A 115,343-nucleotide genomic window follows, 5' to 3' on the forward strand; every position below is an offset into this window, starting at 1 on the left:
GGTACTGCAGGGGGGACCCTGTGGGAGAGTAGGACGCCGCCGAACAATCATTCCGAAAAGACCCCCTCCCGTCCGGGAGGGGGTCTTTTTGCGTTAACCTCTGCCAACACACGAACCAGAGTTTGTCGGAGAGGCGCGATCCGTTGCAGAACCTGACCCTTACCTGGCAGTCCGCCGGGGGCGCCGCGGTCGCTCTCTACGGCGGGGCGTACGCCGCCGCCAGGGTCCGGAAGCCGTCCTTGTCGGCGCTGTTGCGGGAGGCCGGCACGCTGCTGGCACTGTTCGCGCTCTGGCAGCTGGTGGGTCACCTCTCGGTGATGAGCGGGGACCACGCGCTGGACCGGGCGGATTGGATCCACCGCACCGAGTCGGCGATCGGTCTACCGGACGAGGCGTCCTGGCAGGCGGCCGTCACGCCGTACCCGGTGCTGGTGAGGCTCGCGAACTACTACTACGCGGCGATGCACTTCGCGGTGATGCTGGCGGTGCTGCTCTGGGTGTTCGTGCGGCACCGGGAGCGGTACGCGTGGGTGCGGAACACGGTGGTGATCACCACGGCGGTCTGTCTGCTGGTGCAGTTCATCCCGGTGGCGCCGCCCCGGATGCTGCCGCAGCACGGGTTCGTCGACGTGGCCGCCGAGTACGGGCAGTCGGTGTACGGGGGCGCGGTGGGCGGTGTGGTGGTGGCCGACCAGCTGTCGGCGATGCCCTCGGTGCACGTCGCGTGGTGCGTGCTGGCGGCGGTCGCGGTGGTGCGGGTCTCGCGGAGCCCGCTGCGGTGGGCGATGGTGCTGCACCCGGTGCTGACCGTCGCGGTGGTCGTGGTGACCGCGAACCACTTCTGGGCGGACGGCATCGTCGCCGTCGTGATCCTGCTGTTCGCGTACGCCGCCCAGGCCCTGGTGGCACGTCGCCGGGGTCGGGCCTCCGTCGACACGGAGGCCCGACCCCGGCGTGCCGCGGCGGATCAGCCGCAGCGGGTCACTTGACGGGCAGGGCGATCCTGCCCCAGGAGCCGTTGCTGAGCGCGGAGGTGGCCCAGTACCAGGCGGTGAGCCCGGAGACGGCCGCGATCCAGCCGGCGAACTTGGCGAGGCCGCTGTAGCCGCCGAAGGCGGCGATGGCGTTCAGCAGCAGGGACAGCGTCAGCAGGCCGTAGACGGCGCGGCTGAACAGGCCCGCGCCCCAGCTGGCGGCGGTCAGGGTGAGGGCGAGCAGGGCCCAGAGCAGGAGGAACAGGCCGGCGGCGTTCTTGCCCGCCCCGCCGGCCGCCGACCAGGTCGCCCAGAAGGCGCCGAGGCTGGTGAAGGCCGTTCCGGTGAAGCCCTCGCCGCCGCGGAGCTGCCACAGGCCCGCGATGAAGAGGGTGACTCCGCCGACCAAGTGGGCGAGGTGTGCCGCGTCCCCGACCCCGGTGCCGCTCAGGACGCCGGTGGAGAGCAGGCCGTAGGCGAGCAGTGTGAGGCCGAGTGCGAGGTAGCCGAGGTTACCCGCGTCGGCTCCGGTGGAGCGGGCGTTCGTTGCCCCGGTAGCTTCGTTGCTCACCGGAGGCTCCTTTCACTTTGGGCGCGCGCAGGGCGCAGTCAACGCAGTGGTGTGGTCCGATGAGGTGGATGCGCGCGACCGCGCCGAGGGCGCACGGCTGGAGCGTGCGCGGGCTGCGGTCAGAAGTGATGGGCCGGCGGAAGAGCCGCCGGTCGTGTCCCCGCCGGGGGATTCCCCGGTGAGATCGGTGTACCCGGCCGTACTCGCTTGTACCCTTGTGAATATAACAATTTGTGACGATGTCAGTTGTGGAACGCTCAGGGCCGACCGGGACGCCGGGGGCTGACCGAGAGACGGCGTCGGCTCACGAGGTGCGCTGGGTCGGCACCCGCAGGGTCAGGATGGCCATGTCGTCGGACGGCGGTTCCGGGGCGAAGCGCTCGACGGCGCGCTGCACCCGCATCGCGACCGCCCCGGCGGTCAGGCCGGTACAGCCCGTGAGCACCTCGGCGAGGCCGTCGTCGCCCAGCATCCGGCTGCCCTCGCGGCGTTCGGTGACGCCGTCGGTGACGCACAGCAGGACCTCGCCGGGGGAGAGCACCAGGCGCTCGGCGGTGAGGTCGAGGTCCTCCATGACGCCGAGCAGCGGCTGCGGGGTGGCGGCCCGGTCGACCTGGCCGTCGGTGCGCAGCCGGAGCGGCAGCGGGTGGCCGGCGCAGACCAGGGACAGCTCGGTGCTGCCGTCCGGGCGGGGCGTCAGCTCGCCGTAGAGCAGGGTGAGGAAGCGGCTGCGCGAACCCTCGTCCAGGATGGCCGCGTTGAGGCGGCGGAGCACCTGCGGTGCGTCCAGGCCCTCGCGGGCGAGCAGGCGCAGCGAGTGCCGGGCGAGGCCGGTGACCGAGGCGGCCTCGGGGCCGGTGCCGCAGACATCGCCGATCGCGAAGCCGTAGGTGCCCTCGCGAATGGTGAACAGGTCGTAGAAGTCGCCGCCGACCTCGTTGCCCTCGCCGGCGGCCTGGTAGTAGACGTCGACCTCGACGCCCGGGATCTCGGGCAGGTCCGGCGGGAGCAGGCTGCGTTGCAGGGCCTGGCTGGTGGCGGTGCGCTCGGAGTAGAGGCGGGAGTTGTCGAGTGCGAGGGCGGCCCGGCGGGAGAGGTCCTCGGCGAGTTCGAGGATCTCCTGGCGGAACCGGACGCCGGCCGGGACGCCGAGCGCGAGCAGCCCGATGACCCGGTTGCGGGCGGTCAGCGGCAGGACGACGGTCTCGCCGAGTAGTCCGGCGAGTTCGGGGCTGTCGGTGAGGCCGCCGGCGGCGGCGGTCTCGGCGGGCGCCGACCAGAAGCGGACGCCGTGGGTCGGGCCGGCGTCGGGGGCCGGGGTCTTGTCGAGCAGGTCGCGCAGCGGGTCGATCCGGTCCTCGTCCTCGTGCAGGACGAAGGCGAGGCCAGCCGCGGCGCGGTGGTCGCCCTTGGTGTAGACGGCGCACCAGGAGGCGAGGGTGGGGACGGCCATCTGGGCCATCAGGGCGAGGGTCTGCTCGTGTTCGAGGGTGCCGGCGAGCAGGTCGGAGGCCTCGACGAGGAAGGACAGCGAGCCCCGGCGGAGTCGTTCGAGCTCGGTCAGCCGGGTGCTCTCGACGGCGAGGGCGACCCGGTCGGCGGCGAACTGCAGCCGCAGGGCGTCCTCGTTGTCGTAGCGGCCGGGCGCGGCGGTGGCGATGCCGAGCGAGCCGATCAGCCGGCCCTCGACCTTGAGCGGGACGGTGACCAGGGAACGCATGCCGCTGCCGGTGAGCAGGGGCAGGCCGGTCGGGCGGGCGGTGAGGTCCTCGTGGACGGAGGGCAGCCGGGCGGAGTCGTAGCGGCTGCCGGTGTCGACCGGGAAGCGGGTGTGCCGACGGTGTCCGGAGGTGAAGCCGGTGGCGGCGCGGACCTCGAACTCGGTCTCGTCGTCGGTGGTCAGCAGCAGGTACGCGGCGTCGGCGTCGAGCAGGTCGCGGGCGCGTTCGACGGTGCGCTGGAGCAGGGTGTCGAGGTCGTCGGTGGCGACCGGGCCGGCCAGCAGGTCGAGTCGGGGGCCGGTCGGGTCGGAGCGCTCGCCGGGCAGGGCGCGGGCGGGGGAGCGGAGCACCGCGCGGTCGGGTTCGAGGACGAGCAGGCAGAGGGTGGAGGGGACGCCCTCGGTGTCGCGCACGCGGACCTGGACGCCGTACACCTCGACCTCGTGGCCGTCCGCGCGGCGGACGCCGTAGCTGCCCTCCCAGCGGGCCAGTCGCAGGGTGTCGGCGAGGCCGAGGCCGCGGCCGGCGGACTGCGGCCAGACGGCGAGGTCGGCCCAGGGGCGGCCGAGGACGGTGGTGGCGGGGTACTGGAAGAGCGCCTCGGCGTCCGGGTTCCAGGCGAGGACGCGGCCGTCCTCGTCGAGCTGGACGACGGCGACGTGCACCGGGCCGGGGCCGCTGGGCAGGTCGCTGCCGGGGGTCGCGGGGACGGCGTAGCGGGTGCCGGCCACGGGGGCGGGCAGGGCGAGCCGGAACCAGACGGTCTTGCGCCCGGCCGCGTACTCGACGCCCCAGCGCTCGGCGAGGGCGGAGCACATCAGCAGGCCGCGGCCGCCCTCGCCGTCGGGGTCGGCGTAGCGGTCGGAGGAGGTGACGGGGCCGTCGCCGAGGGAGGGCAGGCCGCGTTCGGGGTGGTGGTCGGTGACTTCGATCCGGACGGTGCCCTCCTCGCGCAGGCAGCACACCTCGGCGGCGGTGCCGGCGTGGACGACGGCGTTGGTGACCAGTTCGCTGACCAGGACGACGGCGTCGTCGACGACCTCGGGCAGACCCCAGCCGAGCAGCGCGTCCCGTACGAAGCCCCGGGCGGCGGCTGCGGACCGGCCGTCGGGGGCGAAGGTGGCGGCTGCGCGCGCGGTGACCACGTTGCCACTTCTCCTCTGCTGCTCTGGCCTTGACTGTCCGGGGCGTGGCGCCGACTCCCGGTGCGTGCCGCCGGGGTGGCGGCGCTGGGTCGGGTCATGGCCCGGTGCAGCGCTCCACCCTACTTTCCGCTTGGTTCCCCGTGGGGGCGGGGCGTTGAAACAGGCACCTGAGAGTGATTCTGCCCACCTGTTTCGGACGGTCGGCTACCAACCGGGCGCAACCGGCCGTATACCCGGCGCCGGTGCTGCCAGACTGGGGGGTCCGCGACGGCCGGTCGGAGCAGTACGGTCGATGCGGGTGCCGGTGTGCCGCGTGGGGCGCCGGTACGCAGCCCGACCGGGCCGGTGCCCCGGTGCGTGCCGTACCGGCACGGACGGTCACCGGAAAGTTCACGATGTGGGAGGGGCCCGTTGAGTTCGGCCACCAAGGACGCAACCGGTACGACGCCGCCCGTTCCGCGCGGTGGGCGGTCCGGGACCGCGCCGCGGAACGCGGCCGGCCGGCGAGTGAGCCACAACCGGGGGGCGGAGCCGGCCGAACTGCGGAAGCTGTTGGCCGCGCTGACCGCGATGCGGGACGGCAACTTCCGCCGCCGGCTGACGGTTCCGGGGGACGGGCCGCTGGCGGAGATCGCCGCGGTGTTCAACGAGGTCGCCGAGCGCAATCAGCACCTGACCGGAGAACTGGCCCGGGTGCGGCGGGCGGTGGGCCGCGAGGGCCGGCTGAACGAGCGGCTGGAGACCGGCGCGGGCGAGGGCGCCTGGATGGCGGCCGTCGACAACTGCAACGCGCTGATCGACGATCTGGCCCGTCCGATGGCCGAGGTGGGCCGGGTGCTCTCGTCGATCGCCGAGGGCGACCTGGACCAGAAGATGGAGCTGCGCTCGCTGCACAGCAACGGGGTGAGCCACCCGCTGCGCGGCGAGTACCTCAAGATCGGCCGGACCGTCAACGGGCTGGTGGACCAGCTCTCGGAGTTCACCGACGAGGTGACCCGGGTGGCCCGCGAGGTGGGTACCGAGGGCAAGCTGGGCGGCCAGGCCAAGGTCCGCAGTGTGTCCGGCAGTTGGAAGGACCTGGCGGATTCGGTCAACACCATGGCCGGCCGGCTGACCGCGCAGGTGCGCAACATCGCCCAGGTGACCACCGCGGTGGCCAAGGGCGACCTGTCCCGCAAGGTCACCGTCGAGGTGGCCGGCGAGATGCTGGAGCTGAAGAACACCGTCAACACGATGGTGGACCAGCTGAACGGGTTCGCCGCCCAGGTCACCGGGGTGGCCAGGGACGTGGGCACCGAGGGCCGGCTCGGCGGCCAGGCGCAGGTGCCGGGCGTGGCCGGGGTCTGGCGGGACCTGACCGACTCGGTGAACTTCATGGCCGACAACCTGACCGGCCAGGTGCGCAACATCGCCCAGGTGACCACGGCGGTGGCGCGCGGGGACCTCTCGCAGAAGATCGAGGTGGACGCGCGCGGCGAGATGCTGGAGCTGAAGAACACCATCAACACGATGGTCGACCAGCTCTCCGGCTTCGCCGAACAGGTGACCAGGGTGGCCCGCCAGGTGGGCACCGAGGGGCGGCTCGGTGGCCAGGCGCAGGTGCCCGGGGCGGCCGGGGTGTGGCGCGACCTGACCGACAACGTCAACTTCATGGCGAACAACCTCACCGATCAGGTGCGCAACATCGCGCAGGTGACGACCGCGGTCGCCAAGGGCGACCTGTCGCAGAAGATCCAGGTGGACGCGCGCGGGGAGATCCTGGAGCTGAAGAACACCATCAACACGATGGTGGACCAGCTGGGCGCCTTCGCCGACGAGGTCACCAGGGTGGCCCGGGACGTCGGCACCGAGGGCATCCTCGGCGGTCAGGCGAGCGTGCCCGGGGTGTCCGGGACGTGGAAGGACCTGACCAACAGCGTCAACCTGATGGCCAACAACCTGACCAGCCAGGTCCGCAACATCGCCGAGGTGACCACGGCGGTGGCGCGCGGCGACGTGTCGAAGAAGATCACCGTCGACGCCCGGGGCGAGATCCTGGAGCTGGTGACGACCGTCAACACCATGGTCGACCAGCTGTCGGCGTTCGCCGACGAGGTGACCCGGGTCGCCCGCGAGGTGGGCACCGAGGGGATCCTGGGCGGCCAGGCGCGGGTGCGCGGGGTGTCGGGGATCTGGAAGGACCTGACCGACAACGTCAACTTCATGGCCTCCAACCTGACCGGGCAGGTCCGCAACATCGCCGAGGTCGCCACCGCGGTGGCCCGCGGCGACCTGTCCAAGAAGATCACCATCGAGGCGCAGGGCGAGGTCGCCGCCCTCGCCGGGACCTTGAACACCATGGTCGACCAGCTCTCCTCCTTCGCGGTGGAGGTGACCAGGGTGGCCCGCGAGGTCGGCACCGACGGCACCCTGGGCGGTCAGGCGAGCGTGCCGGGCGTGGCCGGCATCTGGAAGGACCTGACCGACAACGTCAACCTGATGGCCAACAACCTCACCGGCCAGGTCCGCAACATCGCGCTGGTGATCACGGCGGTGGCCCGCGGCGACCTCTCGCAGAAGATCGACGTCGACGCGCGCGGCGAGATCCTCCAGCTCAAGACCAGCATCAACACCATGGTCGACCAGCTGTCGGCGTTCGCCGACGAGGTCACCCGGGTCGCCCGCGAGGTGGGCACCGACGGGCGGCTCGGCGGTCAGGCCCGGGTACCCGGCGTGGACGGCACCTGGCAGGACCTCACCGAATCGGTGAACGAACTGGCCAACAACCTGACCCGGCAGGTGCGCGCGATCGCCCAGGTCGCCACCGCCGTGACCAGGGGCGACCTGAGCCTGCGGATCGACGTGGACGCCGCGGGGGAGCTCGACGAGCTCAAGGACAACATCAACCAGATGATCGCCAACCTGCGCGAGACCACCCGCACCAACCAGGAGCAGGACTGGCTCAAGACCAACCTGGCGCGGATCTCCGGCCTGCTCCAGGGCCGCCGGGACCTGGAGGCCGTCGCCTCGCTGATCATGACCGAGCTGACCCCGGTGGTCTCCGCCCAGCACGGCGCCTTCTTCCTCGCCCAGCCGGCCGGCCGCACCGCCGAGCTGATCACCGAGGACGACGACGAGAACGACACCGTCCTGCGGCTGATCGGCAGTTACGGCTACCAGCGGCGCGCGATGCCGACCACCTTCCGGCCCGGCGAGTCGCTGATCGGGCAGGCCGCGGTGGAGAAGCGGGCGATCATCCTCAAGGAGGCGCCGCCCGGATACCTCAAGATCGCCTCCGGCCTCGGCGAGGCCTCGCCGGCCCACATCGTGGTGCTGCCGGTGCTGTTCGAGGGCCGGCTGCTGGGCGTGATCGAGCTGGCCACCTTCAGCTCCTTCACCACCGTCGCGCTGGACTTCCTCAACCAGATCGCCGACCTGATCGGCGTCACCGTCAACACCATCAGCGTCAACACCAAGACCGAGGGCCTGCTGCTGGAGTCCCAGCGGCTCACCGCCGAACTCTCGATGCGATCCGCCGAGTTGGAGGCGCGCCAGGAGGAACTGGAGCGCACCAACGAGGAGTTGCAGGAGAAGGCCGAGCAACTCGCCCAGCAGAACCGCGACATCGAGATCAAGAACAGCGAGATCGAGGAGGCCCGGCAGGTCCTGGAGGAGCGCGCCGAGCAGCTCGCCCTGGCCTCCCGGTACAAGAGCGAGTTCCTCGCCAACATGTCGCACGAGCTGCGCACCCCGCTCAACTCGCTGCTGATCCTGGCCAAGCTGCTCTCCGACAACAATGAGGGCAACCTCTCGCCCAAGCAGGTCGAGTTCGCCGACACCATCCACGGCGCCGGATCCGACCTGCTCCAGCTGATCAACGACATCCTCGACCTCTCCAAGGTCGAGGCCGGCAAGATGGACGTCCGCCCGGCCCGGATCGCCCTGGTCCAGCTGGTTGACTACGTCGAGGCCACCTTCCAGCCGGTCGCGCTGGACAAGAACCTGGACTTCGCCGTCCGGGTCTCGCCCGCCCTGCCGGTCACCCTGCACACCGACGAGCAGCGGCTCCAGCAGGTGCTGCGCAACCTGATCTCCAACGCCGTCAAGTTCACCGACGCCGGCGCGGTCGACTTCTCGATCTCCCCGGCAGGTGCGGAGGTCCCGCAGCACGTGCGCGAGCGGCTGCTGGAGTCCGGCTCGATCAAGGACCCGGACGACGAACTGATCGCCTTCGCGGTCTCCGACACCGGCATCGGCATCCCCGGCAACAAGCTGCGGGAGATCTTCGAGGCGTTCAAGCAGGCCGACGGCACCACCAGCCGCAAGTACGGCGGCACCGGGCTCGGCCTGTCGATCAGCCGCGAGATCGCGCGGCTGCTGGGCGGCGAGATCCACGCTGAGAGCGAGCTGGGCAAGGGCTCCACGTTCACGCTCTACCTGCCGCTGCGCACCGAGGCCCCGGACCCGACCCAGGTCGAGCGCCCGGTCGTGTCGAGCGTCCCGGCGCTGCGCGCCTCCGTCGGCGTGACCCCGATCGGGGTGCCCGTGCCGGTCGGCGAGAACCCGGCCGACCACTGGGCCCAGGAGGTCCGCGAGCTGGCCGAGGAGCGCCGCCGCGGCGCGGTGGAGCGCCGGCGCAGCGCCTCCCTGGAAGCCGCCGCCGGGACCCGCCCGGTGGAGCCCGCGCCGCCCCGCCCCAGCCGCAGCGACGTGCGTTTCGACGGCCAGCAGGTGCTGATCGTGGATGACGACGTCCGCAACGTGTTCGCCCTCACCAGCGTGCTGGAACAGCACGGCCTGACCGTCCTGTACGCCGAGAACGGGCGCGAGGGCATCGAGATGCTGGAGCAGCACGAGAACGTGGCGCTGGTCCTGATGGACATCATGATGCCGGAGATGGACGGCTACGCGACCACCGAGGCGATCCGCCGGATGCCCCAGTTCGCCGGCCTGCCGATCATCGCGCTGACCGCCAAGGCGATGAAGGGCGACCGCGAGAAGTCGCTGGAGGCGGGCGCCACCGACCACATCACCAAGCCGGTGGAGACCGACCACCTGCTGGCGGTGATGCGCGAGTGGCTGCGGGCGGACCGCGCGTAGCGCCAGGGGAGGGCGCGAACTCCGGGGCGGGCTCCGGAGTTCGCGCCGTCCGGTGGGCCGGTTTGCTGGCGGTCGGGCCCGGGAACCGGGTAGGGTCACCGATCGTTGCGAACAGTGACCGGACGGCGACACATTGCTGAGCGTGCGCCGGAGCACTGGGCGCGCGCCGCTCCGGATCGGGTCACGACGGAGCGATGTGCCGGGCGAGGGGGTGCGGCTAGCATGACCGGGGTAGCGGTGGGCAGTACGCGAGTGCCATCACCGGGCGGCAGGCAGGCGACAGGAGGGCGAGCCCTGATGCAGAAGGCGAAGATCCTCCTGGTCGACGACCGACCGGAGAACCTGCTGGCGCTGGAGGCGATCCTCTCCGCGCTGGACCAGACGCTGGTGCGCGCCGTCTCCGGCGAGGAGGCGCTCAAGGCGCTGCTCACCGACGACTTCGCGGTGATCCTGCTGGACGTCCAGATGCCCGGGATGGACGGCTTCGAGACGGCCGCCCACATCAAGCGCCGCGAGCGCACCCGGGACATCCCGATCATCTTCCTGACCGCGATCAACCACGGCCCGCACCACACCTTCCGCGGCTACGCGGCCGGCGCCGTGGACTACATCTCCAAGCCGTTCGACCCGTGGGTGCTGCGCGCCAAGGTCTCGGTCTTCGTCGACCTGTACGTGAAGAACTGCCAGCTGAAGGAGCAGGCCGCGCTGCTGCGGCTGCAACTGGAGGCGGGCGGCGGCGAGCCGCCCCTCGGCGGGGCGCTGCTGGGCGAGCTGTCCGCGCGGCTGGCGGCGGTCGAGGAGCAGGCGGAGGCGCTGGGCAAGCAGTTGGACGGCGTCGAGGACGCCGGGGTGGCGGCCACCGCGGCGCACCTGGAGCGCAAGCTGGCGGGGCTGCGCCGGGCCCTGGACGCGCTCCGGCCGGGAACCGTGTAACCGATCGCCGGGGTTCACTCCCGCGGGTGAATTTCCGACGCGGCCGGGTGAAACCGGGTCAGCGTGACGGTGTGTCTGCGACATGTGCCCGAGCCCCGGCTCGGGCACATGTGCACTGGTGGCCCACCCCGGTAGGCTGCTGACCCATGGCCACTCGTACGCCCGGAAGCGCGGCACGCAACCCGAGTCCGGGACCGTCCAAGAAGGCCGCGGCGAAGGCCCCGGGCAAGCCGCCCGCGAAGAAGGCGGCGGCCAAGAAGGCGGCCCCGGCGAAGAGGGCGGCGGCCAAACCGGCCCCGCCGTCCCCGCCGCCGCCCAAGCCGATACTCTTCCGGGCCGTCCGGGCCGTCTGGCTCGGCGTGGCGAACAGCATCGCCGCGATCTTCCGGGGCTTCGGCGACGGAGCCAAGAATCTCCACCCCGCCCACCGCAAGGACGGGCTGGGCCTGCTGCTGTTCGCACTCGCGCTGGTGACCGCCGCCGGCACCTGGTTCAGCCCGCAGGGCTGGCTGGGCGAGGCGGCCACCGCCGTGGTGTCCGGACTGTTCGGGCGGCTCGACGTGCTGGTGCCGTTCCTGCTGGCCGGGATCGCGGTCAGGCTCTGGCGCCACCCGGAGCTGCCGGAGGCCAACGGCCGGATCATGATCGGCCTGAGCGCGCTGCTGGTCGGCGTCCTCGGCCTGGTGCACATCGGCTGCGGCGCGCCCATGATGGGCAGCGGCGCCTCGCGGATACGGGCGGCCGGCGGGATCATCGGCTGGGCCGTGTCCACCCCGATGATGGCCGCCGCCGGGCCGGCGCTGGCCGTGCCGCTGCTCCTGCTGCTGTCCTTCTTCGGCCTGCTGGTGGTCACCGCCACCCCGGTCAACCGCATCCCCGAGCGGCTGCGGTCGGCCGGCGTGCGGCTCGGCGTGGTGGAGCCCGGGCCGGAGGACGAGCTGCGCGAGGGGCGTACGCCGGAGCGCGACCTGTCCACCGAGCCGCCCGAGGACGCGGACCCCTCCGCGCTGCCGTTCACCGTGGGCAGCGAGGACCCGGGCGACGAGGTGGCCGCCCGCCGTCGGCGCCGCCGCCGCAAGCCGGCGGACGACGAGGACCAGCCCGATGCCGTCCGGGTGTCCCTGGACAAGGAGCCGCTGGACCCGTACGCCACCCGCGACCTCGCCGCCGGCGCCGCCGCCGACCTGGACGGGGCACTCGTCTACGGCGTGCCCGCCTCCTCGGCGGTGGCGAACATGATGCACCAGGTGCAGGACCGCACCGCCCCGCCGGAGGAGGCCGCCGTCCCGGCCGCCCGCAGCGCGGGCCCGGGCGCGCCCGAGGAGCACGGCCCGGCGCCGGTGCGGATGGAGCAGCTCCAGCTGGCCGGCGACGTCACCTACGCGCTGCCCCCGCTCGACCTGCTGGAGCGCGGCGGCCCGGCCAAGGCCCGCAGCGCCCTCAACGACGAGGTGGTGGCCCAGCTCAGCAGCACCTTCACCGAGTTCAAGGTGGACGCCAGGGTCACCGGTTTCACCCGGGGCCCGACGGTGACCCGCTACGAGGTCGAGCTCGGCCCGGCCGTCAAGGTGGAGCGGATCACCGCGCTCGCCAAGAACATCGCGTACGCGGTGGCCAGCGCCGACGTGCGGATCATCAGCCCGATCCCGGGCAAGTCCGCGGTCGGCATCGAGATCCCCAACCGGGACCGCGAGATGGTCAACCTCGGCGACCTGCTGCGCTCGCGCACGGCCGCCGAGGACACCCACCCGATGGTCGTCGGCATGGGCAAGGACGTCGAGGGCCAGACCGTGATGGCCAACCTCGCCAAGATGCCGCACATCCTGGTGGCCGGCGCGACCGGCGCGGGCAAGTCGTCCTGCATCAACTGCCTGATCACCTCGATCCTGGCCCGGGCCACCCCGGACGAGGTGCGGATGGTGCTGGTCGACCCCAAGCGGGTCGAACTGACCGCGTACGAGGGCATCCCGCACCTGATCACGCCGATCATCACCAATCCGAAGAAGGCCGCCGAGGCCCTCCAGTGGGTGGTCCGCGAGATGGACCTGCGCTACGACGACCTCGCGGCGTTCGGCTTCCGGCACGTGGACGACTTCAACGCGGCGGTGAAGGCCGGCACGGTCACCCCGCCGCCGGGCAGCGAGCGCGAGCTGACCCCGTACCCGTACCTGCTGGTGATCGTCGACGAGCTGGCCGACCTGATGATGGTGGCGCCGCGCGACGTCGAGGACTCGGTGGTCCGGATCACCCAGCTGGCCCGCGCGGCCGGCATCCACCTGGTGCTGGCCACCCAGCGGCCCTCGGTGGACGTGGTCACCGGTCTGATCAAGGCCAACGTGCCGTCCCGGCTGGCCTTCGCGACCTCCGCGATGGCCGACTCCCGGGTCATCCTGGACCAGCCCGGTGCGGAGAAGCTGATCGGCAAGGGCGACGCGCTGTTCCTGCCGATGGGCGCCGGCAAGCCGATCCGCCTCCAGGGCGCGTTCGTCACCGAGGCGGAGATCGCCGCGGTGGTGCAGCACTGCAAGGACCAGCTGACCGCCGTCTACCGGGACGACGTGACGGTCGGCGGCGGGGCCAAGAAGGAGATCGACGAGGAGATCGGCGACGACCTGGACCTGCTGATCCAGGCGGCCGAGCTGGTGGTCTCCACCCAGTTCGGCTCGACCTCGATGCTCCAGCGCAAGCTCCGGGTCGGCTTCGCCAAGGCGGGGCGGCTGATGGACCTGATGGAGTCGCGCGGGATCGTCGGGCCGAGCGAGGGTTCCAAGGCCCGCGACGTCCTGGTGAAGCCGGACGAGCTGGACGGGGTGCTGGTCGGCCTGCGCGGTTGACGACCCGCGCCCGCGGCGAGTGTTCACTCGTTCGGAGGAGGGTAGGCGCGTGCAGGGGAACCGAACGTCCGTACGCCGCGTCACAGGCCGGAAAGCGAACCCCCCGGGTTCCCCGTGCGGGCCCGCTGACGGCCGTTCAGCGGGGAGCCGGGCCCCCGTCGGGGCGGGCGCGCGCATTCGGGCCTGTTCCGCTTGAGAAACGATCCGCCCGCGCCCCTAGACTGTTCCCCAGCAGGTGGCCATCCGCTCGAAAGGCGTGCCCCGTGACCATCGGCAAGTCCCCCGACCGCGAGAACGCCCCGTCGTCCGTCGAGTCGACCGACGACGCGGTGCAGGCGGCCGATGCCCCGAGCATCGGCCGGGTGCTGTCCACCGCCCGGATCGAGGCCGGGCTCACGGTGGACCAGGTGAGTACGGCGACCCGGGTCCGGGTGCCGATCGTCCATGCCATCGAGGAGGACGACTTCGGCCGCTGCGGCGGCGACTTCTACGCCCGCGGGCACATCCGCGCGATCGCCCGCGAGGTCGGCGTCGACGGCGAGGCCCTGATCGCCCGGTACGACGCCGCGCACGGCGGCTCGCCCGCCTCCAAGCGGCCGACCCAGCTGATCGACAGCGGCCCGATCAAGGTGCCCGGCCGCGGCCGGCCGAACTGGGCGGCGGCCATGGTCGCCGCGATCGTCGTGGTGGTCGTCCTGATCGGCTTCAACCTGGTCAGCGGCAAGGACGGCCACACCGGCACCGGCTCCGCCAGCGCGCCGCTGCCCAGCGGCTCCGGCACCGGCTCGGTCGCCTCCGTGCCCTCGCCCACCGTGCAGCCGCCGGCGCCCGTGCCGAGTGCGGCCGCGATCGCCGCCGTCCCGGCCGACAAGGTCACCGTGAAGCTGGTCGCCGAGGGCAGCACCAGCTGGGTGTCCGCGGTGGACGGCAGCGGGAAGTCGCTGTTCCAGAACAACATCAGCGACGGCCAGGACCAGACCTTCACCGACGCCAAGCAGATCAAGCTGGTGCTCGGAAACGGCGGGGCCGTGCACGCGTACGTCAACGGCAAGGACCTCGGCCTCCTCGGCAAGGACGGCCAGGTGGTGCACGTCACGTACACCCCCGGCGATCCGCAGGCGGGCTGACCACAGGCCTGCGGAGGCCCTGGAGAGCGGCCCTGCGGCCTGGCGAAGATCTGGTAATCCGAGGCGCGCGGCCTCCGGGGCGAACGGCACCGGAGGCCGCGCGTTAATCTTGGCCCTATGCCTGAACGCCGTACTGTCGCCCTTGTCACGCTCGGATGTGCCCGCAACGAGGTGGACTCCGAGGAACTCGCCGGGCGACTGGAAGCCGACGGCTGGTTGCTCGTCGACGACGCCGCCGAAGCGGACGTCGCCGTCGTCAACACCTGCGGCTTCGTCGAGGCCGCCAAGAAGGACTCCGTGGACGCCCTGCTGGAGGCCAACGACCTCAAGGGGCACGGCCGCACCCAGGCCGTCGTCGCGGTCGGCTGCATGGCCGAGCGGTACGGCAAGGAGCTCGCCGACGCCCTGCCCGAGGCCGACGGCGTGCTCGGCTTCGACGACTACTCCGACATCTCCGACCGCCTCCAGACCATCCTCTCCGGCGGCCACCACGCCCCGCACCTCCCGCGCGACCGCCGCAAGCTGCTGCCGATCAGCCCGGCCGAGCGGCAGTCCGCCGCCGAGGCCGTCGCGCTGCCCGGCCACGGCGCTGCCGAGACCCCGGCCGAGCCGATCGCCGACCTGCCCGAGGGCCTCGCCCCGGCCTCCGGCCCGCGCACCCTGCGCAAGCGGCTCGACGACAACCCGGTCGCCTCGGTCAAGCTCGCCTCCGGTTGCGACCGGCGGTGCTCCTTCTGCGCCATCCCGGCGTTCCGCGGCTCCTTCATCTCCCGCCGCCCCTCCGACGTGCTGCACGAGGCCCAGTGGCTGGCCGAGCAGGGCGTGCGCGAGGTCGTCCTGGTGAGCGAGAACAACACCTCGTACGGCAAGGACCTCGGCGACATCCGGCTGCTGGAGACGCTGCTCGGCGAGATCTCCGCGCTCGAGGGCGTCGAGCGGGTCCGGGTCTCCTACCTGCAGCCCGCCGAGATGCGCCCCGGGCTGATCGACGCGATGACCGGGACCACGGACGTGGTGCCCTACTTCGACCTGTCCTTCCAGCACTCGGCGCCCGCCGTGCTGCGCCGGATGCGCCGCTTCGGCTCCACCGACCAGTTCCTGGACCTGCTGAAGACCATCCGCGACCGGGCCCCGCAGGCCGGCGCCCGGTCCAACTTCATCGTCGGCTTCCCCGGCGAGACCGAGGCGGACTTCGCCGAGCTGGAGCGCTTCGTCACGCACGCCGGGCTGGACGCGATCGGCGTCTTCGGCTACTCCGACGAGGACGGCACCGAGGCCGCGACCTACGACGGCAAGCTGTCCGAGGACGTGATCGCCGACCGGCTGAACCGGCTCAGCCGGCTGGCCGAGGAGATGACCGCCCAGCGGGCCGAGCAGCGCGTCGGCACCGAGGTCGAGGTCCTGATCGAGTCCATCGAGGACGGCGTGGTCGAGGGCCGGGCCGCCCACCAGGCCCCCGAGACCGACGGCCTGACCACCCTCACCGGCGTCGAGGACCCGCAGATCGGCCAGTTCCACCGGGCCAAGGTGGTCGCCAGCGAGGGCGTCGACCTGATCGCCGAGGCGCTGGAGCCGGTCCGGGTCCGTCAGGCCCCGGGAGCCGGGGAATGACCAAGGGGCCCGGCGCCCCGGCCGCGGCCCATCCGGGCAGACCGCCGGCCGCGGTGCCGCCGGCGCCGGCTGTCTGGAACATCGCCAACATGCTCACGATGCTCCGGCTGCTGCTGGTGCCGGTCTTCGTGTCGCTGCTGTTCGCCGACGGCGGGCACGACCCCAAGTGGCGCTCGGTCGCCTGGGCGTCGTTCGCCATCGCGATGATCACCGACCTGTTCGACGGCGAGCTGGCCCGGCGCAAGGGCCTGGTCACCGACTTCGGGAAGATCGCCGACCCGATCGCCGACAAGGCGATCATGGGCTCGGCGCTGATCGGCCTCTCGCTGCTCGGCGACCTGCCCTGGTGGGTCACCGCGGTGATCCTGGCCCGCGAACTCGGCATCACCCTGATGCGTTTCTGGGTGATCCGCTACGGCGTCATCCCGGCCAGCCGGGGCGGCAAGATCAAGACGCTGACCCAGGGCATCGCGGTCGGCATGTACGTGCTGGAGCTGACCGGCTGGCTGGCCACCGCCCGGGCCGTGCTGATGGCCCTGGCGGTACTGCTGACCATCGGCACCGCGCTGGACTACGTCGGACAGGCGCTGCGCATGCGCCGCGAGGGACTGGCCGCGGAGCGCGCGGGCCGGTGAGTGACGGGGGAGACCGGGTGACGGACCACGAGCTGGCGGTACGGGCGCACGAGGCGCTGCGCGCCAGGGGCGGCACGCTGGCCGTCGCCGAGTCGCTGACCGGAGGGCTGCTCGCGGCCGCCCTGGTCGACGTCCCCGGGGCGTCCGCGACCTTCCGGGGCTCGGTCACGGCGTACGCCACCGAGCTGAAGGCCTCGGTGCTCGGCGTGGACGAGGGACTCCTGGCGGTGTACGGGCCGGTCCACCCGGTGGTGGCGGGGCAGATGGCCGAGGGCGTGCGTCGGCTGCTGGGGGCCACGTACGGGATCGCGACGACCGGGGTGGCCGGGCCGGACCCGCAGGACGGGCAGCCGGTGGGCACCGTACACCTGGCGGTCGCCGGTCCGGAGGGAACTCTGGTCAGTTCGCCCCGGCTGTCGGGCGGGCGTGCCAGAATCCGTCACGGGGCGGTGACCGCCGCTCTGGAGCTGTTCGTCGAGCGGCTACGGGCCGCTACGCCCACGACCTGAACCCCGCGGGGCCCGCACCCGGGCGTCCCGCAGCCCGTGTGGAGGCGCCGCGGAGGCGTGGTGGAGCCCCGATCGCGGCGATCTCCACCGAACCGCGATCTGCCGATCCGGTCCGCGGGCATGGCACAGCTGGAGGATCGTGTTACATCCAACGGCCTGGTTGGGCAGAAACCAGGTGGCGAACGAGTTGCGTGACGGTGGCCGGGCGGCCCACGGCGGGTACCACGAGGGGCCCGCGGACCCGGGAACGACACCGGAACGAGGAGGGGGACAGCCTTGCAGCCCAGAGTGAACACGACCAGGGTCCCCGCACGCGATGCGGGCAAGGCGGTACGGTGGGGTCGTGACATCTCGATCCGCAGTCCGAGGAGGGAGGCACCGATGATCCTGCTTCGTCGCCTACTGGGCGATGTACTGCGTCGGCAGCGCCAGCGCCAGGGCCGCACACTCCGCGAGGTGTCGGCGGCAGCCAGGGTTTCGCTCGGTTACCTCTCCGAGGTCGAGCGGGGACAGAAGGAGGCCTCCTCGGAGCTGCTCTCCGCCATCTGCGACGCGCTCGACGTCCGGATGTCCGAGGTCATGCGCGAGGTCAGCGACGAACTGTCGCTCGCCGAACTTGCGGCGATGGCCACCCTCTCCGAAGGTGATCTGCTGAGGCCGGTACTCGAACCGGTTCCGCTGCCCGCCCCCGGTGCCGACCGGGCGAACATGTCGCCCAAGGCCGCCGCGATGGACGTGGTCGCCGCCTGAACCCGGCCTCGACTCCCGGGCTCCTGGTGCCCGGGGCGAGCGAAGGAGGGCGGTCGTGCGGAGAGCCGCGACGGCGTGCACGGAGGCTCGAATACGGCTGCGGCGACTGATGCCGTGGCCGGCCCGCCGGGTCCTGGTGATCCTGACGGCAGGGCTGGCCTGGTGGCTGCCGGCGGTCCGGGGACAGTTGGCCGACGGCGCCGCGCTGGGGTTGCTCGCGGCCGGCGGCTGGGGACTCGGCCTGATCCCGGTCCACGCCGACCGGAACGCCACCGGGCCGGAGCGGCGCCCATCGGTGGCCGTGGCCCGGGTGGAGGCGCAACCGCCGACGGTCGGCTGAGCCACTCGAACGGGTGATACGAGCGAACGAAGGCCGCGGGGCACCGGATGCCCCGCGGCCTTCGGTGTCGGCGGACCTCAGGAGGACCGCAGGCGCAGGCCGCGCGGGGTGGCGTGGAAACCGGCCTCCTCCAGCGCGGCGCCCAGCGCCGAGCCGAGGGCAGGCTCGCCGTTCGCCCGCTCGACCGTGACGCTGCCGAGCGCACCCTCGCGGACCGCGGCCGCCAGCGCGCCCACCGCCAGCGCCCGGGTGGCGCCGTCCTCCGGCCAGGCCAGCAGTGACTTGCCGCCCCGCTCGACGTACAGCGCCAACTCGCCGTCCACCAGCACCACCAGGGCGCCCGCCTTGCGGCCCGGGCGGTGCGCCCGGGCCTCCTTGGCTCCGGGGGCCGTCGGCGGCTCCGGCCAGGGCAGCGCGGAGCCGTAGGCGTTCGCCGGATCGGCGGCGGCCAGCACCAGCACCTGCGGCGGCTCGGTGGCCGGGGCGGCCGGCCACTCGGCGGCCCGGGCCCGCTCCAGTCGTCCGTTGACCGAGCGCAGCCGGTCGGCCGCGCCCTCCATGGCGAACTGGGCGCCGCCCAGCCCCTCGACGAAGTAGCCCCGGCGGGCCCGGCCGCGCTCCTCCATCGCGGCGAGCACCCGGTACACCCCGGCGAAGCCGCCCGGCACCCGCTCGGCGGCCACCGCGCCCCGGGTGACCAGGCCGTGCCGGTCCAGCAGGCTCTGCGCCTGGGTGGTGGCCCGGACCGTCGGGTCGGTGGTGAAGGCGGGCAGCAGTGACCAGCGCCCGGCCACCGTCGGCGGGCCGCTGCGCAGCGCGCCGCCGACCCGGCCGAAGGCGCGGCCGGCGCCGCCGTAGCGGCCGCGCGGGGTCGCCCGGGGCGCGCGGTGGGCGGTGGCACCGGCCGTCCGGCCGGAGCCGAGCAGGGCGCGCAGCGGGGCGAGGGTGTCGTTGGTGACGTACCCGGCCCAGACGAGGTCCCAGAGCGCCTCGACGGCCTCCGGCTCCGGGGTCTCCTCCGGCAACTGCTGGACCAGCTGGCGGAAGAACAGGCCGTAGCCGCCGGCCAGTGCCGCCATCAGCGCGCTGTGCACGGGGGTGAGCGCGGGCGGGACGGGCTCGGGGCGCAGCAGGTGGGCGTGCTCGGCCAGGTGCAGGCTGAGCCAGCCGTCCTTGCCGGGCAGTGCGCCGGCCCCGCACCAGCCGATCTCGCCGGCCGCCGTCAACTCGTCCAGCAGGCCGGGGGAGTAGTCGGTGAGCCGGGCCGGGAGGATCAGCTTCTCCAGGGCGGAGGCGGGCAGGGCGGTGCCCTGGAGCTGTTCGACCACCCGGAGCAGGCCGTCCGGGCCGCGCAGTCGGTGGCCGGCCAGGTGCTGCCACTGCGGGAGGAACGCGGCCAGGGCGCGCGGTGGGACGGGTTCGACCTCCTGGCGCAGGGCGGCCAACGAGCGGCGGCGCAGCCGGCGCAGGACCTCGGCGTCGCACCACTCGGTGGTGGTGTGGTCGGGAGGGGTGGTGTGGAGCGCCTCCGGCGAAGGGTGTTGGCGGGCGACGGGTGGGCGGAACTGGCCCTGGACCAGTCGGCCGGCGGCGGTGAGCCGGTGCAGGGTGCCGGTGACGACGGCGGTGCCGAGGCCGAAGCGGGCGGCCGCCTCGGCGGCGGCGAACGGGCCGTGGGTGCGGGCGTGGCGGGCGAGCAGGTCTCCCAGCGGATCCTTGACCGGCTCGGTGAAGGCCTCGGGGACGCCGACCGGCAGCGGGGTGCCGAGCGCGTCGCGCAGCCGCCCGGCGTCCTCGACGGCGGACCAGCGCCGCTCGCCGGCGATCCGGACCTGGATCACCCGGCGGGCGGCCTCCAACTCCAGTGCCCAGAGCGGCTCGGCGCCGCGGGCCGCCAGCTCGGCCTCGGTGAGCGGGCCGAGCAGGCGCAGCGCGTCGGCGACGCCCTCGGCGTCCTTGATCCGGCGCTCGGGGGTGAGGCGCTGGAGCTCGGCCTCCAGCTCGGCGAGGACCTGCGGGTCGAGCAGTTCGCTCAGCTCGGCCTGGCCGAGGAGTTCGGACAGCAGCCGGGAGTCGAGCGAGAGGGCGGCGGCGCGGCGCTCGGCGAGCGGGGAGTCCCCCTCGTAGAGGAACTGGGCGACGTAGCCGAACAGGAGGGAGCGGGCGAAGGGCGAGGGCTCGGGGGTGGTGACCTCGACCAGGCGGACGGCGCGGGATTCGAGGTCGCCCATCAGCTCGACCAGGCCCGGCACGTCGAAGACGTCCTGGAGGCACTCGCGGACGGCCTCCAGGACGATCGGGAACGAGCCGTACTCGGAGGCGACTTCGAGCAGTTGGGCGGCGCGTTGGCGCTGCTGCCAGAGCGGGGTGCGGCGGCCGGGGCTGCGGCGCGGGAGCAGCAGGGCACGGCCGGCGCACTCGCGGAAGCGGGAGGCGAACAGGGCGGAGCCGCCGACCTGGTCGGTGACCAGCTGCTCGATCTCGGCGGCGTCGAACAGGGCGGCGTCGGCGCCGACCGGGGCCTCGTCCGAACCGGACCGCTCCGAGGGGCTGTTGAAATCGAAGTCGGTGGCGAGGAGGTCGGCGTCCGGCAGGCGCAGCACGATGCCGTCGTCGGCGTGCATGACCTGGGGGTCGAGGCCGTGCTTCTCGCGCAGCCGGGCGCCGAGCGCGAGCGCCCAGGGGGCGTGCACCTGGGCGCCGAAGGGGGAGTGGATGACGATCCGCCAGTCGCCGAGCTCGTCCCGGAAGCGCTCGACGACGATGGTGCGGTCGTCCGGGAGGTGGCCGGTGGCGGCGCGCTGCTGGGCGAGGTAGTCGAGCAGGTTGGCGGCGGCCCAGTCGTCCAGGCCGGCCCGGTGCAGCCGGGCGGTGGCGGCCTCGGGCGCCAGGGCGCCCAGCTCGCGGGTGAACGCGCCGAGGGCGCGGCCGAGTTCGAGTGGGCGGCCGAGGGTGTCGCCCTTCCAGAACGGGAGCCGGCCGGGCACGCCGGGGGCGGGGGTGACCAGCACCTTGTCGTGGGTGATCTCCTGGATCCGCCAGGAAGTGGTGCCGAGGGTGAACACGTCGCCGACGCGGGACTCGTAGACCATCTCCTCGTCGAGCTCTCCGACCCGGCCGCCGCCCTTCTTGCCCGTCTTCGAATCGGACCCGGTGGCGCCGGCGATGAAGACGCCGAACAGGCCGCGGTCGGGGATGGTGCCGCCGGAGGTGACGGCGAGCCGCTGGGCGCCGGGCCGGCCGGTCACGGTGCCGGCCACCCGGTCCCAGACCACCCGGGGGCGCAACTCGGCGAAGGCGTCCGAGGGGTAGCGGCCGGCCAACATGTCGAGCACGGCTTCGAAGGCGGACTGCGGGAGGGTGGCGAAGGGCGCGGCGCGGCGGACCACGGTGAGCAGGTCGTCCACCGGCCAGGCGTCCAGCGCCGTCATCGCGACCAGTTGCTGGGCGAGCACGTCCAGCGGGTTGCGCGGGACGCGCAGCGCTTCGATCCGGCCGGCCCGCATCCGCTCGGTGACCACGGCGGACTGCACCAGGTCCCCGCGGTACTTGGGGAAGAAGACGCCGGTGGAGACGGCGCCGACCTGGTGGCCGGCCCGGCCGACCCGTTGCAGGCCGGAGGCGACCGAGGGCGGGGACTCGACCTGGACGACCAGTTCGACGGCGCCCATGTCGATGCCCAGTTCCAGGCTGGAGGTGGCGACCACGGCGGGCAGCCGGCCAGCCTTCAACTCCTCCTCGACCAGCGCCCGCTGCTCCTTGGAGACCGAGCCGTGGTGGGCGCGCGCGATGACCGGCGGGGCGCCCTTGGCGACGCCGGACTCGGCCATCAGCTGGGCGGGGGAGTGCGCCTCGGGCAGCCGCTCACCGGTGGCCCGTTCGAGGGCGATCTCGTTCAGCCGGTTGCACAGGCGCTCGGCGAGGCGGCGGGAGTTGGCGAAGACGATGGTCGAGCGGTGCGCCTGGACCAGGTCGACGATCCGCTCCTCGACGTGCGGCCAGATCGACGCCTGCCGCTGCGGGTCGGCGTCGGAGGAGGCGCCGGTGGCCGGGGCCGCGGGCAGGTCGTCCAGGTCGGGGACGGGGACGACCACCGACAGGTCGAACTCCTTGGCGGCGGCGGGCTGGACGACGACGGCGCCGCGCTGCGGGCTGAGGTAGCGGGCCACCTCCTCGACCGGGCGGACGGTCGCGGACAGGCCGATCCGGCGGGCCGGGCGCTCCAGCAGTTCGTCCAGCCGCTCCAGGCTGAGCGCGAGGTGGGCGCCGCGCTTGGTGCCGGCGACGGCGTGCACCTCGTCGAGGATCACCGTGTCGACGCCGCGCAGTGCCTCCCGGGAGGCGGAGGTGAGCAGCAGGAACAGCGACTCGGGGGTGGTGATCAGAATGTCCGGCGGGTGGGTGGCGAAGCGGCGGCGGTCGGCGGCGGGGGTGTCGCCGGAGCGGGTGGCGACCTGGACCTCCGGCTCGGGCAGGCCGAGCCGGACGGCGGCCTGGCGCAGGCCGGTCAGCGGGGCGCGCAGGTTGCGCTCGACGTCCACCGCGAGGGCCTTGAGCGGCGACACGTACAGGACCCGGCAGCGGCGCTTGGGGTCCGCCGGGGGCGGGGTGCTGCTCAGCCGGTCCAGGGCGGAGAGGAAGGCGGCGAGCGTCTTGCCGGAGCCGGTGGGGGCGACCACCAGGACGTCGGTGTCCTGCCGGATGGCGCGCCAGGCCTCGGCCTGGGCGGTGGTGGGGGCGGAGAAGGCGCCGGTGAACCAGGCCCGGGTGGTCGGGGCGAATCCGGCCAGGGGGTCGTCGTTCGGCGGGGTCGGGTGCGGGGGCGCCATGCCCCCATGGTGCCGGGTGGCACCGACAACCGGGGTGGGGGAGCGGAGGTCGCACGGGTGTGGTGAGCCCGGGTGTAGTTAAAGGAGCAAAAAGGCAAATCCGCTCATATGGTGATGAATCAGGCCAGTGATCCACCCCCGACCCACCGGACCGACGAGCGGAGACCGTGCGATGGCGCAGGTGAACCCGTCCGGCAGTCCCGCCCGTGCCGCCCGCCGCCGCGTCCGCGGGCCCGCCCGGGCGCTGCTCGCGATGCTGCTCACCGCACTCGTGGTCGGCGGCGCCGTCCCGTACGTGTCCGGATCCGGCCGGCCCTACCTCAGCTACCTGGTGCTCGCCGGGCAGGAGGACGCCGCCGGGGCCGCCCTGGCCGGGGCCGAGAGCCGGGCGGCGGGCGGGCAGGTGGTCCAGGAGTACCCGCAGATCGGGGCCGTCCTGGCGTACGCCACCGGCGGCTTCGCGGGCACGCTGCGGGCCCGGCCCGGGATCGCCGCCGTCGGCACCACCCGGACCGAACCGGTGGTCGCCCCGCCCCGCCTGCTGGACGGCGCCGGGGACTTCGCCGCCGGTACCGACCGCGCCGACCGCGCCGGCCGCAGCAGCACCGATCAGGCCCGTCGCGACAGCGATCACGCCCGTCGCAGCAGCACCGACAGGGCCCGTCGCGACAGCAGCGACCGGCAGGACGGCGGCACCGTCACGGTGCCAGACCCGGGCGAGGGCGACCCGTGGAACCTCGCCATGCTCGGCGGCGCCGGCGCCCGGGCCGGCGACGCCTCCACCGGGATCCGCGGTCCCGCCGGCGCGCCGACCGCCGACGCGCTGCACAAGGTGCTCGTCGCGGTGCTCGACTCCGGCGTCGACGACACCCACCCGGACCTGCGCGCCGCCGTCGACCCGAAGGCCTCCGTCTCCTGCGCCGACGGCCGGCCCGACGCCCGCTCCGGCTCCTGGCGGCCCGACCCCGGGGTCAGCGAGAGCGGCCACGGCACCCACGTCGCCGGGATCGTCGGCGCCACCCGGGACGGCCACGGCGTCACCGGGGTCGCGCCGGGCGTGCGGATCGCCGCCGTCCGGCTGCTCGGACCGCTCGGCCAGTACTACGCCGAGAACATCGTGTGCGGCATGCTCTGGGCCGCCGACCACGGCGCCAAGGCGATCAACAACAGCTACTTCGCCGACCCGTGGAAGTACAACTGCCCGGAGGACCAGGACCAGGCCGCGCTGATCGCCGCCGTCGGCCGGGCCTCCGCCTACGCCCAGCGCAAGGGCGCCGTCGTGGTCGCCTCGGCGGGCAACGACGGGCAGGACCTCGGTGCCGCCCGGACGGACGAACGCAGCCCCAACGACCGGGTCTCCGGCCCGGCCCGCTCCCGCTACCTGGGCACCGAGTGCATCCGGCTGCCCGGCGAACTGCCCGGCGTCGTCACCGTCACCGCCGTCAACCGGGACGGCCGCCCGTCCGGCTACTCGAACTACGGCCGCGGCCGGGTCTCGCTGGCCGCCCCCGGCGGCGACCCGGACAGCGGGCCGCAGGGCGCGGTCGTCTCCGACTGGCCGGGCGGGCAGTACGCGGCACTGGCCGGCACCTCGATGGCGGCGGCGCACGTCACCGGCGTGGTCGCGGTGGCCGCCGCCCTGCACCCGGACTACGGCTCCGCCCCGCTCGCCGCCCTGCTCGCCGGCACCGCGGCGGCCGCCTGCCCGCCCGGGCCGTACGCCTGCGGGGCCCGGCAGTACTTCGGTGCCGGGCTGCTCGCGCTGCCGCGCTGAGGCGGGCGGAAAACCGGGTGACGCCGCCCGGGCCGGCGGGTGAGGATCGGGGCGTGACCGTCTTCCTCACCACCGAGCGGCTGGTGCTGCGCCGCTTCACCGCAGCGGACGTCGACCACCTGGTCGAACTGGACGGCGACCCGGAGGTGATGCGCCACCTCACCGGCGGGCGGCCGACCGCGCGGGAGCGGGTCGAGGGCGAACTGCTGCCGCTGTACCTCGCGCACCACCGGCGGTACGGCGACCTCGGCTGGTGGGCGGCCGAGGAGCGGGACGGCGGGGCCTTCCTGGGCTGGTTCGAGTTCCGGCCGACGCGGGACGGCGACCGCTCCGAGGTCGAGCTGGGGTACCGGCTGCGCCGGGCCGCCTGGGGGCTCGGGTACGCGACCGAGGGGGCGCGGGCGCTGGTCCGCCGCGGCTTCACCGAACTGGGCGTGCGGCGGGTGGTGGCGTACACGATGACGGTCAACGCGGGCTCGCGGCGGGTCATGGAGAAGACCGGGCTGTCGTTCGTCCGCACCTTCCACGAGGACTACCCGGAGGCGATCCCCGGCAGCGAGCACGGTGAGGTCGAGTACGCGCTGACGGCCGGGCAGTGGCGGGCCCGGAGCGGGGCCGCGCGGTCCGGGATACTGGAGCCATGAGGCTGACGGAGTTCTGGCGACGGATGCACGCGCACTTCGGGGAGGCGTACGCGGAGTCCTTCGCCTCCGACCACGTGATGAGCGAACTCGGCGGGCGGACGGTGCGGCAGGCGCTGGAGGCGGGCTGGGAGGCCAAGGACGTCTGGCGGGTGGTCTGCGAGACCCAGGGCGTCTCCGGCGTGCTGCGCTGACCACCGCCCGCCCGCGGGACCGACCCCGCCCCGGCGGGGTGCCCGGTGCTCGGGCGGTTCCGGGGGATGGGTGAGACTGTCGGAGTGACAAGCAGCGCAGAAGCACAGAATTCGGACAGGACGGCGCGGGTCGCCGACGAGGCTCCGGGCCCGCCGCCCGAACCGCGGCTGCCGGAGGGCGCGGCCGGCGGCCTCTGGGGTGGCGGGATGCCGCGCTGGCTGCCCCGGGCGATGGTGCTGGCCCTGGTGCTGGTCGGGCTGTTCCAGCTCGCCGACTGGGCCTTCCACCAGCTGATCGACCTCTTCGTGATGCTGCTGGTGGCCTTCTTCCTCTCGCTGGCGCTGGAGCCGGCCGTCGACCGGATGGCGGCGCGCGGGGTGCGTCGCGGGATCGGCACCTTCCTGGTGTTCGTCGCGGTGGGGATCGCGGTGATCGGGTTCCTCGCGGCGCTCGGCACGCTGCTGGTCGATCAGGTCGCGAAGATCGCCGGGGACCTGCCGCACCTGGTCGACAACCTGATCAACTGGGTGAACCGGACGTTCCATCAGGACCTGTCGCTGGGCGAGCTGCAGAAGAAGCTGCTCAAGGACTCCGGCGCGATCGAGAGCTACGCCCAGCAGGCCGCCGACAACGTCTGGGGCCTCTCCTCCACCGTGATCGGCGGGCTCTTCCAGGCCTTCACGGTCGGGCTGTTCACCTTCTACTTCACCGCCGAGGGCCCGCGGGTCCGCCGGACGGTCTGTTCGATGCTGCCGCCCGCCAAGCAGGGCGAGGTGCTGCGGGCCTGGGAGATCGCACTCGCCAAGACCGGCGGCTACCTGTACTCCCGGGCGCTGCTCGCGGTGGTCTCCGCGATCGGGCACTGGGTGATGTTCGCGCTGCTCGACCTGCCGTACGCGGCCGCGCTGGCGGTCTGGGTCGGCGTCATGTCGCAGTTCGTGCCGACCATCGGGACGTACCTGGCCGGCGCGCTGCCGGTGCTGGTGGCGCTCACCGTGCAGCCGGTGGACGCGCTCTGGGTGCTGATCTTCGTGGTGGTCTACCAGCAGGTCGAGAACTACCTGCTGCACCCGAGGATCACCGCGCGGACGGTGGACGTGCACCCGGCGGTCGCGTTCGGCGCGGTGATCGCGGGCGCGGCGCTGCTCGGCGCGGTGGGCGCGCTGATCGCCATCCCGGCGGCGGCCACCTTGCAGGGCTTCGTCGGGACGTACGTGCGGCGGTACGAGGTGGCCACCGACCCGCGGATCGACCGGGGCGAGCAGCGGCGGGCCCGGCGGGAGCTGCGCCGGGAGGCGGCGCGGCGGCTGCGGCGGATGGTCGGCGGCGACGGGAGGTGACCCGGCCAGCGGTGGCGGCACCGTTCGGACGTGCGAGGCTTGAATCGAACAGTTGTTCTCTATACTCTCCGGCGAGGAGTTTTCCACAGGCGGAGCCGGGTCGGGCTCGTTTGTCAGTGGGACGCGCTAGCGTCGAGGACGATGAAGCGCACAGCACAGAACCCGAGGGTGGAAGCCATGGCAGGTACGGACCGCGAGAAGGCCCTTGAGAACGCACTCGCTCAGATCGAGCGGCAGTTCGGCAAGGGCTCGGTGATGCGCCTGGGCGAGAAGGCCAACGAGCCGATCGACGTGATCCCCACCGGGTCCACCGCCCTGGACGTCGCCCTCGGTGTCGGCGGTATCCCGCGCGGCCGGGTGGTCGAGATCTACGGCCCCGAGTCCTCCGGCAAGACCACCCTGACCCTCCACCTGGCGGCCAACGCCCAGCGGGCCGGCGGCACGGTCGCCTTCGTCGACGCGGAGCACGCGCTCGATCCCGAGTACGCCAAGAAGCTCGGCGTGGACACCGACGCCCTGCTGGTCAGCCAGCCGGACACCGGTGAGCAGGCGCTGGAGATCACCGACATGCTGATCCGCTCCGGCGCGGTCGACCTGATCATCATCGACTCGGTCGCGGCGCTCGTCCCGCGTGCGGAGATCGAGGGCGAGATGGGTGACTCGCACGTCGGTCTGCAGGCCCGGCTGATGAGCCAGGCGCTGCGCAAGATCGCCGGTGCGCTGAACCAGTCGGGCACCACGGCGGTGTTCATCAACCAGCTGCGCGAGAAGATCGGCGTCATGTTCGGCTCGCCGGAGACCACGACCGGTGGCCGGGCGCTGAAGTTCTACGCCTCCGTCCGGCTGGACATCCGCCGGATCGAGACCCTGAAGGACGGCACCGAGGCGGTCGGCAACCGCACCCGCGTCAAGGTGGTCAAGAACAAGGTCGCCGCGCCGTTCAAGCAGGCCGAGTTCGACATCCTCTACGGCGTCGGCATCAGCCGCGAGGGCGGCCTGATCGACATGGGCGTCGAGCACGGCTTCATCCGCAAGTCCGGCGCCTGGTACACCTACGAGGGCGACCAGCTCGGCCAGGGCAAGGAGAACGCCCGCAACTTCCTGCGGGACAACCCGCAGCTCGCCGACGAGATCGAGCGGAAGATCAAGGGCAAGCTCGGCATCGGCCCGAAGACCGAGGAGCCGGCCGAGGGCGAGGCCGTGGCCGCTGCCGCCGACGGCGCCGCGAAGCCGATCACCGCGACCGCCGCCAAGACGGCCGCGGCGAAGAAGACGGCGGCGGCCGCCAAGGCCTGAACCGTTGACGCAGCACGACGCAGTGGGTGAGGGCGGACCGGCGGGTCCGGACGGCGACGACTACGGGCCGCCGGACTGGTTCGCCGCCGTGGCGGGGGAGCCGGAGCCGCCGTTCGAGGCGACGCCCCGGGCGCGGTCGCAGTCCCGGAAGGGGCGGCGGCGGGAGCGGTCCTCCGCCGCACAGTGGGCATCCGGTCCGGAGCCGGAGTTCGACCGGGCGCCGGCCCGGGCGGTGCGCGGCGCGGCGCCCGGGCCGGCTCCGGCGGAGCCGACGGTGGACGAGCTCGGGCTCGTCTCCGCCTCCGAACTGCCCACCGGCCGCCGCAGGCGGCGATCGGCACTGGCGGCCGAGGAGTTCGACGAGGCCGGCTCCGCGACGGCGGGCAGCGGCCGGGGCGAGGCCGGGGCGGTCGGTCACGGGGGTGTGACCGCCCCGGCCCCGCGCACCGGTGCCGGGGCGCGTCGTGGGCGGCGCACTGCGGCCGGGCGCTCCGCCGGGCACGCCTCGGACGAGGCGGGCGCTCCGGGTGACGAGCGAGACCCCTCCGCCCGTACCGGCCGAACCGCGCGGAAGCGGGCCGGGGCCGAGGAGACGGCCGATCCCGAGGGCCGTGCCCGCGACATCTGCCTGCGGCTGCTCACCGGCGCCGCCAAGAGCCGCAAACAGCTCGCCGACGCCCTGCGCAAGCGGGAGATCCCGGACGACGTCGCCGACGAGGTGCTCACCCGGCTCGAAGAGGTCGGGCTGATCGACGACGCGGCCTTCGCCGCGGCCTGGGTGGAGTCCCGGCACGCCGTCCGGGGGCTGTCCCGGCGGGCGCTGGCCCAGGAACTGCGTACCAAGGGCGTGACCGCGGACCTGGTCGAACAGGCCGTGGCCCAGCTCGACCACGACGACGAGACCGAGGCCGCCCGGGCGCTGGTGGACCGCAAGCTGCGGTCCACCCGGGGGCTGGACCCGCAGGTCCGGATACGGCGGCTGGTCGGCGTGCTGGCCCGGCGCGGCTACTCCGAGGGGCTGGCGTTCCGGGTGGTGCGGAGCGCGCTGGACGAGGAGGAGCCGGGCGAACCGTCGGGAACCGGGAGGGACTAGTGGCCGTCCGGTAGCTATTGCGTACGCTTCTTGGTCCAGTCCAGGTCGAGTCTTGACCGTTTCGTGACCCGCGCCTAGCCTCGCACTCAGTGCGGGGGCGCTTCCGGACGGCGGTCCACGCCGGGCGGCGGACAGCGGTGACGGGGAGTGGGCGGCATGAGGATCTCTGCGGGCACCGGATCGGACGCCTCCCTGCTGCTCCTCGCCGGGTCGGCCGGCGCCGTCCTGCTGCTCCTCGCCGTCCTGGTCGGGTTGCTGGCCAAGCGGCTCCGGGCCGCCCAGCAGCGCGCCGGCGTCGAGGCCGAGCGCGTTCGCGGCTGGGCCGAGCAGCAGACCTCCCGGCAGCGGGCCGAACTCGACCGGCGTGAGGAGCAGTTGGCCGAGGAGCTGCGCCGGGTCCGGACCAGGGAGGACGAACTCGCCGCGCGCTCCGCCGAGCTGGAGCGCGCCCGGGGCGAGGCCGAGGCGCTGGTGACCCGCCGGGTGGCGGTGCTGGAGCGGGCCGGCGGACTCTCCGCCGAGCAGGCCCGCGCCGAACTCCTGCGCGAGGCCGCGACCACGGCCCGGCGGGAGGCCGCGGTCACGGTCCGGGAGCTCGAGCGCGAGGCCAGGGAGGAGGGCGAGCGCCGGGCCCGGGGCATCCTCGCCGGGGCGATCCAGCGGCTGGCGACGGTGCAGACCGCCGAGACGGCGGTCACCGTCTTCCGGCTGCCGAGCGAGGACATGAAGGGCCGGATCATCGGCCGCGAAGGCCGCAACATCCGTGCCTTCGAGGCGGTCACCGGCGTCAACCTGATCATCGACGACACCCCCGCGACGGTGCAGCTCTCCTGCTTCGACCCGGTCCGCCGGGAGACCGCCCGGCTCACCCTGGAACAACTGGTCGAGGACGGCCGGATCCACCCGACCCGGATCGAGCACGTCCACGAGCGCAGCCGCGAGGAGGTCGAGCAGTGCTGCGTCCGGGCCGGTGAGGACGCCCTGCTGGACGCCCGGGTCGGCGGGATGCACCCCGAACTCGTCCGCACCCTGGGCAGTCTGCGCTACCGGGTCTCGTACGGGCAGAACGTGCTCGGGCACCTGCTGGAGTCCGCGCACCTGGCCGGGATGATGGCCGCCGAGCTCGGGGTGGCCCCGGAGCCGGTACGGCGGTCGGCACTGCTGCACGACATCGGCAAGGCGCTCACCCACGAGGTCGAGGGCAGCCACGCGGCGGTCGGCGCGGACTTCGCCCGCCGGCACGGGGAGTCCCCGGAGGTGGTGCACGCGATCGCCGCGCACCACGGCGAGGTGGAGCCGCGCACCGTGGAGGCCGTGCTCACGCAGGCCGCGGACGCCTGTTCGGGCGGGCGGCCCGGGGCGCGCAAGGAGTCGCTGGAGGTGTACGTGCGGCGGCTGGCGCGGCTGGAGGAGATCGCCCGCGCGCACGAGGGCGTGGCCGAGGTGTATGCGATGCAGGCGGGGCGCGAGGTACGGGTGATGGTGCGGCCGGAGGAGGTGGACGACCTCGGGGCGCAGCTGATCGCCCGCGAGGTCGCCCGGCAGGTCGCCGAGGAGCTGACCTATCCCGGCCAGATCCGGGTGACGGTGGTCCGGGAGAGCCGGGCCATCGCGGTGGCGAGTTAGGCCCTGCCCGGCCCTGCCAGGCCCTGTCCGGCGCACGCCCGGGGCGCGCGCCAGGGCCCTACGCGCGGGGTGAGTCCACCTGCCGGGGCGCCTGGCGGACGGCGGGCTCCGGCGCGGGGTCCTGGTCGGGCTCGGCTTCGGGTGCGCCGGCGAGCGGGGCCGGCCCGCCCCGGGCGCGGTCGGCGAGCGCCAGCAGGTCTTCGGCGGCGGCGCCCTGGGTGGCGCCGACCAGGTGCCCGTCCGGCCGGATCAGCAGCACGGTGTGCGGCCCGGCCTCCGGGTACTCCTCGGTGACCAGCACTTCGGCGGGCACCGGCAGCGCGGCGGCGACCTCGGCGAGCCGGGGCATCAGGCCGGCGCCCAGCCAGTGCTCGGCGGACCAGACGGCGGTGCCGGGGGCGACCAGCAGCAGCAGGAAGGTGACGCCGAGCCGGGCGTGCAGGTGGTCCGGGGTGCCGTCGGCGGCGAGCACCGGCAGGTCCGGGACGAGCACGCCGGGGGCAGTGGCCGGCAGCAGTTCGCTGAGCGAGGTGGTGCCGCGGGCGCCGCGCTGGACCGGCACCCGGCCGGGGACGCCCGAGGGCGCGGCCGGGTAGGCGGGCGCGCCGCCGAAGCGGCCGGTGCCGAGCTGTCCGTCGGCGAGCAGCGGTGCGTGCTTGCGGAAGCCGCCGACCAGCAGCGAGCGCCGGGTCTGCTGCCAGCCGCGCAGCGGGCGCAGCAGCGGCATGGACTGGTCGACGGCGCGCAGCCGGGCGCCGACCGCGCCGCGCCGTTCGGCCTCGTAGCCGTCCAGCAGGGAGCCTCCGGGTTGTGGGCCGCCGGAGTGGAGGTGCCAGGCGAGGGAGAGCCGCCAGGCGAGGTTGTCGGCGTCGCGCAGCCCGTCGGCCAGGTTCTGCATGCCGAGCGCGCCGTGCAGGTGGGCGGCGTCGCCGGCGAGGAAGCAGCGGCCGCTGCGGAACCGGGCGGCGAGGCGCTGCTGGGCGGTGTGGTCGGCGGCGGCGAGCAGGTCGAAGCGGGGGAGTTCGCCGCACCAGCCGGTGAGGGTGGCGGTGACCCGGGTGAGCAGGGTGTCGCCGGTGACGACGCCGGGCCAGGTGGCGTGCGGGTCGACGGTTTCGGTGGGGGCGGGCCGCCCGGGGGGCAGCCGCCAGTCGAGCCGCCAGACGCCGTCCGGCAGCGGGCGTGCGGAGGCCTCGCGGTCGCCGCGCCACGGGGGCTCGCGGTGCAGCCGGGCCTCGTGGAAGGGCAGGTCGACCCGGACGGTGGCGATGGCGTTGCGGTCGACGGCGGGGCGGCCGGGGAAGCGGATCTTCAGGAGCTTGCGGACGGCGGATCTGGCGCCGTCGCAGCCGACCAGGTGGCTGCCGCGCCACCAGGTGCTGGAGCCGTCCTGGGTGCCGTGGGTGCGGACGCTGACGCCGTCGCGGTCCTGTTCCAGTTCGACGACCCGGCTCAGCGGGACCAGCCGGACCAGCGGGGTGCCGGTGAGGGCGTCGCGCAGGCCGCGCTGGAGGCGGTGCTGGGGCAGGTGGAAGGCGGGGGAGTCGGTGAGGTCGATCCGCAGCACCTCCTGGCGGCGGCGCCAGACGGTGAAGGAGTCCCAGAGGGCGGAGTCCGAGACGGCCCGCGGGTAGCCGATCCGGGTGAGGAAGGCGGCGGTGTCGGCCCCGAGGACGACGCTGCGCGGGCCCTCGGGGCAGAGCCCGGAGCCCTCGTCCAGGACGATGGTCGGCACCTCGTGCCGGGCGAGGGCGAGGGCCAGGGCCAGACCGACCGGTCCGGCCCCGACCACGATCACCGGGTCCATGTGGTGACCTCCGGGCACGAACCGGCCGATGGGCCGGCGTCAGTTACCGCTGCCGCATATGCCGCGTGGATGCTCCCGGGAGGTGTCACGAAGAGCAATGCAACAGTTCACCTGCGTGTGCGTCAAGCAGCAGCTGAAGTGCGCCGGTTCGCGCCGCGACGGCCGCGCGCTTCGATCCACCGGGCGAGGGCGGTCAGCAGCAGGCACATGGCGATGTAGATCGGACCGATCACCAGCACCACGGGGATGTAGGGGAAGCCCGCGGCGTTGATCGGCTGGCTGGCGATCGCCTTGCCGACGAACAGCAGCTCGTGGAAGGTGATGACGAAGCCGAGCGAGGTGTCCTTCAGGGTGACGACCAGCTGGCCGATCATCGAGGGCAGCATCGAGCGGATCGCCTGCGGCACCAGGATGCCGGCCATCACCTGGGTCTTGCGCATGCCGAGCGCGTAGGCCGCCTCGGCCTGGCCGCGCGGGACGGCGTTGACGCCGCTGCGGATGATCTCGGCCTGCACCGAGCCGTTGTAGAGGGTGAGGCCGAGCACCAGCGCCCACATCGGCTCCTTCGCGAAGAACGCGTAGTAGAGCGCGACGATCAGGATCAGCAGTGGCATCGCCCGGAAGAACTGGACGAAGCCGACGGCCGCCCAGCGGACCGGCTTGTGGTCGGAGAGCTGCCCGGCGGCGAGCAGGCCGCCCAGGGCGAGCGAGAACAGTGCGGCCAGGCCGAAGGCCTCCAGGGTGGAGAGCAGGCCGTCCACGATGCGCTGCTGGACGGTGTTGTACTGGAACGCGTCCCACATCTGCGGGTCGAACTGGCCGTTGTCGGAGAGCGCGGCGAAGACGTACCAGAGCAGGGCGGCGACACCGATCAGCGCCAGCACCCCGAACAGCCGGTACCGGGTGCGGGCCCGCGGGCCGGGGGCGTCGTAGAGGACGCTGGCCGTGGGGGTGCGGGTGAAGAGGTTGCTCATCGGGCCACCGCCAGTCGGGATTCCAGGACGCGGAACAGCGTGGCGACCGTGGCACTGATCACCAGGTAGGCACAGGCCACCCAGAAGAAGATCCCGAAGATCGCGTAGCCGCGCTCGGAGAGGGTCTGCTGCACGCTGTACAGCTCGCTGACGCTGAACGCGCCGGCGATCGCCGAGTTCCTCGGCAGCGCGATGAACACGCTGCTCAGCGGGGCCAGGACGGTCCGGGTGGCCTGCGGCAGGATGACCAGGGTGAGGGTCTGGCCGAAGCTCATGCCGAGGCTGCGGGCCGCCTCGGCCTGGCCGAGCGGCACGGTGTTGATGCCCGAGCGGATCACCTCGCAGACGAACGAGGCGGTGTAGCCGCCGAGCGCCAGCACCGCGAAGGTGAGGTGGCCGAAGTGCACCCCGAGCGGCGGCAGGCCGAAGGTGACGGCGAAGAACAGCAGGGTCAGCGGGGTGTTGCGGAACAGCGTGACCCAGGCGGTGCCGAAGGCACGCAGGACCGGCACCGGGGAGACCCGGAAGGCCGCCAGCAGGGTGCCCAGCAGCAGGGCGAGCAGGGCGCTGAGCGCGCTCAGCTCGATCGTCTGCAGGAAGCCGTCGCGGAACAACGCGAAGTTGTCCTGCTCGAACAGGAACCCCATCCGGCGGCCCTCCTCTCATCAGATGGTCAGGACGGATGGTCGGGCGTGGACCGGATCAGTAGCGTTCGAGGGCCGGCACGGCCGGCGCGGCGGAGCCGGACGCGCCCAGGGTCGCGTCGTAGGCCTTCTTCCAGTCGCCGTTGTCCTCGTGGGCCTTGAGCGCGTCGCTGATGGCGTTGCGCAGGACCGCGTCGTCCTTGTTGAGACCGACGCCGTAGTTCTCCTTGGTGAACGGCTTGCCGACCACCTTGAGCTTGGGGGCGTACTTGGAGGCGTAGCCCTTGAGGATCGCGTCGTCGGTGGTGACCGCGTCGACCTCGCCGGACAGCAGCTTCTCGACGCAGGCCGAGTAGGTGTCGAACTGCGTGATCTTCGGGTTGTACTGCTGGATGTTCTTGATCGAGGTGGAGCCGGTGGCGGTGCAGATGTTCTTGCCGCCGACGCTCTCCGGGCCGGTGATCGAGGTGTTGTCGGCCTTCACCAGGAAGTCCTGGCCGGCGATGTAGTACGGGCCGGCGAAGGAGACCGTCTTCTTGCGCTCGTCGTTGATGCTGTAGGTGCCGACGTAGAAGTCGATCTGGCCCTTGGCGATGGCCGGCTCGCGCTGCGAGGAGACCAGCGTCTGCCACTTGATCTGCTGCGGGCTGAAGCCGAGGTCGGCGGCGATCATCTTGGCGATCTCGATGTCGAAGCCGCTGCGGTCGCCGCTGGCGACGTCCTCGAAGCCCAGGAACGGCTGGTCGGCCTTGGCGCCGATGATCAGCTGACCGCGCTTCTTCGCCTCGGCGAGGATCGCCGAGTCGATCTTGACGTCGGTCTTGACCGTGTAGGTGGGCAGCGCCGGGGCGTTGCCGCTGCTCGCGGCGGTGGCGCCGGGGGTGCCGTCCTTGCCGCAGGCGGCGGTGGCGGTGAGCGCGACGGCACAGAGCGCGACGGCGAGGGTGCGACGAGTCCTCATGAGGGTTGTTCTCCTGGGAGCTGGGCCACGGCTAACCGGGCTCTGGCGTCTGGAAGGTGCGTGCGCGGGCAGGGCCGCCCGGCGTCCTTGCCGGCGGCGGCCCCGCGTGGTCTCGAAGCGTCAGTGGTGGAGGATCTTCGAGAGGAAGTCCTTGGCACGGTCGGAACGCGGCGCGGTGAAGAAGGCGTCCGGGGTGTTCTGCTCGACGATCCGGCCGTCGGCCATGAACAGCACGCGGTTGGCGGCGGAGCGGGCGAAACCCATCTCGTGGGTGACCACGACCATCGTCATGCCGTCGGCGGCCAGCTGGCGCATGACCTCCAGCACCTCGTTGACCATCTCCGGGTCGAGGGCCGAGGTGGGCTCGTCGAAGAGCATCACCTTGGGCTTCATCGCCAGCGCCCGGGCGATCGCCACGCGCTGCTGCTGGCCGCCGGAGAGTTGGGCGGGGAACTTGTCCGCCTGCGCGCCGACACCGACCCGCTCCAGCAGTTCGCGGGCGGTCTTCTCGGCCTGCGCCCGGGCGATCCCGCGCACCTTGACCTGGCCGATGACGACGTTCTCCAGCACCGTCTTGTGCGCGAACAGGTTGAAGCTCTGGAACACCATGCCGACCTCGGCGCGCAGCCGGGCCAGCTCCTTGCCCTCGGCGGGCAGCGGGCGGCCGTCGATGGTGATCGTGCCGGAGTCGATGGTCTCCAGCCGGTTGATCGTCCGGCAGAGCGTCGACTTGCCGGAGCCGGACGGCCCGATCAGGACCACGACCTCGCCCTGGACGATCTTCAGGTCGATGTCCTGGAGGACGTGCAGCGCTCCGTAGTGCTTGTTCACGCTGCTCAGCACGACCAGGGGGGCGGCTGCAGGGGTGGAGTCCTCGACCGGATTCTCGGCCATCGCGCCTGCTCCCTCGTGTCGGCCCGTGAAAGTCTGAACTCCCTTGGGCGGCAATGGTGGTACGAAATCCGGGAGCCGCGACCGGCGGAGCCGCAGCCCCCGGTGGGCCGACCATAGGAGTGATGACGACGTTCCGTCAGCCGATCTGAGCGGAACTTGAGGATCACGAAACGGCCACACGCTGCTCGCGGGCCGTTCGCCGGGTCGCCAACGGGGCATGTGAAAGCGGGCGTCCGCGCCGGCGCGCCCCGCCCCGTGGCAGCCGTCGGGCGACCGAGCCTGGCGCCGGGCCGCCCACTGGCTCATACTGCGCAGGACCGGGGCCCGACCGGGCGGTCCCGGTGATCAGGTGGGGGAAGGAGGAGAACAGGATGCGACTGCTGCTCGTCGAGGACGACGAACGCGTGGCCGCCGCGCTGGTCGCGGTACTGGGCCGGCACGGCTTCCAGGTCCGGCACGCCCGCAGCGGGCACGAGGCGCTGGACGCCCTGGTGCCGGACGGGAACGACCCGTACCGGGTGGTGCTGCTCGACCTCGGGCTGCCCGACCGCGACGGCTTCGAGGTGTGCAGCCGGATCAGGGCCGGCAGCGGCGTCCCGGTGATCATGGTCACCGCCCGCGCCGACATCCGCTCCCGGATCCACGGCCTCAACCTGGGCGCCGACGACTACGTCACCAAGCCCTACGACATGGGCGAGCTGCTCGCCCGCATCCACGCGGTGGCCCGCCGCGGCGCCGCCCCCGCCTCGGTGGCGGTGCCCGCGCCCGACGCCGTCCCGCAGCAGCGCGGCCCGCTGGAGTCCCGCGGCATCCGGATCGACCGGGAGCGCCGCCGGGTCAGCGTGGACGGCCGGGACGTGCCGCTCACCCGCAAGGAGTTCGACCTGCTCGCCCTGCTCGCCCAGAGCCCCGGCGTGGTCTACCGGCGCGAGCAGATCTTCAGCGAGGTCTGGCGCAGCGGCTGGGAGGGCAACGGGCGCACCCTGGAGGTGCACATCGGCTCGCTGCGCAACAAGCTCGCGCTGCCCGGCCTGGTCGAGGCCGTCCGCGGCGTCGGCTACCGCCTGATCCCGGAGTCCCCGGCGCCCGCCGCGGACCCGGCCCCGCCCGCCCCCGCGGAGCGCTGACCGCACGTGCGCACCCGCCTGCTCGGCATCCTGATCGCCCTCATGCTCTGCGTCCTGGCCGCCCTGGGGCTGCCGCTCGCGGCGGCGGTCGCGGCGGCCGAGCAGAGCAAGGTGGTCGTCGACCGGCTCGACGACGCCGCCCGCTTCGCCCAGGACCTGCCCACCTCCGGCCCCTCGGCGGTGGAGTCCGCGCTCAAGGGCGACCCGGAGCCCGCCCCCGGCGACGTCAGCCGCCGGCACGCGATCGACGCCGAGGTCCGCCGCTACCACGACCTGTACGGCGTGCGGCTGGGCATCTTCCAGCGCGACGGCGTGCCGATCGCCGCCGCCCCCGCCGACTGGCGGGTGCCCCCCGGGGGCTGGGGCGCGCAGGCCTTCCAGGAGGCGCTGGACGGGCGGCGCAGCCACAACCCGCCCCAGGTCTGGCCGTGGACCGACGACCGCACCCTGACCGTCGCCACCCCGGTGGTGCGCGACGGCGACGTGGTCGCGGTGGTGCTCAGCGAGTCCCCCACCGGGGCGCTGCGCACCCGGATCCTGCACAGCTGGCTGGTGATCGGCGCCGGCGAGGCCGCCGCGATGATCGTCGCGGTGCTGCTGGCCGGTCGGCTCACCGAGTGGGTGCTGCGCCCGGTCCGCACCCTCGACCGGGCCACCCACGACATCGCCACCGGCCGGATGGCCGCCCGGGTCGCGCCCGGCGGCGGCCCGCCCGAGCTGCAGCGGCTGGCCCGCTCGTTCAACGAGATGGCCGACCACGTGGTGCTCGCCATGGACCAGCAGAAGGCCTTCGTCGCGGACGCCTCGCACCAGCTGCGCAACCCGCTGGCGGCCCTGCTGCTGCGGGTCGAGGTGCTCGGCCTGGAACTGCCCGAGGGGCACGAGGAGGAGCTCGGCGGCGTCCGGGAGGAGGGCGTCCGGCTGGCCCGGGTGCTGGACGACCTGCTGGGCCTGGCCACCGCCGAGCACGCCCGCCCCGAACCCGAGCAGACCGATCTCGCCGCGCTCACCCTGGCCCGGGTCGACGCCTGGCGGCCGGTCGCCGAGCAGCGCGGGATCGAGCTGCGCTGGGAGGGCCCGGCGCTCGCCGTCGGCATGGCGGACCCGATCGGCTTCGGCTCCGCCCTGGACGCCGTGCTGGACAACGCGCTCAAGTTCGGCCCGGCCGGCAGCGGGGTGCGGCTGAAGGTCTCGGTGCGCCGGGACGAGGTCGCGGTGACCGTCACGGACGCCGGGCCCGGCCTCGCCGAGGACGAGCTGCCCCGCGCCGGGGACCGCTTCTGGCGCAGCCCGCGGCACCAGAACGTGGACGGCTCCGGGCTCGGCCTGTCGATCGCCCGCACCCTGCTGGCGGCGGGCGGCGGTTCGCTCGCCTTCGCCCCGGTCCAGCCGACCGGGCTCGCGGTGACGCTGGCGGTGCCGCGGCCGGAGAAGCGGTAGCCCGTACGGGCCCACGGCGCCCGTGCGGCGTCAGGGCTTCCGGGCTTCAGGGCTCCACCTTCAGGGCTTCACCGAGCGGTAGTAGCGGGCCGCGCCCTCGTGCAGCGGGAGCGGGTCGGTGTAGACGGCGGTGCGCAGGTCGACCAGCTGGGCGGCGTGCACCTGAGCGCCGATCTGGTCGCGGCTGTCGATCACCGCCCGGGTCATGCCCTCGACCAGGCCCGGGTCCACGTCGTCCCGGGTGATCAGCAGGTTGGGCACGGCCACGGTGGAGACGGCGTCCTTGGGGTCGGCGTTCGGGTAGGTGCCCTTGGGCATGGTGGCCGCCCGGTAGGCATCGGTGCCGCCGCCCTCCATCTTGTGGATGGCCCCGGCGAGGTCCCCCAGCGGCACGACCCGCATCCGCATGTGGTCGGACAGGTCGGTGAGGGCGCTGGTCGGCAGCCCGCCGGACCAGAAGAAGGCGTCGAGCTTGTTCTCCCGCAGCTGGTCGGCGGCGTCCCCGACGCCCGCCGACACCGGGACGATGTCGTGGTCCGGGTCCAGGCCGGCCGCGGCCAGCAGCCGCCTGGTCACCAGGTTCACCCCGGACTGCGGCAGGCCCACGCCGACCCGCAGCCCCTTGAGGTCGGCCGTGCGGTGCACCGTCGAGGAGGACGGGACGATCAGCTGGAGGTAGTCGTCGTACAGCCGTGCGATCGCCCGCAGCCGGTCCTTGCCCGGGCCCTGGTAGTCGGCGACGGCGTCGGCGGTGGCGATCGCGAAGTCGTCCTGGCCGCTGGTCACCCGGGCCAGGTTGTCGATCGAGCCCTCGGTGTTGTCCAGGGCCAGCCGCACCCCCGGCATGGCCTTGGCGACGTGGGCCTCCAGCAGCTGCCCGTACCGGTCGTAGACACCGCGCTGCACGCCGGTCGCGAAGCGCGTCTCGCCGCGCGGGTAGCCGGGCGAGCGGCCCGCCGACAGCCACCAGCCGCCCAGCCCCGCGACCAGCAGCACCAGCACCAGCACCGTCCGCCACAGCGGGCTGCGGGCCGCGGTGCGGACGGCGGCGCCGAGACGGGACGGGGTGGTGGGGGTCATGCAGGGATACTGCCAGGCGCTCCGCCGGAACGGGAGGGGAAACGGTGGGGGAAAAGCGCTTCGCGGCTGCCCGTACCCTGGTCTGGTGAGCGGTGAGAGCGGATTGAAGAGCTACAAGGTCGTCACGTACGGCTGCCAGATGAACGTCCACGACTCCGAGCGGCTGTCCGGCCTGCTGGAGGACGCGGGTTACGTCAAGGCCGGGCAGGACGGCGACCCGGACCTGGTCGTGTTCAACACCTGCGCGGTGCGGGAGAACGCCGACAACAAGCTGTACGGCAACCTCGGGCAGCTGGCGCCGGTCAAGAGCCGCCACAAGGGCATGCAGATCGCCGTCGGCGGCTGCCTCGCCCAGAAGGACCGCGACACCATCGTCCGCAAGGCCCCCTGGGTCGACGTGGTGTTCGGCACCCACAACATCGGCCACCTGCCGGCGCTGCTGGAGCGGGCCGCGGTCGAGCGCAAGGCCCAGGTCGAGATCCTGGAGTCGCTGGAGACCTTCCCCTCCACCCTGCCGACCCGCCGCGAGTCCGCGTACGCCGCGTGGGTCGCCATCTCCGTCGGCTGCAACAACACCTGCACCTTCTGCATCGTCCCCGCGCTGCGCGGCAAGGAGGAGGACCGCCGCCCCGGCGACGTCCTCGCCGAGATCGAGGCGCTGGTGGACGAGGGCGTCATCGAGGTGACCCTGCTCGGCCAGAACGTCAACGCCTACGGCTCCGACCTGGGCGACCGCGAGGCCTTCTCCAAGCTGCTGCGCGCCGCCGGCCAGATCGAGGGCCTGGAGCGGATCCGCTTCACCTCGCCGCACCCGCGCGACTTCACCGACGACGTGATCGCCGCGATGGCCGAGACGCCGAACGTGATGCACCAGCTGCACATGCCGCTGCAGTCCGGCTCCGACACCGTCCTCAAGGCGATGCGTCGCTCCTACCGCCAGGAGCGCTTCCTCGGGATCATCCGGAAGGTTCGCGAGGCGATGCCGGACGCGGCCATCTCCACGGACATCATCGTGGGCTTCCCCGGCGAGACCGAGGAGGACTTCGAGCAGACGATGCACACTGTCCGCGAGGCCCGCTTCACCAACGCCTTCACCTTCCAGTACTCCAAGCGCCCCGGCACCCCGGCCGCCGAGATGGCGGACCAGGTGCCGAAGGCCGTCGTGCAGGCCCGCTACGACCGGCTGATCGCCCTCCAGGAGGAGATCTCCTGGGAGGAGAACAAGAAGCAGGTCGGCCGCACCCTGGAGATCCTGGTCGCCGAGGGCGAGGGCAAGAAGGACGACAAGACCGACCGGCTCTCCGGCCGCGCCCCCGACAACCGGCTGGTGCACTTCACCAGGCCGACGGAGCCGGTGCGCCCGGGCGACCTGGTGACCGTCGAGATCACCTACGCCGCCCCGCACCACCTGCTCGCCGAGGGCCCGTCGCTCGCGGTGCGCCGCACCCGGGCCGGCGACGCCTGGGAGAAGCGCCAGGCCAAGCCCGCGGCCAAGCCGGCCGGGGTGATGCTCGGCCTGCCGGGCATCGGTGCCCCGGCCGCGCTGCCCCTGGCCGCTCCGGCGGGCGGGGCCTGCTGCGGCGACTGACGGCCCGCTCCTCGAACGGGTCCCGCTCCTCGAACGGCGGCCCGCTCCTCCACCGGCGGCCCGGCGGGACTTCGAGTCCGGCCGGGCCGCCGTCGCCGTTTGGCTAGAGTGATCCGCATGCTGGTAGCCGCCGCCGTGTGCCCCTGTCCGCCGCTGCTCGTCCCCGAGGTCGCCGCCGGGGCGGCCGCCGAACTGGACCCGCTGCGGGCCGCCTGCGACGAGGCCCTCGCGGCGCTGATCGCGGCCGGACCGCAGCTGGTCGTGGTGGTCGGCGCCGGCCCGGAGGCCGAGGTGTGGACCGAGGGCGGGGCCGGCTCCTTCCACCGCTACGGGGTGCCGCTGGTCGCCAAGCTGCCCGGCGGCCGGGTCGAGGGGCCGGAGCTGGCGCCCTCGCTGACGGTCGGCGCCTGGCTGCTGGAGCGCGCCGGGGTGACGCTGCCGACGCACGCCTGCGCGGTGCCCGCCGACGCGCCCGCCGACCGGATGCTCGGGCTCGGCCAGGGCCTGGCCCAGCTGGCCGACCGGGTCGGCCTGCTGGTGGTGGGCGACGGCAGCGCCTGCCGCTCGGTGAAGGCGCCCGGCTACCTGGACGAGCGCGCCGAGGGCTTCGACGCCGCCCTGGCCGCCGCGCTGGGCTCAGCCGACCTGCCCGCGCTCGCCGCTTTGGACGCCGGGCTGGCCGCCGAGCTCAAGGCCGAGGGCCGGGCGCCCTGGCAGGTGCTGGCCGGCGCCGCGGAGGGCGCCGGCCTCACCGCGCGGCTCGGCTACCAGGACGCCCCGTACGGGGTCGGCTACGTCGTGGCGTCCTGGAGCTGATCGGAGCGCGGGGCGTCAGGCCCGCGGCGCCTGGCCGTTGCCGCCGGCCGGCCCCTCCTCGCCCGGCTTCGGCTTGTGGGCGAAGTCGTCCACCGCGCCCTTGGCCTTGCTGGCGCCGTGCTCGATCTTCTCGCTGTACTTGCCCTTGGTCGCCTTGTCGATCGCGCCGCCGGCCTTGTCCACCGCGTGCTCGATCTGCTCGCTGTGCTTGCCGGCGAGCTCACTGGCCTTGCCCTTGAGCTCTTCGGCCTTGCCCTTGAGGTTGTCCATCAGACCCATGGCGATCTCACCCTTTCGTCCCTGTCTCCTGCCCAACGTCCGTCACCGCCGAACCGTTCGCAAACCGGCTCAACTGCGGAAACGGCGGAGATGGCCGGAGACGGCTGGACACAGTCACATCGTCGCGCAGTCGGGGCCGACGGGCAGCCCGATCACCGGTGCGGCGGCGGTTTTGCGAGACTGGAGCGGTGAGCAGCTCCCGTACCGACCAGTCCCGCGCCGCCCAGCCCCGAGTGGTCTGCATCGTCGGCGCGACCGCCGCCGGCAAGTCCGACCTGGCCGTCGCCATCGCCCGCAGCCTCGGCGGCGAGGTGATCAACACCGACTCGATGCAGCTGTACCGGGGCATGGACATCGGCACCGCCAAGCTCACCCCCGCCGAGCGCGGCGGCGTGCCGCACCACCTGCTGGACGTCTGGGACGTCACCGAGGCCGCCAGCGTCGCCGAGTACCAGCGGCTGGCCCGGGCCGAGATCGACCGGCTGCTCGCGGCCGGGCGCACGCCCGTCCTGGTCGGCGGCTCCGGGCTGTACGTCCGGGCGGCGATCGACGAGATGGAGTTCCCCGGCACCGACCCGGCGGTCCGGGCCCGGCTGGAGGCCGAGCTGGAGGAGGCCGGCCCGCTCGCGCTGCACCGGCGGCTGGCCGAGCTGGACCCGGCGGCCGCGGAGGCGATCCTGACCGGCAACGGGCGGCGGATCGTCCGCGCGCTGGAGGTCATCGAGATCACCGGGCAGCCGTTCACCGCGAACCTGCCCGGCAACACCGCCGTCTACGACGCGGTGCAGATCGGGGTCGCGGTGCCGCGCCCCGAACTGGACGAGCGGATCACGCTGCGGGTCGACCTGATGTGGCGGGCCGGACTGCTGGACGAGGTGCGCGCGCTGGAGCGGGTCGGGCTGCGGGAGGGGCGGACGGCCTCCCGGGCGCTCGGCTACCAGCAGGTGCTGGACCACTTCGCCGGCGAGTGCACCGAGGACGAGGCACGGGCGGAGACCGTCCGGGCCACCAAGCGCTTCGCCCGCCGTCAGGAGTCCTGGTTCCGCCGCGACGGCCGGATCAACTGGCTGTCCCGGCCGGCCGGCACCGACCCCGTCGAGCTGCTGGAACGCTCCCTGGAGCTGATCGACCGTCAGGAGCGTCCGGCCGGGTAGGCGGGTTCCGGCCAATCCGGCGGTGCACCTGCGCGCGCAGGTGGCCGTGCAGGACGAACCGGCGGTCACGGCCCGATCACGTGATGGCCACGGATCACCCGTCGACGCCGGTCAGGCCCGGAACGCCCGTCTGGACATGCCATCATCGAAGGCGTAGGGGTCGGCCGCGCGGGCCGACCGTGCCCGACCGCGAGTCCGCTCGTGTCGAACTGTCAGGGGAGGCCGCGTGTCGACGGGTACCGGCCCCGAACCCGGCCAGAGCGGGAGTGTCACCGCACCGGCCGACGAGTCGACGATGGGTGACCTCCCCGTGCTGACCGGCCTGGAGGCGCCCACCTCCTACGCGGTCGCACTGCCGGCCCTGGACACCCGCACCCCGGCGGGCGCGGTGCACGAGCGGGAGATCCGACCGCTGCGCCGGCTCCGCTGGTGGCAGACCCTGCCGATCGCCCTGCTGGGCATCCTCGGCTCGCTGATGTTCGCCTTCCCGCTCGCCTTCGGCTCGGCCGGCGCGCGCGCCACCATGGTCGGCATGCTCGGGCTGCTGCTCACCGCCGCCTCGGTCGGCTGGGGGGCGATGGCCGCCCGGCACGCCGGGTACAAGTGGCCGGGCCTGCCGCGCCGCGGCTCCGGGCAGCGGGCCGGCTGGAAGGCGATCGCGCTCTACACCCTGATCGCGCTGGTGGCCTGTGCGCTGGCCGTCTGGCGGGTCGCCTACCTGCGCTGATCCGTGGGCTGCCGGTGTCGCCCCCCTGCTGCCCCGCGCCGATCCACCGGTCGGACCGCCCGGGTGGCCGGTGCGCCCGTTCAGTACCATCGGGAGGGTGAGCGCATCCTCCCCGCAGCCGGTCGGCGTCCCCTTCTTCAAGGGGCACGGCACCCAGAACGACTTCGTCATCGTCCCGGACCCGGACGGCGCGCTGGAGATCGGCCCCGCGGCCGTCGCCGCGCTGTGCGACCGGCGGGCCGGCATCGGCGGGGACGGGCTGCTGCGCGTGGTGCGCTCCGCCGCCGAGCCGGCCGCCGCGGACCAGGCCGACCGGGCCGAGTGGTTCATGGACTACCGCAACTCCGACGGCAGCATCGCCGAGATGTGCGGCAACGGCGTGCGGGTCTTCGCCCGCTACCTGGTCGAGGCCGGCCTGGCCGAGCCCGGCGAGTTCGCGGTCGCCACCCGCGCCGGGGTGCGGACGGTGCGGGTCGCCGAGGACGCCGGGGACGGGACGCCCGGCGAGGTCACCGTCGACATGGGTCGGGCCCGACTGCCCGGGCCGGACGGCGTCGAGGTCGCGGTCGGCGCGCGGCGCTGGCCCGCGCTGAACGTCAACATGGGCAATCCGCACGCGGTGGTCTTCGTGGACAGCCTCGACCACGCCGGGGACCTGCTGTCCGCGCCGCTGACCAGCCCCGAAGGGGCCTACCCGGAAGGCGTGAACGTCGAGTTCGTGGTGGACCGCGGGCCGCGGCACGTCGCCATGCGGGTGTACGAGCGCGGCTCCGGCGAGACCCGCTCCTGCGGGACCGGCACCTGCGCCGTCGCGGTGGCCGCCATCCGCCGGGACGGCGTCGACCCGGCGGTCACCGGCGAGCCGGCCACCTACACCGTGGACGTGCCGGGCGGCCGACTGGTCATCACCGAGCACCCGGACGGCCGGATCGAGAAGACCGGCCCGGCGGTCATCGTGGCCGCCGGCGAGATCGACGCCCGCTGGTGGGCCGAACTGGGGCGGGTCTGACACGCCTGGGGCGCGGCTCGGACAGCTGACGGCCCGGTTTGCCCATTTCGCGCGGCGGTGAATCCGCCCGTTCGAGTGACGCGTGTCGCGGACGGGAAGCAAGGCATCGCGGAACGTGCTCTGCTCGGTAGCATGGACCACCGGGAAGACGCCCCTCGGCGGGGTGGCGGCCGGTGATCGCTGCCGGAGGTGCGCCGATGACCATCGAAGCCGGGCAGTCCCTGACGGGGCAGCCGACGTCCGCACGGCAAGCCGGGGCCAGGCGGCCCCTGGGGGAGCTCGGCCGGGCCGCGCTCGGCCGGGCCGGGCGGGCCGCCCTGCTGGCCACCGGCCGGCCGCCCGTCCCGGACGCCCTCGAACCGCTCGTCCGAGTCCACCGCGAGCACCATCCGCAGGCCGACCTCGGCCTGCTCGCCCGGGCCTACCGGCTCGCCGAGGCCAGCCACCGGGGCCAGAAGCGCAAGAGCGGCGGGCCGTACATCACCCACCCGCTCGCCGTCACCATGATCCTGGCCCAACTCGGCGCCGGGACAACCACCTTGGTCGCCTCGCTGCTCCACGACACCGTCGAGGACACCGAATTGACGCTCAATCAGGTGAGTGCCGGCTTCGGGCCCGAAGTCGCCTACCTGGTCGACGGGGTGACGAAACTGGAGAAGGTCGACTTCGGCGCCGCCGCCGAGGCCGAGACCTTCCGCAAGATGCTGGTCGCCACCGGCGACGACGTCCGGGTGATGGTGATCAAGCTCGCCGACCGGCTGCACAACATGCGCACCATCCGGCACATGAAACCGGCCAGCCAGGTGCGGATCGCCAAGGTCACCCGGGACGTGCTGATCCCGCTGGCCGAACGGCTCGGCATCCAGGTGCTCAAGGCGGAGCTGGAGGACATCGTCTTCGCCACCCTGCACCCCGAGGAGCACGCCCGCACCCGGGCCCTGATGGCCGGTCACGAGGGCGAGCCGGACACCCTGCTGGCCCCCTTCGCCCGGCTGCTGGCCCGCCAGCTGTCCGAGACCGGGGTGGCCGCCGAGGTCACCGTCCGGCCCCGGCACTGCGTGTCGCTGCACCGGGTGCTGCTCAAGCGGGCCGCCGCGCCCGGCCCGGACGGGCGGCCGCAGGGGCCGCAGCCCGCCGACTTCGGGCGGCTGCTGGTGGTCGTCGAGGAGAACGCCGACTGCTACGCCGTGCTCGGCGAGCTGCACACCTGCTGGACGCCGCTGCCCGGCGAGTTCAAGGACTTCGTCGCCGCCCCCAAGTTCAACCTCTACCAGTCGCTGCACACCGCCGTGGCGCTCAGCGGCGGCACGGTCGTCGAGGTGCTGGTGCGCACCCGGCGGATGCACGAGGTCGCCGAGACCGGGGTGGTCGCGCTCGGCGACCCGGAGCCGGCCGGCGCCGTCCAGGACGCCGACGAACTCGACCGCACCGACCCGGCCCGGCCCGGCTGGCTCAGCCGGCTGCTGGAGTGGCAGCAGGAGACGCCCGACCCGGACGCCTTCTGGTCCGCGCTCACCGCCGACCTGGCCGGCGACCGCGAGATCACCGTCGTGACGGAGAGCGGCGAAACGCTTCAGCTGAGGGCCGGCGCCACCTGCGTGGACGCCGCCTACCTGCTCGGCGAGGAGACCGGCCACCGGTGTATCGGAGCCCGGGTCAACGGCCGGCTCACCGCGCTCTCCACCGTCTTGCAGGACGGCGACCTGCTCGCCGTGCTCACCGAGGCCGTGCCCACCGGAACCGTGCTCACCGAGGACGGGCCGCGCCCCGCCGAACCCTCCGGGCCCGCGCCCGAGTGGCTCGCGCACGCCCGGACCCCGGCCGCCCGGCTGGCCATCGAACGCTGGCTCGCCGACCACCCGGCCCGGCTCCCGGCGGTGCGCACCGGCCCCTCCAGCGGCCAGCCCGTCCCGCCCGCGCACCGCACCACCGAGCGCCGACCGGCCCCGGTCGCGGTGGCCGGCCGGCCCGGGGCGCCGGTCCGGCTGGCCCGCTGCTGCACGCCCGTGCCGCCGGACGAGGTGGCCGGCTACCCGATCCGCGGCGGAGCCGTCGCCGTGCACCGCACCGGCTGCCCGGCCGGGGAGCGGATGCGCGCGGCCGGGCGCGCCGAGCTGGAGGTCCGCTGGCGGCCGGAGGGCACCCCGGCGGCCGGCCACCGGGCCACCCTGCGGGCCGAGGCGCTCAACCGGCCCCGGCTGCTCGCCGACCTCACCGCGGCCATCTCCGCCGAGGACGTCGGCATCGTCTCGGCCGAGGTCGAACCGCCGCAGGAGCTGCGGGTCCGGCACACCTACACCGTCGAACTGCCCGAGCCGGCCGCGCTGCCCGCGCTGATGCGGGCGATGCTCAAGGTCTCCGGGGTGTACGACGTCAGCCGGCCGCAGGCCCCGGACACCGGCGGGGCCCGCCACTCCGGGGAAAATGGGGATGACCGGTCCGCGCCGGGCGTGGGACCATCATGGGGAATTCACGGCCGGTCCACGGCGTTCTCAGGGCACAGGAGCCCCGATGGCACCCGAGGACCTGAGGGGTAGCTCACCTCGCCCGGCGGTAACCGGGGCGGCAGCTGGGCAGACTCCGGGTGGGACCGCACAGGGCGGTCCCCACAGGCCATCCGCACCAGCGACCAAAGGACAGAATGACCTCCACGTCCGACACCCGCGACCACGCCGACGCCCCGCGCCGCCTGAACGGTCTGCGGGCGGAAGCCCTCATGGACGAGGACCTCGCGGCCATCGACGAGGACCGCGGCCACCACTACGACGGCGACCAGTACGACCGCAGCGAGCGTGCCGCCCTGCGCCGCGTCGCCGGCCTCTCCACCGAACTCGAAGACGTCACCGAGGTCGAGTACCGCCAGCTCCGCCTGGAGCGCGTGGTGCTCGTCGGCGTCTGGACGGACGGCACCCTGGAGGAGGCGGAGAACTCGATGGCCGAGCTCGCCGCCCTCGCCGAGACGGCCGGCTCCCAGGTGCTGGACGGCGTGATCCAGCGCCGCGACAAGCCCGACGCGGCCACCTACATCGGCTCCGGCAAGGCGAAGGAACTGCGCGACATCGTGGCGGCCACCGGCGCCGACACCGTGGTCTGCGACGGTGAGCTCACCCCCGGCCAGCTGATCCACCTGGAGGACGTGGTCAAGGTCAAGGTCGTCGACCGGACGGCCCTGATCCTGGACATCTTCGCCCAGCACGCCAAGTCCCGGGAGGGCAAGGCGCAGGTCTCGCTCGCGCAGATGCAGTACATGCTGCCGCGCCTGCGCGGCTGGGGTCAGTCGCTGTCCCGGCAGATGGGTGGTGGCGGCTCCGCCTCGTCCGGCGGCGGCATGGCGACCCGTGGTCCCGGTGAGACCAAGATCGAGACCGACCGGCGCCGGATCCGCGAGAAGATGGCGAAGCTCCGCCGCGAGATCGCCGAGATGAAGAAGGGCCGCGACACCAAGCGCCAGGAGCGCAAGCGCCACCAGGTGCCGTCGGTGGCCATCGCCGGGTACACCAACGCCGGCAAGTCGTCCCTGCTCAACCGGCTCACCGGGGCGGGCGTCCTGGTGGAGAACTCCCTGTTCGCCACCCTGGACCCGACCGTCCGCCGGGCCCAGACCCCGAGCGGGCGGCTCTACACCCTGGCCGACACCGTCGGCTTCGTCCGGCACCTGCCGCACCACCTGGTCGAGGCCTTCCGCTCGACCATGGAGGAGGTCGCCGACGCGGACCTCATCCTGCACGTGGTCGACGGCTCGCACCCCGAGCCGGAGACGCAGCTGGCCGCCGTCCGCGAGGTCATCGTCTCGGTCGACGCGCAGAACGTGCCGGAGATCGTGGTGATCAACAAGGCGGACGCCGCCGACCCGCACGTGCTGCAGCGCCTGCTGCTCCGCGAGCCGCACGCCATCGTGGTGTCGGCCCGCAGCGGCGAGGGCATCGAGGAGCTGCTGAAGCTCATCGACGACGAGCTGCCGCGCCCGGCGATCGAGGTGCGGGCCCTGGTGCCCTACACCCAGGGCGGGCTGGTCTCCCGGGTGCACGCCGAGGGCGAGCTGCTCGGCACCGAGCACACCGGCGAGGGCACGCTGCTGCACGCCAAGGTGCCGGCCGAGCTGGCCGCCGAACTGGAGCGCTACGCGGTGGCGCTGCAGGTCTGAGGCGACGGGCCGACGAAGGGCCCCCGGACGCGACCGTGATGCCGTTGGGCATCGCGCGAGCGTGCGGGGGCCCTTCGCGTGCGCGAGCGTGCGGGGCCGTGCGGGGGCTCGTCCGGGCGTCCGGGCGTCCGGGCGTCCGAGCGTGCGGGCGTGCGGGCTACTTCACGTTCTTGGCGAAGTAGTCGAAGGCCTGCTTCGCCTGGTCCTGGAGCGAGGGGCCGGCCAGGTACCCGGGCGGGTTGCGGCTGCCGATCGCGGTGACGCTGATCAGGTTGGGCTTGCCGTCCTTGGTGACGAACCAGCCGCCGCCGCTGGAGCCGCCGGTCACGGTGCAGCCGGTGACGTACATCGGCGGGCGGCTCCGGTCGGGGGAGAGCCTGGCCGGCGGGACCGGGGACTCGCAGCGGGAGAGCTCCAGGCCGTCGGACGGCCGATCGGTCGGGTAGCCGTACGCGGTCGCCGAGCCGATCTGCTCGCGCGGGGCGTTGAACCAGACCGGGACCGAGCCGCCGACCGCCTCCTCCAGCGACGCGCCGGAGCCGCCCTCGCCGCGCACCCGGATGATCCCGTAGTCGTACTGGTGGTGGGCGCCGACGCCGTCCTCCCCGAGCCAGGTCGGCGACACCAGCGCGCGCACCGCCACCCACCGGCCGTACGGCGCGGCCTGCTGCTCGGTGAGCGGTTTGCCGCGGGCCGCCTGGCCGTCCCGGTTGAAACCGGGCACGAAGGTGATGTTCCGCAGCCAGCCGCCACCCTTGCCGTCGTGCAGGCAGTGCGCGGCGGTGTAGACGAGGTTGCTGCGGCCCGGGTTGGCCGGGTCGGAGACCACCGTCGCGGAGCAGACCGCGTCGCCCTGGGGCGTGGTGACGAAGAGCCGGCCGACCACGGCGGTGGCCGGGCCGTACGGGTGCGGCTGCGGCGTGGCCGCGACGGCCGCGGGCGGGGCGTCCGGCCGGCCGCCGTCCGGTGCGGCGGTGAGCGGGTACTCCGGGGTGGGCCGGCCCTTGGCGGCGGCCATCCGGGTGGTCGACCAGAAGCCCGGGGCCACCTCGTTGGCGAAGCCGCTGCCGGAGACGAACCGGGCCCAGTCCTCCACCTTCCAGCCCGTCAGGTCGCCCAGGCTGGTGGGCGCCGAGGTGGGGAGGGCGGGCGGTGGCGCGGCCGCCGCGGCGCCGGAGTCGTCCGGCCCGCAGGCGGTCGCGGCGAGCGCGAGCACGGCGAGCACCGCGGCGCCGGTCGGTCCGGATCGGCGCCGCGGTCCGCGGCCGGTGTGCTTCGGCATGCTGCATCGTCCCCCGGGGGCGGCCTCCGCCGCCCGTACGGCTTGGTCCGGTCCGACCGGAAAGGGCCTACGGCTTCTTGGAGATCCAGTCCAGCGCCTGCTTGGCGACCGTCTCCAGGTACGGGCCGCTCAGCGAGGTGTGGTCCTCGGTGCCGATGGACGTGTTGCTGACCAGGGCGGTCTTCCCGTCCGGCATGGTGGCGAACCAGCCGCCGCCGCTGGAGCCCTGGGTCATGTTGCAGCCGATGGTGAGCATCGACGGGCGCTTGGCGTCGAACGACAGCCGGGTCGGCTTGCCGCCGTCGCACCTGTACAGCTCCTGGCCGTCGAACGGCTTGTAGAGCGGGTAGCCGACCGCCGCGACGGACACCTTGTCGCGCGGGGCGTCGAACCAGACCGGGACGGCCGAACCGACCGTCTCCTCCAGCGACTTGCCGGAGTCGTTCTGGTTGTGCACCCGCATGACGGCGAAGTCGTACTGGTTCGCGGCGTCACCGGTGCCGCCGCCCTCGACCATCCACTGCGGCGAGGTGGTGACCAGGTCGGCCCACCAGGTGCCCAGCGGGGCCAGTTCGGACAGCGGGGCCTTCTTGCCGCCGCTGGAGGCGCCCGAGTTGTTGTAGGCGGGAACGAAGACCAGGTCCTTGAAGAAGTCGCCGCCCTTGCCCGCGTGCACGCAGTGGCCGGCCGTCCAGACCAGATTGCTCCTGCCCGGGTGCTGCGGGTCGGTGATCACCGTCGCCGAGCAGTTGCCCCGGCCGCCCTGGGCACTGAAGAACACCTTCCCGGACGGCTGCTTGGTGTACGGGCGGGGCACCGGCACGGCCTTGACCACCGGCGGGTCCGGGTCCGTCACGCCGTTGTCGGCGGCCGGCTTGGCGGTGGGCGGGGCCGGATCGGCGGGCTTGGAGTCGCCCATCTTGTCCGGGTTCCAGAAGTCCTTCACCACCGGGTTGTTGAAGACGTGCTTGGACGCCCACGAGTCCCAGTCCTCGAACTTCCACTTCTTCAGGTCGTCCCAGGACTTCGGCAGGCCCTCCAGCAGACTGGTCGGGATGCCCGACGGGAGGGTGATCCCGCCGATCACGCCGCCCCCCGGGGCGGCGGTGCCGGACGCGGGCGGCGGCGCGGCGCTGCCGCCCCCGTCGCCCGCCGGGCCGTCCGGCCCGCAGGCGCTCGCCGCGAGCAGCGCCCCCGTGACGAGGGCGACGGCCATGGCTGACCGGTGGATCGATGGCATGTGTGCGCTTCCCCCTGTGCTCGATCGGGCTGTCGTGCGGCGACTCGCCGCTGTGGAGTCTTCCACCGGTCACCAGGACGGCGGCGGTCGCCCCCCGGGTTGCGGCCCCGACCGGAGGTCACCGATCCGTGACGTGGCCGCCGACGGCCCGTCGGCCCAGCAGGGCCCCGCGCGCCGGACGCGGACAATCCCCGATCTTCACCCGGACGAGTGAGTCAACCTTGTGATCACCCGTCAGGGATAGGTAACCCTTACCTGACGCGACGGTGCGAGCGCCCGCCGATCCTCTCCACCACCCGTGCGTCCGCACCCCCACGCGCCCCAAGGAGCAGCCTTGAGCACCGCCCTCACCGGAGCCCCGCCCGCCCCGCTGCTGCCCGCGGACCGGCCGGCCGAGCCCGATCCGCTGCTGCACCCGGACCCCGCCGTCGCCGCCGAACAGGCCGCACTGGAAGCCCTGCTGCGCTGCTGGACGCGCGAGACCGGCGCCCGCCCCGGCCCCGACGGCCGGCTGCGGATCGCCGTCCTCGGCGGCGCCGCCCGGCTCTCCGCCCCCGTCCGCTACTGGTCGCCCGGCGGCTGGCACCGGTTCGGCCCCGCCGTCCTCTCCGCCGGGGAGGGCACCGCCGACGCCCCCGTGGACGCCGTCACCACCGCCGCGCTGCTCGCCGCCGCGGCCGCCGACCGCCCCGACCCCGGGCAGGTCGCCGACCTCGCCGCCCGGGTCGCCGACTCGGTCGTCCGCACCGCCGACATCCTCGCCCACCGCCGCACCGCCGCCCCCGCCGGCGGCCCGGAACGCTCGCACTTCCTCGCCGCCGAACAGTCCCTGCTGCTCGGCCACCCGCTGCACCCCACCCCGAAGAGCCGCGACGGCCTCGGCCCGGCCCAGAGCGCCGCCTACTCGCCCGAACTGCACGGCTCCTTCCAACTCCACTGGTACGCGGTCCACCGCGACCTGCTCGCCGCCGGCTCCGCCCTCACCGAGAGCGCCGACCGGATCACCGCGGACCTGCTCGGGGACCATGCCGCCCTGCCGCCCGGCACCGCCGCCCTGCCGCTGCACCCCTGGCAGGCCCGCGAACTCGCCCACCGCCCGGCCGTCGCCGCCCTGCTCGCCGACGGGCTGCTGCACGACCTCGGCCCGGCCGGCGAACCCTGGCACCCCACCTCCTCGGTGCGCACCGTCTACCGCCCCGGCACCCCCTGGATGTTCAAGCTCTCGCTCGGCCTGCGGATCACCAACTCCCGCCGGGAGAACCTGCGCAAGGAACTCCACCGCGGCCTGGAGGTGCACCGGCTGCTGGAGAGCGGCCTGGCCGCCGAATGGCACCGCGCCCACCCCGGCTTCGACATCGTCCGCGACCCGGCCTGGATCGGCGTCGACCACCCCGCCCTCGGCGACCCGGGCGGCCTGGACACCGTGCTGCGCGCCCAGCCCTTCGCCCCCGCCGACCGCGCGCTGTGCGTCGCCGGGCTGGTCGCCGAACAGCCGCTCGGCACCGGCGACACCGTGCCGTCCCGGCTCGGCGACACCCTGCGGGCGCTCGCCGTCCGCTGCGGCCGTCCGCTGCGGACCGTCGCCGCCGAATGGTTCCTGCGCTACCTGGACGCCGTCGTGCTGCCCGTCCTCTGGCTGGACGGCACGGCCGGCATCGCCCTGGAGGCGCACCAGCAGAACAGCCTCGTCCTGCTCGACGCCGACGGCTGGCCCAGCGGAGGCCGCTACCGCGACAACCAGGGCTACTACTACCGGGAGAGCGCCGCCGACCGGCTCACCGCGCGGCTGCCCGGGCTCGGCGAGCACAGCGACACCTTCCTGCCCGACGAGGTGATCGACCACCACTTCGCCTACTACCTCGGCATCAACCACGTCCTCGGCCTGGTCGGCGCCTTCGGCAGCCAGGGGCTCGCCGACGAGACCGTGCTGCTGGCCGGGCTGCGCCGCTTCCTGGCCGGCCCGCGGGCCGCCGCCACCGGCTCGGCGCTGCCCGGGCTGCTGCTCGACGCGCCCACCCTGCCGTGCAAGGCCAACCTGCTCACCCGGATCAACGGCCTGGACGAACTGGTCGGCCCGGTCGCCACCCAGTCCGTCTACGTGGACATCCCCAACCCGCTGGCGGGCGCATGAGCCTGCTCGACGACCCGCCGGGATGGGGCGCGATCCCCACCCCGGCCGGCGAGTTCCGGCTCAGCCCGGTCCGGCTGCCCGCCGACCTGGACCTGCTCGCCGGGTGGATGAACGACCCCGAGATCGCCGCGTTCTGGCAGCTCGCCGGGCCGCCCGACGCCACCGAACGGCACCTCCGGGCCCAACTCGACGGCGACGGCCGCAGCGTGCCCTGCCTCGGCCTGCTCGACGGCGCCCCGACGAGCTACTGGGAGGTCTACCGCGCCGACCTCGACCCGCTCGCCCGGCACTACCCGGCCCGGCCGCACGACACCGGCGTCCACCTCCTGCTCGGCCCCGCCGAGAGCCGCGGCCGGGGCCTCGGCGCCGTCCTGCTGGCCGCCCTCGCCGAGCGGATCCTGCGGCAACGGCCCCGCTGCGAACGGGTCGTCGCCGAACCGGACGTCCGCAACCGGCGCTCCGTCCGGGCCTTCGAACGGGCCGGATTCCGGCTGGACACCGAACTCGACCTGCCCGACAAGCGCGCCGCCCTGATGGTCCGTGCCCGCGTCCCCTTCGTCGCCTAGGACACCCCCGTGGACACCCCAGCACCCCAGCCGCCGTACGACCTGCTCGGCGTCGGCATCGGCCCCTTCAACCTCTCGCTCGCCGCGCTCGCCGCGCCCGTCCCCGGCCTGCGCACGCTCTTCTGCGACCAGCGCCCGGAGTTCCGCTGGCACCCCGGCATGCTGGTGGACGGGGCCCGGATGCAGGTGCCGTTCCTCGCCGACCTGGTCTCCCTCGTCGACCCGACCAACCCGTGGTCCTTCCTCAACTACCTGCGCGACCAGGACCGGCTCTTCCCGTTCTACTTCGCCGAGCGCTTCCAACTGCCCCGCCGCGAGTACGACCACTACTGCCGGTGGGCCGCCGAACGGCTCGCCAACTGCCACTTCGGCACCGAGGTCACCGCCCTGCACTGGGAAGCCCCGCACTTCCGGGCCGAGCTGACCGACACCGCGACCGGGCGGCGGACCGAGGTGCACGCCCGCAACCTCGCCCTCGGCGTCGGCACCCGGCCCGTCCTGCCCGAGGCCTTCACCGCCCTCGACGGTCACCCGCGCGCCTTCCACTCCGCCGACTACCTGGACCGCCGCGGCGACCTCGTCGGCGCCCGGGACATCACCGTGGTCGGCAGCGGGCAGTCCGGCGCCGAGGTCTTCCTCGACCTGCTCCGCCGCCACGACGGCGACGGCGTCCGGCTGCGCTGGCTCACCCGGACCAGGGCGCTCGCGCCGATGGAGTACTCCAAGCTCGGCCTGGAGCACTTCACCCCCGACTACACCCGCTACTTCCACAGCCTGCCCGAACCCGTCCGGGACACCCTGGTCGCCGCCCAGTGGCAACTCCACAAGGCCGCCAGCGCCGAAACCCTCGCCGAGATCCACGACCACCTCTACGAACGCACCATCGGCCGCCCGATCGACACCGCCCCGGTCGACATCACCCCCGGCACCGCCGTCACCGAAGCCCGCCCCGGCCCCTGCGGCGGCCTCGAACTGCACTGCCGGCACGGCGACTCCGGCGCCGAACACGTCCTGCGCACCGACGCCGTGGTGCTCGCCACCGGCTACCGGGCCGCCCGGCCGGCCGCGCTCGAACCGCTCGCCCGGCTGATCGACTGGGACCGGGGCGGGCGCTACCGGGTCGACCTCGACCACCGGGTCGCCACCCGGCCCGAACTCACCGGCGGCCTCTACGTCCAGAACGCCGAACTGCACACCCACGGCGTCGGCGCCCCCGACCTGGGACTCGGCGCCCACCGGGCCGCCGTGATCCTCAACGCCGTCACCGGTCGGACCGTCCACCGGCTGCCCGCCCGCACCGCCTGGACCGGCTTCGCGCCGCCCGGGACCGCCCCCGCCGCGGGCGCCGCCGCTGCCGCCGCTGCCGCCGCTGCCGCCGCTGCCGCCGAGGGCACCCCCACCGAGAGCACCCCCACCGTCCCCCGTCCCCAGGAGCTGACCCGTGCCGCAACCGTCGGCCGCTGAACCGCCGTTGTACCTGCCCCCGCACCTGACCGCCGGGCACTGGCGGCGGGCCGGGCGCGCCCTGCTGGCCAAGATGCTCGGCGAGTTCGCCTACGAGGAACTGCTCACGCCCGTCCGCGCCGCCGCCGACGGCGAGTACCTGCTCTGGCTGCCCGAGGCCGAGTACCGCTTCACCGCCCGCCGCGGCGCGTACGGAAGCTGGCGGGTCGACCCGGAGTCGGTCCGCTGCTCCGACCCGGACGGCCTCGACCCGCTGCGCTTCCTCCCGCACGCCCGGCACGCCCTCGGCCTGCGCGGCGAGACCACCGGCCACCTGATCCGCGAACTCACCGCCACCCTGACCGCCGACGCGCACCAGCTCGCCACCGCGCTCACCGCCGCCGAACTCGCCGACCTCGACCACCCCGCCCTGGAGGGCCGCCAGGACGGCCACCCCTGGATCGTCCCCAACAAGGGCCGGATCGGCTTCTCCGCCACCGACGCCGCCCGCTGGGCCCCGGAGGCCCGCACCCCGCGCCCGCTGCCCTGGATCGCCGTCCACCGCCGGCTCGCCGAGTACCGCGGCGTGCCCGGCCTGGAGCGGCCCGAGCAGCTGTACGCCCGCGAACTCGACGACCCGGACGCGCTGCGCGCCGCCCTCGGCCCGGCCGCCGACGACTACCTGCTGCTGCCCGTCCACCCCTGGCAGTGGGACGAGACGATCGTCCCGCTGTTCGCACCCTGGATCGCCTCCGGCGAGATCGTCCCGCTGCCCTCCGACGGCGACCCACGGCTGCCCCAGCAGTCCATCCGCTCCTTCTTCAACACCGCCCACCCCGAGCGCTGCACCGTCAAACTGCCGCTGTCCGTCCTCAACACCCTGGTCTGGCGCGGCCTGCCCACCGAACGCACCCTCGCCGCGCCCGCCGTCACCGCCTGGATCCACGGTCTGCGCGACGCCGACCCGTACCTGCGCGACGAGTGCCGGGTGATCCTGCTCGGCGAGATCGCCTCCGTCACCGTCGACCACCCGCTCTACCGAGAGCTGCCCGAGGCGCCCTACCAGTACAAGGAACTCCTCGGCGCGATCTGGCGCGAACCCCTCGGCCCCTTCCTGGCCGGCGGCGAACGCGCCCGCACCCTGGCCGCCCTGCTGCAGACCGGCTCCGACGGCCGGGCGCTCGCCGCCGAACTGATCGCCCGCTCCGGGCTCACTCCCGCCGCCTGGACCGGCCGGCTGTTCGGCGCGGTGCTGCCGCCGCTGCTGCACTTCCTCTACCGGTACGGGCTGGTCTTCTCCCCGCACGGCGAGAACGCCATCGTCGTCTTCGACGAGCACGACGCGCCGACCAGGCTCGCGGTCAAGGACTTCGTCGACGACGTCAACCTCAGCGACCAGGACCTGCCCGAACTGCGCGACCTGCCCGCCGAGGTCGACGACGTCCTGCTGCGGGACGGCCCTCAGGGGCTCTGCCAGTTCCTCCACTCCGGGCTGTTCATCGGCGTCCTGCGCTACCTCGCCCCGCTGCTGGAGGCGCAGACCGGGCTGCCCGAGGCCGAGTTCTGGGCCCTGCTGCGGGCCGAGATCCGCCGCTACCAGGACCGCTTCCCCGGCCTGGGCGAGCGCTTCGAGCTGTTCGACCTGTTCCGGCCGCGGATCGACCGGCTCTGCCTCAACCGCAACCGGTTGCTGCTCGACGGCTACCAGGACCGCCCGCACCGCCCGCACGCCGCCCGGTACGGGACCGTCCCCAACGCCCTGGTGACCCTGGAGGCGGATCTTCCCGGGCGACGGAGCCGGATTGTCACCCCCGCCCCGTAGGCTGGGAGGGTCATGACGAACGACTCCGAAACCCAGCTCCCCGGCGAGACCGAGCTCCCTGGCGAGGACGGCGGCGCCGCCGCCGACGTCGAGGAAGCCGTCGCCGTCCCGCGCTCCCGCATCCCCGACCTGCTGCACGCCGCGGTGGCGGCCGTCGGCGGCGTCGAGCGCCCCGGTCAGGTCCGGATGGCCGAGGCCGTCGCCGACGCCGTCGACAACGCCGAGCACCTGCTCGTCCAGGCCGGCACCGGCACCGGGAAGTCCCTCGCCTACCTGGTGCCCGCGCTCGCCCACGGGGACCGCGTGGTGGTCGCCACCGCCACCCTGGCGCTGCAACGCCAGCTCGTCGAACGGGACTTGCCGCGCACGGTCGAGGCGCTGCACCCGGTGCTGCGCCGCCGCCCGCTGTTCGCGATGCTCAAGGGCCGCTCCAACTACCTGTGCCTGCACCGGGCCAACGAGGGCACCCCGAGCGACGAGGGCGAGGGCCTGTTCGACGCGGCCGAGGCGCTCGGCGGGCCCGCCAGCAAGCTCGGGCAGGACGTGCTGCGGCTGCGCGAGTGGGCCGACGAGACCGACACCGGGGACCGGGACGACCTCAGCCCCGGCGTCTCCGACAAGGCCTGGGCCCAGCTGGCGGTCACCTCCAAGGAGTGCCTGGGCGCCACCCGCTGCGCGTACGGGCAGGAGTGCTTCGCCGAGAAGGCCCGGGAGCGGGCCAAGCTGGCCGACGTCGTGGTCACCAACCACGCGATGCTCGCGATCGACGCGATCGAGGGCGCGCCGGTGCTGCCCGAGCACGGGCTGCTGATCGTCGACGAGGCGCACGAGCTGGTCAACCGGGTCACCGGCGCGGCCACCGCCGAACTGACCGTCGGCGCGGTCAACCGGGCGGTCAAGCGCGCCGCCCGGCTCGCCAACGAGAAGGCCGTGGACGCCTTGCAGGCCGCCGCCGAGAACTACCACGGCCTGATGGAGACCGCCCAGCCCGGCCGGGTCGAGGAACTGCCCGAGTACCTGGCGTACGCGGTCACCTCGATCCGGGACGCCGCCCGCCAGGTGATCAGCTCGCTCGGCGAGACCCGCGACAAGGGGCTCAGCGACGAGGACGCCGTCCGCAAGCAGGCGATGGCCTCCGCCGAGTCGCTGCACGAGACCGCCGAGCGGCTGCTGGAGGACTCCGAGTACGACGTGGTCTGGATCGAGCGCAGCGACCGCTTCGGCATGGGCACCGGCTCGCTGCGGGTCGCGCCGCTCAGCGTCTCCGGGCTGCTGCGCGAGGGCCTCTACAAGGAGCGCTCGGTGGTGCTCACCTCGGCCACCCTCAAGCTCGGCGGGGACTTCAACGGCGTCGCCGCCTCCGTCGGCCTGCCCTCGGACTCCCGGCTGCCGGACCAGCGCACCCCCGGGGACAATCCTTCGGCCGGTTCCGGGTTCGGCGAGGACGCGGTGCCGCACTGGCGCGGCATCGACGTCGGCTCGCCGTTCAAGTACCCCAAGCAGGGCATCCTGTACGTCGCCCGGCACCTCGCAGATCCCGGCCGCGATCCCGAACGGCCGGACATGCTGGACGAGTTGGCGGAGCTGATCGGCGCGGCCGGCGGGCGCACGCTGGGCCTGTTCTCCTCGATGCGCGGCGCCCAGACGGCCGCCGAGGCGCTGCGGGAGCGGCTGGACAACCGGATCCTGCTCCAGGGGGAGGACACCCTGGGCGAGTTGATCCGGGAGTTCGCCTCGGACGCGTCCACCTGCCTGTTCGGCACGCTCTCGCTCTGGCAGGGCGTGGACGTGCCCGGCTCGGCCTGCCAGCTGGTCGTGATGGACCGCATCCCGTTCCCCCGGCCGGACGACCCGCTGATGAGCGCCCGCCAGAAGGACGTCGAACAGCGTGGCGGGAACGGCTTCATGGCCGTCGCGGCGACGCATGCGGCGCTGCTGATGGCGCAGGGCGCCGGCCGGCTGGTGCGCGCGGCCGAGGACCGGGGCGTGGTCGCGGTGCTCGACCCGCGGGTGGAGACCAAGCGGTACGGGAGCTTCTTCCGCTCCTCGATGCCGGAGTTCTGGTACACCACGGACCGCAACCAGGTGCGCCGCTCGCTGGCGGCGATCGACGCCTCGGCGCCGCCGGTCAAGCCGGTGGTGAAGCGGGGCTGAGCGGTGCGGTGATCCGGGGTTCCGTCCAGCCCGCCCCCGGGGCCGAGGCGGGGCCCGGAAGCCCCGGAGACGCCGGAGGGGCTCCCCGCGACCGCGCGGTGGAGCCCCTTCCCGCTGGGTGCGCGCGAGGCGTCAGAGGCGGCGCAGGACCGCGACCACCTTGCCCAGGATGGTGGCGTTGTCGCCGTTGATCGGCTCGTACGCCGGGTTGTGCGGCATCAGCCAGATCCGGCCGTCCTCGCGCTTGAGCCGCTTGACCGTGGCCTCGCCGTCGATCATCGCGGCCACGATGTCGCCGTTCTCGGCGACCGGCTGCCGGCGCACGGTGACCCAGTCGCCGTCGCAGATGGCCGCCTCGATCATCGAGTCGCCGCGCACGGTGAGCGCGAACAGCTCGCCCTCGCCGACCAGCTGGCGGGGCAGCGGGAAGACGTCCTCGACCGTCTGCTCGGCCAGGATCGGGCCGCCGGCGGCGATCCGGCCGACCAGCGGCACGTACGAGGTGGACGGCCGGCCGGCCGTCTCGGCGGTGTTCGGGCGGGCCACCTCGACGCCGCGGACCTCGTAGGCGCGCGGGCGGTGCGGGTCGCGGCGCAGGAAGCCCTTGCGCTCCAGGGCCATCAGCTGGTGGGCGACCGAGGAGGTGCTGGACAGGCCGACGGCCTGGCCGATCTCGCGCATGGACGGCGGGTAGCCGCGGCGCTGGACGGAGTCCCGGATGACCTCGATCACGCGGCGCTGGCGCTCGGTGAGACCGGCCTCGTCGGTGCGGATGCCGGGGGGGCGGCCGGGCAGCGCGCGGGTGGGCGCCTGGTGGGCGTCATCGAGCGCGGGGGAGTGTTCGATCGGCTGGTCGGGAACGCGGCCCGTGCTGGAAAGGGCCGGGCCGGAGAGGCGCTGGTCTTCGCTACGGTCCATGCTGATGTCCACGCTCTGCTGATTCGTGGTGCGCTGCCCCACCTTGAACTGGGAGTGTTCCTGCACCGGGATGGTGTTGCTTTCGATGGTGTTCACGGCGGCCCCTCTCGACGGCTGTCCTCTCCCCTTTTCCAGCCCAACGCCCCTCCTATCGAAAGGTTGCGCCAAACACACGTTCGAGTGAATTATTCGAGAGTTGGCTGACTCGATCAAGGCTTTGCTGTACATCGAGGTTGTGCATCGAGTAAATGTTCGAGCGGATCTCGACTTCGGCAGTCTAATCGGTGCCGACACGCCAGGGGTGGCGCTTCCCCCGGAGACCTACATCTAGTGGCTACAGTCCTCTCCGTGCCCAGTACTAGTGGTTGCGGCGCATGATCAGCTTGCCGAGGCCGGGGTCGCATCGCATAGACTCAACAGGTCCGCACGTCCTGCCAGGGAGGGATCCTCAGGTGCACTGCCCCTTCTGCCGGCACTCCGACAGCCGTGTTGTCGACAGCCGGACCAATGAGGACGGCAGCTCGATCCGCCGTCGTCGGCAGTGCCCGGACTGCGGCCGCCGCTTCACCACCGTGGAGACGGCCGCGCTGATGGTCATCAAGCGCAGCGGGGTCACCGAACCCTTCTCCCGGGAGAAGGTCATCACCGGCGTCCGCAAGGCCTGTCAGGGCCGCCCGGTCACCGAGGACGCCCTCGCCCAGCTCGGCCAGCGGGTCGAGGAGTGCGTGCGCGCCACCGGCAACGCCGAGCTGACCACCCACGACGTCGGGCTGGCCATACTCGGCCCGCTCAAGGAGCTCGACGTGGTCGCCTTCCTGCGCTTCGCCAGCGTGTACCAGGCGTACGACGGACTGGAAGACTTCGAGGCCGCCATCGCGGAACTCCGCGCCGAACGGCCCGTCCCCGAGGCGGACGGCACCTGCGTGCCCGTCGCCGCCGCCGCGCCCTAGGAGGCGCCGGCACCCGGCCCCCTGGCGGGCCTTGCTGCACCACGGGTCCCACGGGGCCCACGCATGCCCGAAAAAAGGGCACAGAACACAACAAACCGTGCGCAAGCAGGCGAGGTCTCCGCCTGCCCGCACACCGGAAGAACGAACCAGCGGTGCCCGGACTTTTCGGGGCACCTCGGGCGTTTGCCCAGGAGGAGGAAGAAGTGACAGACACCACGAGCGGTTCCGCACGCGGGTCGAAGTCCGACAAGACCACGGCCAAGGGCGGCGGCAAGGCGCCCAAGGGCGGTCTGCGGATCGGGCGCATCTACACCACTCCTGGCGTGCACCCGTACGACGAGGTGCGCTGGGAGCGCCGCGACGTCGTCATGACCAACTGGCGCGACGGGTCCATCAACTTCGAGCAGCGCGGCGTCGAGTTCCCCGACTTCTGGTCGGTCAACGCCGTCAACATCGTCACGTCCAAGTACTTCCGCGGCGCCGTCGGCACTCCCCAGCGCGAGTGGAGCCTCAAGCAGATCATCGACCGCGTGGTGCTCACCTACCGCGCCGCCGGCGAGAAGCACGGCTACTTCGCCACCAAGGACGACGCCGAGATCTTCGAGCACGAGCTGACGCACGCCCTCCTCCACCAGGTGTTCAGCTTCAACTCGCCGGTCTGGTTCAACGTCGGCACCAAGCAGCCCCAGCAGGTCAGCGCCTGCTTCATCCTGTCCGTCGACGACTCCATGGAGTCGATCCTCGACTGGTACAAGGAAGAGGGCATGATCTTCAAGGGCGGCTCCGGCGCCGGCCTCAACCTCTCCCGCATCCGCTCCTCGAAGGAACTGCTGTCCTCCGGCGGCAACGCCTCCGGCCCGGTCTCCTTCATGCGCGGCGCCGACGCCTCCGCCGGCACCATCAAGTCCGGCGGCGCCACCCGCCGCGCGGCGAAGATGGTCGTGCTCGACGTCGACCACCCCGACGTCGAGGCCTTCATCGAGACCAAGGTGAAGGAGGAGGAGAAGATCCGCGCCCTGCGCGACGCCGGCTTCGACATGGACCTCGGCGGCGACGACATCACCTCCGTCCAGTACCAGAACGCCAACAACTCCGTCCGCGTCTCCGACGAATTCATGACCGCCGTCGAGAACGGCACCGAATTCGGCCTGCGCGCCCGGATGACCGGCGAGGTCATCGAGACCGTCGACGCCAAGAAGCTGTTCCGCAAGATGGCCGAGGCCGCCTGGGCCTGCGCCGACCCCGGAATCCAGTACGACTCCACCATCAACCACTGGCACACCTGCCCGGAGTCCGGCCGCATCAACGCGTCCAACCCCTGCTCCGAGTACATGCACCTGGACAACTCCAGCTGCAACCTCGCCTCGCTGAACCTGATGAAGTTCCTGCGCGATGACGACTCCTTCGACGCGGAGACCTTCGCCAAGGTCGTCGAGCTGGTCATCACCGCGATGGACATCTCCATCTGCTTCGCCGACTTCCCCACCGAGAAGATCGGCGAGACCACCCGCGCCTACCGCCAGCTCGGCGTCGGTTACGCCAACCTCGGCGCCCTGCTGATGGCCACCGGCCACGCCTACGACAGCGAGGGCGGCCGCGCCCTGGCCGGCGCCATCACCTCGCTGATGACCGGCACCGCCTACCGCCGCGGCGCCGAACTCGCCGGCGTCGTCGGCCCGTACGACGGCTACGCCCGCAACGCCGCCCCGCACCAGCTGGTCATGAAGCAGCACGCGGACGCCTCGCTCGCCGCCGTCTCGCTCGACGACCTGGACGCCCCGGTCTGGGCCGTGGCCAACGACACCTGGCAGGACGTCCTGCGGATCGGCGCGCAGAACGGTTTCCGCAACGCCCAGGCCTCGGTGCTCGCCCCCACCGGCACCATCGGCCTGATGATGGACTGCGACACCACCGGCGTCGAGCCGGACCTGGCGCTCGTCAAGTTCAAGAAGCTCGTCGGCGGCGGCTCGATGCAGATCGTCAACGGCACCGTGCCGCGCGCCCTCAAGCGCCTCGGCTACCAGGACGAGCAGATCGAGGCGGTCGTCGCCCACATCGCCGAGCACGGCAACGTGGTGGACGCCCCGGGCCTCAAGGCCGAGCACTACGAGGTCTTCGACTGCGCGATGGGCGAGCGGGTCATCTCGGCCATGGGCCACGTCCGGATGATGGCCGCGATCCAGCCCTGGATCTCCGGTGCGATCTCCAAGACCGTGAACATGCCGGCCTCCGCGACCATCGAGGACATCGAGGAGATCTACTTCGAGGCGTGGAAGATGGGCGTCAAGGCGCTCGCCATCTACCGCGAAAACTCGAAGGTCGGCCAGCCGCTCTCGGCCAAGAAGAAGGACTCCGAGGCCAAGGCCGAGGAGGCCCCGGCCGCCGCGGTCGAGAAGGTCGTCGAGTACCGCCCGGTCCGCAAGCGCCTGCCCAAGGGCCGCCCGGGCATCACCACCTCCTTCACGGTCGGTGGCGCCGAGGGCTACATGACCGCCAACTCCTACCCGGACGACGGCCTCGGCGAGGTCTTCCTCAAGATGTCCAAGCAGGGCTCGACCCTCGCGGGCATGATGGACGCCTTCTCCATCGCCGTCTCGGTCGGCCTGCAGTACGGCGTGCCGCTGGAGACCTACGTCTCGAAGTTCACCAACATGCGCTTCGAGCCGGCCGGTCTGACCGACGACCCGGACGTGCGGATGGCGCAGTCGATCGTCGACTACATCTTCCGCCGCCTGGCGCTCGACTTCCTGCCGTTCGAGACCCGTTCGGCGCTCGGCATCCACTCCGTCGAGGAGCGCCAGCGCCACCTGGACACGGGCTCCTACGAGCCGCTGGAGGCCGAGGAGCTCGACACCGAGTCGCTCGCCCAGTCGGCGCCGGTGGTCGCCACCCCGGCCCCCGCCGTCGAGGCGCCCAAGGCCCCCAAGGCCTCCCCGGCGCAGGCCCACAACTCCACGGAGCTGATCGAGATCCAGCTCGGCCTCAACGCCGACGCCCCGCTCTGCTTCTCCTGCGGCACCAAGATGCGCCGCGCCGGCAGCTGCTACCTCTGCGAGGGCTGCGGCTCCACCAGCGGCTGCAGCTGACCGCCGGTACTGACCCCGCGCGGGTGAGCCACCGCTGAGGCGGGGCGAGGACTTCACGTCCTCGCCCCGCCTCTTCTCGTTTGTCCGGGCACTTCGCGGACGCCGATGTCACGGATGGGGGCGGTGGGCGGTCGGTAGGGGTGACGGCGTTCGGCGGGAGGAGTGGTGTGGTGATGGGGACGGTGCTGGTGACCGGGGCGACGGGGGTTCTGGGGCGGGAGGTGGTGCGGCTGCTGGTCGCGCGCGGGGTGGCGGTGCGGGGGTTGAGCCGGCGGGTGCGGAGCGGGGGCGCGGGGGTCGAGTGGGTGGTCGGGGACCTGGTGACCGGGGAGGGGGTCGCCGGGGCGGTGGCGGGGGTCGAGGTGGTGGTGGACTGCGCGACCACGGTGGGGCGGAAGGACGTGGCCGCGGTCCGGACGCTGGTGGCGGAGGCCGGGAGGGCGGGGGCGCGGCACCTGCTGTACGTGTCGATCGTCGGGGTCGACCGGGTGCCGATCCCGTACTACCGGGCGAAGCTCGCCTGTGAGCGGGTGGTGCGGGAGTCGGGGCTGGGGTGGACGGTGCTGCGGGCGACGCAGTTCCACGACCTGTTGCTGAGGATCTTCGACGTGTCGGCGCGGCTGCCGGTGTTCCCGGTGCCGGGCGGGGCGTGGGTCCAGCCGGTGGACGTGCGGGAGGTGGCCGTGCGGGTGGCGGAGCTGGTGGGGGAGGGGCCGGCCGGGTACGCGCCGGAGGTGGGCGGGCCGCGGGTGCGGCCGTACCGGGAGCTGGCCGAGGCCTACCTGCGGGCGTCGGGTCGGCGGCGGGTGCTGCTGCCGGTGCGGGTGCCGGGGGCCTCGGGGCGGGCGCTGCGGGCGGGCGGGAACCTCACCCCGGAGCGGAAGGTGGGCCGGGGGACCTTCGAGGAGGTGCTGGCGGAGCGGTTCGGCGACCACTGATGTCAACCAGGGTTGACATCGCCGCAACTGTCAACCACAGTTGACGCCATGAGTGAGAGCGGAGAACTCGCGGCCGCGGCGAGCAGCCGTGACCCCGCGGTCGGGCTCCGGGCGGTCCGCGCGCTGCGCGACCTGGCGGACCGCCTGGAAGGCCTGCAGGTGGGCAACGCCCGGTCGCGGGGCTGGTCCTGGCAGGACATCGCGGTTTGCCTCGGGGTCACCAGGCAGGCGGTGCACAAGAAGTACGCCCGGCGCGGGCCCGGCAAGGACCAGGACGGAGGCTGAACGATGTTCGAGCGTTTCACCGACCCGGCGCGGCAGGTGGTGGCTGCGGCCCAGCAGGAGGCCGGGGAGCTGCGGCACGACCGCATCGGGACGGAGCACCTGCTGCTGGCGATCCTGGCCCGGCCGGACGACCCGGCCGCCGGCGTCCTGATCGGGCTGGGGCTGGACCACGGGGCCGCCCGGCGGGCAGTGGTCCGGCTGCTCGGGCCGGGGGACGACACGCAGGCGCTGGCCTCGATCGGAGTGGACCTGGACGCCGTTCGGGCCGCGGTCGAATCAGCCTTCGGTGAGGGCGCGCTGGACGCGCCGGCCGAGGAGGAGCCGAAGCGGCGGGGCTGGTTCAGGTTGGATTCGAGGGCGGGCCGGAGTCCGTTCAGTGCCCGGGCGAAGAAGGCGCTGGAGCTGTCGCTGCGCGAATCGCTGCGGCTCAAGTCCGGTCAGATCGCGGTCGGGCACCTGCTGCTGGGGGTCCTCCGGGAGGGGGACGGCTTCGGCGCCCGGGTGATCGTCGATCACGGACTGGATCCTCAGGCCGTCCGGCGGGCTGTCGAGGGGGTGCTGGCGTGAACCGGCGGGTTCGGCGGCGCGCGGGCCGGACGGCCGCCCGGCCGGGGGCGACCGGGCGCGCCTGAGCTACCCGTACGGCGAGCACGGCTGCCCCTTCCCGGCTCAGGAGGCCGCCGAGGTGATCGCCACTACGGCGATCGAGGTGCTGCCGGTCCGGCCGTACTGACAGTCGGTCAAGATGCTTGGCCCCGTCCGGGTTTCCGGGCGGGGCCGTCGTGCAGTCGAGCGGGGGCGGAGCTCTCGGTCGGGGTGTCGACGGATGAAGGTCGACGTGGACCTTGGCGGCGGCTGGCGGCTGCGTTAACGTCATCGGATCGGTTCGTCCGTCGCCCGCTCGCGATCTCTGCACGCCCGTCTCCGGTACAGCGCGATGTTGTTCAGCCCACCGTCGGCAGCACGCCCTGGCGAGGAGGACCGCATTGACCCTCAACCCGACCGCGCCGTCCAGGAGTTCCGGTCATCGCGGTTCCGGCCGCCGCTTGGCCGTCGTACCCGCCCTGCTCGCGGCGCTGGCCCTGACCGCGGCCTGTTCCAACAGCTCCGGCGGTTCGGGCGGCGGGGGTGACGCGGCGGTCCCGTCGCTGTCCGGCGACTGTGCCAAGTACCAGCCGTACGCCGGGCATTCGGGCACCACGGTGACGATGTTCGCCTCGATCCTCAGTCCGGAGTCGGACAACCTGGAGAAGTCCTGGGCCGAGTTCGCCAAGTGCACCGGCATCAAGATCAGTTACGAGGGCTCGAACGACTTCGAGTCCCAGCTGCCGGTCCGGGTGGCCGGCGGCAACGCCCCGGACTTCGCGATCATCCCGCAGCCGGGCCTGCTGGCGCAGATGGTGAAGAGCGGCAAGGTGGTCAAGCCGCCCGCCCAGACGGTCACCAACGAGGACCGGTGGAGTCCGATCTGGAAGACCTACGGCTCGGTCAACGGCACCTTCTACGCGGCGCCGATGAGCGCCAACATGAAGTCGCTGGTCTGGTACTCGCCGAAGGCCTTCAAGGCGGGCGGCTACGAGGTGCCGAAGACCTGGGCGGACCTGATGGCGCTCAGCGACCGGATCGCCAAGTCCGGTGGCGCCAAGCCCTGGTGCGGCGGCATCGCCTCGGGCACGGCCACCGGCTGGCCGGCCACCGACTGGCTGGAGGAGGTGGTGCTCGGCACGTACGGCGGTGACGTGTACGACCAGTGGGTCGGCCACCAGGTGAAGTTCTCCGACGAGAAGATCACCACGGCGATGAAGACCGTCGCCGGCTGGATGCAGAACCCGGCCTGGGTCAACGGCGGTTACGGCGACGTCAAGTCGATCGCCACCACCACCTTCCAGGACGCGGGCGCGCCGGTCCTCACCGGCAAGTGCGCCATGCTCCAGCAGGCGTCGTTCTACGAGGCGCAGTGGCCCAAGGGCACCAAGGTCGGCCCGGACGGCGACGTGTTCGCCTTCCACCTGCCCGCGGTGAACCCGGCGATCCCCAACCCGGTCGAGGGCGGCGGCGAGTTCCTGGCCGCCTTCTCCGGCCGGCCCGAGGTGCAGGCGGTGCAGAACTACCTGTCCAGCTCGGACTGGGCGAGCAGCCGGGTGAAGACCGCGACGGGCTGGGTCTCGGCCAACCAGGGCGTGGACAAGAGCCTGTACACCGACCCGATCGACCGGCTGTCGGCGGACGCGCTGACCGACCCGGCGGCGACCTTCCGCTTCGACGGCTCCGACCTGATGCCGGCCGCCATCGGTTCCGGGCAGGAGTGGAAGTCGCTGACCGCCTGGTTCGCCGAGGGGCAGTCGATCCAGAAGACCGCCGCCGACATCGACGCCGCCTGGCCGCAGTAGCCGCCCGCCCGTACGAGGCGCACGCCCCCAGTGGGCGCCTGGCCGTGGTGGGTACTCGGCCGCAGTGGGCGCCTGGCCGTGGTGGGCGCCGAGCCGGACTCGTGCCGGGCCCGGCCGGGCGCCGTTCAGGACCACCTGTCGAGGGCGGTGCGGGGCCACCCACCCGCACCGCCCGCCCCTTCCCACCAGAACAGGAGGGACGCACCGTCATGTCCGTACCCGGAACCCCTTCACCGGCCACCGCGCTCGCCACCGGCTCCTGGGGTGACGCGGCGGTCAAGTTCGGCAACAGCCTCGGCGCCGTCGCGGGCTTCCTCGGCATCCTGCTGCTGGTCTTCTTCGCCGCGGGCCGGGCCCGGGGCCGACTCTCCCGCCCGCTGTCGGTGGTGGTGTTCCTCGGCCCGGCCGCGGTGCTGCTGCTGGTGGGACTGGTCGTGCCGCTGATCCGCACGGTCTATCTGAGCCTGCAGAACGCCGACGGCAGCGGGTTCGTCGGCGGCGAGAACTTCGGCTGGGCGTTCACCACCGACTCGGTGCAGAAGGTGCTGGTCAACACGCTGCTCTGGCTGGTGGTCGCGCCGTTGGCGGCGACCGGCCTGGGCCTGGTGCTGGCGCTGCTGGTGGACCGGATGCGCGGCCAGGCGGTGTACAAGTCGCTGATCTTCATGCCGATGGCGATCTCGCTGGTCGGCGCCTCGATCATCTTCAAGTTCGTCTACGAGTCGCGCGGACCGGGCCAGTCGCAGATCGGCCTGCTGAGCCAACTCGCCATCGCGGTGGGCTGGGACGACCCGCCGAACTGGATGCTCTCGCAGCCGCTGAACACCTTCCTGCTGATGGCGGTGATGGTCTGGGTGCAGACGGGCTTCGCGCTGGTGGTGCTGTCGGCGGCGATCAAGGCGATCCCCGACGAGGTCACCGAGGCGGCCCGGCTGGACGGCGCGCAGGGGGTGCGGCTGTTCTGGTACGTCACGGTGCCGATGATCCGCACCACGGTGGTGGTGGTGCTGACCACCATCATGATCATCACGCTGAAGGCCTTCGACATCGTCCGCACCATGACCGGCGGCAACTTCGGCACCCAGGTGCTGGCCAACGAGATGTACTCGCAGTCCTTCGTGCAGTTCGACACCGGGCGGGGCAGTGTCCTCGCGGTGATCCTCTTCCTCGCGGTGCTGCCGTTGGTGGCCTACAACATCGTCCAGCTGCGGAAGGAGCGTGGGGTCCGATGAGCGCACCGCACGACAGGCCGGCCCGCGCGATGAGCGCGCCGCACGGCAGCCCGGTCCGGAAGGCCTTCAGCAGCCCGCTGGCCTCGGTCTTCGTGATCGCGGTGACCGTCCTGTGGACGATCCCGACGGTGGGCCTGCTGGTGACCTCGCTGCGCCCCAAGCAGGACGTGACGGCGAACGGCTGGTGGAACGCCTTCCTCCACCCGGACCTGGGCCTGGGCAACTACCACACGGTGCTGTTCGAGGGCGGCTCCGGCGTCTCCACCGGGCTGATGCCGTTCCTGGTGAACTCGCTGGCGATCAGCGTCCCGGCCACCCTGTTCCCGCTGGTGCTGGCGGCGATGGCGGCGTACGGGCTGGCCTGGGTGCGGTTCCGGGGGAGCGACACGGTGTTCTTCGGGGTGTTCGCGCTCCAGGTGGTGCCGATCCAGATGGCGCTGATCCCGCTGCTGCGGCTCTTCTCCGGCGGTGCGCACCTGGGGTCGCTGACGTTGATCCCGGCGGTGGACCTGAAGGGCAGCTACGCGCCGGTGTGGCTGGCGCACACCATGTTCGCGCTGCCGCTGGCGGTGTTCCTGCTGCACAACTTCATCGCCCAGCTGCCGCGGGACCTGATGGAGGCGGCGGTGGTGGACGGGGCCTCGCACTTCAAGATCTTCCGTTCGATCGTGCTGCCGCTGTGCACCCCGGCGCTGGCCTCGTTCGCGATCTTCCAGTTCCTGTGGGTCTGGAACGACCTGCTGGTCGCGCTGACCTTCGCGGGCGGCACGCCGGAGGTGGCGCCGATGACGGTCCGGCTGGCGCAGCTGTCCGGGTCCTTCGGCGGGCGGTGGGAGCTGCTGACGGCCGGGGCGTTCCTGTCGATCATCGTCCCGCTGATCGTCTTCTTCAGCTTGCAGCGGTACTTCGTCCGGGGCTTGCTGGCGGGGTCGGTGAAGGGGTAGCGGAGGGGTGGTGGATGGGCCGCGGGAGGGGTGCGGGAAGGCGGGGGGAGGCTGCGGGAGAGGCGCGGGAGGGCTGGGGGAGGGCCGCGGGGGCGGTGGCGGGAAGGCGGGCCGAGATTTCTGAACTTGTTCAGAACTGAGTTTTGAACCTGTTCAGAATGGTCTACAGTCGGCTGCAGCCGCGGCGCCGAGCGCGCCCGACGGCGGACTGCCCCAAGGGCGGCTTCCGCATGCCCGCCGACCACCACCGAGGGGGACTCATGTCCGGCCCGTCCACGCCCGCCCCGGCCGACCTGCGACCCGAGCCCGGACCCGCGACGCCGCCCGGCCCCCATTGGGGGTCCGGCGTAACCGTGCCGCCGCACCACGGGTGGCTGCGCCCGAGCGACCCCGAGCGCAGGGCGGCCGCCACGCCCCGGGTCCTCCTCCTGGCGCTGCTCACCGGCCTGCTGGCGGCCTGGCTGCTGTTCGACGGGGTGGGCGTCAACCTGCTGATCTGCGCCGGGGCCACCGCTGCCGCGGCCGGTCTCGCCGCCCGGTCGGCGGGCCGCCGGATCCGGCCCTGGACGGTGGTGTGGAGCCTGCTCGCCGTCGCCCTGCTCGCCGTCCCGGCGCTCTGGGAGGCGGGCTGGCCGGTGACGCTGTCCATCGGGTGCGCGCTCGGCCTGGCCTCGCTCGCGCTGCACGGCGGCCGCCGCTGGGCGGGCGTCCTGCTCCCCCTGCCCGCCGTCCTCTGGCAGCTGCCGCCCGGCGCGCTCTGGCTGAGGGACGGGCTGCGCGGCCGGAGCCTGCCCCACCGGGGCCGGATCGTCCCGGTGCTCAAGGCGCTCGCGGTCGCCGCCGTCCTGCTGACCGTCTTCGGCCTGCTGTTCGCCGGTGCGGACGCCGCCATGGCGGACCTGCTGGGCAGCCTCAGCCCCAGCCTCGACCTCGGCGGGCTCCCGCTGCGCGCGGTGCTGTTCGCACTGGGGGCGTTCACCGCCCTGGGCTTCGCCCACATCGCGGCCGGGCCCCGCCGCTGGGACCGTACGGTCGTCCGGCCGGGCCGGGCCCGCCGCCGGCTGGAGTGGGCGCTGCCGCTGGTCGCGCTCAACCTGATGTTCGGCGCCTTCGCGGTGATCCAGGCCCTGGTGGTGCTCGGTGGCGCCGACGCCGTCCTGCGCAACACCGGGATGAGCCGCTCCGAGTACGCCCGGCAGGGCTTCTGGCAGCTGAGCGTGATCACCGCGCTCACCCTGGTCGTGGTGGCGGTCGCCAAGCGCTGGGCCCCGCGCAGCACGCCCGCCGACCGCCGGGTGGCGCGGATCCTGCTCGGCGCGCTCTGCGTGCTCGCCCTGGTCGTGGTCGCCTCGGCGCTCGGCCGGATGTGGTTCTACGTCGACGCCTCCGGACTGACCAGGCTGCGGCTCTGGGTGCTGGTGGTCGAGGGCTGGCTCGGCGCCGTCCTGCTGCTGCTGATCACCGCCGGGCTGACCCGCTCGGCGGGCTGGCTGCCCCGCGTCGTCGTCCTCAGCGGCATGCTCACGGCGGCGGTGTACGGGCTGATGGGCCCGGACGCGATCATCGCCGAGCAGAACGTCGCCCGCTTCGAGCGGACCTCCCGGATCGACCTGCGCAACGTCCGCGACCTCTCGCCGGACGCCGCCCCCGCCCTGGACCGGCTCCCCGCCGCCCAGCGGACCTGCGCGTTGCAGTTGATCCGCGCCGGGCTGGAGAACCACCCCGGACAGCCCTGGTACGCGACCAGCGCCTCCGCCGCCCGGGCCCGGGAGATCCTGGCGCAACGGCCGCTGGTGGACCAGCTGGAGGAGGGGCGCACCTCCTGCGAGCGGGCCGGGATGAGGTACCAGGACCTCTGGCCCTGACGCCTGCGCCTGTCTCGGGGGGCGTGCGTTTGGGGCGGGGCTGGTGTGCGGCCCGGAAACGCGGCCCGGAAACGCGGCCGGGAAACGCGGCCGGGCCGGCCGGGAGCGTGCTGCTCCCGGTCGGCCCGGTGTGGTGCGGTGCGGCCTGGTCGGGCTCAGTGCATCGCGACGCCGGAGGCCCCGCTCGGCAGGTCGCTGGCCTTGGCCTTGATCACGAAGACCGAGACCACCAGCGCCAGCCCGGCGAGTACGGCGCCCACGATGAAGCCGTGCGAAATCCCCTGGGTGAGGACCGAGTTGGCGGCGTCGGTGCCCTTCGGGAACTCGTGGTGCTGCTGGAGGTAGGCCAGCTGGTCCGGAGTGGCCGACTGGAGGAACTTCGGCTGCTGGAGCTTGCCCTCGGCGGTGGCGTAGTGCGCGAAGACCGTGGTCAGGATCGACAGGCCGAGCGAACCGCCAATCTGCTGCATGGAGTTCAGCAGGCCGGATGCGGCACCGGTCTCCTGGCCGGGGACGCCCGCGACCGCGAGCAGCATCACCGGGACGAAGATCAGGCCCATGCCGAAGCCGAAGATGACCGTGGGGCCGAGCACCCCGTCCAGGTAGCCGCTGTCCTTGCTCATCTGGGTCAGCCAGGTGAGGCCGACGGTGACCAGCAGGGCGCCGCCCGCCATGAACGGCTTCGGGCCGTACTTGGCCTGGAGGCTGGAGGCGAGCTGCGCGGCGATGATGATCGACACGCTGATCGGGAGGAAGGACACGCCGGCCTTCAGCGGGCTGTAGCCGAGCGGGCCCTGCACGAAGAGCGTGATGTAGAAGAAGATGCCGAACATGGCCGCGGCCAGGCAGAGCATCATCACCAGGCCGCCGGTGCGGTTGCGGTTGGCGAGCAGGTGCAGCGGGGTGATCGGCTGGTCGGTGCGGTTCTCGATCACGACGAACGCGGCGAGCAGCAGCACGCCGCCCGCGAAGGAACCGAGCGTGATGCTGTCCGACCAGCCGTCCGAGGCGGCCCGGATGAACCCGTAGACCAGGCCGACCAGGCCGAGCGTCGAGGTGAGTGCGCCCGGCAGGTCGAAGCGGCCCGCGTGGCGCTCGGACTCGGCGATGTAGCGCGGTGCGGCGAGCGCGATCAGCGCCGCGATCGGCACGTTGACGAAGAAGACCCAGCGCCAGTCCAGGTACTCGGTGAGCAGACCGCCGGCCAGCAGGCCGATCGCGGCACCGGACCCGGCCACCGCCGAGAAGACGCCGAACGCCTTGTTGCGTTCCGGCCCTTCCTCGAAGTTGGTGGCGATCAGGGCGAATGCCGTCGGTGAGCAGATCGCGCCGCCGATGCCCTGGAGCGCGCGGGCGGCCAGCAGCATCCCGCCGTCCTGGGCGAAGCCGCCCAGCAGGGAGGCGAAGCCGAACAGCAGGGTCCCGAAGATGAACACCCGGCGGCGGCCGAGGATGTCGCCCGCGCGCCCGCCGAGCAGCAGCAGCCCGCCGAAGGTCAGCGTGTAGGCGTTGATGACCCACGACAGGTTGGTGGTCGAGAAGTTCAGTGCGTCCCTGATCTGCGGCAACGCGATGTTCACGATGGTGGCGTCGAGCACCACCATCAACTGCGTGGCCGCGATGACGGTCAGGGTGATGCCCTTGCCCCGGCCCCGACTGCTCTGTGGTGGTGAGTTCTTGCTGATCGTGTCGGAGATAGCCACGATTGTGCCCCCTGCTGGCTATGTGCCTGGCTGCGTGCTTCGTACGCTGCGGACCGACTGGTCCGGCGTGAGCCCACGGTCTGGCGCGGGCTAGGAAGGAACGGGATCGTTCACTAATGTGGACGATATCCTGGGCCTGATTGTGAACGCAAGCGTTCCCTAAGGATGGTGGCGATGGATCGGTTGGTGCGGCGTCTGACGGCGGACCGGGCGACCGGTCGGGCGGGCGCCCGACCGCTTGCGGCGGCGGACGCGCCCCCGTCACCCGCGGCGCGACCGGGGGCGATGCCCGAGCCGGCGGCTCACTGCCCGATGCGGGTCGCCCGCGAGGCCCTCACGCGGCCGGTGCGGCGCCGGGGGAAGGAGTTGGAGAACGCGATCTTCGAGGCCACGATCGACCAGCTCACCTCCGGCGGATACGCGCGGCTGACGATGGAAGGCGTCGCCGGCGCGGCGCGGACCGGGAAGGCCGCGCTCTACCGGCGCTGGGCGTCCAAGGACGAACTGGTCATCGACGCCCTGGACGCCACTCTCCCACGCCCCTACGACACCCCCGACCTCGGGTCCGCGGATCTCGAATTGCGGCAGCTCATCGAGGTGTTCATGGGCGCGATGAACTCCCCGACGGGCGCCGCGATCCAGACGCTGATGGGCGAGATCGACCATGAACGGGCCGAGGTGTTCAAGGACTTCATCGGCCAGCGGGTGATCGAGCCGACCAAGGAGACCATCCTGGCGATCCTGCGCCGCGGCGCCGACCGCGGCGACGTCCGGCCCGGCGCGGCCACCGCGCTGGTCGCGGACGTCGTCCCGGCGATGCTGCTCTACCAGGTGAAGATCTGCGGCCGGGAGAACACGGGGCCGGACTTCGGGGCCCGGCTGCTGGACGAGGTGCTGTACCCGCTGATCCGCGCCTGAGTGCGGCCGCTGCTGTGGCTCCGCGGGCGGGGCTGTCGGCAGCCGGCCCGGGCGGCTGAGCGGCGGGGCTTAGGCTGGATGCTGCCCAGCTGAACGGGCTGCCCCTCCGCCGAACGGAACTCGCGATGCCCATCGTCCCGCCGACGCACTCCGTCGAGCGCTCGCTCCGCCGGGCCGGCGCCAAGATCGTCGTCGGCCTGGACGAGGTCGGGCGCGGCGCCTGGGCCGGCCCGGTCACCGTGGGCGCGGCCGTCACCGGCCTGCGCAAGGCTCCGGAGGGGCTGACCGACTCCAAGCTGCTCACCGAACTGCGCCGCCGCGCGCTCGCCCCGGTCCTCGCCGACTGGGTCACCGCCTACGCGCTCGGCCATGCCTCGCCGCAGGAGTGCGACGAACTCGGCATGACGGCGGCGCTGCGGCTGGCCGCCGTCCGCGCGTTGGAGGCGCTGCCGGTCGAGCCCGACGCGGTGATCCTGGACGGCAAGCACGACTACCTGGGCGGCCCCTGGCGGGTGCGCACGGTGATCAAGGGTGACCAGTCCTGCATCTGCGTCTCCGCCGCCTCGGTGCTCGCCAAGGTCCACCGCGACGGGCTGATGGCCGAACTCGGCGAGGAATGCCCGGAATACGGCTTCGCGGACAACGCCGGCTACCCGTCCCCGGTGCACCGCGCCGCGCTGGAGGAGTTCGGCCCCACCGGGCATCACCGGCTCTCCTGGGCATACCTGGACGCGCTGCCGAAGTGGCGGCACCTGAAGCGCGTCCGGGACGTCGCGGGTGCGGTCGAAGGCTCCGCCGACGAACAGTTGACGCTCGGTTTCTGACGGTCCGTCTGGAATTGCCTGGGTGGGGCGGTGGGTGTGCGGTGCCCAATGGGTGGGGTGCGCGTGCGTGTTCGAGCGGCATTTGATAGATATCCGGGTATGCCTGTCTTCCCCGAGGAGTCGGAGATTCACGAGAGCCTCCCGGGCCCCGGCGTTCCCTTCCCCCGCGAGTCGGACGCACAAGCCCTCCGCGCGCCTGCCAACGGCGGCGCTTCTTCCACCGCACCCACCACCGTCGCCGCCGTTCCGGTGCCCGGCCCCCGTCCGGCACCGCCGCGCCCGGCACCCCCGCGCGCCGACCGTTCCGGTTCGCCACGACTGATCCCCAAGCCCTCGCCGGCGCAGCGCCGTTCGGGCGGCGCCGAACCGCAGGTCGAGATCCAGCGCGTCGCCGCCACCCCGGCGCGGGCGCTGGAACGCGCGGACGCCGCGGTCGACCGACTGCTGGACGCCGGCCGCGACCCGGGCGACATCCTGGTGCTGACGGTCGGCGAGGCGCACCCGTGGCAGCAGCACGAACTCTCCTTCGGTGAGGAGCGCTACTGGGCGCAGCTCGCCGAGGGCGGCGACGTGTTCTACGCGGACGTCGCGCTGACCCGCCCGGTGCACCGGGAGGTGGTCGTCCTGGTGGTCAACGGCGGGACGGCCGTCCGGGCCGCCGAGGCCCACGCCAAGGCGCTCGGCCACACGACCGCGCTGCTCGTGGTCTGCGGTGACGCCGGCCCGGTCGCCACCGGGGCGGCCGGAACCGCGCCCGGCCGTTCGATCGGCGCCTGACCACGACGGAGCCACCCCGGGCCCGGCGCCGTACGGTGCCGGGCCCGGGTCCGTCGTGCCCCGGTGGCGGCGAGGGCGTACGGTCCGGGGCGCGGGCCGACCCGTGGCTGGTCTCGCGCCCGTGCCTGGTCCTGGTGTCGGCTGTCGGGCCTTGGGGTCGGCTCCGGCCGTGGCGTCGTCTGCGATCGTGGCGTCGCCCGTGGCGTCGCCCGTGGCCGCGGCCCGTGGGTGTCGGCGGGACCAGTGGGGTCAGCAGGTGCCGGTGCGCCGGGCTGGCTGGACGGCGGCGACCCGCGCCGGGGGCCACGGGTGCTCGGACTGCCGGGTGTGCTGGGCCCGTTCGGCCGCCTGGTGCCGGGCACGCTGGCCGCGCGGGGCGTCCAGCGCCGAGCGCGGCGGCAGTTCCGTGACGGTGTGCACCACCCCGTCCGCCCACGAGCCCGCGTGCGGATCGCGTCCGCTCCGGCCGTCCCCGAGGACGTGCCAGCCCGCCGGGGTGAGCCCGATGTACGAGCCGCAGCGCAGGCCGTGCAGGACGGCCGCGTCCCGCAGCGCCCACATCCAGGCGCCGTCCTGTTCGGTCCAGCCGGGTGCGCCCTCGCGGCAGCGCAACAGCACGGCCGTGCGGGTCGGTTCGGCCAGCCGCAGGTCGTGCGGGGTGATCTGGCGCAGGTGCGTGAGCACGGCGTTGCGGTGCTGCCAGCCGTCGGTGTCGTGTGGCCAGGGCGTGAACGAGGCCGAGGCGGACACGTGGTGCAGCGCGTTGAGGACGGCGATCACGACCGTGCCCGGCTGGGGCAGGTGGCGCTGGTGCAGTTCCACGACGAACTCGCGCGGGTCGCGCAGCAACGGGATCCCCGAGGCGGTCCAGGTCTCCAGGTCCAGCAGCCGTCTGGGCGCCGAACTCCGGGCGAGGGGATGCTGACCTCGGCCGATACCGTTGATCACGATCCTCCTTCCTGACCCACTGGCACGCGGGTACGTGGGTACGCCGAAGGCCGGGTCCAGCGGACAGGGTTTCGGGTACGCGCCAATTCTCGCGGTATCCGGGGTGGAGCGGCAACGATGAAACGATGAACGCCACCCGAAAGCCCACGTTCCGCCGGATATGTTCCACCGTGTTCCGAGCGTCGTTCGGGCGGCGTTGGACCTTGATCCAGACCGTGTGCGGGGTCCGGTGAACCGCTGTCGGCACGGTGACCACTCCTTTCCCCGCTCCGGCGTCCCGCGTGTTCGCGAGTGGGCTGCTTTCTCCCTTCGTTAGGCCATTCGAGTGATGGGTGGAGTGGCGGCCCGCTGCCGCCCGGTCACCCCTGCACGGCCAGCACCAGGGGCAACACCGCGCTCGCCCCGGCACGGCGCAGCAGCCTGGCGGCCACGGTGACCGTCCAGCCCGAGTCGACGAGGTCGTCCACCAGTAGCACCGGCCCGCCGGCCTCGGCCACCGCCTGCGCCACCTCCGGCGGCAGCGTCAGCGCGCCGGCCAGCGAGTGCAGTCGCTGGGCGCTGTTGCTGCGCGCGCCGTGCGGGGGCCGACCGTCGGCGTACTCGATCCGGCCGAGCAGCGGCAGCCGGCCGATCTCGGCGATCCGCGCACCGAGGCTGCCCACCAGCTGGGGGCGGGTCGAGGAGGCCATGACCACCACGCCGACCGGCCGCTCCAGCCGGGCGCCGTCCGCCGTCGCGGGCCCGGCCCAGCCGCCGGGGCCGCGGGCCCAGTCGGCGAGCACCGCGACCAGGGCGTCCACGGCCTCTCCGGGGACCGGTACGTCCGGGGCCTGGTCGGCCAGCAGGGTGCGCAGCCGGTTGCCCCAGCCGATGTCGGACAGCCGGCCGAGCGCCCGCCCGTTCTCGGCCTGCTCGCCCGCCGGGATCCGGCCCTTGAGGGGCACGCCGAGGGAGTCCATCCCGGTGGGCCAGAGCCGGCGCGGCTCGAAGCTGATGCCCGGGCGGCCGAGGGCGGCCCGGGCCGCGTCCAGCGCCTCGGCGGAGACCTCGGCGGTGTGCAGCGGCCCCGCGCAGTTGTCGCACCGGCCGCACGGACGGGCCTGCTCGTCGTCCAGCTGGCGGCGCAGGAACTCCATCCGGCAGCCGGTGGTCGCCGCGTACTCGCGCATCGCCCGCTGTTCGGCCTCACGGGAGGCCGCGACCTTGGCGTACCGGGCGGTGTCGTACGCCCAGCTCTGCCCGGTGGCCGTCCAGCCGCCCTTGACCCGGCGGACGGCGCCGTCCACGTCGAGCACCTTGAGCATGGTCTCCAGCCGGGTGCGGCGCAGGTCCACCCGGGGCTCCAGCGCGGCGGTGGACAGCGGGCGGCCGGCCTCGGCCAGTGCGTCGATGGTGCGGCGCACCTGTTCCTCCGGCGGGAAGGCCAGCGAGGCGAAGTAGCGCCAGATCGCCTCGTCCTCGCGCCCGGGCAGCAGCAGTACCTCGGCCCGGTCGACGCCGCGCCCGGCCCGGCCGACCTGCTGGTAGTAGGCGATCGGCGAGCTGGGCGAGCCCAGGTGCACCACGAAGCCCAGGTCGGGCTTGTCGAAGCCCATGCCCAGCGCGGAGGTGGCGACCAGCGCCTTGACCCGGTTGGCCAGCAGGTCGGCCTCGGCGGTGCGGCGCTCGGCGTCCTCGGTGCGGCCGGAGTAGGAGGCCACCGGGAAGCCCCGCTCGCGGAGGAAGGCCGTCACCTCCTCGGTGGCGGCCACCGTCAGGGTGTAGACGATGCCCGAGCCCGGCAGCCGGTCGAGGTGGTCGGCGAGCCAGGCCAGCCGGTGCGCCGGGTCGGGCAGGGGCAGCACGCCCAGGGTGAGGCTCTCCCGGTCGAGGGGTCCGCGCAGCACCAGGGCGTGCTCGTCGGTGCTGCCGGTGCCGAGCTGCTCGGCGACGTCCGCGGTGACCCGGGCGTTGGCGGTGGCGGTGGTGGCCAGCACCGGGACGCCGGGCGGGAGCTCGGCGAGCATCGTGCGCAGCCGGCGGTAGTCGGGGCGGAAGTCGTGGCCCCAGTCCGAGATGCAGTGGGCCTCGTCGACCACGAGCAGGCCGGTGGAGGCGGCGAGCTTGGGCAGCACCTGGTCGCGGAAGTCGGGGTTGTTCAGCCGCTCGGGGCTGACCAGCAGGACGTCGACCTTCCCGGCGGAGACCTCGGCCTGGATCTCGTCCCACTCGTCGGTGTTGGCCGAGTTGATGGTCCGGGCGTGGATGCCGGCCCGGGCCGCCGACTCGACCTGGTTGCGCATCAGGGCGAGCAGCGGGGAGACGATCACCGTCGGCCCGGCGCCCCGGGCCCGGAGCAGGGCGGTGGAGATGAAGTAGACCGCGGACTTCCCCCAGCCGGTGCGCTGCACGACCAGGGCGCGGCGGTGGTCGACCACGAGGGCCTCGATGGCCGTCCACTGGTCCTCGCGCAGGGCGGCACCGGGCCCGGCGAGCTCGCGCAGGACGGCCTCGGCCCGCGCCCGGACCTCGGCGCGGTCGGCGGTGGCGGTGGTGTGGTTCTCGGACTGCTGCATGGCGTCCATGTAACCCCGAGCCGCTGACATGGGGCGAATGCCGGGGCTGCGGAGAGGTGGAGGCCGGATGTATTTCATCAGCTCCTCAGCTGAACGGCCGCCGACTAATCACCCGGGGGAGTGGGCGCGGTGTGCTCCGAATGAGGGAAGCGGAAAACGAGGGCGGGGTTATCCACAGGAAAAGAGAAAAATCCGGTGCGTCTCTCGGATCGCGTCACGCTTCCGGTCATGAACGCCGCGAACAACCGGAGCGTCATGAACAACGGGAGCGTCATGAACAACGAGCGCGTCACCCTGACCCTCGGCCCGTCCTCCGGCCACCGGCCGGTCACCATGCGCGGCCCGGCCGACATGGCCGAGCTGCTGCCCTACCTCCTGGGGTTCTACCCCGACGACAGCATCGTCGCGGTCGGCCTCCAGGGCCCCGACCTGCACCAGGGCGGAGTGATCCGGGCGGACGTCCCGGAGTCGCCCGAGCAGTGGCCGGCTGCGGCGGAGGAGACGGCCGCCCTGCTGGTCGCCCTCTCCGAGAGGCACGGCGAGCGGCCGGTCCAAGTGCTCCTCTACCTCTGCCAGGATCGGACCACGGCGCACGCCCCTCCGGTGGTGGACGGCCTGCGGCCGCTGGCGGGCGACCTCCGCGCGGCCTTCGGGCGCAGGGGGGTGGCCGTCAAAGAGTCGCTCTGCGTCTCGGACGGCCGCTGGTGGTCCTTCCTCTGTCGCCGCGCCGGGTGCTGCGATCCGGCGGGCAACCCGATCCGCCGTGCCCCCGGCCCGGGCCCGGCGGCCGCCGCCGCGGCGTTCGCCGGCCTCGCGCCGCGTGGCAGCCGGAAGGCGATCATCGGCGGGCTGGCCCCGATCGGCCCGCCGGGGGCGGACGCCCAGCGCGCGGCGCTCGCCCGGGCCGAGGCCGCTGAGGCCGCCAACGGTGCTGACGGCGCTGGGGGCTCCGGGGGTGCGTCCGTCCAGGAGCAGGGCGCCGACCTGCTCGACCAGGCCTTCGCCGAGTTCGCGGCCGGGGCCCGGGAGCTCGACGAGGAGCGGGCGGCCCGGCTGCTGGTCGCCCTGCGGGACCGCCTCACCCGGGATCGCGGAGTCGAGTACGCCCGGCCCGCCGAGCTCGCGCCCGCCGAGCGGCTCTGGCGCTTCCTCGCCCGGCGCGCCGTGCCGCCCTACGAGGGCTGTGCGGTGGCCCCGCTCACGCTGCTGGCCTGGGCCTCCTGGGTGGCGGGGGACACCGCGACGGCCCGCGTCGTGCTGGGCCACGTCCTCCGGCTCGACCCGTCCTACCTGCTGGCCGAGCTGCTGTACGAGTCGTTGAACGACGGCATGACACCCGACGCGCTGCTCGCGGCGGTCGAGGCGCAGCGTCGGCGGCGCGAGGCGGGTGGGCCCGTGCCGGCGCCCGGCGGCGAACCGGGGCCGGCGCCCACCGAGGGCCCGGGTGGTAACCAGGCCGGCCGCGGTGGGCCGTCGGGGCTGCCCGGGCCGGCGGGGGCCTCACGCCGCCGCCGGCCTGCCCGCCGGAAGGCCTCGAAGGCGGCTCAGGCCACAGCGGCGGCGGCCGAGCACGGCCCCGTCGGCCCGGCCGGCCCCGCCGAGCCGGCTCCGCGTCCGGACGGTCCGGGCCCGCTCGCCCTGCTACCGGTGCCCGGGTGCGCTCCGGTGCCCCGGCAGCGGTCCGCCCGGGGTCTGCGGCTCGGCCGGACAGTGGTGTCCCGGGCCGCCGCCGCACCGTCGGCCGCCGGGCGCCACCGGTGCCGGGGCGTCCGTCGGGCGGCGAGGGGAGCCCACCATGCGCGCTGACCTCGCCGGGCGTCCGTCAGGGGCCGTCCGGAGCCTCGCCGCCCGGCCCGGGCGGGCTTCGCTAGGCCTCGCCGTGCGCCAGCTTGATCAGGCGGTCGAGCACCTTGCCGCCGCTCGCCCGAAGGCCGTCGTGCTCCCACTCGTTGGTGATCCAGGTCCGCAGACCGCGCACCGCGCGGGCGGTCGCCAGCGAGTCGGCGGTGTTCACGTACATGTCGTCGTGGTAGACCGCCGCCACGACGGGGACGGTGTTGGCGGCCAGCCGCGCCGGGTCGTACAGGTCGGGCCAGTCGGTGCGGGCGGCCAGCAGGTCCGCGGTCTCCTTCAGCGGGCGCAGCGCCGGGTCGGTGTCGAACATCCAGGGGTAGATCATCTCCCCGGTGAACAGCACCGGTGCGCCGGAGTCCAGCGCCGCCCGGGCGTCGAACTGCGGGAACTCCTTGCGGACCCGATCGGCAGACCAGGCGGTGCCGCCCTGGTCCACCGAGCGCTGGCCGTAGATCGACTCGTGCAGCACGGCGTACAGCGGGCCCTCCGCGAAGGAGAGCTTGGCCTGGACACCGGCCAGGAAGGTGTCGGACAGCTCGGGGCCGGTCGCGCCGTCCACCCAGGCCTCCTCCAGCAGGTAGTGCAGGGTGCCGGAGCCGCTGCCGCCGCCGAGCATCAGCCCGAGGGCCTGGAACGCCTCGACGGTCAGCAGTCCGCCGTCGGGCAGCGTCGCGGGGGCGGCGGCGAGGTGCGCGGCGATCCGCCGTACCGCCTCGACGTCCTGCGGGAACCTGGCGTAGTGGTCCTCGTTCTTGTGGACCACCCGCGGGTAGGCGGCACGGTAGACGTCGTCCGCCGAACTGCCGAGGCCGGACAGACCGCCGGTGATGAAGGCCTCGGTCAGGCCCTCGGGGGCGAAGGAGAGGTAGGTGAGGGTGCAGAAGCCGCCGAAGCTCTGGCCGAGCACGCTCCAGCGCCGGTCCGCGCCGAGCAGCTGGTGGCGGATCAGCTCGGCGTCCCGCACGATCGAGTCCGCGCGGAAGTGCGCCAGGTAGTCCGCCTGCTCCTGGGCACCGCCGCGCCGGGCGAGGGTCTGCCGGGTCGCGGGCGTGGAGCGACCGGTGCCGCGCTGGTCGAGCAGGAGCACCCGGTAGTCGTCGAGGGCGCGTTCCAGCCAGGCGTCGCGGCCGAGCGGGCGGGCGGCCTTGCCGCCGGGCCCGCCCTGGAGGAAGACCAGCCAGGGCAGGTCGGCCTGCTCGCGGCCGGCGGCCACCACCTCGCGGGCGTACACCTCGATCTGCTCGCCCTGCGGGTCGGCGTGGTCGAGGGGGGCCTGGAAGACGTGGTCGGTCGTAGCAATCCCGGGCAGACGGCTGACGGTGGACATGCAACTCCTCGGTCTCTGCTGGTCACAGCGGTCAGGTCGCGGCTCACGGGGTCACCGGGTGCGGGCGCCGCGACCCCCGCACCGTATCCTGACCGCGGTCGGGCACCGGTTCGACGGTCACCGCCCACTCGGCCAGGCATACGATGCCGGGCCGGGGCGGGTTGCACGGCAGGCCGCGGGCCGGGACGCAGCCGCCGCCACCCGGTGGCGAGACCGCGCCGCCCTGGTGGCAGCCCGGTGACGGCCCGACCGTGACGGCTCGACGGCTGCGGCACGACCGCCCGGCGGGCCGGGCTCGACGGGCCGCACCCGTCGCCGGGCGTGACCTGGAGGCGGTGCGCGGCGTTCACCCCGGGGGCCCGGCGACCGTCCGACGGCCGTCCGGCGGCAGGTTCCGGGCGGACCGCCCGCCGAGCGGGGCGGCCACGGCGCCGGGGCACCGGAGCGTGCGGGGCCCGCTCGGGTCACCTGGCTCGGCCGCCGCGGCCCACGGGTCGGGCGCCACCGGCGGTCCGGGTCACCGGACCTGACGACGCGCCGGGCACCGAGGCGGGCCCGACGCGAAGGTGCGGCGCGCCGGTACCGGCCCGGTACCGCGCACCGCATGGCACGGCCCGGCACCGGGTACGGCCAGACACGGCACACCCGCCGACGGGGCACCCCGCCGGCCCGGCACCATCAGCACGCGATCGAGCGTGCTCGCGGCCCACCGGCCTGACCAGGCCACCGGACCGCCGAGGGGAGGAGAGTCCGGTGACCGCCATGAGGCCACCACAGGCCATGCCGGCCGAGAGCGTGGTCGGCGCGCCGAGACCGGTCGGCCGTCCCGACCAGGTCCAGACGGCCGGACCGGCGGGGGCACCCGTCGGCCCGAGTCGGCTCACGGCCCCGCCAAGGCCGCAGCCCCCCGCCGTCCACCACGCGGTGCTCTGCGTCAACGCCCCCGCGATGGCCGCCTCCGGACCGGACGGCCAGCTGCGCGGCCACGGCCTGCACGGCTTCTACCGCAACGGCGTCCGGGTGCTCGCCCGGATGGAGCTGCGTCTGGGCGGCATGGAGCCGCTGCCGCTCCAGGGCGCCCTGACCAGCACCGCGCAGGCCCGCTTCCTCGGCGCCGTCCGGCTCCCCGGCGACCTCGACCCGGACCCGGCGCTCACCGTCGAGCGGCTGCGTCACGCGGACGGAGTGGAGACCGTCATCGTGCGCAACACCGGCGGCCGGCCCGCCCGGCTGCCGATGGAGATCGCCCTCGGCACCGACCTCGGCCCGGTCGCCGAGATCGCCGCCGGGCACCGCCCGGCCGACCTGCCGGGCCAGGTGCAGTCCGCCGGGCTGCGCTGGGCCGGCCCGGCCCACAGCGCGGTGGTCAGCGCCAAGCCCTCCCCGCACGCGGTGCTGGCCGGGGCCGGGGTGCTCCGGTGGGACTTGGAGGTGCAACCCGGCGCCCGCTGGTCGGTCGAGCTGCGCGCCGAACTGGAGAGCACCGCCCCCGGCCCGCGGCCGCCCGGCGGGCGGGGCACGGGCGTGCCGCTGCCCTGGGCCCAACCGGAGGTCCGCAGCGACGACGCCCGGGCCGCCCTGCTGGTCACCCGCTCCCTGGACGCCCTCGGCGGGCTGCTGTTCGCCGACCCGGACCGCCCGACCGACCTCTACCCGGCTTCCGGCGCGCCCTGGCGCTTCGGCCTCGCCCCGGCCGACGCGCTCTGGGCCGCCCGGCTCACCCTGCCGCTCGGCACCCGGCTCGCCGCCGGCACCCTCCGGGCGCTGGCCCGCCGTCAGCAGCCCGCCGCCGCCCCGGGCCGCACCGAAGGCCTGCTGCCCGGCGCCCTCCGGCACGGCGGCCCCGAGCTGCCGCCCACCTGCACCGCCACCGAGGCCACCCTGCTGTTCGTCACCGTGCTGGCCGAGGCCTGGCGCTGGGGCCTGCCCCGTGCGGAGACCGCCGACCTGCTCCCGGCCGCGGAGCGGGCCCTGGCCGCCCTCCGCGAGGGCCTGGTCGACGGCTTCGTCACCGACCTCAGCCGCCCGGCGGAGGACCGCGCCGCCCACCCGGTGGCTGCCCGGGCCGAGGTCCAGGCGCAGGCCCACCGCGCCGCCCTGCACGGCGCCGAACTGCTGGAGGCCTTCGGCCGCCCCGGCGCCGAGGAGTGGCGCGGCTGGGCCGCCGAACTGCGCGGGTGCTTCCGCGAGCGGTTCTGGATCGACGACCTCTCCGGCGGACGCCCCGCCGCCGCGCTGGCGCCGGGCGGCCAGCCGCTGCCGGCCGTCGCCTCCTGCCTGGTGCACCTGCTGGACACCGGGCTCGCCGCCGACGGCGGCCGGCACGAGAGCCTGCTGGACCGGGAACAGACCCGACTGCTGGCCCAGCGCCTGGCCGCGCCGGAGCTGGACAGCGGCTGGGGCCTGCGCACGCTCAGCGCCAAGTCCCCCCGCTTCAACCCGTTGGGCCACCGCGGCGGCGCGGTGCGGGTCCACGAGACCGCGCTGGCGATCGCCGGGCTGGCCGAAGCCGGCCATGAGAACGAGGCCGGCGCCCTGCTGGAGGGCCTGCTCGCCGCGGCCGCCCACTACGAGGGGCGGCTGCCCGAGATGTACGCGGGGGAGCAGCGGATCCCCGGCTGCCCGCCGGTGCCGCACCCGGCCGCCTGCCGCCCGGCAGCGGTCTCGGCGGCCGGCGCCGCGCACGCGGTGTTCGCGCTCGCCGGGGTCCGCCCCGACGTGCCGGGCGGCCGGGTCCTGGTCCGCCCGGCCAGCACCGCTCCGCTCGGCGAGCTGGAGCTGACCGGCCTGCGGGTCGCCGGCGAGCCCTTCTCGGTCCGGGTGAGCCGGATCGGCGTGGCGATGGTCGAGGAGGCCTCCGCGGAGCTGCAACTGGGCGCCCGCTGACACCCCTGCCCGGGCCCGCCCGGCTCCGGCGACACCTCAGGAGGGCCGGGCGCGGTCCGTGTACGGGCCTGTGCTTATCGTCAGAGAGACGACTATGATCGTCGCCATGTCGCGCTACGATCCGTCGGCCTTCCCCCCGTTCGCTGTCACGGTTGACCTGGTGGTGCTGACGGTGCGCGACCACGCGCTCTGCGCCCTGCTGGTCAGACGCGGCGAGCCGCCGTTCCAGGGGTACTGGGCACTGCCCGGCGGCTTCGTCCGCCCGGACGAGGGCCTGGCCGAGGCCGCCTCCCGGGAGCTGGCCGAGGAGACCGGCCTGCGCGCACACTCCGCCCCCGGCCACGAGGCGGTCGGCCCCGGCGCGGCCGGTGCCCACCTGGAGCAGCTCGCCACCTACGGCCACCCGCAGCGCGACCCCCGGATGCGGGTGGTCAGCGTCGCCTACCTGGTCCTCGCCCCCGACCTGCCGACCCCCCGGGCCGGCGGCGACGCCAGCAGTGCCCGCTGGGCCCCGGTCGGCGAACTGCTCGGCCGGAGCCCGGTCGACGGCGTCCCGCTCGCCTTCGACCACGGGCTGATCCTCGCCGACGGCGTGGAACGCGCCCGCTCCAAGATCGAATACTCCTCCCTCGCCACCGCCTTCTGCCCCACCGAGTTCACCGTCGGCGAGCTGCGCCGGGTCTACGAGGCGGTCTGGGGCGTGGTCCTGGACCCGCGGAACTTCCACCGCAAGGTCACCGGCACCCCCGGCTTCCTGCTGCCCTCCGGTGGCACGACGACCCGTCAGGGCGGCCGCCCCGCCCAGCTGTTCACCGCGGGCGGCGCGACCGTCCTCAACCCGCCCATGCTGCGCCCGGAGTCCTGACCCGGCCCGGGCCCGCCGCCGACTCCCCCCGACCCGGGAATCGCAGGATCGGATTGTCCCCTGATCGGGTGAGGTGGGTGGCCGACGGGCCCGCGCCGCTCCCGTAATGCCCGGAATCTCCGCCACCGGCCCCTAATGTGCTGGCGCGGGGCCGTGCTGGCACGCGCCAACACACCAGGGGGCGCCCCGCGTCGGGCAGGTCGGCCGAGGGCATGGGAGCAGGCAGCGATGATCCAGATCACCGGACTGACCAAGGTCTACCGCAAGGGCGCGCCGCCCGCGGTGCTCGATCTGACCTTCGACGCCCGGCCCGGCATGGTGACCGCGCTGCTCGGCGCCGAGGGCGCGGGCAAGTCCACCGCGCTGCGGCTGATGCTCGAACTCGAACGCGGCCAGGGCATCACGCTCTTCGACGGTCGCACCTACCGCCGGCTGCGCCGCCCCGAGCGCGAGGTCGGCGTGCTGCTGCCCGGCCCCGGGCCGGGCGCGGCCGCCGTGGCGGGCCACCCGGGCCGCAAGGCGCACGGCCACCTGCGGATGCTGGCCGCGGCGGTCGGCGCCCCCGCACGGCGGGCCGACGAACTGCTGGAGCAGACCCGGCTGGCCGCCGTCGCCGGGCAGCGGCTGCGCAGTTTCTCGCCCGGCATGCACCGCCGGCTGGCCCTGGCCGCGGCCCTGCTCGGCGACCCCGGCACGCTGCTGCTGGACGCGCCGACCGAGGGCCTGTCCCCGCGCAACGTCGAGTGGTTCCACTCCTTCCTGCACTCGTTCGGCGTCGCCGGCGGGACGGTCCTGGTGACCACCCGCACCCCGCAGGAGGCCGCGCAGCTCGCCGACCGGGTCATCACGCTGGACCGCGGCCGGCTGGTGGCGGACCAGCCGGTGGCGGAGTTCCGCCGGACCAGGCTCAGCCCCGAAGTGGCCGTCCGCGGGCCGCAGATGGCGCGGCTGGCCGACCTGCTGGTCAGTCAGGGCGCCGAGGTGCGGCGGGACGGCGGCGCGGGCCTCGCGGTGGCGGGCGTCGACCGTACCGAGATCGGTGAACTCGCCTATCGCCACGGCATCCTGCTGCACGAGCTGGCCGACCGGGTGGTCGAGCAGCCGGCGCCCCGGGTCGCCCTGCCGGTCGCATCGGGCCGCTCCGGCCACCTCCGTGTCCAGTCGGGCCCCACCGCTGCCGAGCCGGGTCCCGAACCCGGCCCCGAACCCGGCCCTGAGCCCGCTCAGGAACCGGCCTCCGACGTCCAGGCCGTCACCGTCCCGCGCCACCGGGGCGCCCGCCGCCCGGAAGCCCGCCCGGTGGCCGCCCACCACCGGGACGAGGCGGCGCTGCCCACCCGCGCCCTGCCGGCCGCCTCGGCCGCGACCGCCCTCTCCGCCCTCGGCGCCACCCCCCGCCAGGCCGAGCCCGCCGAGCCCACCCCGACCGTCGTCGTGGAGCGGCTGTTCCGTGACGGCCCCGGCGCCCTGGCCAGATCCGCGTCGGCCCTCGCCCCGGCCCCCGACCCCGACCCCGGCCCCGCTGTCGGCGACGGGAGGCCCGCGCCCGACCCGACCAGGGGCCGCCGCGAGAGCGCCGCCGACCTGCTGACCGACGACACCGTCCGGCTCGGCCGCCCGGCCGGGGCCCAGGTTCCGGCCGCGACCCCGGCCCCCGGCGGTCCCGTCAGCCCCGCCACCCCCGACGACCACCGGAGCGAGTGAACCGTGCGTGTCCTGGCCTACGAGCTGCGCCGCCTGCGCGGCCTGCGTTCCACCTGGCTGCTGCTCGCCGCCGTGCTGCTGTGCGACGCCGTCACGGCCGCCGTCCTGGCGAGCCAGGCCCCGGCCGGCCCGCTGGCCGTCCCGGCCGGGGTGCGGCTGCTGACCGCCGCCGTACCGCTGATCCCGCTACCGTTCGCCGCGTTCGGGGCCGGCGTGCTGGGCGCGCTCTCGTACGGGCACGAGGTGCGACACCCGGGGCTGCCGGCCTCCCAGGTGTCGTACCCGCGGCGGGTGCGACTGCTGCTGGCCAAGCTGCTGGTGGTCGGTCCCGTCGCGGGGCTGCTGGCGCTGGCGACCCTGCTCCTCGACGCGGTGGCGGTGCAGCTGGCGCTGCCGGGAGGGGTGACGGTGGCCGCCTGGGCGGAGCCCTCGGCCTTGTCGGACCAGGTGTCGCAGGCGCTGGCCGCCACCGGGCTGTCCGGCCTGGCCGACCTGCCGGGCCTGACCGACCTGCCGGGCGTGTTCGCTCCGGTGGCGCTGGCGGCCGGCCACGGGGCGCCGGCGGCCCTGCTGGCCTTCGTCCTGCTGACCGTCGTGGCGGGCTGGACCGGGGTGCTGACGACGTCACTGACCCGCAGCGCCTCGGTCGGGGTGCTGCTGTTGTGCGCGCTGCCGCCGCTGCTGGAGTCCGGTGTGGCGCTGCTGCTGCGGGAGACCGGCAGGCCGTGGCCGACCCGTGCGGCCGAGCTGCTGCCGTTCCAGTCCGGCGTCGAATGGGCCTACGGCTGGGTTTACCGCGGGGAGCACGAGGCGGTGGCTGGGAGCGCGGCGCTGACGGATCCGGCTCTGCTCGCGGCGGTGGCGGCGCCCGCGGCCGTCCTGCTGCTCGCGGCGCTCCTGGTGCAGGTCCGGCGGCGCGCGCTCTGACGCCGGGCGCCGAGGGGGCGGCCGCGCCGAAGCATCAAGATCGACCAGCAGTGACCGTAATGCGCGGTTCTTCCTGATAAGAAGTCAATTATCCAGTCGCGGTCGATCACCCTTTCGTGTGCTTTTCACGAGAATTCTCAAGCTGCGCCCGCCGATCGCCGACAAAGGAGCTGTGAGTACCCTTGCGCACCCCACCATGACCCCCGCCCGTTCCGCCGACGGACCCATCCACGGCCCCGGCGATCTGGACCGCTTCTCGTACGCCGACCGGCCGACTCCGCCGGCGCCCCGTTGGGAGGGCGCCGAGTCCGATCTCGCCCGGGTCGGCCGCAAGACCACCAGTAGCCGCGGCCGCGGTCTGCACGGCCAGCTGGTCCAGCAGCTCGGCCAGATGATCGTCTCCGGCGACCTGGGCGCCGACCGTCCGCTCGTGCCCGAGGAGATCGGCCAGCGGTTCGAGGTGTCCCGCACAGTCGTCCGCGAGTCGCTGCGCGTCCTGGAGGCCAAGGGCCTGGTCAGCGCCCGGCCGAACGTCGGCACCCGGGTCCGCCCGGTCGCCGACTGGAACCTGCTGGACCCGGACATCATCGAGTGGCGCGCCTTCGGCCCGCAGCGGGACGAGCAGCGCCGGGAGCTGTTCGAGCTCCGCTGGGCGATCGAGCCGCTGGCCGCCCGGCTCGCCGCCGGCCACGGCCGGGAGGACGTCCAGCAGCGGCTGGTCGAGCTGGTCGAGATCATGGGCCACGCCGCCGCCCAGGCCGACCTCTCCACCTACGCCCGGGCCGACGCCGAGCTGCACGGCCTGATCCTCCAGATGGCCGGCAACCGGATGCTGGAGCACCTGTCCGGGATCGTCGCCGGCGCGCTGCAGGTGTCGGGCGGGCCGGCCATCTCCTGCGAGCGCGCCTCCGAGTCCTCGGTCAGCCTGCACGCCCGGCTGGTGGATGCGCTGGGCACCGGCGACGGCACCGCGGGGGAGGCCGCGATGCGGGCGCTGCTCACCGTCCACCCCGAGATCGAGCCGTCCGTCCCCGCCCCTCGGGAGCACTGAGCGGGCCGTTCCGGTGAGCGGGCGCCCCGTCCGTCCTCCGTTCCTCCAGGGCCCTCCGGCCGCACCCGCGCGGCGCAGCCGGAGGGCTTCTGTATGCCGGCGGTCCGACCCGAACGTTTGATGCCCCGTCCATGACAACGGGTTTCGGCGTGAGTGCGCGATGATGGATTCCGGCCCCGTGGCCGCGGGCGCCGAGTGGTGTGACCCGCGACACGAAGGCCATGCGTAACACTTGACGAGTAGCAGCGATGTCTCCTGAGCGGGAGCAGCTCCGGAATACTTCAACATGTCACAATGCTGTGTTGGTCCGCGGCGCTGCTGCCGTCCTGCAAACCCAGTCCTCAAGCCCGAGTCGGTCGGAATCGACACCGCGCGCCTGACGCGCGATTTCCTTCCCCGCCCGCTCGGGCGGCCGGTACGGGTTCGAGTCCACTCATCGTCCGAGAGGTTGTTCGTGTCGGCCAGCACATCCCGTTCGCTTCCCCCCGAGATCGCCGAGTCCGCAGCTCTGCTGGCGCTCATCGAGCGGGGCAAGGCCCAGGGGCAGATCGCCGGTGACGACGTGCGCCAGGCGTTCGAGGCGGACCAGATCCCGGTCACCAAGTGGAAGAACGTCATGCGCAGCCTCAACCAGGTGCTGATTGAGGAGGGGGTGGACCTCATGGTCAGCGCGGCCGAACCGGCCGGCGCCAAGCGCAAGAGCGTTGCTGCCAAGAGCCCCACCAAGCGCACCGCCACCAAGGCTGTCACCACCCGGAGCCCGGCCGCCCCCACGGCCCCGACCAAGCCGCCCGTGCGGATCGCGCCCGGTGCGCCCGTCGCGGCCCCGGCCGTGGCGGCCGCCACGGCGTCCGCCCCCACGGTGTCCGCCGAGATCACCTCGGAGACGACCGGGGTCGCCTCCGGGCTGAAGGCGGTCGCGGCGAAGAAGGCCGCCCCGGCCAAGAAGGCCGCGGCCAAGAAGACCGCCGCGCCGGCCAAGAAGACCGCCGCCAAGAAGACCGCCGCCAAGGCGGGCAAGGGCGACGAGGAGCTCATCGGCGAGGAGGAGCTGCTCGAGGACGTCGCGCTGCCCGGCGACAAGGCGGGCGAGGAGGCGGAGCCCGAGGAGGAGTCGCAGGGCTTCGTGCTCTCCGACGACGACGAGGACGACGCGCCGGCCCAGCAGGTCGCCGTCGCCGGTGCCACCGCCGACCCGGTCAAGGACTACCTGAAGCAGATCGGCAAGGTCCCGCTGCTCAACGCCGAGCAGGAGGTCGAGCTCGCCAAGCGCATCGAGGCCGGTCTGTTCGCCGAGGACAAGCTCTCGGCCGCCGACAAGCTCGCCCCCAAGCTCAAGCGCGAGCTGGAGATCATCGCCGAGGACGGCCGCCGCGCCAAGAACCACCTGCTGGAGGCCAACCTCCGCCTGGTGGTCTCGCTGGCCAAGCGCTACACCGGCCGCGGCATGCTCTTCCTGGACCTGATCCAGGAGGGCAACCTCGGTCTGATCCGTGCGGTCGAGAAGTTCGACTACACCAAGGGCTACAAGTTCTCCACCTACGCCACCTGGTGGATCCGCCAGGCGATCACCCGCGCCATGGCCGACCAGGCCCGCACCATCCGCATCCCGGTGCACATGGTCGAGGTCATCAACAAGCTGGCCCGGGTCCAGCGCCAGATGCTCCAGGACCTGGGCCGCGAGCCCACCCCGGAGGAGCTGGCCAAGGAACTCGACATGACCCCCGAGAAGGTCATCGAGGTCCAGAAGTACGGCCGTGAGCCGATCTCGCTGCACACCCCGCTCGGCGAGGACGGCGACAGTGAGTTCGGTGACCTGATCGAGGACTCCGAGGCGGTCGTCCCGGCCGACGCGGTCTCCTTCACCCTGCTCCAGGAGCAGCTGCACTCCGTGCTGGACACCCTCTCCGAGCGCGAGGCCGGCGTGGTCTCGATGCGCTTCGGCCTGACGGACGGTCAGCCGAAGACGCTCGACGAGATCGGCAAGGTGTACGGGGTCACCCGTGAGCGCATCCGCCAGATCGAGTCGAAGACCATGTCGAAGCTGCGCCACCCGTCGCGTTCCCAGGTGCTGCGCGACTACCTGGACTGATCAGGCCGGTACGGCAAGCGTGTGACGAAGGCCCGGAGTCCCACGGCTCCGGGCCTTCGCCGCTGTCCGGGCCCGGGCGGGTCAGCGTCCGGGTGGCCGTTGTCCCTCGTCCGGGTGGCGGTGCGACGGGAAGCGGTCGCACCGCGTAGTCGATCACCTACGCTGTGGCGGTTGCCTGCTGCCGAGCCGACTGGAGTCACGGTGCTGCCCAACCCGGACCGCGCTGCCCTGCCGACCCCCGCCCCGCCCCCGGCGAGCCCGGCGGCCGCCCGTGCGGGCCGCCGCCGACGGGCCGCCGTACTGGCGCTGCTGGCCGCCGTCCCCGTCCCGCTGGTCGCGCTCGGCGCGGCCGGTCCGGCCGGGGCGCAGCGCCGGGTGGTCGGCGGCACCGCCGAGACCACCGTCGACCACCCGTGGGTGGTGGCGCTGTCCAGCCGCCAGCAGTTCGGCAGCGGCCGCTCCGGCCAGTTCTGCGGGGGAGCGCTGGTCACGCCGACCAAGGTGGTGACGGCCGCGCACTGCTTCTACGACGAGTCCAGGGGCGCCAAGGTGGACCGGCCGGGCCTCAAGGCCGTCATCGGCCGGGACGACATGCGCAGCTCGGCCGGCCGCGAGGTGCCCGTCCGGTCGGTGTGGATCCACCCCGACTACTCCTTCACCGCCAACCTGAACGACGTCGCCGTGCTCACCCTCGCCGACCCCCAGGACTCCCGGCCGGTGATCGACCTGGTCGGCCAGGGCGAGACCGAGCCGTACGCGGCCGGGACCGCCGCGCGGGTCTTCGGCTGGGGCGACACCACCGGGCGCGGTGACTACTCGCCCACGCTGCGCGGGGTGGAGGTGCCGATCATCGCGGACCAGACCTGTGCGCAGGCCTACCCGGGCGGGCCGGACGGCAAGTTCGACGCCCGGGGCATGGTGTGCGCGGGTGAGGAGAAGGGCGGCAAGGACGCCTGCCAGGGCGACAGCGGCGGCCCGCTGGTCGTCGGCGGCCGACTGGTCGGCCTGGTCTCCTGGGGGACGGGTTGCGCCGAGGCGGCCCACCCGGGCGTCTACACCAGGGTGGCGTCCGTCGCGGACGCGGTGCGCTCGGTGCTGTGAGGGCCGCCCGGGCCGTTGCCGGTGGCCAACTGGTCACGTTCTGACGTCACATCGCTGCGGAGCGTGCCGGTCTCCGGGAACAGCAGAGCCGGGCGACCGGTTCCCGAGGGGACCTGTCGCCCGGCTCACCGGTCGCGCGGAGTGCGCGACCGGATACACAGCTCGACGCCGACTGCTGGTGTGGCGCCTTGGATCAGCGCTCTTCTTCGGCGGCCGTGGCGTTGGCGGTGCCGCTGAGACGGCCGCTCTCGTCCTGTATCTCCACGGCGATCTTCTTGAGCTCGGGCTCGAACTTCCGGCCGTGGTGGGCGCAGAAGAGCAGCTCTCCGCCGCTGGCGAGTACGACGCGCAGGTAGGCCTGGGCGCCGCAGCGGTCGCAGCGGTCAGCCGCGGTGAGCGGGCTCGCAGGTGTCAGAACAGTAGTCACGTCGCCTCTTCTCTAGCTCGACGAGCTGTCGTACCAGGGTCAACATCCAACCAGGCCGAAAACGTTCCCGCTCGTGGCTTTTCTTCTCTGAGGATTCTGCTGTGTTGATGAGGACGTGCCCCGGGGGCCGGTGGTTCATGCGTACCGAATCCCAGGATCCGCCCGTCCCTCGAACGCCCGATCGGGACCGGGTGCGAGGTCCGCGTAGCATAATCCTCTGCCGGGTTGGAGCATAAGCCCCGCCCCGGGCCCCGGTAGCCTGCATAACGGCAGTTCCGGAGCCTGTGCCAGGCCCCACGATCCGCCAGGACCGGTGGTACCGGGAGGAGATGGCGCCCCGGGGTCCGGATACCGGAGCGGTCCTTGTTCGCGCAGCGCGTACAAGCTGCGCGGGAGCGGCCCGCCGTGCTGTGCACCCAGCGGAGGGGTGCGAGCACACCGGGCGACGACTGTCGGTGCGGCGTGCTGCACTGGCGGATGGTCCGGATGCGTCCGGATGTGACCGATGAGACAGAACTTCACCGAGGAGAGTGCCGCGTGAGTGCCGAAACGACCGTGCCGTCCGCACTGCTGGCCGGCGACGACGGTTCCAACTACACCGCTCGGCACCTGCTCGTCCTGGAGGGCCTGGAGGCGGTCCGCAAGCGCCCCGGCATGTACATCGGCTCGACGGACAGCCGCGGCCTGATGCACTGCCTCTGGGAGATCATCGACAACTCCGTCGACGAGGCGCTGGGCGGTTACTGCGACCGCATCGAGGTCCTGCTGCACCCGGACTCCTCGGTCGAGGTCCGCGACAACGGGCGCGGCATCCCGGTCGACGTCGAGCCCAAGACCGGGCTGTCCGGCGTCGAGGTCGTGATGACCAAGCTGCACGCCGGCGGCAAGTTCGGCGGCGGCTCCTACGCGGCCTCCGGCGGCCTGCACGGCGTCGGCGCCTCCGTGGTCAACGCCCTCTCCGCCCGGCTGGACGTCGAGGTCGACCGCAGCGGACACACCCACGCGATCAGCTTCCGCCGCGGCACCCCCGGCATCTTCACCGAGGCCAGCCCCGACGCGCCCTTCGAGCCCGCCAACGGCCTGACCAGAGCCCGCAAGGTGCCCAAGGCCCGCACCGGCACCAGGATCCGCTACTGGGCCGACCGGCAGATCTTCCTCAAGGACGCCCGGCTCTCCCTGGAGCACCTGCACAGCCGCGCCCGGCAGACCGCCTTCCTCGTCCCCGGCCTGACCATCGTCGTGCGTGACGAGCGGCTCACCGAGAGCGAGCAGGTCGAGGAGTCGGTCTTCCGCTTCGACGGCGGCATCGCCGAGTTCTGCGAGTTCCTGGCGCCCGACAAGCCGGTCTGCGACGTGCTGCGGCTGCGCGGAGAGGGCACCTTCAAGGAGACCGTGCCCGTCCTGGACGAACTCGGCCACATGACCCCCACCGAGGTCACCCGGCAGCTCGGCGTGGACATCGCGCTGCGCTGGGGCGCCGGTTACGACACCACCCTGCGCTCCTTCGTCAACATCATCGCCACCCCCAAGGGCGGCACCCACATGACCGGCTTCGAGCGCTCGCTGGCCAAGACCGTCAACGAGGCGCTGCGCGCGGCCAAGCTGCTGCGCGTCGCCGAGGACGACATCACCAAGGACGACGCCACCGAGGGCCTCACCGCGGTGGTCACCGTCCGGCTCGCCGAGCCGCAGTTCGAGGGCCAGACCAAGGAGGTGCTCGGCACCTCGGCGGCCAACCGGATCGTCGCCGCCGTCGTCGCCAAGGAGCTCAAGGCCTTCCTCACCTCGGCCAAGAAGGACCAGAAGCTCCAGGCCCGGGCCGTGCTGGACAAGGTCGTCGCGGCCGCCCGCACCCGGGTCGCGGCCCGCCAGCACAAGGAGGCCCAGCGCCGCAAGACCGCGCTGGAGACCAGCTCGCTGCCGGCCAAGCTGGCCGACTGCCGCAGTGACGACGTCGACCGCAGCGAGCTCTTCATCGTCGAGGGCGACTCCGCGCTCGGCACCGCCAAGCTCGCCCGCAACTCCGAGTTCCAGGCGCTGCTGCCGATCCGCGGCAAGATCCTCAACGTGCAGAAGGCCTCGGTGAGCGACATGCTCAAGAACACCGAGTGCGCCGCGATCATCCAGGTGATAGGGGCCGGTTCGGGCCGCACCTTCGACATCGACCAGGCCCGCTACGGCCGGGTCATCTTCATGGCCGACGCCGACGTCGACGGCTCGCACATCCGCACCCTGCTGCTGACGCTGTTCCACCGCTACATGCGGCCGATGGTCGAGCAGGGCCGGGTCTTCGCCGCCGTGCCGCCGCTGCACCGGATCGAGCTCACCAGCCCCAAGCGCGGCCAGGAGAAGTACCACTACACCTACTCCGACGCCGAACTGCGCTCCACCCTGCTGGAGTTCCAGCGCAAGGGGCAGCGCTGGAAGGAGCCGGTGCAGCGGTACAAGGGCCTGGGCGAGATGGACGCCGACCAGCTGGCCGAGACCACCATGGACCCGCGCCACCGCACGCTGCGCCGGATCAACCTGGGCGACCTGGAGCAGGCCGAGCGGATCTTCGACCTGCTGATGGGCAACGACGTCGCCCCGCGCAAGGAGTTCATCGTGGACTCGGCGGCCACCCTGGACCGCTCCCGCATCGACGCCTGAGGCCTTCGGATCCTTCCTGCACGAGGGCCCTCCACCCACGGGTGGAGGGCCCTCGTGCTGCCGGTTCCACCTGTGGTCCACCCCGGCGCCGATCAACCGGGGGCGCCGGATCCGTAGCGTCGGAGAGGTCAGTACAAGCCTCCTGTCGGGACGGAGAAGTCCGATGACCGCCCTCGTCAACATCGTCGTGATCATCGCGGTGATGGTCCTCGTGGTCCAGCGCCAGATGCGCGCCCAGCGCCTGGACACCGAGCGTCGTTTCTGGCTGCTGCCGCTGATCCTCGGCGTGCTCGCACTGCGCGACCCGCAGCTCATCGACCACCAGCACACCGCGCTGTCCGCCGCCCTGGTCGGGTGCGGCCTGGCGGCGGTGGTCGCGATGGGCTCCGTCTGGGGCTGGACCGTGCGGCTGTGGCGGGCCGGGGACGGCTCGGTCTGGGCCAAGGGCACCAAGGCCACGGTGGCCGCCTGGGTCGGCATGCTCGCCATCCGGCTCGCCCTGTACGGCATCGGCGCGGCACTGCACGTCCACCAGGCGGGCAGCGCGCTGCTGCTGGGACTGGCGGTCCTGCTGCTGACCCGCTCGTTCGTGGTGAACTGGCGGGCACGGGCCCTGGACCAGCCGCGACAGGCCGCCGTACCGCGCTGACCGCCCTGCCGGGGCCTGCCGGGCCCGCTGTCCGAGAACGTCGAGGAGGCATCTGTGGTCGAGTGGTACTGGACCCGCTGGCCGTCCCGCGAGGGGCTGGAGCGCGAGGTCGGGAGATGGCCGCGGCGGGCCCTCTCCCTGCTCGGCCGCACCGTCCTGCTGGTCGTCGTCTGCTGGGGGACGTTCTCCGGCGGCAAGTACGCGGGCTGGGCGGTGGTGGTCGTGGCGGCCGGACTGCTCGGGGTCGCCGCCCTGGCCACCGGCTACCTCTACGCCACCCGGGAACAGCGCCTGGCGCTCTCGCTGGGCCTGGCCGTCGCCCTGCTCGGCAGCGCCTGGCTGGCCAACTGGGGGCAGGCCTACCTGCTGGCCGACTTCGTCTGGTGCGGGCTGGCCGTGGTCGGGGTGGTCCGGCTGCCGCCCGCGCCCGGCCTGCTCACCGCGGCGGCCGCGCTGGGCTCGTACACCGCCGCCAGCTGGGCGAGCTGGGTGAGCATCTTCGCCACCATCGGCGGGCTCGGCCTGCTCGGCTACCTGCTGCGGCTGGACGTCGAGGCCCGCGGCACCGCCCGCCAGCTGCTCACCCAGGAGCGCGCCGCCCGGGCCGCCGAGGCGGAGAGCGCGGCGCTCGCCGAACGGGCCAGGATCGCCCGGGAGATCCACGACGTGCTCGCGCACAGCCTCTCCGCGCAGCTCGTCCACCTGGAGGCGGCCCGGCTGATGCTGGACGCCGGCACCGACCGCGGGCAGATCCGCGAGCGGGTCGTCGCCGCCCGGCGGATGGCCCAGGACGGGCTGGTCGAGACCCGGCAGGCGCTGTCCGCGCTGCGCGGCGAGCTCACCCCGGTCGGTGAGTTCCTGGTGGAGCTGACCGGGCGGGAGCGGGCCGCGCTCACCGTCACCGGCACGCCCCGACCGCTCGCCGCCGAGGCCGCCCTTGCGGTGCGGCGCACCGCGCAGGAGGCGGTGACCAACGTCCGCAAGCACGCGCCCGGCGCCCGGTGCACCGTCGAACTGCGCTACCTGACGGAGGCGGTGGAGCTGGAGGTGCGCAACTCCCGCCCTCCGCGCGGCGAACCGTCCGGGGAGCTGGCGGCCAGCGGCAGCGGGTACGGTCTGCTGGGGATGCGCGAACGCGCGGAACTGCTCGGCGGCACCCTGCTGGCGGGCCCCGAGGACGGAGGGTGGCGCGTGCTGCTGCAGGTGCCGGCATGAGCGAGCGCGGCGAGCTCATCATCAGCAGGTGCGGATTTCGCGAAGCGACTGCCGAGCGAAGCGGGGCGGGCGCATGAGCGAGGCAGAAGTCACCAGGGTGCTGGTGGTGGACGACCAGACGGTGGTGCGCGAGGGCATCGTGATGCTGCTGGGGCTGCTGCCCGGCATCGAGGTGGTCGGCGCGGCGGCGGACGGGGAGGAGGCCGTCGCCCTGGTGGAACGGTGTCACCCGGACGTGGTGCTGATGGATCTGCGGATGCCGCGCGTCGACGGCGTCGAGGCGACCCGGCGGATCCGGGCCGCGCACCCGCAGACCGAGGTCGTGGTGCTCACCACCTACGCCGACGACGACTCGCTGTTCCCCGCTCTGCAGGCCGGGGCGCGCGGCTACCTCACCAAGGACGCCGGTGGCGAGGAGATCGCCCGGGCGATCGCGGACGTCCGCGCGGGGGCGGCCGGGCTCTCGCCGCAGATCCAACTCCGTTTGCTGGAAAGGCTTTCAGGGCCTGCGGCCGGATCCGCGCCGGGGGCCGGGAAGCCGGCCGGGCGGCCGGGGGAGCTCCCGGACGGGCTGACCGCCCGGGAGGCGGAGGTGCTGGCGCTGATCGCGGAGGGGCTCTCCAACACCGAGATCGCCCAGCGGCTGTTCGTCAGCCAGGCCACCGTGAAGACGCACATCAACAACCTGTTCGCCAAGACCGCGGTACGGGACCGGGCGCAGGCGGTCTCGTACGCCTTTCGACACGGGATCACCGGTACGCAGCAGTAGTCGGATGAGTGTCTGTCGGATGATCGATCACCTCATCGAGTGAAGGTATCGGCAATGGTCAGAGGGGCTGTCCGGCGGCCACCATCATGGTTGGGGTCAGAGTGCCCGCCGGTCCAGGAGCAGTTGTGCCACAGCAGCAGACGAGCAGTCCCGGACAGGGGCAGCGATTTGACTGGTGGGCCGCTCCGGCCGCCGCCACCGCCGCCGACCGGCCGGACGTGCCCGGCCAACCGGCGGTACCGGCCCAGTCGGCCCCCACCCGCGCGGTCCAGCCGGTACCGGCCGAGCGGGCGCCCGTCCGGGCCGCCGCTGCCCCCGCCGCCCAGCCCGCCGTCGAACCGGCGACCGCCCCCCGGGCCCTGGTGCCCGCCACCAACAGCACCGAGGTGTACCGGGCCGTCCAGCGCAGCGACGCCTTCCAGGACATCCGCCGCAGCTACCGGTCGTTCGTCTTCCCGGTCAGCGGAGCCTTCCTCGGCTGGTTCCTGATGTACGTCGCCGCGCAGGCCGCCGCCCCCGGCCTGATGCGCAGCCAGGTGGCCGGCCCGCTCAACGTGGCCTGGCTGCTCGGCCTGCTGCAGTTCGCCTCCACCTTCCTGCTCACCTGGCTCTACGCCCGCAACGCCCGGACCAAGCGCGACCGCGCCGCCCTGGGCCTGCGCTGGGACACCCAGGACCAGCTGCGATGACGACCACGATCACGACCGCGATGACGACCGCCACCCCGCCCCCCGTGGCCCCCACCGGCGACCACCACGACCTCGCGATCGCGCTGTTCGCCGTCGTCGTCCTGGTCACCCTGGCGATCACCCTCTGGGTCGGCCGCCGGGGCAGCGCCACCGAGGACTTCTACGCCGGCGGCCGCGACTTCACCCCGCTCCAGAACGGCTTCGCGCTCTCCGGCGACTACCTCTCCGCCGCCTCCTTCCTCGGCGTCGCCGGGCTGATCGCGCTGTACGGCTACGACGGCGTGCTCTACAGCATCGGCTTCCTGGTCGCCTGGCTGGTGGTGCTGATGCTGGTCGCCGAACTGGTCCGCAACGCCGGCCGGTACACCCTCGCCGACGTGCTCGCCCTGCGGCTGCGCCGCCGCAAGGTCCGGGCCGCGGCCGGTGGCGCCAGCGTCGTCGTCACCCTGCTCTACCTGGTCGCCCAGATGGTCGGCGCGGGCTCGCTGGTCGCCCTGCTGCTCGGCACCAACAGTGCCCAGGCCCGGACCTGGACCATCGTCGCCGTCGGCGGACTGATGATCGTCTACGTCACGATCGGCGGGATGCGGGCCACCACCTGGATCCAGATCGTCAAGGCCTTCCTGCTGATCGCCGGCTCGGTGCTGCTCACCGTGCTGCTGATGGTCCGCTTCCACGGCGACGTCGGCGAGCTGATGCGCCAGGCCGCCCAGCACAGCGGCGCCGGGCGGCGCTACCTCGAACCCGGCCTCAAGTACGGCGCCACCTTCACCAGCCGGCTCGACTTCTTCAGCCTGGGCCTCGCCCTGGTGCTCGGCACCGCCGGACTGCCGCACATCCTGTCCCGCTTCTACACCGTGCCCACCGCGCGGGCCGCCCGCCGCTCCACGATGTGGGCGATCGGCCTGGTCGGCGGCTTCTACCTGATGGCCATCGCGCTCGGCCTGGGCGCGACCGCGCTGGTCGGCTCGGCGGAGGTGCGGCACGCCAACTCGGCCGGGAACACCGCCGTCCCGCTGCTCGCCCTGGTGCTCGGCGGCGGCAACGGCAGCACCGGCGGGGTGGTGCTGTTCGCGCTGATCTCGGCGATCGCCTTCGCCACCATCCTCGCCGTGGTCGCCGGGCTCACCCTGGCCTCCTCGGCGGCCTTCGCCCACGACATCTGGGCCGGTGCCTGGCGCGGCCGGCCGCGCCGGCGCCCCTTCCGGCGGCGTGCCGCCGTCCCGGCCTCCCGGCCGGGGGAGGCGGGGGACGTGGCGGAGGCCGAGCCGACGGGCGAGGCCAGCGAGCGCCAGGAGGTCTGGGTGGCACGGTTCGCGGCCGTCGGGATCGGCGCGGCCGCGATCGCGATCAGCCTCTACGCCCAGCAGCTGAACGTCGCCTTCCTGGTCGGCCTGGCCTTCGCGGTGGCGGCCTCCAGCAACCTGCCCGTCCTGCTGTACAGCCTGTTCTGGTCGCGGTTCACCACCCGCGGCGCGGTCTGGTCGGTGTACGGCGGGCTGGTCCCGGCGATCGTGCTGGTCGTCTTCTCCCCAGTGGTCTCCGGCACCAAGGTGGCGCTCTTCCCCGGCGTCGACTTCCACTGGTTCCCGCTGGAGAACCCCGGCATCATCTCCATCCCGCTCGGCTTCCTGGCCGGCTGGATCGGGACGATCACCTCGCCCGAGCCGGCCGACGCGGACCGCTTCGCCGAGCTGGAGGTGCGCGCCCTCACCGGTGCGGGCGCGGCCTGAGCGCCGCGCCCCGGGGAACCCCGGCGGGCCTGGGGCCGCCGGGGTTCCCCCACGTCCGGGCGTGGTGTCAGGTCCGGACCGCCAGGCCGTAGCGGTGCTCGGGGCGGCCGGTGTCGCCGTAGCGCAGGGTCAGCCGCAGCCGGCTGTCTCGCTCCAGCTGCTTGAGGTAGCGCTGCGCCGTCGAGCGGCTGAGCCCGGTGGCGTCCGCGACCTCCTGCGCGGACAGCGGGCGGCCCGCCTGGCGCAGCACCCCCAGCACCAGGTCGGTGGTGGGCGCCGAGTGCCCCTTCGGCAGCGGGCCGGCCGGGGCGGCGGCGCTGCGCAGGGTGGCGAACAGCCGGTCCACCTCGTCCTGGCCGGCCTCCCGGGCCGCCGGGCCGGCCAGCGCGTGCCGCAGCTGCGCGTACGCGACCAGCTTGTCCCGCAGGCCGGCGAAGGTGAACGGCTTGACCAGGTACTGCAGCGCGCCGTGCTGCATCGCGGCGTGCACCGTCGACACGTCCCGGGCGGCCGTCACCATCATCACGTCGCAGGCCACCTGCCGCTCCCGCAGCCGGCGCACCAGCGCCAGGCCGGTCTCGTCCGGCAGGTGGTGGTCGAGCAGCAGCAGGTCCACCGGGCGGCGCTCCAGCGCGGCCAGCGCCTCCCCGGCCGAGTGCGCGGTACCGGTCACCCGGAAGCCCGGCACCTTGGCCACGTACGCGGCGTGCACGTCCGCGACCCGGAAGTCGTCGTCCACCACGAGTACGTCGATCATCAGGCCTCCACGAGCTGAGGGGTGAGCAGGGCCTCGGGCAGCTCGACCGTGAACCGGGCGCCGCCGAGCGGTCCCGCGTCGAGCACGATCCGGCCGCCGGTCCGTTCGACCAGTCGCCGCACCATCGCCAGCCCCAGCCCGCGCGGACGGTGCGCGGGCGCGTCCTTGCTGGTCCACCCCTCCTCGAAGACCTGCTCGCGCAGCTCCTCCGGCACGCCCGGGCCGCTGTCCGCGACCTGGAGCAGCAGTGTGGAGCCGGCCGCCGCCAGCGTCACCTCCAGCCGGCCGCCCCCACCCGCCGCGAGCGCGTCCACCGCGTTGTCGATCAGATTGCCGAGCACCGTCACCAGCGCCCGCGCGTCCACCACCGCGTCCGGCAGGTGCGCCGCCGGGGCCAGCGCCAGCCGCACCCCGCGCTCGCCCGCCACCGCCGTCTTGCCCGCCAGCAGCGCCGCGACGTGCGGATCCTGCACCTGCTCGGCGATCCGCGCCGCGACCACCGCGTGCGAACCGGACTGCTCCGAGATGAACGCCACCGCCTGCTCGTGGCGGCCCAGCTCCAGCAGGCCCAGCAGGGTGTGCATCCGGTTGGCGTGCTCGTGGTCCTGGGCGCGCAGTGCCTCGGTCAGGCTGCGCGTGGTGTCCAACTCGCGGACCAGCGACTCCAGTTCGGTCCGGTCGCGGAGCGTCACGACCGCGCCGCCCTCGGCCGTGCCCATCCGGTTGACCACCAGCACCCGGTCGTCCCGGACCGCCGGCAGGTCGGCGCCGGTGATCCGCCCGGTCAGCACGTCCGCCAGCCGGCCCGGCGGCAGCACCGCGTGGATCGGCCGCCCGGTGCAGTCCTCCGGCAGGCCGAGCAGCCGCACCGCCTCGTCGTTGGCCAGCCGGATCCGGCCGCGCTCGTCCAGCGCCACCATGCCCTCGCGGATGCCGTGCAGCATCGCCTCCCGCTCCACCAGCAGCGCCGAGATGTCGGCCAGCGCGATGTTGTGGGTGCGGCGCTTCAGCCGCCGGGCCAGCGCCAGCGTGGCGACCGTCCCCGCGGCCAGGCCCGCGCCCGCGCACAGCAGGATCCCGGTGAGCATCTTCAGCAGCCGGCGGCGGATCGAGTCGTCGCTGATGCCGACCGACACCTCGCCGACGATCCGGCCGTCCGCGGCCCGCAGCGGCACCTTGCCGCGCGCGGTGCGGCCCAGCGTGCCCTGCTGCATCGCGGTGACGCTGAGCCCGCTGAGCGCCGGCTCCGGATCGGTGCTGACCCGGTGGCCGATCCGCTCCGGGTCGGTGTGCGAGAGCCGGATCCCGTCCAGGTCGGTGACCACCACGAAGCTCGCGCCGGTGGCCAGCCGGATCTGCTCGGCGTTGCGCTGCGCGGTCGCCGAGTCCCGGGCGTCGGCGGCGCGGGCGATCGCCTCGTCGGTGGCGGTGGCCTGGGCGATCGACAGCGCCCGCTGCATCGCGTCGTGGTCCAGCTCGCTGCTGACCGGGGCCAGGAACAGGCCGGCGGTCACGGTGGTGACACCGACGGTGACGACGGTCTGGCTCAGCAGCAGTTGCGCGAAGACCCGGCGGGGCCAGCGGGGCAGCTTCATCCGGGCCTCCTCTCGGCGGCTGTGGGGGCGGGTACGTCAGGGTCGGGACACCCTACGTTTCCGGCGTGTTTCTGTCAGCCGCGTCCCCGCAGTTGTAGCGGAAGCAAAAGGAGCAGAACACCCCTCAATGCGGAGAAACCGCAGTACGCCGAGAAGGCTCCCGCCCGGGCCCGGCCCGCTCCTACCTTTCCGGGGCAAGCACAGACCCGGGAGGATCGAATGAGCACAACCCCGGCGATCGAGCTGACTGGCGCGACGAAACGGTTCCGCACCCCGTCCGGGGCCCTGCACACCGCCGTCCGTGATCTCGATCTGACCGTCGCCCAAGGCGAGTTCGTCGCCGTCGTCGGGCCCACCGGCTGCGGCAAGTCCACCACGCTGACCCTGGTCAGCGGCCTGGAGGAGCCCACCGAGGGTGAGGTCCGAGTGGACGGCGAGCCGGTCCGCGGGATCCACCCCAAGGTCGGTTTCGTCTTCCAGCAGGACGCCGTCTTCCCCTGGCGCACCGTCCTGTCCAACGTGATGGCCGGGCCGCGCTTCCGCGGCGTGCCCACCGCCGAGGCCAGGGAACGGGCCCGGGACTGGCTGGGCCGCGTCGGCCTCGCCGCCTTCGAGGACCGCTACCCGCACCAGCTGTCCGGCGGCATGCGCAAGCGCGTCGCGCTCGCCCAGACCTTCGTCAACGACCCGGACATCCTGCTGATGGACGAGCCGTTCTCGGCGCTGGACGTGCAGACCCGCGCCCTGATGTCCGACCAGTTGCTGGAGCTGTGGGCCGGGACCAGGTCCTCCGGGAACGCCGCGTCGGTCGTCTTCGTCACCCACGACCTGGACGAGGCCATCGCGCTCGCCGACCGGGTCGTCGTCATGACGGCCGGACCGGCCACCGTCAAGGAGATCTTCACCGTCGACCTGCCACGACCGCGCACCGTGGAGGCCGTCCGGCTGGAACCGAGGTTCGTCGAGCTGTACCGCGAGATCTGGGCCTCGCTCGGCGAAGAGGTGCGCATCACCCGGGAGAGAGGAGCGGGTCGTGCCGCTTGAGACCGCGTCGGCCGTCGCCGACAAGCCCCCGGCGGCCACCCCCGCCAGCCGTACCGAGGCCCGCGAACGGGCCGCCCGCAACCGGAGGCTGACCGTCTACGGGGCCCGGGTCGCGGTCCTGGTCGCCTTCCTCGGACTGTGGGAGGTCTGCGCCCGCACGGACGTCATCGACCCGTTCAACTTCTCGCAGCCGTCGAGGATCTGGGACCAGATCTGGCAGTGGATCACCCACGGCACCGCGCAGGGCTCGCTCGGCGAACAGATCGGCTACACCCTCTACGAGGCCCTCACCGGCTGGGTGATCGGCGTCATCTGCGGTGTGCTGCTCGGCATCGCGCTCGGCCGGGTCCGCTTCCTGGCCGACGTGTTCGGGCCCTACATCAAGGTGCTCAACGCCATCCCGCGGATCGTGCTCGCCCCGATCTTCCTGATCTGGTTCGGCCTCGGCCCGGCCTCCAAGGTCGCCTCCGCCGTCGTCCTGGTGTTCTTCCCGGTGTTCTTCAACGCCTTCCAGGGCGCCCGCGAGGTGGACCGCAACCTCGTCTCCAACGCCCGCATCCTCGGCGCCGACGGCCGCAAGGTCACCCTCCAGGTGGTCATCCCCGCCGCCACCACCTGGATCTTCACCAGCCTGCACGTCAGCTTCGGCTTCGCCCTGATCGGGGCCATCGTCGGCGAGTACATCGGCGCCACCAAGGGTCTCGGCCTGCTCGTCGCCGCCGCCCAGGGCACCTTCAACGCGGCCGGCGTGTACGCCGCCATGACCATCCTCGCCGTCGTGGCGCTGCTCACCGAGGGGCTGCTGACCTTCGCCGAGACGAAGCTGTTCCGCTGGAAGCCCGCAGACACGGGCGACGGCCGCTGAACCCTTCTGCGTCGCTGAACCCCATCCCCTGCGTCGCGAACCCCCTGCGTCGCGAACCCCCCGCTTCGCTGAACCCCCTGCGCCGCTGATCCCCCCTCGCAGAGAGAGGCACCCCCACCCATGCGCCCGAACCCGATCGGCAGACCCGCCGCGGCCGCCCTCGCCGCCGTCCTGCTCCTCCCGCTCTCCGCCTGCGCCAACGACGCCGCCACGACCACCCACGGCGCCGCCGCCCCGGCCGGCCGGCAGGTCGACGGGCCGAAGGTCAAGATCATGGTCGGTGGCCTGGACAAGGTCATCTACCTGCCCGCGATGCTCACCCAGCGGCTCGGCTTCTTCGCCGACGCGGGCGTCAACGTCGAGCTGATGAGCGAGCCCGCCGGCGTCAACGCCACCACCGCGCTGCTCGCCGGCGACGTCCAGGGCGCCGTCGGCTTCTACGACCACACCATCGACCTCCAGGCCAAGGGCAAGATCGTCGAGTCCGTGGTGCAGTTCTCCCAGGCCCCCGGCGAGGTCGAACTCGTCTCCACCAAGCAGGCCGACGCCATCAGGTCCGGCGCCGACTTCAAGGGCAAGAAGCTCGGCGTCACCAGCATCGGTTCCTCCACCGACTTCCTCACCAAGTACCTCGCCGTCAAGAACGGCACGGCCGTCAGCGAGTTCAGCCCGATCGCGGTCGGAGCCGGCCAGACCTTCATCGCCGCGCTCCAACAGGGCAGCATCGACGGCGGGATGACCACCGACCCGACCGTCGCCAACGTCCTCGACAAGGGCCTCGGCAAGATCCTCTACGACATGCGCACACCCGAGGGCTCCCGCGAGGCCCTCGGCGGCCTCTACCCGTCGTCCTCGCTCTACATGAACACCGACTGGGTGGAGAAGAACAAGGACACCACCCAGAAGCTCGCCAACGCCTTCGTCAAGACCCTCAAGTGGATGTCCACGCACAGCCCCGAGGAGATCGCCGCGAAGATGCCCGCCGACTACGCGCAGGGCGGCGCCGAGCAGTACGCGGCCGCGATCAAGGCGACCCTGCCGATGTTCACCACCGACGGCGTGATGCCGGCCGACGGCCCCAAGACCGTCCTCGCCGTGCTCGCCGCCTTCCACCCGGACGTCAAGGGCAAGGAGGGCACCATCGACCTCTCCCGCACCTACACCACCGAGTTCGTCGGCAAGGCCGTCACCGGCTGAGCCGACACCCGACGTGACGGCCCCGCGCGCCTCCGTGGACAGCAGGCGCGGGGCCGCCCGCGCGCTCCGGTCCCGCGCTCACCCCCACGGGCGCGGGGCCGCCCGCGCGCTCCCGACCTGCTGAAGACCCTGCCGGCGCGCTTCCGTCCCGCTACCGACCCCGCACCGAGAGCACGTCCATCCGCGACGGCGTCCCCGCCGCCTTGCCGCAGCTCTCCGGACGCGCCGGCTCGCTCACCGCCTCGATCACGTCCACCTCCCAGGCCCGGCCGTCCTGGTGCAGCACCGAGACCAGCCAACGGCCCGCGCCGTCCGGCCGCTGGGCCAGCGTCAGCGCGTCCACCCCGGTCTCCCCGGTCGCCAACCGCACCGCGTGCTCGGCCGCCTGACCCGGACGCTCCCAGCCCGAACAGCCCCTCGACCAGGCCGGCACCATGTGCCCGGCCGCCGTCGCCGCCAGCACCTCCTTGGCCGCCTCCGCCGTCAGCCGCCCGTACGCGTAGCCGTACGGCAGCACCAGCATCGTGGGGGAGAAGCGGTGCCCGCCCAGGTGCGTCACCTCCCACACCTCGCTGTGCCCGGCCGCTGCCAGCTCCGCCGCCAACGGGCGGCCCAGCAGCGCGCAACAGCGGTCCCGCCGCCCGTTGGTGCACACCAGCGCCAACGGGCCGCCGACGTGCTCCACCCCGAAACCGCCGTGGTCACCGACGCCCAGCGCCGCGAAGTCCAGCTCCAGCAGCTCCGCCGGATCGGCCACCTCCGCCCGGCGTACCCAGCCGCGACCCGGCACCGTGTGCGCCACGACCACCTCGTGCCGCGCCGTCGGCAGGCAGTCCGCGTGCCGCCCCGGCCGCCGGATCAGCGCCACCCGCACCCCGGTGCCCGCCGCGGCCGCGTCCAGCGCCCGCCCCGTCGCCGGGTCCAGGTGGCTCTCCCCGAGCGCCTTCGCGCCCCACGGCCCGTTCTGCTCCACCAGCAGCCAGGTGGTCGCCACCGCGGCGGTGGCGGTCAGCGGCTCCGACAGTTCACGCGACAGCGTCGCACAGGTGCTCACCCGGGTAAGGCTACCCTCGGCACCCGCCGCGCCCCGGAACGACGGAGGAGGGGCGCCGGACGGCTCCGGCACCCCTCCTCCACCACGCCCGCGCCCTACGCCGGGCCGGCCACCACCGCGATCGGAGCCGTCACCGGCGTGCCCGAACCGTCACGGCGCGGGTCGCGCTCCGGCAGGTCCACCGGCGCGCCCTTGTCGGACGCCGCCCGGGCCGGGGCCACGCCCGCCCAGGCGAACGTCAGACCGTCCTCACCGCGCAGGAACCGCTGGCAGCGCACACCGCCCGTCGCCCGGCCCTTGCGCGGGTACTGCTCGAACGGCGTCACCTTCCACGACGTCTGCTCCTCGCCGCTCAGCGTCCCCGACGCCCCCGCCACCGAGACCACCACCGCGTCCGACGCCGGATCCACCGCCGTGAACGACAGCACCCGCGCCCCGTCGGAGAGCTTGATCCCCGCCATGCCGCCGGCCGGACGGCCCTGCGGGCGCACCTGCCCCGCCGGGTAGCGCAGCAGCTGCGCGTCCGAAGCGATGAAGACCAAGTCCTCCTCGCCGGTGCGCAGTTCGACCGCGCCCACCAGCTCGTCACCCTCCTTGAGGGCGATCACCTCGAACTCGTCCTTGTTCGCCGGCCACTCCGGTACCACCCGCTTCACCACGCCCTGCGCCGTGCCCAGCGCCAGCCCCGGAGAGGACTCGTCCAGCGTGGTCAGCGCCAGCGCCCGCTCCCCGGCCTCCAACCGCAGGAACTCGCCCACCGCCGCCCCGCCGGCCAGCGTCGGCGACGGCGTCGGCGGCAGAGCCGGCAGATCGATCACCGGCAGCCGCAGCACCCGGCCCGCCGACGTCACCACACCCACGTCCGCCCGCGCCGTCGCCGGCACCGCCGACACGATCACATCGTGCTTCGACCGCTTCTCCGACAGCTCGAACGGCTCCCCGTCCGCCGTCCGCGCCAGCAGGCCCGTCGACGACAGCAGCACCCGGCACGGGTCGTCCGCCACCTCCAGCGGCACCGACAGCGCCGCCGACGGCGCCGCCCCCGCCTCCAGCAGCACCGTCCGCCGCTCCGTCCCGAACTGCTTCGCCACCGCGCCGAGTTCGGACGACACCACGCTGCGCAGCCGGGAGTCTGAGTCCAGGATCTCGGTCAGCTCCGCGATCTCCGCGTTCAGCTTCGCCTTCTCCTGCTCCAGCTCCACCCGGTCGAACCGGGTCAGCCGCCGCAGCGGAGTGTCCAGGATGTACGCCGTCTGCGTCTCCGACAGCGAGAAGCGCTCCATCAGGCGCTCCTTCGCCTGCCCCGCGTTGTCACTCGACCGGATGATCGCGATGACCTCGTCGATGTCGAGCAGCGCGACCAGCAGACCGTCGACCAGGTGCAGCCGCTCCTCCCGCTTGCGCCGGCGGAAGTCGCTGCGCCGCCGCACCACGGTGAACCGGTGGTCGACGTAGACCTCCAGCAGCTCCTTCAGCCCCAGCGTCAGCGGCTGGCCGTCCACCAGCGCCACGTTGTTGATGCCGAAGGTCTCCTCCATCGGCGTCAGCTTGTACAGCTGCTCCAGCAGCGCCTCCGGCACGAAGCCGTTCTTCACCTCGATCACCAGCCGCAGCCCGTGCTCGCGGTCGGTCAGGTCCTTGACGTCCGCGATGCCCTGCAGCTTCTTCGCGTTGACCAGGTCCTTGATCTTCGAAATGACCTTCTCCGGGCCGACGTTGTACGGCAGCTCGGTCACCACGATGCCCTTGCGGCGCGCCGTCACCGCCTCGACCGTCGTGGTCGCCCGGATCTTGAACGTGCCGCGGCCCGACTCGTACGCGTCCCGGATCCCCGACAGGCCCACGATCCGCCCGCCCGTCGGCAGGTCCGGACCGGGCACGAACCGCATCAGCGTGTCCAGGTCCGCGGTCGGGTGCTTGATCAGGTGCCGGGCCGCGGCCACCACCTCGGACAGGTTGTGCGGCGGCATGTTCGTCGCCATGCCGACCGCGATGCCCGTCGCGCCGTTCACCAGCAGGTTCGGGAACGCCGCCGGCAGCGCCAACGGCTCCTGCTCGCTGCCGTCGTAGTTCGGACCGAAGTCGACGGTGTCCTCGTGGATCGACTCCACCATCGCCATCGACGCCGCCGTCAGCCGCGACTCCGTGTAGCGCATCGCCGCCGGCGGGTCGTCGTTGCCCAGCGAACCGAAGTTCCCGTGCCCGTCGATCAGCGGCAGCCGCATCGAGAACGGCTGCGCCATCCGGACGACCGAGTCGTAGATCGACGCGTCGCCGTGCGGGTGCAGCCGGCCCATCACCTCGCCCACCACACGGGCGCACTTCACGTGCGCGCGGTCCGGCCGCAGGCCCATCTCGTTGGCCTGGTACAGGATCCGGCGGTGCACCGGCTTCAGACCGTCCCGCGCGTCCGGAAGCGCACGCGAGTAGATCACCGAGTAGGCGTACTCCAGGAAGGAGCCCTGCATCTCGTCCACGACGTCGACATCGAGGATCCGCTCCTCGAAGTCTCCGGGCGGCGGGGTCTGCGAACTGCGGCGGGCCATCGCGGCGGGGCTCCCTTACGTCTCGCTTGCTGTGTCTCGGTCAGTCTCTGACGTCCATCCGCCGACCCTCGTCAACAGGGCTCGGCGCCCCCATTGTGGACCCTCGCGCCGACACTCCCGGCCAGCGCCCCTCTTCCGCCCCTGGCGAACGCCCTGTCTGCGCGGGACACGAACACGCCCCCCGCGCGTTGCACCACAATGGGGGACGCCACACGAACCCCGACATCGACGACGGGAAGGACCCGAGCGCATGGCCAACCCGGCCCCCGCATCCGCCTCCACCGGAGGACATGGCGCTGCCATCGCCATCACCGAGCACCGCCTGGCCAACGGCCTGCGCGTCGTCCTCTCCGAGGACCACCTCACCCCGGTCGCCGCGGTCTGCCTCTGGTACGACGTGGGCTCCCGCCACGAGGTCAAGGGCCGCACCGGCCTCGCCCACCTCTTCGAGCACCTCATGTTCCAGGGCTCCGCCAACGTCTCCAACAACGGGCACTTCGAGCTCGTCCAGGGCGCCGGCGGCTCGCTCAACGGCACCACCAGCTTCGAGCGCACCAACTACTTCGAGACCATGCCCGCCCACCAGCTGGAGCTCGCCCTCTGGCTGGAGGCCGACCGCATGGGCTCGCTGCTCGCCGCCCTCGACGAGACGTCCATGGAGAACCAGCGCGACGTCGTCAAGAACGAGCGCCGCCAGCGCTACGACAACGTCCCCTACGGCACCGCCTTCGAGAAGCTCACCGCGCTCTCGTTCCCCGACGGCCACCCGTACCACCACACCCCGATCGGCTCCATGGCCGACCTCGACGCCGCCACCCTCGACGACGCCCGCGCGTTCTTCCGCACCTACTACGCGCCCAACAACGCCGTCCTCACCGTCGTCGGCGACATCGACCCCGAGCAGACCATCGCCTGGGTCGAGAAGTACTTCGGCAGCATCCCCGCCCACGACGGCAAGCAGCCGCCGCGCTCCGGCGAACTCCCCGACACCATCGGCAGCGAACTGCGCGAGCACGTCCGCGAGGACGTCCCCTCCCGCGCCCTGATGGCCGCCTACCGCCTCCCGCACGACGGCACCCGCGACGCCGACGCCGCCGACCTCGCCCTCACCATCCTCGGCAGCGGCGAGTCCAGCCGCCTCTACAACCGGCTCGTCCGCCGCGACCGCACCGCCGTCGCCGCCGGCTTCGGCCTGCTCCGCCTCGCCGGCGCCCCCAGCCTCGGCTGGCTCGACGTCAAGACCTCCGGCGACGCCACCATCGAGCAGATCGACGCCGCCGTCGACGAGGAACTCGCCCGCTTCGCCGCCGAAGGCCCCACCCCCGAGGAACTCGAACGGGCCCAGGCCCAGATCGAGCGCGAATGGCTCGACCGGCTCACCACCGTTGCCGGCCGCGCCGACGAACTCTGCCGCTACGCCGTCCTGTTCGGTGACCCCAAGCTTCTCAACGACGCCCTCCCCAAGGTCCTCGACATCACCGCCGAGGAGGTCCAGGCCGTCGCCAAGGCCCGGCTCCACCCCGACAACCGGGCCGTCCTCGTCTACGAGCCCACCACGGCCGACGACACCGACGCCCCCGCCGCCACCGATGAGGAGGGTGCCGCCGCATGAGCACCGACTACGTCCCCGCCATGACGTTCCACCCCCAGCCCGAGCCCGGCACCCCCGGCCCCTGGGCCTTCCCCGCCCCCGAGCGCGCCGCCCTCGGCAACGGCATCACCGTCCTGCACTGCCACCGGCCCGGCCAGCAGCTCGTCGCCGTCGAGGTCCTCCTCGACGCCCCGCTCGCCGCCGAACCCGACGGCCTCGACGGCATCGCCGCCATCCTCGCCCGCGCCCTCAGCGAAGGCACCGACACCCTCACCGCCGAGGAGTACGCCGCCGAACTCGAACGCGCCGGCGCCACCCTCGACGCCCACGCCGACCACCCCTGCATCCGCGTCTCCCTGGAGGTCCCCGCCTCCCGCCTGCAGCGCGGCCTCTCCCTGCTCGCCGACGCCCTGCGCGCCCCCGCCCTCCCCGAGGACGAGATCGAGCGCCTCGTCGCCAACCGCCTCGACGAGATCGTCCACGAGCAGGCCAACCCCGCCCGGCGCGCCGCCAAGGCCCTCTACGCCGAGCTCTTCGACGGCGCCGACCGCCTCTCCCGGCCCCGCAGCGGCACCGCCGACACGGTCAAGGCCATCGACCGGGCCGCCGTCAAGGCCTTCTACGACGCCCACGTGCGCCCCGCCACCGCCACCGTCGTCGTGGTCGGCGACCTCACCGGCACCGACCTGCCCGCCCTCCTGGAGAGCACCCTCGGCACCTGGACCGGCAACACCGCCGAAGCCTCCGCCCACGCCCCCGTCACCGCCGACGACCGCGGCCGCGTCGTCATCGTCGACCGCCCCGGCTCCGTCCAGACCCAACTCCTCATCGGCCGCATCGGCCCCGACCGCCACGACCCCGTCTGGGCCGCCCAGATCCTCGGCACCTACTGCCTCGGCGGCACCCTCACCTCCCGCCTCGACCGCGTCCTGCGCGAGGAGAAGGGCTACACCTACGGCGTCCGCTCCTTCGCCCAGCCGCTGCGCTCCGCCGCCGACGGCAGCGGCCGCTCGCTGCTCGCCATCAGCGGCTCGGTGGACACCGCCTCCACCGCCCCGGCGCTCGCCGACACCTGGACCATCCTGCGTACCCTCGCCGCCGAGGGCCTCACCGACGCCGAGCGCGACGAGGCCGTGCAGTTCCTGGTCGGCGTCGCACCGCTGAAGTACGAGACCGCGGGCTCGGTCGCCGGCACCCTGGCCGACCAGGTCGAGCAGTACCTCGCGGACGACTACCAGGCCGAGGTCTACCGGCAGCTCGCCGAACTGCCCACCGCCGCCGCCACCGAGGCCGTCGTCGCCGCCTTCCCGCCGGACCGCCTGGTCACCGTGCTGGTCGGCGACGCCGCCGTCATCGCCGACGACGTGCGGGCTCTCGGCATCGGCGAGGTCACCGTCGTCAGCTGACCCGGCGTTTCCCGTACGGCCCGGTGGAGCACCCGCTCCGCCGGGCCGTCGCGTTGTTAAATCCGTTGCGGGCCAGCGGCGTTCCGTGGATAGATATCCCCGGCACACACGGACGAACGACGACGAACGACGACGAACGAAGGGAGGCGGTCACCATGCGGGTCGAGCGAGCCATACGCCGACGCTCCCCGAGGCCGTCCTCCCCCTGTGCCCAGGGCGCCTGAGCCCTACCCCCGAACTTCCCCGAGCCGCACCGGGCTTCTTCGCACGGCACCCCCTTCCCCGAACCACCCGACCGCTGGAGGTCGTTCGACCATGACGTACACCGAGGTGCCCGGAATCCGGGTCCCGATCCGGATGTGGACCGACCCGGCCACCGTCGAGGGCCAGGCCCTGCAGCAGCTGCGCAACATCAGCTCCCTGCCCTGGCTGCACGGCCTCGCCGTGATGCCCGACGTCCACCTGGGCAAGGGCGCGACCGTCGGCTCCGTCATCGCTATGAAGGGCGCCGTCTGCCCGGCGGCGGTCGGTGTCGACATCGGCTGCGGAATGAGCGCGGTGAAGACCTCCCTCACCGCAAAGGACCTCCCCGACGACCTGTCCCGCCTCCGCTCCAAGATCGAGCAGGCCATCCCGGTTGGCGCTGGCGTTCACACAGAACCGGTTGACCCGACGAAGCTCTACGGCTTTCAGGCGGCTGGCTGGAACGGCT

Annotated in this window: 85 protein-coding genes (1 of these 85 running past the window's edge); 63 read left to right on the top strand and 22 right to left on the bottom strand. The window is 73.5% G+C overall.

Annotation, left to right across the window (positions count from 1 at the left end; genetic code table 11):
- Positions 1-143 precede the first annotated feature (143 nt).
- Positions 144-989 carry a phosphatase PAP2 family protein gene (locus tag ACIP37_RS27315; protein ID WP_363630373.1) on the top strand — a complete coding sequence of 282 codons (846 nt, stop codon included), beginning with the start codon at positions 144-146 and terminating at the stop codon, positions 987-989.
- On the opposite strand, the gene ACIP37_RS27320 is transcribed toward ACIP37_RS27315, so the two are convergent.
- On the bottom strand, positions 982-1,545 hold the full coding sequence (locus tag ACIP37_RS27320; protein ID WP_363584619.1) for a GPR1/FUN34/YaaH family transporter: 564 nt from the start codon (positions 1,543-1,545) through the stop codon (positions 982-984). The genes ACIP37_RS27315 and ACIP37_RS27320 overlap by 8 nt on opposite strands.
- 304 nt (positions 1,546-1,849) lie before the next feature.
- A complete protein-coding gene (locus tag ACIP37_RS27325; protein WP_400808589.1) occupies positions 1,850-4,411 on the bottom strand; it encodes a SpoIIE family protein phosphatase in 2,562 nt (853 codons plus the stop codon).
- A gap of 570 nt (positions 4,412-4,981) precedes the next feature.
- On the opposite strand from ACIP37_RS27325, the gene ACIP37_RS27330 reads away from it, so the two are divergent.
- The 9 genes from ACIP37_RS27330 (at position 4,982) to ACIP37_RS27370 (ending at position 18,229) form a co-directional block, all read left to right on the top strand.
- On the top strand, positions 4,982-9,490 hold the full coding sequence (locus tag ACIP37_RS27330) for a HAMP domain-containing protein (RefSeq protein WP_400808729.1): 4,509 nt from the start codon (positions 4,982-4,984) through the stop codon (positions 9,488-9,490).
- Positions 9,491-9,784: 294 nt separating this feature from the next.
- A complete protein-coding gene (locus ACIP37_RS27335; protein ID WP_400844659.1) occupies positions 9,785-10,423 on the top strand; it encodes a response regulator in 639 nt (212 codons plus the stop codon).
- Positions 10,424-10,569: 146 nt separating this feature from the next.
- Positions 10,570-13,257, top strand: a complete 2,688-nt coding sequence (locus ACIP37_RS27340) for a DNA translocase FtsK (protein WP_363630369.1) — start codon at positions 10,570-10,572, stop codon at positions 13,255-13,257.
- A gap of 263 nt (positions 13,258-13,520) precedes the next feature.
- Positions 13,521-14,384: a helix-turn-helix domain-containing protein gene (locus tag ACIP37_RS27345; protein WP_363584611.1), complete on the top strand. Its 864-nt coding sequence runs from the start codon at positions 13,521-13,523 to the stop codon at positions 14,382-14,384.
- A gap of 117 nt (positions 14,385-14,501) precedes the next feature.
- On the top strand, positions 14,502-15,995 hold the full coding sequence (gene rimO, locus ACIP37_RS27350) for a 30S ribosomal protein S12 methylthiotransferase RimO (RefSeq protein ID WP_363584609.1): 1,494 nt from the start codon (positions 14,502-14,504) through the stop codon (positions 15,993-15,995).
- Entirely contained in the window at positions 15,992-16,630 is a 639-nt protein-coding gene (gene pgsA, locus ACIP37_RS27355) for a CDP-diacylglycerol--glycerol-3-phosphate 3-phosphatidyltransferase (RefSeq protein ID WP_363374405.1), read from the top strand. The genes rimO and pgsA overlap by 4 nt, the downstream gene beginning before the upstream one ends.
- A 32-nt stretch (positions 16,631-16,662) precedes the next feature.
- On the top strand, positions 16,663-17,139 hold the full coding sequence (locus ACIP37_RS27360) for a CinA family protein (RefSeq protein ID WP_400844662.1): 477 nt from the start codon (positions 16,663-16,665) through the stop codon (positions 17,137-17,139).
- A gap of 381 nt (positions 17,140-17,520) precedes the next feature.
- A complete protein-coding gene (locus tag ACIP37_RS27365) occupies positions 17,521-17,889 on the top strand; it encodes a helix-turn-helix domain-containing protein (protein ID WP_030290911.1) in 369 nt (122 codons plus the stop codon).
- Positions 17,890-17,944: 55 nt separating this feature from the next.
- Entirely contained in the window at positions 17,945-18,229 is a 285-nt protein-coding gene (locus ACIP37_RS27370) for a hypothetical protein (protein ID WP_400844648.1), read from the top strand.
- Between the two features lie 77 nt (positions 18,230-18,306).
- Here ACIP37_RS27370 and ACIP37_RS27375 read toward each other — a convergent pair whose 3' ends face one another.
- Positions 18,307-23,058 (bottom strand): ATP-dependent helicase, encoded by a 4,752-nt coding sequence (locus tag ACIP37_RS27375; RefSeq protein WP_363630363.1) that lies wholly within the window; start codon positions 23,056-23,058, stop codon positions 18,307-18,309.
- Positions 23,059-23,230: 172 nt separating this feature from the next.
- Here ACIP37_RS27375 and ACIP37_RS27380 point away from each other — a divergent pair, with 172 nt between their 5' ends.
- From ACIP37_RS27380 to rny, 7 genes are all read left to right on the top strand, one after another.
- Positions 23,231-24,832 carry a S8 family peptidase gene (locus tag ACIP37_RS27380; protein ID WP_400808582.1) on the top strand — a complete coding sequence of 534 codons (1,602 nt, stop codon included), beginning with the start codon at positions 23,231-23,233 and terminating at the stop codon, positions 24,830-24,832.
- Positions 24,833-24,885: 53 nt separating this feature from the next.
- On the top strand, positions 24,886-25,476 hold the full coding sequence (locus tag ACIP37_RS27385) for a GNAT family N-acetyltransferase (protein WP_363584599.1): 591 nt from the start codon (positions 24,886-24,888) through the stop codon (positions 25,474-25,476).
- Positions 25,473-25,667: a DUF3046 domain-containing protein gene (locus tag ACIP37_RS27390; protein WP_363584597.1), complete on the top strand. Its 195-nt coding sequence runs from the start codon at positions 25,473-25,475 to the stop codon at positions 25,665-25,667. The genes ACIP37_RS27385 and ACIP37_RS27390 overlap by 4 nt, the downstream gene beginning before the upstream one ends.
- 207 nt (positions 25,668-25,874) lie before the next feature.
- A complete protein-coding gene (locus ACIP37_RS27395) occupies positions 25,875-27,008 on the top strand; it encodes an AI-2E family transporter (RefSeq protein ID WP_363584633.1) in 1,134 nt (377 codons plus the stop codon).
- A 177-nt stretch (positions 27,009-27,185) separates the two neighbouring features.
- The gene (gene recA, locus ACIP37_RS27400; protein ID WP_363584595.1) at positions 27,186-28,304 is read left to right on the top strand and encodes a recombinase RecA; all 1,119 of its coding nucleotides are present in this window, start codon (positions 27,186-27,188) and stop codon (positions 28,302-28,304) included.
- Between the two features lie 4 nt (positions 28,305-28,308).
- Positions 28,309-29,397, top strand: coding sequence for a recombination regulator RecX (recX, locus tag ACIP37_RS27405; protein WP_400808578.1), 1,089 nt, complete (start codon positions 28,309-28,311; stop codon positions 29,395-29,397).
- A 156-nt stretch (positions 29,398-29,553) separates the two neighbouring features.
- Positions 29,554-31,023: a ribonuclease Y gene (gene rny / locus ACIP37_RS27410; RefSeq protein ID WP_400808576.1), complete on the top strand. Its 1,470-nt coding sequence runs from the start codon at positions 29,554-29,556 to the stop codon at positions 31,021-31,023.
- 58 nt (positions 31,024-31,081) lie between these two features.
- Here the strand turns inward: rny and ACIP37_RS27415 are convergent, their stop codons facing one another.
- The 5 genes from ACIP37_RS27415 to ACIP37_RS27435 form a co-directional block, all read right to left on the bottom strand.
- On the bottom strand, positions 31,082-32,830 hold the full coding sequence (locus tag ACIP37_RS27415) for an FAD-dependent monooxygenase (RefSeq protein ID WP_363584591.1): 1,749 nt from the start codon (positions 32,828-32,830) through the stop codon (positions 31,082-31,084).
- A gap of 122 nt (positions 32,831-32,952) precedes the next feature.
- Positions 32,953-33,804 (bottom strand): amino acid ABC transporter permease, encoded by an 852-nt coding sequence (locus ACIP37_RS27420; protein WP_363584589.1) that lies wholly within the window; start codon positions 33,802-33,804, stop codon positions 32,953-32,955.
- Positions 33,801-34,451 (bottom strand): amino acid ABC transporter permease, encoded by a 651-nt coding sequence (locus tag ACIP37_RS27425; protein WP_363623182.1) that lies wholly within the window; start codon positions 34,449-34,451, stop codon positions 33,801-33,803. The genes ACIP37_RS27420 and ACIP37_RS27425 overlap by 4 nt, the downstream gene beginning before the upstream one ends.
- Positions 34,452-34,506: 55 nt before the next feature.
- A complete protein-coding gene (locus tag ACIP37_RS27430; RefSeq protein WP_363623184.1) occupies positions 34,507-35,409 on the bottom strand; it encodes a glutamate ABC transporter substrate-binding protein in 903 nt (300 codons plus the stop codon).
- A gap of 120 nt (positions 35,410-35,529) precedes the next feature.
- Positions 35,530-36,303 (bottom strand): amino acid ABC transporter ATP-binding protein, encoded by a 774-nt coding sequence (locus ACIP37_RS27435; RefSeq protein ID WP_363584583.1) that lies wholly within the window; start codon positions 36,301-36,303, stop codon positions 35,530-35,532.
- Between the two features lie 371 nt (positions 36,304-36,674).
- Here ACIP37_RS27435 and ACIP37_RS27440 point away from each other — a divergent pair, with 371 nt between their 5' ends.
- Positions 36,675-37,430, top strand: a complete 756-nt coding sequence (locus ACIP37_RS27440) for a response regulator transcription factor (protein WP_350880177.1) — start codon at positions 36,675-36,677, stop codon at positions 37,428-37,430.
- Between the two features lie 6 nt (positions 37,431-37,436).
- Entirely contained in the window at positions 37,437-38,870 is a 1,434-nt protein-coding gene (locus ACIP37_RS27445) for a HAMP domain-containing sensor histidine kinase (protein ID WP_363584581.1), read from the top strand.
- A 60-nt stretch (positions 38,871-38,930) separates the two neighbouring features.
- On the opposite strand, the gene ACIP37_RS27450 is transcribed toward ACIP37_RS27445, so the two are convergent.
- On the bottom strand, positions 38,931-39,950 hold the full coding sequence (locus ACIP37_RS27450) for a TAXI family TRAP transporter solute-binding subunit (protein WP_363584579.1): 1,020 nt from the start codon (positions 39,948-39,950) through the stop codon (positions 38,931-38,933).
- An 85-nt stretch (positions 39,951-40,035) separates the two neighbouring features.
- On the opposite strand from ACIP37_RS27450, the gene miaB reads away from it, so the two are divergent.
- Together miaB and ACIP37_RS27460 are read left to right on the top strand one after the other, a co-directional pair.
- Positions 40,036-41,538, top strand: coding sequence for a tRNA (N6-isopentenyl adenosine(37)-C2)-methylthiotransferase MiaB (gene miaB / locus ACIP37_RS27455; protein ID WP_363584577.1), 1,503 nt, complete (start codon positions 40,036-40,038; stop codon positions 41,536-41,538).
- Between the two features lie 117 nt (positions 41,539-41,655).
- Entirely contained in the window at positions 41,656-42,354 is a 699-nt protein-coding gene (locus ACIP37_RS27460; RefSeq protein WP_363584575.1) for a class III extradiol dioxygenase subunit B-like domain-containing protein, read from the top strand.
- A 15-nt stretch (positions 42,355-42,369) separates the two neighbouring features.
- On the opposite strand, the gene ACIP37_RS27465 is transcribed toward ACIP37_RS27460, so the two are convergent.
- Complete coding sequence (locus ACIP37_RS27465; protein ID WP_363584573.1) at positions 42,370-42,633, bottom strand: antitoxin; 264 nt, start codon at positions 42,631-42,633, stop codon at positions 42,370-42,372.
- Positions 42,634-42,821: 188 nt separating this feature from the next.
- Here ACIP37_RS27465 and miaA point away from each other — a divergent pair, with 188 nt between their 5' ends.
- From miaA to hflX, 5 genes are all read left to right on the top strand, one after another.
- A complete protein-coding gene (gene miaA / locus ACIP37_RS27470) occupies positions 42,822-43,787 on the top strand; it encodes a tRNA (adenosine(37)-N6)-dimethylallyltransferase MiaA (RefSeq protein ID WP_363584571.1) in 966 nt (321 codons plus the stop codon).
- A gap of 226 nt (positions 43,788-44,013) precedes the next feature.
- Positions 44,014-44,514: a hypothetical protein gene (locus tag ACIP37_RS27475; protein ID WP_363374361.1), complete on the top strand. Its 501-nt coding sequence runs from the start codon at positions 44,014-44,016 to the stop codon at positions 44,512-44,514.
- A gap of 97 nt (positions 44,515-44,611) precedes the next feature.
- The gene (gene dapF / locus ACIP37_RS27480; RefSeq protein ID WP_400808566.1) at positions 44,612-45,523 is read left to right on the top strand and encodes a diaminopimelate epimerase; all 912 of its coding nucleotides are present in this window, start codon (positions 44,612-44,614) and stop codon (positions 45,521-45,523) included.
- A gap of 197 nt (positions 45,524-45,720) precedes the next feature.
- Positions 45,721-48,060, top strand: coding sequence for a RelA/SpoT family protein (locus tag ACIP37_RS27485; RefSeq protein WP_400808564.1), 2,340 nt, complete (start codon positions 45,721-45,723; stop codon positions 48,058-48,060).
- 104 nt (positions 48,061-48,164) lie between these two features.
- The gene (gene hflX, locus ACIP37_RS27490; protein ID WP_363584565.1) at positions 48,165-49,667 is read left to right on the top strand and encodes a GTPase HflX; all 1,503 of its coding nucleotides are present in this window, start codon (positions 48,165-48,167) and stop codon (positions 49,665-49,667) included.
- Between the two features lie 157 nt (positions 49,668-49,824).
- Here hflX and ACIP37_RS27495 read toward each other — a convergent pair whose 3' ends face one another.
- Positions 49,825-50,949, bottom strand: a complete 1,125-nt coding sequence (locus ACIP37_RS27495) for a trypsin-like serine peptidase (protein ID WP_400808560.1) — start codon at positions 50,947-50,949, stop codon at positions 49,825-49,827.
- Positions 50,950-51,016: 67 nt separating this feature from the next.
- Positions 51,017-52,189 (bottom strand): hypothetical protein, encoded by a 1,173-nt coding sequence (locus ACIP37_RS27500; protein ID WP_363584561.1) that lies wholly within the window; start codon positions 52,187-52,189, stop codon positions 51,017-51,019.
- A gap of 334 nt (positions 52,190-52,523) precedes the next feature.
- Between ACIP37_RS27500 and ACIP37_RS27505 the strand changes: the two genes are divergently transcribed.
- The 5 genes from ACIP37_RS27505 to ACIP37_RS27525 are packed head-to-tail and all read left to right on the top strand — an operon-like array spanning position 52,524 to position 60,305.
- Positions 52,524-54,320: an IucA/IucC family protein gene (locus ACIP37_RS27505; protein ID WP_363584559.1), complete on the top strand. Its 1,797-nt coding sequence runs from the start codon at positions 52,524-52,526 to the stop codon at positions 54,318-54,320.
- Entirely contained in the window at positions 54,317-54,886 is a 570-nt protein-coding gene (locus ACIP37_RS27510) for a GNAT family N-acetyltransferase (RefSeq protein ID WP_363584558.1), read from the top strand. The genes ACIP37_RS27505 and ACIP37_RS27510 overlap by 4 nt, the downstream gene beginning before the upstream one ends.
- Positions 54,887-54,895: 9 nt before the next feature.
- On the top strand, positions 54,896-56,350 hold the full coding sequence (locus ACIP37_RS27515; protein ID WP_400808556.1) for a lysine N(6)-hydroxylase/L-ornithine N(5)-oxygenase family protein: 1,455 nt from the start codon (positions 54,896-54,898) through the stop codon (positions 56,348-56,350).
- The gene (locus ACIP37_RS27520; protein WP_400335081.1) at positions 56,328-58,151 is read left to right on the top strand and encodes an IucA/IucC family protein; all 1,824 of its coding nucleotides are present in this window, start codon (positions 56,328-56,330) and stop codon (positions 58,149-58,151) included. The genes ACIP37_RS27515 and ACIP37_RS27520 overlap by 23 nt, the downstream gene beginning before the upstream one ends.
- 12 nt (positions 58,152-58,163) lie before the next feature.
- Positions 58,164-60,305 carry an ATP-dependent DNA helicase gene (locus ACIP37_RS27525; protein WP_363630347.1) on the top strand — a complete coding sequence of 714 codons (2,142 nt, stop codon included), beginning with the start codon at positions 58,164-58,166 and terminating at the stop codon, positions 60,303-60,305.
- A gap of 132 nt (positions 60,306-60,437) precedes the next feature.
- Here the strand turns inward: ACIP37_RS27525 and lexA are convergent, their stop codons facing one another.
- A complete protein-coding gene (gene lexA / locus ACIP37_RS27530; protein ID WP_371522837.1) occupies positions 60,438-61,223 on the bottom strand; it encodes a transcriptional repressor LexA in 786 nt (261 codons plus the stop codon).
- Positions 61,224-61,675: 452 nt separating this feature from the next.
- Between lexA and nrdR the strand changes: the two genes are divergently transcribed.
- From nrdR to ACIP37_RS27575, 9 genes are all read left to right on the top strand, one after another.
- Positions 61,676-62,173, top strand: a complete 498-nt coding sequence (gene nrdR / locus ACIP37_RS27535; RefSeq protein WP_063349343.1) for a transcriptional regulator NrdR — start codon at positions 61,676-61,678, stop codon at positions 62,171-62,173.
- Positions 62,174-62,376: 203 nt separating this feature from the next.
- The gene (locus ACIP37_RS27540; protein ID WP_400808551.1) at positions 62,377-65,259 is read left to right on the top strand and encodes a vitamin B12-dependent ribonucleotide reductase; all 2,883 of its coding nucleotides are present in this window, start codon (positions 62,377-62,379) and stop codon (positions 65,257-65,259) included.
- 173 nt (positions 65,260-65,432) lie between these two features.
- Positions 65,433-66,197: an SDR family oxidoreductase gene (locus tag ACIP37_RS27545; protein WP_400808548.1), complete on the top strand. Its 765-nt coding sequence runs from the start codon at positions 65,433-65,435 to the stop codon at positions 66,195-66,197.
- Between the two features lie 48 nt (positions 66,198-66,245).
- Complete coding sequence (locus tag ACIP37_RS27550) at positions 66,246-66,482, top strand: RNA polymerase subunit sigma-70 (protein ID WP_363584548.1); 237 nt, start codon at positions 66,246-66,248, stop codon at positions 66,480-66,482.
- A gap of 3 nt (positions 66,483-66,485) precedes the next feature.
- Positions 66,486-67,049 (top strand): Clp protease N-terminal domain-containing protein, encoded by a 564-nt coding sequence (locus ACIP37_RS27555; protein WP_363584546.1) that lies wholly within the window; start codon positions 66,486-66,488, stop codon positions 67,047-67,049.
- Between the two features lie 419 nt (positions 67,050-67,468).
- Complete coding sequence (locus ACIP37_RS27560) at positions 67,469-68,872, top strand: ABC transporter substrate-binding protein (protein ID WP_363623216.1); 1,404 nt, start codon at positions 67,469-67,471, stop codon at positions 68,870-68,872.
- 209 nt (positions 68,873-69,081) lie between these two features.
- The gene (locus tag ACIP37_RS27565; protein WP_400844653.1) at positions 69,082-70,104 is read left to right on the top strand and encodes a carbohydrate ABC transporter permease; all 1,023 of its coding nucleotides are present in this window, start codon (positions 69,082-69,084) and stop codon (positions 70,102-70,104) included.
- Positions 70,101-71,048, top strand: a complete 948-nt coding sequence (locus ACIP37_RS27570; protein WP_350880131.1) for a carbohydrate ABC transporter permease — start codon at positions 70,101-70,103, stop codon at positions 71,046-71,048. Before ACIP37_RS27565 ends, ACIP37_RS27570 begins: the two co-directional genes overlap by 4 nt.
- 353 nt (positions 71,049-71,401) lie before the next feature.
- On the top strand, positions 71,402-72,913 hold the full coding sequence (locus ACIP37_RS27575) for a DUF4153 domain-containing protein (protein WP_400808542.1): 1,512 nt from the start codon (positions 71,402-71,404) through the stop codon (positions 72,911-72,913).
- Positions 72,914-73,068: 155 nt separating this feature from the next.
- Here ACIP37_RS27575 and ACIP37_RS27580 read toward each other — a convergent pair whose 3' ends face one another.
- Positions 73,069-74,616: an MFS transporter gene (locus ACIP37_RS27580; protein ID WP_400808539.1), complete on the bottom strand. Its 1,548-nt coding sequence runs from the start codon at positions 74,614-74,616 to the stop codon at positions 73,069-73,071.
- Between the two features lie 366 nt (positions 74,617-74,982).
- On the opposite strand from ACIP37_RS27580, the gene ACIP37_RS27585 reads away from it, so the two are divergent.
- From ACIP37_RS27585 to ACIP37_RS27595, 3 genes are all read left to right on the top strand, one after another.
- Positions 74,983-75,534: a TetR/AcrR family transcriptional regulator gene (locus ACIP37_RS27585; protein ID WP_363584536.1), complete on the top strand. Its 552-nt coding sequence runs from the start codon at positions 74,983-74,985 to the stop codon at positions 75,532-75,534.
- A gap of 125 nt (positions 75,535-75,659) precedes the next feature.
- Positions 75,660-76,358, top strand: a complete 699-nt coding sequence (locus tag ACIP37_RS27590) for a ribonuclease HII (RefSeq protein WP_363584534.1) — start codon at positions 75,660-75,662, stop codon at positions 76,356-76,358.
- 99 nt (positions 76,359-76,457) lie between these two features.
- Complete coding sequence (locus ACIP37_RS27595; RefSeq protein WP_363584532.1) at positions 76,458-77,135, top strand: hypothetical protein; 678 nt, start codon at positions 76,458-76,460, stop codon at positions 77,133-77,135.
- A 249-nt stretch (positions 77,136-77,384) separates the two neighbouring features.
- On the opposite strand, the gene ACIP37_RS27600 is transcribed toward ACIP37_RS27595, so the two are convergent.
- Both ACIP37_RS27600 and ACIP37_RS27605 read right to left on the bottom strand, forming a co-directional pair.
- Positions 77,385-78,023, bottom strand: coding sequence for a hypothetical protein (locus ACIP37_RS27600; RefSeq protein ID WP_400808721.1), 639 nt, complete (start codon positions 78,021-78,023; stop codon positions 77,385-77,387).
- A 419-nt stretch (positions 78,024-78,442) separates the two neighbouring features.
- Positions 78,443-80,638, bottom strand: a complete 2,196-nt coding sequence (locus tag ACIP37_RS27605; protein WP_363584528.1) for a RecQ family ATP-dependent DNA helicase — start codon at positions 80,636-80,638, stop codon at positions 78,443-78,445.
- A 228-nt stretch (positions 80,639-80,866) separates the two neighbouring features.
- Between ACIP37_RS27605 and ACIP37_RS27610 the strand changes: the two genes are divergently transcribed.
- A complete protein-coding gene (locus ACIP37_RS27610) occupies positions 80,867-82,444 on the top strand; it encodes a DUF4192 family protein (RefSeq protein WP_400808533.1) in 1,578 nt (525 codons plus the stop codon).
- A 61-nt stretch (positions 82,445-82,505) separates the two neighbouring features.
- Here ACIP37_RS27610 and ACIP37_RS27615 read toward each other — a convergent pair whose 3' ends face one another.
- On the bottom strand, positions 82,506-83,819 hold the full coding sequence (locus ACIP37_RS27615) for an alpha/beta fold hydrolase (protein ID WP_400808530.1): 1,314 nt from the start codon (positions 83,817-83,819) through the stop codon (positions 82,506-82,508).
- A gap of 762 nt (positions 83,820-84,581) precedes the next feature.
- Here ACIP37_RS27615 and ACIP37_RS27620 point away from each other — a divergent pair.
- The 7 genes from ACIP37_RS27620 to ACIP37_RS27650 all read left to right on the top strand — a co-directional run bounded on the left by ACIP37_RS27620 (position 84,582) and on the right by ACIP37_RS27650 (position 94,445).
- Positions 84,582-86,705, top strand: a complete 2,124-nt coding sequence (locus ACIP37_RS27620; protein WP_363630379.1) for a glycogen debranching N-terminal domain-containing protein — start codon at positions 84,582-84,584, stop codon at positions 86,703-86,705.
- A gap of 106 nt (positions 86,706-86,811) precedes the next feature.
- The gene (locus ACIP37_RS27625) at positions 86,812-87,570 is read left to right on the top strand and encodes an NUDIX domain-containing protein (protein WP_350880113.1); all 759 of its coding nucleotides are present in this window, start codon (positions 86,812-86,814) and stop codon (positions 87,568-87,570) included.
- Positions 87,571-87,798: 228 nt separating this feature from the next.
- Entirely contained in the window at positions 87,799-89,274 is a 1,476-nt protein-coding gene (locus ACIP37_RS27630; protein ID WP_400808528.1) for an ATP-binding cassette domain-containing protein, read from the top strand.
- Positions 89,275-89,277: 3 nt separating this feature from the next.
- Positions 89,278-90,201 (top strand): hypothetical protein, encoded by a 924-nt coding sequence (locus ACIP37_RS27635; protein WP_400808525.1) that lies wholly within the window; start codon positions 89,278-89,280, stop codon positions 90,199-90,201.
- 118 nt (positions 90,202-90,319) lie between these two features.
- A complete protein-coding gene (locus ACIP37_RS27640) occupies positions 90,320-91,252 on the top strand; it encodes a FadR/GntR family transcriptional regulator (RefSeq protein WP_363584519.1) in 933 nt (310 codons plus the stop codon).
- A 454-nt stretch (positions 91,253-91,706) separates the two neighbouring features.
- Positions 91,707-93,344, top strand: a complete 1,638-nt coding sequence (locus ACIP37_RS27645; RefSeq protein ID WP_363584517.1) for an RNA polymerase sigma factor — start codon at positions 91,707-91,709, stop codon at positions 93,342-93,344.
- Positions 93,345-93,644: 300 nt separating this feature from the next.
- On the top strand, positions 93,645-94,445 hold the full coding sequence (locus ACIP37_RS27650; RefSeq protein ID WP_400808719.1) for a S1 family peptidase: 801 nt from the start codon (positions 93,645-93,647) through the stop codon (positions 94,443-94,445).
- 193 nt (positions 94,446-94,638) lie between these two features.
- On the opposite strand, the gene ACIP37_RS27655 is transcribed toward ACIP37_RS27650, so the two are convergent.
- Positions 94,639-94,872, bottom strand: a complete 234-nt coding sequence (locus ACIP37_RS27655; RefSeq protein WP_363584513.1) for a hypothetical protein — start codon at positions 94,870-94,872, stop codon at positions 94,639-94,641.
- A 537-nt stretch (positions 94,873-95,409) separates the two neighbouring features.
- Between ACIP37_RS27655 and ACIP37_RS27660 the strand changes: the two genes are divergently transcribed.
- From ACIP37_RS27660 to ACIP37_RS27685, 6 genes are all read left to right on the top strand, one after another.
- A complete protein-coding gene (locus ACIP37_RS27660) occupies positions 95,410-97,521 on the top strand; it encodes a DNA topoisomerase IV subunit B (protein WP_363584511.1) in 2,112 nt (703 codons plus the stop codon).
- 163 nt (positions 97,522-97,684) lie between these two features.
- Positions 97,685-98,170, top strand: coding sequence for a CcdC protein domain-containing protein (locus ACIP37_RS27665; RefSeq protein ID WP_400808518.1), 486 nt, complete (start codon positions 97,685-97,687; stop codon positions 98,168-98,170).
- A gap of 54 nt (positions 98,171-98,224) precedes the next feature.
- Positions 98,225-99,385: a histidine kinase gene (locus ACIP37_RS27670; RefSeq protein WP_363584507.1), complete on the top strand. Its 1,161-nt coding sequence runs from the start codon at positions 98,225-98,227 to the stop codon at positions 99,383-99,385.
- A gap of 73 nt (positions 99,386-99,458) precedes the next feature.
- Complete coding sequence (locus ACIP37_RS27675) at positions 99,459-100,154, top strand: response regulator transcription factor (RefSeq protein WP_363584505.1); 696 nt, start codon at positions 99,459-99,461, stop codon at positions 100,152-100,154.
- 125 nt (positions 100,155-100,279) lie between these two features.
- Positions 100,280-100,843: a DUF485 domain-containing protein gene (locus ACIP37_RS27680; RefSeq protein ID WP_363584503.1), complete on the top strand. Its 564-nt coding sequence runs from the start codon at positions 100,280-100,282 to the stop codon at positions 100,841-100,843.
- Entirely contained in the window at positions 100,840-102,576 is a 1,737-nt protein-coding gene (locus ACIP37_RS27685) for a cation acetate symporter (protein ID WP_363584501.1), read from the top strand. The genes ACIP37_RS27680 and ACIP37_RS27685 overlap by 4 nt, the downstream gene beginning before the upstream one ends.
- 67 nt (positions 102,577-102,643) lie before the next feature.
- Here ACIP37_RS27685 and ACIP37_RS27690 read toward each other — a convergent pair whose 3' ends face one another.
- Positions 102,644-103,333: a response regulator gene (locus ACIP37_RS27690; RefSeq protein ID WP_363584499.1), complete on the bottom strand. Its 690-nt coding sequence runs from the start codon at positions 103,331-103,333 to the stop codon at positions 102,644-102,646.
- Positions 103,333-104,928 (bottom strand): sensor histidine kinase, encoded by a 1,596-nt coding sequence (locus ACIP37_RS27695; protein WP_363584497.1) that lies wholly within the window; start codon positions 104,926-104,928, stop codon positions 103,333-103,335. Before ACIP37_RS27695 ends, ACIP37_RS27690 begins: the two co-directional genes overlap by 1 nt.
- Before the next feature lie 219 nt (positions 104,929-105,147).
- Here ACIP37_RS27695 and ACIP37_RS27700 point away from each other — a divergent pair, with 219 nt between their 5' ends.
- The 3 genes from ACIP37_RS27700 (at position 105,148) to ACIP37_RS27710 (ending at position 108,034) form a co-directional block, all read left to right on the top strand.
- Positions 105,148-105,972, top strand: a complete 825-nt coding sequence (locus ACIP37_RS27700) for an ABC transporter ATP-binding protein (protein ID WP_063349366.1) — start codon at positions 105,148-105,150, stop codon at positions 105,970-105,972.
- Entirely contained in the window at positions 105,962-106,837 is an 876-nt protein-coding gene (locus tag ACIP37_RS27705) for an ABC transporter permease (protein WP_363584495.1), read from the top strand. Before ACIP37_RS27700 ends, ACIP37_RS27705 begins: the two co-directional genes overlap by 11 nt.
- 120 nt (positions 106,838-106,957) lie before the next feature.
- Entirely contained in the window at positions 106,958-108,034 is a 1,077-nt protein-coding gene (locus ACIP37_RS27710; protein WP_350880086.1) for an ABC transporter substrate-binding protein, read from the top strand.
- A 151-nt stretch (positions 108,035-108,185) separates the two neighbouring features.
- On the opposite strand, the gene ACIP37_RS27715 is transcribed toward ACIP37_RS27710, so the two are convergent.
- Positions 108,186-109,088 carry a sucrase ferredoxin gene (locus ACIP37_RS27715; RefSeq protein WP_363584493.1) on the bottom strand — a complete coding sequence of 301 codons (903 nt, stop codon included), beginning with the start codon at positions 109,086-109,088 and terminating at the stop codon, positions 108,186-108,188.
- 95 nt (positions 109,089-109,183) lie between these two features.
- On the bottom strand, positions 109,184-111,634 hold the full coding sequence (locus ACIP37_RS27720) for a DNA topoisomerase IV subunit A (RefSeq protein WP_363584491.1): 2,451 nt from the start codon (positions 111,632-111,634) through the stop codon (positions 109,184-109,186).
- Between the two features lie 250 nt (positions 111,635-111,884).
- Here ACIP37_RS27720 and ACIP37_RS27725 point away from each other — a divergent pair, with 250 nt between their 5' ends.
- The 3 genes from ACIP37_RS27725 to ACIP37_RS27735 all read left to right on the top strand — a co-directional run.
- Positions 111,885-113,246 (top strand): pitrilysin family protein, encoded by a 1,362-nt coding sequence (locus ACIP37_RS27725; protein WP_363584489.1) that lies wholly within the window; start codon positions 111,885-111,887, stop codon positions 113,244-113,246.
- 20 nt (positions 113,247-113,266) lie between these two features.
- On the top strand, positions 113,267-114,631 hold the full coding sequence (locus ACIP37_RS27730) for a pitrilysin family protein (protein WP_350880226.1): 1,365 nt from the start codon (positions 113,267-113,269) through the stop codon (positions 114,629-114,631).
- Positions 114,632-114,946: 315 nt separating this feature from the next.
- A protein-coding gene (locus ACIP37_RS27735) for an RtcB family protein (protein WP_363584487.1) crosses the window boundary here: on the top strand, positions 114,947-115,343 show its 5' end (the start). It continues 797 nt past the right edge of the window; the window shows 397 of its 1,194 coding nt (coding positions 1-397); it begins with the start codon at positions 114,947-114,949; its stop codon lies beyond the right edge, outside the window.

The organism is Kitasatospora sp. NPDC088861 (genome assembly GCF_044750105.1).
Taxonomy (GTDB): Bacteria; Actinomycetota; Actinomycetes; order Streptomycetales; family Streptomycetaceae; genus Kitasatospora.

Coding starts and splice junctions, on each gene's coding strand:
- ACIP37_RS27330 (WP_400808729.1), top strand. CDS start 4,982: ATGCGGGACGGCAACTTCCGCCGCCGGCTGACGGTTCCGGGGGACGGG.
- ACIP37_RS27340 (WP_363630369.1), top strand. CDS start 10,570: ATGGCCACTCGTACGCCCGGAAGCGCGGCACGCAACCCGAGTCCGGGA.
- rimO (WP_363584609.1), top strand. CDS start 14,502: ATGCCTGAACGCCGTACTGTCGCCCTTGTCACGCTCGGATGTGCCCGC.
- pgsA (WP_363374405.1), top strand. CDS start 15,992: ATGACCAAGGGGCCCGGCGCCCCGGCCGCGGCCCATCCGGGCAGACCG.
- ACIP37_RS27365 (WP_030290911.1), top strand. CDS start 17,521: ATGATCCTGCTTCGTCGCCTACTGGGCGATGTACTGCGTCGGCAGCGC.
- ACIP37_RS27375 (WP_363630363.1), bottom strand. CDS start 23,058: ATGGCGCCCCCGCACCCGACCCCGCCGAACGACGACCCCCTGGCCGGA.
- ACIP37_RS27380 (WP_400808582.1), top strand. CDS start 23,231: ATGGCGCAGGTGAACCCGTCCGGCAGTCCCGCCCGTGCCGCCCGCCGC.
- ACIP37_RS27390 (WP_363584597.1), top strand. CDS start 25,473: ATGAGGCTGACGGAGTTCTGGCGACGGATGCACGCGCACTTCGGGGAG.
- ACIP37_RS27395 (WP_363584633.1), top strand. CDS start 25,875: ATGCCGCGCTGGCTGCCCCGGGCGATGGTGCTGGCCCTGGTGCTGGTC.
- recA (WP_363584595.1), top strand. CDS start 27,186: ATGGCAGGTACGGACCGCGAGAAGGCCCTTGAGAACGCACTCGCTCAG.
- rny (WP_400808576.1), top strand. CDS start 29,554: ATGAGGATCTCTGCGGGCACCGGATCGGACGCCTCCCTGCTGCTCCTC.
- ACIP37_RS27415 (WP_363584591.1), bottom strand. CDS start 32,830: ATGGACCCGGTGATCGTGGTCGGGGCCGGACCGGTCGGTCTGGCCCTG.
- ACIP37_RS27420 (WP_363584589.1), bottom strand. CDS start 33,804: ATGAGCAACCTCTTCACCCGCACCCCCACGGCCAGCGTCCTCTACGAC.
- ACIP37_RS27425 (WP_363623182.1), bottom strand. CDS start 34,451: ATGGGGTTCCTGTTCGAGCAGGACAACTTCGCGTTGTTCCGCGACGGC.
- ACIP37_RS27430 (WP_363623184.1), bottom strand. CDS start 35,409: ATGAGGACTCGTCGCACCCTCGCCGTCGCGCTCTGTGCCGTCGCGCTC.
- ACIP37_RS27435 (WP_363584583.1), bottom strand. CDS start 36,303: ATGGCCGAGAATCCGGTCGAGGACTCCACCCCTGCAGCCGCCCCCCTG.
- ACIP37_RS27440 (WP_350880177.1), top strand. CDS start 36,675: ATGCGACTGCTGCTCGTCGAGGACGACGAACGCGTGGCCGCCGCGCTG.
- ACIP37_RS27450 (WP_363584579.1), bottom strand. CDS start 39,950: ATGACCCCCACCACCCCGTCCCGTCTCGGCGCCGCCGTCCGCACCGCG.
- ACIP37_RS27460 (WP_363584575.1), top strand. CDS start 41,656: ATGCTGGTAGCCGCCGCCGTGTGCCCCTGTCCGCCGCTGCTCGTCCCC.
- ACIP37_RS27465 (WP_363584573.1), bottom strand. CDS start 42,633: ATGGGTCTGATGGACAACCTCAAGGGCAAGGCCGAAGAGCTCAAGGGC.
- ACIP37_RS27485 (WP_400808564.1), top strand. CDS start 45,721: ATGACCATCGAAGCCGGGCAGTCCCTGACGGGGCAGCCGACGTCCGCA.
- hflX (WP_363584565.1), top strand. CDS start 48,165: ATGACCTCCACGTCCGACACCCGCGACCACGCCGACGCCCCGCGCCGC.
- ACIP37_RS27495 (WP_400808560.1), bottom strand. CDS start 50,949: ATGCCGAAGCACACCGGCCGCGGACCGCGGCGCCGATCCGGACCGACC.
- ACIP37_RS27500 (WP_363584561.1), bottom strand. CDS start 52,189: ATGCCATCGATCCACCGGTCAGCCATGGCCGTCGCCCTCGTCACGGGG.
- ACIP37_RS27510 (WP_363584558.1), top strand. CDS start 54,317: ATGAGCCTGCTCGACGACCCGCCGGGATGGGGCGCGATCCCCACCCCG.
- ACIP37_RS27525 (WP_363630347.1), top strand. CDS start 58,164: ATGACGAACGACTCCGAAACCCAGCTCCCCGGCGAGACCGAGCTCCCT.
- lexA (WP_371522837.1), bottom strand. CDS start 61,223: ATGGACCGTAGCGAAGACCAGCGCCTCTCCGGCCCGGCCCTTTCCAGC.
- ACIP37_RS27545 (WP_400808548.1), top strand. CDS start 65,433: ATGGGGACGGTGCTGGTGACCGGGGCGACGGGGGTTCTGGGGCGGGAG.
- ACIP37_RS27550 (WP_363584548.1), top strand. CDS start 66,246: ATGAGTGAGAGCGGAGAACTCGCGGCCGCGGCGAGCAGCCGTGACCCC.
- ACIP37_RS27555 (WP_363584546.1), top strand. CDS start 66,486: ATGTTCGAGCGTTTCACCGACCCGGCGCGGCAGGTGGTGGCTGCGGCC.
- ACIP37_RS27565 (WP_400844653.1), top strand. CDS start 69,082: ATGTCCGTACCCGGAACCCCTTCACCGGCCACCGCGCTCGCCACCGGC.
- ACIP37_RS27570 (WP_350880131.1), top strand. CDS start 70,101: ATGAGCGCACCGCACGACAGGCCGGCCCGCGCGATGAGCGCGCCGCAC.
- ACIP37_RS27590 (WP_363584534.1), top strand. CDS start 75,660: ATGCCCATCGTCCCGCCGACGCACTCCGTCGAGCGCTCGCTCCGCCGG.
- ACIP37_RS27595 (WP_363584532.1), top strand. CDS start 76,458: ATGCCTGTCTTCCCCGAGGAGTCGGAGATTCACGAGAGCCTCCCGGGC.
- ACIP37_RS27605 (WP_363584528.1), bottom strand. CDS start 80,638: ATGCAGCAGTCCGAGAACCACACCACCGCCACCGCCGACCGCGCCGAG.
- ACIP37_RS27610 (WP_400808533.1), top strand. CDS start 80,867: ATGAACGCCGCGAACAACCGGAGCGTCATGAACAACGGGAGCGTCATG.
- ACIP37_RS27615 (WP_400808530.1), bottom strand. CDS start 83,819: ATGTCCACCGTCAGCCGTCTGCCCGGGATTGCTACGACCGACCACGTC.
- ACIP37_RS27620 (WP_363630379.1), top strand. CDS start 84,582: ATGAGGCCACCACAGGCCATGCCGGCCGAGAGCGTGGTCGGCGCGCCG.
- ACIP37_RS27625 (WP_350880113.1), top strand. CDS start 86,812: ATGTCGCGCTACGATCCGTCGGCCTTCCCCCCGTTCGCTGTCACGGTT.
- ACIP37_RS27630 (WP_400808528.1), top strand. CDS start 87,799: ATGATCCAGATCACCGGACTGACCAAGGTCTACCGCAAGGGCGCGCCG.
- ACIP37_RS27665 (WP_400808518.1), top strand. CDS start 97,685: ATGACCGCCCTCGTCAACATCGTCGTGATCATCGCGGTGATGGTCCTC.
- ACIP37_RS27675 (WP_363584505.1), top strand. CDS start 99,459: ATGAGCGAGGCAGAAGTCACCAGGGTGCTGGTGGTGGACGACCAGACG.
- ACIP37_RS27685 (WP_363584501.1), top strand. CDS start 100,840: ATGACGACCACGATCACGACCGCGATGACGACCGCCACCCCGCCCCCC.
- ACIP37_RS27690 (WP_363584499.1), bottom strand. CDS start 103,333: ATGATCGACGTACTCGTGGTGGACGACGACTTCCGGGTCGCGGACGTG.
- ACIP37_RS27695 (WP_363584497.1), bottom strand. CDS start 104,928: ATGAAGCTGCCCCGCTGGCCCCGCCGGGTCTTCGCGCAACTGCTGCTG.
- ACIP37_RS27700 (WP_063349366.1), top strand. CDS start 105,148: ATGAGCACAACCCCGGCGATCGAGCTGACTGGCGCGACGAAACGGTTC.
- ACIP37_RS27710 (WP_350880086.1), top strand. CDS start 106,958: ATGCGCCCGAACCCGATCGGCAGACCCGCCGCGGCCGCCCTCGCCGCC.
- ACIP37_RS27720 (WP_363584491.1), bottom strand. CDS start 111,634: ATGGCCCGCCGCAGTTCGCAGACCCCGCCGCCCGGAGACTTCGAGGAG.
- ACIP37_RS27725 (WP_363584489.1), top strand. CDS start 111,885: ATGGCCAACCCGGCCCCCGCATCCGCCTCCACCGGAGGACATGGCGCT.
- ACIP37_RS27730 (WP_350880226.1), top strand. CDS start 113,267: ATGACGTTCCACCCCCAGCCCGAGCCCGGCACCCCCGGCCCCTGGGCC.